This is a genomic window from Myxococcus sp. CA023 (assembly GCF_010998615.1).
Classification (GTDB): Bacteria; Myxococcota; Myxococcia; order Myxococcales; family Myxococcaceae; genus Myxococcus.
This window is the reverse complement of record NZ_JAAEAH010000033.1, coordinates 1-89,278: the sequence shown is the minus strand read 5'-3', so window position 1 is coordinate 89,278 and position 89,278 is coordinate 1. Positions and strand designations below refer to the sequence as shown.

At 70.0% G+C, this 89,278-nt stretch carries 60 protein-coding genes and 1 pseudogene; 27 read left to right on the top strand and 34 right to left on the bottom strand.

What is annotated here, in order from left to right:
* The 3 genes from F8M74_RS16445 to F8M74_RS16435 form a co-directional block, all read right to left on the bottom strand.
* Positions 1–592, bottom strand: a 592-nt coding sequence (locus tag F8M74_RS16445) for a glycosyltransferase family 39 protein (protein WP_194860193.1), incomplete at its 3' end; no start/stop codon positions are given.
* A gap of 92 nt (positions 593–684) precedes the next feature.
* Positions 685–1,785, bottom strand: coding sequence for an NAD-dependent epimerase/dehydratase family protein (locus F8M74_RS16440; RefSeq protein ID WP_141259071.1), 1,101 nt, complete (start codon positions 1,783–1,785; stop codon positions 685–687).
* A complete protein-coding gene (locus tag F8M74_RS16435; protein WP_228560961.1) occupies positions 1,782–2,093 on the bottom strand; it encodes an epimerase in 312 nt (103 codons plus the stop codon). The genes F8M74_RS16440 and F8M74_RS16435 overlap by 4 nt, the downstream gene beginning before the upstream one ends.
* Positions 2,094–2,168: 75 nt before the next feature.
* Between F8M74_RS16435 and F8M74_RS16430 the strand changes: the two genes are divergently transcribed.
* On the top strand, positions 2,169–4,118 hold the full coding sequence (locus tag F8M74_RS16430) for an APC family permease (RefSeq protein ID WP_228560959.1): 1,950 nt from the start codon (positions 2,169–2,171) through the stop codon (positions 4,116–4,118).
* On the opposite strand, the gene F8M74_RS16425 is transcribed toward F8M74_RS16430, so the two are convergent.
* Complete coding sequence (locus tag F8M74_RS16425; RefSeq protein WP_162295009.1) at positions 4,111–4,305, bottom strand: hypothetical protein; 195 nt, start codon at positions 4,303–4,305, stop codon at positions 4,111–4,113. The genes F8M74_RS16430 and F8M74_RS16425 overlap by 8 nt on opposite strands.
* Before the next feature lie 12 nt (positions 4,306–4,317).
* Between F8M74_RS16425 and F8M74_RS16420 the strand changes: the two genes are divergently transcribed.
* Positions 4,318–4,548 (top strand): hypothetical protein, encoded by a 231-nt coding sequence (locus tag F8M74_RS16420; RefSeq protein ID WP_141259070.1) that lies wholly within the window; start codon positions 4,318–4,320, stop codon positions 4,546–4,548.
* A 9-nt stretch (positions 4,549–4,557) separates the two neighbouring features.
* Here F8M74_RS16420 and F8M74_RS16415 read toward each other — a convergent pair whose 3' ends face one another.
* Both F8M74_RS16415 and F8M74_RS16410 read right to left on the bottom strand, forming a co-directional pair.
* A complete protein-coding gene (locus tag F8M74_RS16415; protein ID WP_141279622.1) occupies positions 4,558–5,187 on the bottom strand; it encodes a GNAT family N-acetyltransferase in 630 nt (209 codons plus the stop codon).
* Between the two features lie 147 nt (positions 5,188–5,334).
* Positions 5,335–7,935, bottom strand: a complete 2,601-nt coding sequence (locus tag F8M74_RS16410; RefSeq protein WP_228560425.1) for a right-handed parallel beta-helix repeat-containing protein — start codon at positions 7,933–7,935, stop codon at positions 5,335–5,337.
* Positions 7,936–8,393: 458 nt separating this feature from the next.
* Between F8M74_RS16410 and F8M74_RS16405 the strand changes: the two genes are divergently transcribed.
* From F8M74_RS16405 to F8M74_RS16390, 4 genes and pseudogenes are all read left to right on the top strand, one after another.
* Entirely contained in the window at positions 8,394–9,905 is a 1,512-nt protein-coding gene (locus F8M74_RS16405; protein WP_141255488.1) for a right-handed parallel beta-helix repeat-containing protein, read from the top strand.
* 447 nt (positions 9,906–10,352) lie between these two features.
* Complete coding sequence (locus F8M74_RS16400; protein WP_141255489.1) at positions 10,353–12,239, top strand: glycosyl hydrolase family 18 protein; 1,887 nt, start codon at positions 10,353–10,355, stop codon at positions 12,237–12,239.
* A 339-nt stretch (positions 12,240–12,578) separates the two neighbouring features.
* Positions 12,579–12,839 carry a hypothetical protein gene (locus F8M74_RS16395; protein ID WP_141255490.1) on the top strand — a complete coding sequence of 87 codons (261 nt, stop codon included), beginning with the start codon at positions 12,579–12,581 and terminating at the stop codon, positions 12,837–12,839.
* A gap of 113 nt (positions 12,840–12,952) precedes the next feature.
* Positions 12,953–13,288, top strand: a pseudogene (locus tag F8M74_RS16390) (hypothetical protein); the annotation flags it as partial.
* Between the two features lie 138 nt (positions 13,289–13,426).
* On the opposite strand, the gene F8M74_RS16385 reads toward F8M74_RS16390, so the two are convergent.
* Together F8M74_RS16385 and F8M74_RS16380 are read right to left on the bottom strand one after the other, a co-directional pair.
* On the bottom strand, positions 13,427–13,975 hold the full coding sequence (locus tag F8M74_RS16385; protein WP_141255491.1) for an SMI1/KNR4 family protein: 549 nt from the start codon (positions 13,973–13,975) through the stop codon (positions 13,427–13,429).
* Positions 13,976–14,050: 75 nt separating this feature from the next.
* Entirely contained in the window at positions 14,051–14,662 is a 612-nt protein-coding gene (locus F8M74_RS16380) for a hypothetical protein (RefSeq protein WP_141255492.1), read from the bottom strand.
* On the opposite strand from F8M74_RS16380, the gene F8M74_RS16375 reads away from it, so the two are divergent.
* Positions 14,661–15,377 (top strand): hypothetical protein, encoded by a 717-nt coding sequence (locus F8M74_RS16375; RefSeq protein WP_228560423.1) that lies wholly within the window; start codon positions 14,661–14,663, stop codon positions 15,375–15,377. The genes F8M74_RS16380 and F8M74_RS16375 overlap by 2 nt on opposite strands.
* 54 nt (positions 15,378–15,431) lie before the next feature.
* Here F8M74_RS16375 and F8M74_RS16370 read toward each other — a convergent pair whose 3' ends face one another.
* The 3 genes from F8M74_RS16370 to F8M74_RS16360 form a co-directional block, all read right to left on the bottom strand.
* The gene (locus tag F8M74_RS16370; protein WP_141255494.1) at positions 15,432–16,853 is read right to left on the bottom strand and encodes a pitrilysin family protein; all 1,422 of its coding nucleotides are present in this window, start codon (positions 16,851–16,853) and stop codon (positions 15,432–15,434) included.
* 12 nt (positions 16,854–16,865) lie between these two features.
* Positions 16,866–18,302 carry a pitrilysin family protein gene (locus F8M74_RS16365; RefSeq protein ID WP_141255495.1) on the bottom strand — a complete coding sequence of 479 codons (1,437 nt, stop codon included), beginning with the start codon at positions 18,300–18,302 and terminating at the stop codon, positions 16,866–16,868.
* A gap of 127 nt (positions 18,303–18,429) precedes the next feature.
* Positions 18,430–18,945, bottom strand: a complete 516-nt coding sequence (locus F8M74_RS16360) for a hypothetical protein (protein ID WP_141255506.1) — start codon at positions 18,943–18,945, stop codon at positions 18,430–18,432.
* A 386-nt stretch (positions 18,946–19,331) separates the two neighbouring features.
* On the opposite strand from F8M74_RS16360, the gene F8M74_RS16355 reads away from it, so the two are divergent.
* Positions 19,332–19,550, top strand: a complete 219-nt coding sequence (locus F8M74_RS16355) for a hypothetical protein (protein WP_002639318.1) — start codon at positions 19,332–19,334, stop codon at positions 19,548–19,550.
* Positions 19,547–20,440, top strand: coding sequence for a hypothetical protein (locus tag F8M74_RS16350; protein WP_141255496.1), 894 nt, complete (start codon positions 19,547–19,549; stop codon positions 20,438–20,440). The genes F8M74_RS16355 and F8M74_RS16350 overlap by 4 nt, the downstream gene beginning before the upstream one ends.
* 16 nt (positions 20,441–20,456) lie before the next feature.
* On the opposite strand, the gene F8M74_RS16345 is transcribed toward F8M74_RS16350, so the two are convergent.
* A complete protein-coding gene (locus F8M74_RS16345) occupies positions 20,457–22,871 on the bottom strand; it encodes a DNA polymerase domain-containing protein (RefSeq protein WP_141255497.1) in 2,415 nt (804 codons plus the stop codon).
* 138 nt (positions 22,872–23,009) lie between these two features.
* On the opposite strand from F8M74_RS16345, the gene F8M74_RS16340 reads away from it, so the two are divergent.
* Positions 23,010–23,654: a YafY family protein gene (locus F8M74_RS16340; RefSeq protein ID WP_011551730.1), complete on the top strand. Its 645-nt coding sequence runs from the start codon at positions 23,010–23,012 to the stop codon at positions 23,652–23,654.
* A gap of 138 nt (positions 23,655–23,792) precedes the next feature.
* On the opposite strand, the gene F8M74_RS16335 is transcribed toward F8M74_RS16340, so the two are convergent.
* The 4 genes from F8M74_RS16335 to F8M74_RS16320 all read right to left on the bottom strand — a co-directional run bounded on the left by F8M74_RS16335 (position 23,793) and on the right by F8M74_RS16320 (position 26,804).
* Positions 23,793–23,975, bottom strand: coding sequence for a hypothetical protein (locus F8M74_RS16335; protein ID WP_011551729.1), 183 nt, complete (start codon positions 23,973–23,975; stop codon positions 23,793–23,795).
* A 75-nt stretch (positions 23,976–24,050) separates the two neighbouring features.
* Positions 24,051–24,257, bottom strand: coding sequence for a cold-shock protein (locus tag F8M74_RS16330; protein WP_011551728.1), 207 nt, complete (start codon positions 24,255–24,257; stop codon positions 24,051–24,053).
* Between the two features lie 351 nt (positions 24,258–24,608).
* Positions 24,609–25,253 (bottom strand): hypothetical protein, encoded by a 645-nt coding sequence (locus tag F8M74_RS16325; RefSeq protein ID WP_163884447.1) that lies wholly within the window; start codon positions 25,251–25,253, stop codon positions 24,609–24,611.
* Between the two features lie 168 nt (positions 25,254–25,421).
* A complete protein-coding gene (locus tag F8M74_RS16320; protein WP_216619688.1) occupies positions 25,422–26,804 on the bottom strand; it encodes a metallopeptidase TldD-related protein in 1,383 nt (460 codons plus the stop codon).
* A 219-nt stretch (positions 26,805–27,023) separates the two neighbouring features.
* Here F8M74_RS16320 and F8M74_RS16315 point away from each other — a divergent pair, with 219 nt between their 5' ends.
* Entirely contained in the window at positions 27,024–28,301 is a 1,278-nt protein-coding gene (locus F8M74_RS16315; RefSeq protein ID WP_216619687.1) for a TldD/PmbA family protein, read from the top strand.
* 22 nt (positions 28,302–28,323) lie between these two features.
* Here the strand turns inward: F8M74_RS16315 and F8M74_RS16310 are convergent, their stop codons facing one another.
* The 5 genes from F8M74_RS16310 to F8M74_RS16290 all read right to left on the bottom strand — a co-directional run bounded on the left by F8M74_RS16310 (position 28,324) and on the right by F8M74_RS16290 (position 33,591).
* Positions 28,324–29,421 carry a hypothetical protein gene (locus tag F8M74_RS16310; protein ID WP_141255500.1) on the bottom strand — a complete coding sequence of 366 codons (1,098 nt, stop codon included), beginning with the start codon at positions 29,419–29,421 and terminating at the stop codon, positions 28,324–28,326.
* Positions 29,422–29,438: 17 nt separating this feature from the next.
* Positions 29,439–31,322: a hypothetical protein gene (locus tag F8M74_RS16305; RefSeq protein WP_141255501.1), complete on the bottom strand. Its 1,884-nt coding sequence runs from the start codon at positions 31,320–31,322 to the stop codon at positions 29,439–29,441.
* Positions 31,323–31,427: 105 nt separating this feature from the next.
* Positions 31,428–32,402, bottom strand: coding sequence for a c-type cytochrome (locus tag F8M74_RS16300; protein ID WP_141255502.1), 975 nt, complete (start codon positions 32,400–32,402; stop codon positions 31,428–31,430).
* 14 nt (positions 32,403–32,416) lie between these two features.
* Positions 32,417–33,415 (bottom strand): aromatic ring-hydroxylating dioxygenase subunit alpha, encoded by a 999-nt coding sequence (locus tag F8M74_RS16295; RefSeq protein WP_141255503.1) that lies wholly within the window; start codon positions 33,413–33,415, stop codon positions 32,417–32,419.
* A 5-nt stretch (positions 33,416–33,420) separates the two neighbouring features.
* Positions 33,421–33,591: a Xan family putative trans-acting RiPP leader peptide gene (locus F8M74_RS16290; protein ID WP_140861314.1), complete on the bottom strand. Its 171-nt coding sequence runs from the start codon at positions 33,589–33,591 to the stop codon at positions 33,421–33,423.
* A 141-nt stretch (positions 33,592–33,732) separates the two neighbouring features.
* On the opposite strand from F8M74_RS16290, the gene F8M74_RS16285 reads away from it, so the two are divergent.
* Positions 33,733–35,688: a hypothetical protein gene (locus F8M74_RS16285; RefSeq protein WP_228560421.1), complete on the top strand. Its 1,956-nt coding sequence runs from the start codon at positions 33,733–33,735 to the stop codon at positions 35,686–35,688.
* Between the two features lie 28 nt (positions 35,689–35,716).
* Positions 35,717–52,531, top strand: a complete 16,815-nt coding sequence (locus F8M74_RS16280; RefSeq protein WP_141255505.1) for a non-ribosomal peptide synthetase — start codon at positions 35,717–35,719, stop codon at positions 52,529–52,531.
* Here F8M74_RS16280 and F8M74_RS16275 read toward each other — a convergent pair whose 3' ends face one another.
* The 4 genes from F8M74_RS16275 to F8M74_RS16260 all read right to left on the bottom strand — a co-directional run bounded on the left by F8M74_RS16275 (position 52,532) and on the right by F8M74_RS16260 (position 60,783).
* Positions 52,532–53,311, bottom strand: coding sequence for an outer membrane lipoprotein-sorting protein (locus F8M74_RS16275; RefSeq protein ID WP_216608476.1), 780 nt, complete (start codon positions 53,309–53,311; stop codon positions 52,532–52,534).
* Complete coding sequence (locus F8M74_RS16270; RefSeq protein ID WP_162295010.1) at positions 53,311–54,603, bottom strand: ABC transporter permease; 1,293 nt, start codon at positions 54,601–54,603, stop codon at positions 53,311–53,313. Before F8M74_RS16270 ends, F8M74_RS16275 begins: the two co-directional genes overlap by 1 nt.
* Positions 54,604–54,607: 4 nt before the next feature.
* Complete coding sequence (locus F8M74_RS16265) at positions 54,608–56,656, bottom strand: FtsX-like permease family protein (RefSeq protein ID WP_228560626.1); 2,049 nt, start codon at positions 56,654–56,656, stop codon at positions 54,608–54,610.
* 95 nt (positions 56,657–56,751) lie between these two features.
* Positions 56,752–60,783: an SDR family NAD(P)-dependent oxidoreductase gene (locus F8M74_RS16260; RefSeq protein ID WP_216619686.1), complete on the bottom strand. Its 4,032-nt coding sequence runs from the start codon at positions 60,781–60,783 to the stop codon at positions 56,752–56,754.
* 105 nt (positions 60,784–60,888) lie between these two features.
* Between F8M74_RS16260 and F8M74_RS16255 the strand changes: the two genes are divergently transcribed.
* Positions 60,889–62,391, top strand: a complete 1,503-nt coding sequence (locus tag F8M74_RS16255; RefSeq protein ID WP_216619685.1) for a class I SAM-dependent methyltransferase — start codon at positions 60,889–60,891, stop codon at positions 62,389–62,391.
* 115 nt (positions 62,392–62,506) lie between these two features.
* Positions 62,507–63,484 (top strand): fatty acid desaturase, encoded by a 978-nt coding sequence (locus F8M74_RS16250; RefSeq protein ID WP_141257321.1) that lies wholly within the window; start codon positions 62,507–62,509, stop codon positions 63,482–63,484.
* 9 nt (positions 63,485–63,493) lie between these two features.
* On the opposite strand, the gene F8M74_RS16245 is transcribed toward F8M74_RS16250, so the two are convergent.
* The 4 genes from F8M74_RS16245 to F8M74_RS16230 are packed head-to-tail and all read right to left on the bottom strand — an operon-like array spanning position 63,494 to position 68,168.
* Positions 63,494–64,660: a pyridoxal phosphate-dependent aminotransferase gene (locus F8M74_RS16245; protein ID WP_141257320.1), complete on the bottom strand. Its 1,167-nt coding sequence runs from the start codon at positions 64,658–64,660 to the stop codon at positions 63,494–63,496.
* Positions 64,661–64,678: 18 nt separating this feature from the next.
* Positions 64,679–66,178 carry a class I SAM-dependent methyltransferase gene (locus F8M74_RS16240; protein ID WP_141257319.1) on the bottom strand — a complete coding sequence of 500 codons (1,500 nt, stop codon included), beginning with the start codon at positions 66,176–66,178 and terminating at the stop codon, positions 64,679–64,681.
* A 14-nt stretch (positions 66,179–66,192) separates the two neighbouring features.
* The gene (locus F8M74_RS16235; RefSeq protein WP_141257318.1) at positions 66,193–67,218 is read right to left on the bottom strand and encodes an ABC transporter permease; all 1,026 of its coding nucleotides are present in this window, start codon (positions 67,216–67,218) and stop codon (positions 66,193–66,195) included.
* A complete protein-coding gene (locus F8M74_RS16230; RefSeq protein ID WP_011551708.1) occupies positions 67,218–68,168 on the bottom strand; it encodes an ABC transporter ATP-binding protein in 951 nt (316 codons plus the stop codon). Before F8M74_RS16230 ends, F8M74_RS16235 begins: the two co-directional genes overlap by 1 nt.
* On the opposite strand from F8M74_RS16230, the gene F8M74_RS16225 reads away from it, so the two are divergent.
* From F8M74_RS16225 to F8M74_RS16185, 9 genes are all read left to right on the top strand, one after another.
* Positions 68,160–69,104: a lysophospholipid acyltransferase family protein gene (locus tag F8M74_RS16225; RefSeq protein WP_141257317.1), complete on the top strand. Its 945-nt coding sequence runs from the start codon at positions 68,160–68,162 to the stop codon at positions 69,102–69,104. The two genes, F8M74_RS16230 and F8M74_RS16225, sit on opposite strands and share 9 nt — an antisense overlap.
* A complete protein-coding gene (locus F8M74_RS16220; RefSeq protein WP_141257316.1) occupies positions 69,101–70,048 on the top strand; it encodes an SDR family oxidoreductase in 948 nt (315 codons plus the stop codon). Before F8M74_RS16225 ends, F8M74_RS16220 begins: the two co-directional genes overlap by 4 nt.
* A 39-nt stretch (positions 70,049–70,087) precedes the next feature.
* A complete protein-coding gene (locus tag F8M74_RS16215) occupies positions 70,088–71,665 on the top strand; it encodes a bifunctional 3-(3-hydroxy-phenyl)propionate/3-hydroxycinnamic acid hydroxylase (RefSeq protein ID WP_141257315.1) in 1,578 nt (525 codons plus the stop codon).
* Positions 71,666–72,003: 338 nt separating this feature from the next.
* Entirely contained in the window at positions 72,004–73,080 is a 1,077-nt protein-coding gene (locus tag F8M74_RS16210) for an endonuclease domain-containing protein (protein WP_228560625.1), read from the top strand.
* On the top strand, positions 73,067–74,068 hold the full coding sequence (locus F8M74_RS16205; RefSeq protein ID WP_141257313.1) for a hypothetical protein: 1,002 nt from the start codon (positions 73,067–73,069) through the stop codon (positions 74,066–74,068). The genes F8M74_RS16210 and F8M74_RS16205 overlap by 14 nt, the downstream gene beginning before the upstream one ends.
* 20 nt (positions 74,069–74,088) lie before the next feature.
* Positions 74,089–77,562 (top strand): DUF87 domain-containing protein, encoded by a 3,474-nt coding sequence (locus F8M74_RS16200; protein WP_141257312.1) that lies wholly within the window; start codon positions 74,089–74,091, stop codon positions 77,560–77,562.
* Positions 77,563–77,694: 132 nt separating this feature from the next.
* The gene (locus F8M74_RS16195; RefSeq protein WP_141257311.1) at positions 77,695–79,149 is read left to right on the top strand and encodes an anthranilate synthase component I family protein; all 1,455 of its coding nucleotides are present in this window, start codon (positions 77,695–77,697) and stop codon (positions 79,147–79,149) included.
* On the top strand, positions 79,146–79,715 hold the full coding sequence (locus F8M74_RS16190) for an aminodeoxychorismate/anthranilate synthase component II (protein ID WP_141257310.1): 570 nt from the start codon (positions 79,146–79,148) through the stop codon (positions 79,713–79,715). Before F8M74_RS16195 ends, F8M74_RS16190 begins: the two co-directional genes overlap by 4 nt.
* Before the next feature lie 17 nt (positions 79,716–79,732).
* Positions 79,733–80,557: an aminotransferase class IV gene (locus F8M74_RS16185; RefSeq protein WP_141257309.1), complete on the top strand. Its 825-nt coding sequence runs from the start codon at positions 79,733–79,735 to the stop codon at positions 80,555–80,557.
* A gap of 21 nt (positions 80,558–80,578) precedes the next feature.
* On the opposite strand, the gene F8M74_RS16180 is transcribed toward F8M74_RS16185, so the two are convergent.
* Both F8M74_RS16180 and F8M74_RS16175 read right to left on the bottom strand, forming a co-directional pair.
* Complete coding sequence (locus F8M74_RS16180; protein ID WP_141257308.1) at positions 80,579–82,138, bottom strand: hypothetical protein; 1,560 nt, start codon at positions 82,136–82,138, stop codon at positions 80,579–80,581.
* A gap of 32 nt (positions 82,139–82,170) precedes the next feature.
* Positions 82,171–82,971: a pseudouridine synthase gene (locus F8M74_RS16175; protein WP_141257307.1), complete on the bottom strand. Its 801-nt coding sequence runs from the start codon at positions 82,969–82,971 to the stop codon at positions 82,171–82,173.
* A gap of 185 nt (positions 82,972–83,156) precedes the next feature.
* Here F8M74_RS16175 and F8M74_RS16170 point away from each other — a divergent pair, with 185 nt between their 5' ends.
* The gene (locus tag F8M74_RS16170; RefSeq protein ID WP_141258988.1) at positions 83,157–83,594 is read left to right on the top strand and encodes a hypothetical protein; all 438 of its coding nucleotides are present in this window, start codon (positions 83,157–83,159) and stop codon (positions 83,592–83,594) included.
* A gap of 165 nt (positions 83,595–83,759) precedes the next feature.
* On the top strand, positions 83,760–85,019 hold the full coding sequence (locus tag F8M74_RS16165; protein WP_141258989.1) for a threonine/serine exporter ThrE family protein: 1,260 nt from the start codon (positions 83,760–83,762) through the stop codon (positions 85,017–85,019).
* Between the two features lies 1 nt (position 85,020).
* Here F8M74_RS16165 and F8M74_RS16160 read toward each other — a convergent pair whose 3' ends face one another.
* Positions 85,021–85,437: a DoxX family protein gene (locus F8M74_RS16160; protein WP_141258990.1), complete on the bottom strand. Its 417-nt coding sequence runs from the start codon at positions 85,435–85,437 to the stop codon at positions 85,021–85,023.
* 121 nt (positions 85,438–85,558) lie between these two features.
* Here F8M74_RS16160 and F8M74_RS16155 point away from each other — a divergent pair, with 121 nt between their 5' ends.
* The gene (locus F8M74_RS16155; RefSeq protein ID WP_141258991.1) at positions 85,559–86,746 is read left to right on the top strand and encodes an AI-2E family transporter; all 1,188 of its coding nucleotides are present in this window, start codon (positions 85,559–85,561) and stop codon (positions 86,744–86,746) included.
* A 76-nt stretch (positions 86,747–86,822) separates the two neighbouring features.
* On the opposite strand, the gene F8M74_RS16150 is transcribed toward F8M74_RS16155, so the two are convergent.
* Positions 86,823–88,556, bottom strand: a complete 1,734-nt coding sequence (locus F8M74_RS16150; protein WP_141258992.1) for a lamin tail domain-containing protein — start codon at positions 88,554–88,556, stop codon at positions 86,823–86,825.
* A 159-nt stretch (positions 88,557–88,715) separates the two neighbouring features.
* A complete protein-coding gene (locus tag F8M74_RS16145; protein WP_141279724.1) occupies positions 88,716–89,183 on the bottom strand; it encodes a YqaA family protein in 468 nt (155 codons plus the stop codon).
* Positions 89,184–89,278 lie beyond the last annotated feature (95 nt).

The following is an 89,278-nucleotide window of genomic DNA, read 5'->3' as shown; positions in this document are numbered from 1 at the left end:
CCCCTGCCGCCAGCCCCCACCGCCAGGAGCCCTGGCGCGTGGCGTGGAACAGGAGCGCCACCGCGACGGCGTTGCAGCCCGTCAGGGTGCAATCCGTCACATCGCCGAAGATGCGCCCCTGGACGAGCTGCCAGCCAAAGGGCATGGCGAGGAAACCCGCCGCCCCCAGCATGGCCCAGAAGCGCCCAGCGGGCCTGCGCGCGATGAGGTAGATGGACACCGCCGCGGCCAGGTGCCCCAGGAGCGAGGCCAGCCGCAACGCCAGCGGCGTCACGCCCACCACGTGCATCATCAGCGCGCCGAACCAGAAGGGCCCCGTGGGCTTGTGCATCCACACGTGCGCGGCCCACCAGTGGCGCGGGTCCGCGGGGAAGACCGGGTCCTTGTAGATGTGCGGCGTGAAGAAGGTGTCGTGCGTGCCGCGCGCGGCGGCCTGGTGCATCGCCTCGTCCCAGATGTAGATGGCCGGATGCGCCAGGTGAGGCGCCAGTTGGGCCAATCCCCAGACGACGAGCGCCACGATGAGCAGTCCATCAAGACGCTTTTGAAAGACATCAGGGGGCGCGGCGGCAGTCGGGGCGTCGGTGCTCATCGGGGCGATGCGTGGGGATAGCACCCCAAGCCCGCCAGAGCCACCCGGAGCCGTGCGTCAGCCGCGCCCGATACCGATGTAGGTGAAGCCCTCTAGCCTGCGGGGACTTCACGCGCCCCTCCCTGCCGGAACGCCACCGGCCGCTCGAGCATCAGGGTCCGCAGCCAGTCGTGGAGCCGGTCCACGCCCTCGGCGATTCCCACCTGGGGCGCCCACCCCGTGGCTGTCTGGAACTTGCGGGTGTCGGAGACGTAGTAGCGCGGGTCCCCCGTCCGCCAATCCTCGAACTGGAGCGCGGGACGCAGGCCGGTGCGCTGCGAGATGAGGCCCAGCAACTCCAGCAGGCTCACCGTCCGCGACGGGCCGCCGCCGATGTTGAAGGCCTGCCCCTTGAGCCGTCCGATGTGCTGCTGCGCCAGGCCGAGAGCGCGCACCAGGTCGTCCACGTCGAGGATGTCCCGCACCTGCTTGCCATCCCCGTAGAGCGTGAGGGGCCGGCCTTCGAGCATGCGCCAGAGGAAGTGCGCCACCCAGCCCTGGTCCTCGGTGCCGAACTGCCGGGGGCCGTAGATGCAACTCATCCGGAACACCACCGTCCTCAGCCCGTAGGCCCGCGCGTAGTCGAGCACGTACTGGTCCGCCGCGCCCTTGGAGCAACCATGGGGGCTATCGAAGTCCAGCGGGCAGGCCTCCCCCACGCCGTGACCGCGCAGGCCCGCGTCCCGAGGCTCGTAGCGGCTGGGCTTCTGGACGAGCTCCACGCCCGGCATGCAGCCGTAGACCTTGTTGGTGGAGGTGAAGACGAGCGAGGCGGGCCGCTCCATGGCACGCAGCGCCTCCAGCACGTTCAGGGTGCCGCCCGCGTTGACCTCGAAGTCGGTGACGGGCACCTCCAGGCTGGTGGTAACAGCCACCTGGGCCGCGAAGTGGAAGACCTGGCTGGCGCCGACGACGGATTGCTTCACCGCATTGGCGTCCCGTACGTCCGCCGTCATCACCTCCAGCCGGGCGCCATGCCGGGCCTGGAGCCAACGCAGGTTGTGCACCACGCCGGGGCGCGTCAGGTTGTCGACGACGCGCACGGTCCGCCCCGCGGACAGGTAGTGGTCCGCCAGGTTGGAGCCGATGAAGCCGGCCCCGCCGAAGATGACCGTCCTGCCCCCATCCACCTCCCAAGGTTCCGCCGCGCTCATTCGGTCAGCCCTCGCGCCTCGAGTTCCGCGCGCGCCTCCGCCACGCGGTCCGTCGCCACCTGGTCTTCGAGCCACGACGACAGCTCCGCGAGCCCGTCGTGGAAGGAAACCCGGGGTGCGTACCCCAGCAGCTCACGCCCCAGGGAGATGTCCGCGAAGCAGTGACGGATGTCGCCCATGCGATAGCGACCCGTCACCGCGGGGCGGAGGCCGAGGCAGCCCATCACCTCCGCGAGCGCCAGGGCCACTTCCTTCAGCGAATGCACCTGGTGTTGAAGCTGCTCGGCCGTCAAACCGGACGGGGTCATCGCGCCTCCGTCATGCACGGGAATCCATGACGAGGGTGCGCAGCACGCAGGAACTTTCCAAGTAGGGCCGGGCGCATGGCCCGTCGCCTGTCGGAGCCCCCGGGAGCGCGGCACTACCTTTCAGGCATGTCCTTGCGGCAGCTCCTGTTCGGCAGGCCCATTCCGAACGAGCAGGCGGAAGAGGAGAAGATAGGTCCGCTGACCGGTATCCCCGTGCTCGGGCTGGACGCGCTGGCCTCCGCCGCCTACGGGCCCGAGGCCGCGCTCACCGTCCTGCTCGTGCTGGGCAGCGCCGGGCCGCGGTACATCGGCCTGCTCACCAGCATCATCGTGGCGCTGCTGCTCGTGGTGCAGTTCTCCTACCGGCAGACCATCGCCGCGTATCCCGACGGCGGCGGCTCGTTCTCCGTGGCCCGCGCCAACCTGGGCGTGAGGCCCGCGCTGCTCGCGGCCGCCGCGCTGGGACTGGACTACGTGCTCAACGTCGCGGTGGCCATCTCAGCCGGCGTGGGCGCGCTCGTCTCCGCCATCCCCAGCCTGTTCCCCCACACCCTGCTCCTGTGCCTGGTGCTGCTTGGCTTCATCATGGTGGTGAACCTGCGAGGCATCCGCGCCGCGGGCATGGCCTTCCTGCTGCCCACCTACCTGTTCGTCGGCTGCCTGGGCATCACCCTGCTCACGGGCGTCTGGAAGGTGCTCACGTCCAATGGAAGTCCCATCCCCGTCGTCGCCCCACCCAGGCTCCCGGAGAGCACGGCCACGGCGAGCCTCTGGCTGCTGATGCACGCCTTCGCCAGCGGTTGCACGGCGATGACGGGCATCGAGGCCGTCAGCAACGGCGTGCCCATCTTCCGCGAGTCCCGCGTGCGCAACGCGCGCCGGACGTTGATGTGCATCGTGAGCATCCTGGTGATGCTGCTCTGCGGCGTGGCGTGGCTGAGCCATGCCTATGACATCGGCGCGACCGCGCCGGGTCAGGCCGGCTACCAGAGCGTGCTGTCCCAAATCGTGGCCGCGGTCACCGGGCGCGGTGCCTTCTACTACGTGACGCTGGCGGCCATCGTCTGCGTGCTCTGCCTGTCCGCCAACACGAGCTTCGCGGACTTCCCCCGCCTGTGCCGCGCGCTGGCGCTCGACAGCAACCTGCCTCCGGCGTTCGCCCACGTGGGCCAGCGCCTCGTGTACTCCACGGGCATCGTCACCCTGACCCTGCTGGCCGCCGTGCTGCTGGTGGTGTTCGACGGCGTGACGGACCACCTCATCCCGCTGTTCGCGGTGGGGGCCCTGTCTGCCTTCACGTTGTCCCAGCTCGGCATGGTCATGCACTGGCGGCGCCAGGGCGGGCACGGCACGCGGCGGTTCCAGTGGGTGAATGGCGTGGGCGCGGCCTGCACCGCCCTGGCGCTGTGTGTGGTGGCGGCGGCCAAGTTCGAGGAGGGCGCCTGGCTGACCGTCGTCTTCATTCCCCTGTCCTATGCGCTGCTCCGGACCGCGCGGCGCCACGCCGAGCGCGTCCGCGCCGCCACCGAGACACTCCACCCCATCCCGGTGCAGGCGCTCGTCGCGCCCGTGGTGGTGGTGCCCCTCCGGCGCCTGGACCGAGTGGCGCAGAAGGGCTTGCGGCTGGCCCTGTCCATGTCCCCGGATGTGTACGCCGTGCAGGTCCTAGGACAACCGGACGCACCGGAGCATTTGGCGCAGCGCTGGGAGTGGCAGGTGGCCGCCCCTCTTCGGAAGGCGGGGCGGCCAGTGCCTCGGCTGGACGTGCTCGTGCCGACCTACCGCCAGGTCGTGGACCCGTTGCTGGGCTACGTCCGGAAGCTCGCCGCGGAGCATCCGGGCCGGTTCATCGCGGTGCTGGTGCCAGAGCTCGTCGAGCGCCGCTGGCACCACTTCATCCTCCCCAGCCACACCGCCACGCTGTTGAAGATGATGCTCCTGGTTCGCGGCGGGCCCCGTGTCGTCGTCATCAACGCGCCCTGGTACCTGCACGAACCCTCGGGCCGGCGGGGGCGGCTCAGATGAGGTTCTTCATGCGGACGACCAGGTTCTTGTCGCGGCTCCCCAGCGTGCTCGCATCGTCCGTGGGAATGACGGAGCCCTCATCGAATTTGACCTCGCCCGGCGTGGGCCCCGTGTTCCGCTCGACATGCCCTCCCCTCGGCCCTGGAATCCCACACGCGGCACGCGGTTGAATGGGCCCGTCGCTCACGGAGGTCCGCCCATGCGCCGTCTGGCCATCATTCCGCTCTTCGCGCTGTTCGGCTGCGGCTACGTGCAGTTGGGCATCCCAGGAGGCCCTGTCGACCTGGGCTCGCCCCGGAACGCGAGGGTGGGCGTCTTGATTCGCCAGCCCGCGAATGAACCGCTGGAAGGAGCGCCGGAGCGCGAGGACAAGGCCCCCGACGCGCCGGTCCCGAGCAGCTCGGACGCCGACACGACGTCGGCCCCCTGAGCAGAGGGACTACAGCAGCTTCTGCCCCAGCACGTCGAACGCTTCCAGGTCGCTCGCGGCGGCGGGGCTGGCCCGGTAGTCCTCCGCCAGGAGGGTCCAGAGCATGATGTCGCGCCACGAGCCGTCAGCGGCCTGGAGGCGCTGTCGCAAGGTGCCTTCGTGGGTGAAGCCCAGCTTGCGGGCCACCGCGACGCTCGGCACGTTGAGCGGGTCGCAGTGAATCTCCACCCGGCGCAGGCCATCCAGCTCGAACGCGACCCGGACGAGCGCCGCCGCCACTTCGGTCGCGAGCCCCTGACCGGTGTGCTGGGCCGCAATCCAATACCCTATCTCCCGGCCCCCCGCGCCCACACGAGGATGCAGCCCGCAGCCCCCCAGGACCTCCGTCCCACCCCGGTCGAACACGGCATAGGTGAAATCCTGTCCCAGGTCGAAGCTCCCGCGAAAGCGCCGCAGGACGGCGGCCTGCTGCTCCACGCTGATGGGGTAGTGCCGCGCCCAGTCCAACCAGGGGCGCAGGTGGTCGAGGCTGGCGTCGATGGCGCGGAGCGCACGCGCGGCGTCAGCGGGTGACCAGCAGCGGAGCAGGGTCCGTGCTGTCTGGAGGGTGTACGCAGGCCCGAAGGGAGTCGGAGTCATGACGAACCAGTGGAAGTAGAAGTGACTTTGGCCCCTTCCATCCCACGGAGTCTACGACAGAGGCAGAAGCCAGACAGGCCCGGGGCCACGAGCAACGCGACGGCCACGGCAATGGCTTATTCAATGCCTCGACGCACTCCGTCCCGTCTAACGCACCACGTGCATCTGGGAGGCACTCACCCCGTCGCCTCGCACACGCACCTCCAGGGCCCCTGTCTGTTCCGCGCGGAAATAGAACACCGCTTCCTGCTGCGGTCCCTCCAAGGCCATGGCGCCGCTGCCATTCAGAGGAACCAGGGCCTGCGTACACGCCGCGTCCCGGAAGAAGGTCACCCCTCCAACGTTCCCCTCCGCCTCCACCACCAGCAGGGACGAAGCCAGGGCGGACAGATTGCCCATGACGTCCTGGCTCTGCACCACCAACGCCTCGGAGCACGCGCCCGCCGCCACGTCTTGCTGGGGTGTCAGGAAGGCCACTTGCGCCGCCGCGTCCGCCACCACGTCCACGTCGAAGGTGACGCCCGGCAGGGTCTCCCTGGCATAGCCCGCGCCACTGATGCGGTTGCGGCTGATGACGTTGGCCCCGCCCAGGTCCGAGATGGCCGCCTGGTACGGCACGCCGTTCGCCACCACGTTGTGGCTCAACGTGTTCTCCACCACGAGCAACCGTGAGGATTGCGCCAGCGGCCCGCCGTCCGCCTCCGCTTGCGACAGGTCGATGCCAATGTCGTTTGCCTCCAGCGTGTTGCCCTGGATGAGGACGTCCTCGCACACCGGGCCGCTGTAGTAGGCCCCACCCGCGACGAGGATGCCGGCCGCCACATAGCCGGTCTCCGTATAGACGTTGCCGGTGACACGGTTGCCCAGCACCTGTCCCGTGGCGCCGAAGCTCAGCTGGATGCCATTCCTGGCAATGACGGCCGACGGACCGCCGCCCTCCACCACGTTGTCCTCCACGGCCACGTCCACCCGGCCCGAGGCCACGATGCCCGCCTTCTGGTAGCCCTCGACGTGGTTGCGCAGGACCTCCACCTGGACCACGTGGGACGCGTCCTGGGCGTTTCGCACCTCGATGGCCACGCCCTCCTGGCAGGCACCCCGGCCCTCATCCTGATGCAGCGCGCGCACCTCGCTGTCGGTGACGGAGCCACTCGCCGCCATGAAACGGATGCCCGCAAGGCCGGCCTCGCCCGCGTCACACGCCAGCTCCGACAGGCCGCGCGCCTCCACCGTCACGTCGTGGACGTGGGCCGTGTCTCCCCGGTTGCGGAGCACGGCGCCCTGGAAGCGGCCGCCTTCGGGGTCCACCGCAGTCACCACGTGCCCGGCGCCGTCGAAAGTGACTCCGTCCGGGATGTACAGCGTGCCCTCCGTCGTGCAGTCCGCCGTCAACGTCACGCGGCCGTTCTCCCACCGGGCGGAGCAGGGAGGAAACGCCCCACAGCGCCGGTCGTCCCAACGAATCCGGAACACGTGCGTCGCGCTCATTCCCGACACATTCGTGACGGTGAGCCGCACGGAGGGCTCCACGTCCGCCGGGATACAGGACAGCGCGGACCAGCGCACCTCGCCCCGCGTCCCGTCCTGGGTGGCGGTTCCCAGAAGGCCGGTGTTCGCGGACCATTGGAAGGAGAGGGCCTCGCCGCGAGGGTCCTCCGCCACCGCCTGGAGCAGGACGGGCTCCGCGCTCAGGGCCTCCGTCCGCGACTGGGCCGTGGAGACGATGATGGGCGGCAGTCGCCGCACCACACACACATCCACCAAGCCGACGTGCTCACCGCCACGGCCATCCCGCATCGTGACGTGGAACTGGCACGCGCCACAGGCCCCCGAGGGCGGCGTGGACGGCGTGAAGCGAGGCGACCGCGCGCTCGCGTCATCGAAGGTGCCTTCGCAACTGGCCGTCCATGCGTAGGTGAGCGTGTCTCCGTCTTCGTCCCGGCCTTCCGCCTGTAGGTGCAGGGAGTCGCCGTACTGGACCTCGCCGGAAGGAAAGGAGCCCAACTCCACCATCAGCGGCCAGCGATTGAAAGCGGCCACGCTGTCCGCTCCGAAGCCATGGTCCCGGGCCACTCGCACGGGGAAATCCAGCGTGGCCCCCTGGCCCACCGCGTTCGTCACCTGGAGCGTCAAGGTAACGAAGCCGGATGCCTCTGGCGCCGTCCAGACGGGCGCCACGGCGCTGGCGTCGCTGAAGCTTCCAGCCGAGGCCCGCCAGGCATACGTGAGCGCCCCATCCCCGGACGCGGCCTCCGCCACCGCGCGCAGCGCCACCTGCCCTTCGGGCCGGACCTCCGCCAACGAGCCCACCACCGCGTCAATGAAGGGCGCTCCGGGCACGCCGGAAACGGTGGCTCGCGGGACCAGGACGACCAGCGCCGTCCGGTGCGCACCTATCACCACGTTCGGGACGTCGATGTGCGCCAGGACCTCACCGCCATCGCCTCGGACGGTGGCACTCGCCTCAGCCGCTCGTCCGGAGGCAATCCGCCGCACCAGCCCCTGCCACAGGCCGTCGCCGCCAGAGAGCACCGCGCCCGCTTCGTCTCCTTCCACGGGCGTGAGCGTGGCACGGACCTCCGTAACGGACCCGGGCGTCAGCGTACGCGGCAACACCACCATCACCCGCGCCGACGCGGAGGGCTCCAGTTGGATGGGCAGCGGGTCCTCCAGGTGACACCCCGCGGTGACGAGCAGCAACAACACGCCCGCGAGGCGCCAGGGGTTCTGCGTGTCCAAGAACGTCATGACGGCATCCTCCGGCGGGAAAGGAATTCGAAACGTTACCGGGAGCCTCCCGGCGGCGCGAGGCCCCTGCCTCCCATGCAACGCGTCAGCCGACCTTCCGGGGAGCCCCCCTGCGGGGCACCCTCCCGTCAACTGTGCGACGAGGGCGCTGACGTCACCACGTCACGCGTTGCCAGGGCCTGCCCCTCCATGCTCGAGCGGCCCATCCGAAGGCCTCGCTTCCAGCGCCACGCCCTGGCCCGGCGCGCGGTTCCCGGGGCGCCATCCTACCTTTGCCCCACCCGCGTTCCGTCGCGCGCCAATCACATCCACCCCCTGCTGGACATCTCACCTGGACCCGGGCAGGGGCGACTGTCCACATCCAGCGCCATCGCCATCCGTGGAGTCCATATGACGCTGCACGACTTCACACTATCGAGTCCATCTCACTGAGCACCCGCTCAGAGAGAGGAGCGTTCATGAGTCGAAATCGATGGCGATGTTTTGGAAGCCTTCTGGTTGGAACCCTGTCACTGCCAGTCGTGGGGTGCTCGGGCGAGGAACCCAGTCACGCAGAGGCCCACAGCAGCTCCAGTGAAGACCTCCACACGGCAGCGCTGAGCACGGCGTCCCCCCAAGAGGGATTCCAGGACCCCACCTGCGGGTACATTCCCTGCCCTGTCATCCAGAACGGAAACGTTCTGACGCTGGCGGGCAACTGCGCCACCTACTCCACCCTGCTCATTCCGGATGGGTACGTCCTGGATGGGGCAGGGCACTTCATCATGGCGCTGGACCCTCCGGGAAACCACTTCAAGGGCGCCATCGCGCGCAACTGCGGCGGCAGCGCGTTCTACATGAACCTCAGGCTCATGTTGAAAGGGCTCTCGGACGTCTGCGACACGGGGGATGACGCGCTCGCGGGCATCCGGTTCGACAATGCGACGGGCTCCGTCATCAACACCCAGATCTTCAACATCCGCCAGGGAGACGGAACCGGAGGCTGCCAGGAGGGCACCGGCATCCTGATTCGCAACCAGGCCCCGTTGAACCCGACGCAACACGTCGGTGTCCAGAACAATCTCTTGCTGGGATACCAGAAGGCCGGCGTCGCGGCGGTTGGCAACGTCGTGGTGGACATCACCAACAACCGGATGGTGGGCGCGGGTCCCATCGGCAACGTCGCCCAGTCCGGAATCCAGGTCGGGCTCGGGGCCACCGGACACATCGTCAACAACCTCATCTCCGGGCACTCCTACACCGGCGAGGGCGTCGCCAGCGGCATCCTCGTCTACGGAGGGCCGATGTATGGGGGCCCGTTGTCCACGGACGTCCTCATTCAAGGCAACCAACTTTTCAACAACGACATCGGCGTCTACCTGTCCCAGGGCAACGCGGATCAAAGCCCTCCGGCGGTGCTGACGAACATCCAGGTCGTGGACAACGTGCTCCACTTCGACGGGGTGACGAATGGCTACGTCTACCAGGCCGGAATCTCCGACCTGGGAACGGGCAATGTCATTCACTCCAACGTCATCACCGGCGCGGGGTATGACCCGGCCACCCTCCCCGGCTCCACCTTCGCCGTGGATGTGCTCGCGGGTCCGGCAGCAAGCCTCGCCTTCCGCAATCCGCCTCAGCAGGTCCCCGTGGGCCTCTGCTCCGGCCCGCTCATCGTCCAGACCCAGGACGTGAGCGGGAACCTGGTCGTTCCCACCACGACGGGCTTCAACATCACCTCAGCGGGCCCGGCCTCCCCCGGCATCCAGTTCTACGCCGACCCCGCCTGTGCGGGCCCCGCGGTGACGACGCTCGACCTGGGGAACCCCCAGGCCCAGGGCCGCTTCTACTTCCGGGCCACCACGCCGGGCAGCGTCACCGTCTTCGTCTGGAATTCGGACTGGACACAAGGCCAGACGCAGCAGGTCTTCATCCCCCTGGAATCGACGCCACCGCCCGCCGGCGCCCTCCGGCTGGAGCCGCAACACTGACGTGATGCCCGGGTGGCCAGACGGCTCGCTCACGCGCTGGCCACCCGGGCCGCCAGCAGCAATAGACATACAAATACAACTCACCATCAATACATCCCGGAACGAGGCGACCGCGCCTGGCCCTGTTCGAAAGCAGTGGCTGCGCTGGGCCAACTGAGGGAATGTCACCGCCTCCCTGGTCCCGGAAGGCGCCCCCTGGGCGCTCGGATGCGGAATCCGCAACATCCCGCAGATAAATACATTTCGACTGTCGCATTGAAAGTCATTGAGGCGACCTTCGGGAGGGCTTTGCCATGAAGGGCTTCTCCCCCAGGTTGCCCGAGGCCCGTCAATCTCAGTCAGGCAACGAGACCGTGTAGCACGGCTCACCGCGAGTGAGCGAGGAATGCCGACGGGCCTCGACAGGAGAAGCGAATGAACCGGTTGGTCGTATGGTTGGTTTCATGGATGGCCATGGTCCTGGCTTCTGGCGGCAACACGGCATGGGCCGCCCAGGCCGAAGCAAGGCCTCCCGCGGCAGTGGTTGACAGGGACGGAGGCGTTCCCCCCGAGCGGGTCTCCTTCACGACGAATTGGATCTACCGCGACGCCATGGAAGCACCGTGGCAGGACTACTCCTGGGCCACCCACTCCCTCACCAACACCTCCCCCGTCGCGGCGGGGCGCTACTCCATCTCCGTGACGATGCGCTCCAGAGAGGCGCTGTATTTCAATACATCGCCGTTCACCTGGAGCCCGGGGATGACGCTCACCCTGAGCGTGCATGGCGGGACGTCCGGCAACAACGCGGTGGTGCTGGCCCGGGCCGTGGTGAACGGCGGCATCACGCCCGGCACCGAGCTGGGGCCGTACTGCACCGGAGGCCGTATCCGCGCCAATACCTGGACGACGTGCTCCGTCCCCATCTCCGTCCTGGCGCCGCAGGGGGCACGACTGACGGGCCTCGTGCTCCAGGAAGGCCAGGGACTGAGCCTGCCCACGCTCTACTTCGACGAGCTGGGCGTGCGTAACATGGCCGAGCCGCCTCCGCCGGTGGAAGTGGCCATCAACCCCTCCTCCGCCACGGTTCCGGCCGGGGGGACGCAGGCCTTCACGGCCACGGTGACGGGCAGCACCAACACGGCGGTGACGTGGTCCGTGCAGGAGGGCGCGGCGGGAGGCACCATCACCCAGGCAGGCCTGTACACCGCCCCGTCCACCGCGGGGACGTACCGCGTGGTGGCGACGAGCCAGGCCGCCCCCACGAAGTCGGCGGTGGCCACCGTCACCGTCCAGAGCACGCCCCCACCGCCGAGCGGCAAGTGGGTGTCGGGCTACTACACCGGCTGGAACTCGGACCTGTACCCGCCGGAGAAGGTGGACTTCTCCGCGCTCACGCACATCCTCGTCGGCCGCGTCACTCCCAATCCGGATGGGACGGTGAACACCCAGTTCGACAACTCGAATGGCCCGGCCATCGCGCGGACGCTGTCCACGCGGGCGCACGCGGCCGGACGCAAGGCCATCATCATGGTGGGCGGCGCGGGTGAGCACGACGGCTGGGTGGGCGCGGCGTCCAACGCGAACCGCGCCCGGTTCGTCCAGAACCTGCTCAACGCGGTGGATACCTTTGGCTATGACGGCCTGGACCTCAACTGGGAGCCGGTGGAACAGGTGGACAAGCCGGCGTTGCTCGCGCTGATACAGGCGCTGCGCGCGGCCCGGCCGCAGATGCTGCTCACCATGCCCATCGGATGGGTCAACAGCAACTTCCCCGAGGATGCGGACCCGTGGTTCACCAACCTGGTCCCCCACCTGGACCAGATGAACGTGATGACCTACGAGATGACGGGCCCCTGGGGCGGCTGGCTGTCCTGGTACACCTCCGCGCTCATGGGAGAGTCGGGCAACCACCCCACGTCTGTGTCCGCCAGCCTCAGCGCCTGGGCCAACGCGGGCATCCCCAAGAGCAAGCTGGGCATGGGCATCCCGTTCTATGGCATGGCGTGGCGGAACATCACCGGCCCGTATCAGCCGTACACGGACTGGTCCGACTACGTGGGCAGCGACAATTCCTTCACATACAGCAAGATTCTCCAGCTGTCGGCGACGGGCGTCTACCACTGGGACGAGGCGGCGAAGGCCAGCTACGTCACCTTCGACGTCCCCGTGGAGGACGGCACGGTGCGGTGGATTTCGTATGACTCACCGCAAACCATTGCCGCCAAGGGCGCCTTCGCCCATGACAACGAATACGGAGGCACCATCATCTGGACCATCAACCAGGGCTGCACCGACCCACAGACTGGCGCCAATCCGCTGCTCGACGCGGTGAAGGACGCCTTCCTGCCATGACCCGGTGAGGGCAAGGGACCGCGCTGTGCACGCAGCGCGGCCCATGACTCCACAAGAAATGCCCTCCCTGGGGCGTCAAAACGCCCCCCGTGTGAAGCGACGGCCACTGCCGACACGCGCGGCCATTGACGAGACACCATGACACCTGTTCTCGGGGGCGCGAGCGCCGTGCTCGCCTGCCCCCGCGACGGGGACACGAATCTTCCCACCGACACCTTTGGAACGGCACTCCGGTTGCTCATGGCCTCCCACGATGGATGCGTGACTGCCTACAGCGGGCATCACCAGGGCCAGGGCGGCACATGGGGGCAGACAGCGATGCGTTGCGGGTGGAAGGCAATGGCGGGCACAGTGGGTATGTGGGCCGTCACGGTCCGGCTGCTCAACATCGCGCTGCCGAAGCCAGGGGCGGACCTCTTCCGCTTCGGAAACCGCAACAAGAGCGCGGTGGCGGAGTCGCTGAGGGGTTTGGGCAACGACACGAATGACGGCGTTCGCACGCTGGTGAGCGACAAGAAGGCGCTCTACGTCGGCACCGCGAACCCGATGAATCTCCATCCGGACGGCGGCTGGGAGCTCCTCCAGCTGAAGAAGGACTGAGGCGGCCCTCCCCCGGCCGAGGTCCAGTCCCACAAGGTCTGGGCTTCGGCCGGGGTGCCAGGAATGGAGAACTCCTATCAGATTGCAGTCAAACTCCGTGTCGGCCCATGGGGGCCTCCCTCAAGCAGAACTTCGATGACATCTGTGGCGACACGTTCTGCGAGGGTGAATACAGCAACATCGAGTCGCTGCGCTTCCGCTGTTCCGTGAATGCCCTGACGGGCCGGATTGGCCTGTGCGTCTGGGTGTTCGCCGCCAGCAACGAGGAAATCGACCCGGCGACGGGCGCGGTGACGGTGGATGCGCGGACCTGGGCCTGCCAGGTGCCTGTCGCCCCTCGCGCCACGATTCAGGAGTTCCTGACGGCGCTCGCGGGCCCGGCGCCGCTCTACGCCACGCTGCCGCGCACCCAGACCACCCTCTACGAAGGTCTGGGCAACTGCCTCTGATTCACGGCGACGCGGAGTCCGAGGGCGCCCCTTCACGAAGGGGGCGCTCACGGGTGCATCCGTCAGGCCGCAGCGGTTGCGGACGATTCAGCCTGTCCGGTCTTCCCACGCAACCAGGCGCGTCCGCGCGGCGCGGGATTACTCGTTCGCGTAGGTTTCGATGAAATCGTCGATGACGGCGACGATGTGCGTCGAGAAGTCCCGGAAGTGCTCGGCGTGCTTCGTGTCCAGCAACTGAGGAAGCCCGAAGGTCTCGTCGTGGTTGTAGGCGACGACACCGAGCTCACCTTCCGGCGTGCGGTCACGCGGATTGAAGCACCAGAAGTTCTCCACCGCGTCGTCATCCTTGCGCTGGAAGAACAGCGCCTCGTTGATGGCGTCCGCCACATCGGAGTCGTCGCCATCCACCGCGTCCGACGGGTCCGGCGCGGCCGCGCGCAGGAAGCCCGGCTCCTCCATGCCAATGAGCTCCTGCCCACCGTACAGCACCTTGAAAGTGCCGTGCGTGCGGATGAAACGCACGTAGCTGGGAGGCAGTTGCAGCTTGTACTTCTTCTCCAGCTTCGCCACCTCCTCGGCGCTCACAGGCTCGGAGAACTCCACGGACATGTCCTCCTTCTCCTCCACGAAGGACTTGAGCCGCTCCACCGCTTCCGCCACCGTGCTCTCACTCGACGTCTTCGCCATGCGAACTCCAACCACGGACCAGGACGAGCCCTGGTGCGCGCACGGTAGCGCGTTGCAGCGCGCAGTCCATGGCGCTCAACGCAGCAGCGGCCGCTTGCGAAGAAGCCGCTTCGCGACATCTTCGTAGGACCAGCTTCCGTCCTCGCTCACCACGTCCGCGCTCAGCAGCTTCGCCAGCTCCGGACCTATGACACTGCTGTGTCCGACCAGGCGGTGGTCCGCCCGCACGTCATCCACGGCATCGAAGCGGTCATCCGCCACGACGATTCTCGCCTTCAGCGAATCGGCGTAGGTCGAGTAGTCGTTGTAGTAGGTCCACGCTACCTCCTGCACGGTGATGGGGCCCAGCGACACCAGTTCGCCGTGGAAGAGCAGGTTCTTCGCGGAGAGCGCGCCGCCCGTGAAGAGCAGCGCGTAGTCGAAGCCCTCGTGGATGATGTTGCCCTCCACCACCAGGTCGCCCGCGACGAGCAGCCGGGACTGGTCCTCCAGGACCAGGTTCCCCTTCACCACGACGCGTGACGCTTCCAGGACGCGGTCATCCCCCTCGGAGAGCTTTAAGTCTCTGGACACCACCTCCGTGGCGCCGGAGTTCGTCAGCTTCGCCTTGAGCGCTGCCCGCCGCGCCGCCGTGCCGCAGGGCGTGTGGAGCGAGCCTTTCTTGAGCAAGTTATCGAGCAGAGACATGGCCGCGCATCAAGGCACGGTGAACCTGGACTCTCAATGCTCCAGACGTAGGCTGCGGCCCATGCACGAGCAGGCGCTGCAATCGCGTTACCGGGATTTACTGGAGAGCGTGGAAGCCTGGGCGAAGGGGTTTGGCGGAAGGCTCGTCCTGGGCCCCCCCGTACCGGACGAAGACATCGACCTGGTGCCGGAGCTGCTCGGCATCCCGTCGTCCAACGGAAGGCCCGTGCTGCCCGCGGGGCTCCGCGAATTCTGGCGGCACTGCGCCTTCGCGCGCGTCGAGTTCCGCGACTGGGATGATGGCGGCGCCTGGACGCCCCTGCCCGCCAACTTCCGGGTGTACTCACCGGACGAGGTGCTGGAAGAGACGCGCTGGGTCCGCATCCCCGCGGACGTGACGCTGGGCAACCGCCCCCTGTCCACCACGCACCTCTACGCCCTCGCGACGTGCGACGTGCTGCCCCGGGACGCACAGTGGTGTGTCGCGGCGAGCGGAGGTGCGTTGACGGCGCCCGCCATCGTCCTCAACCACATGGGCGACCTGACGTGGGCCCAGTTCCAGGACTCGGGGCAGTTCGTCTGGGCCGAACAGCAGACGGCCCACGGCGCCACCTTCACGACGTTCCTGGACTGGTTCGAGCACTACGTCCGGCACACGTGCCAGCTCGCGCCCGAGTCACTCTACCCGGACGGCATCACGGCCCGCCCCGAGTAGGGACAACATGGGAGGAAGGCGGAGGCCCAGGTGTGGCCTCCGCCCTCCTAGGACTTACTTCAGCGCGGGGGACACGACCTTCAGCTGCGGCGCCACCAACTTCTGGTCGCCCACGACGATGAAGGTCATCGCCTCACGCGTCAGCATCTTCGCGGCCAGCTGCTGCACCTGCTCCGGCGTGACGGCCATCACCGACTGCACGTAGTTCTGCAGGTACGAATCAGGCAGGCCGTGCAGGTCCACGAAGCGGAGCTGGTAGATGATGCCGCTGCGCGACGAGTTCTGGAGCAGGAAGGAGCCCGCCAGATAGCTCTGGACAGCGCTCAGCTCGTCCGCGGGCGGCGGCGTCTTGCGCAGGGTGGCCACCTCCTTGAGGATCTCCTTCAGCGACTCGCCCGTGACGGCCGTCGTCACGTCCGCGTTCTGCACCCAGTAGGCATCCTCCAGCTGCGTGGACACCTCGCTGTAGGGCGAATACGTGTAGCCCTTCGCCTCGCGGATGTTCGCGGTGATGCGCGAGCTGAAGTAGCCACCGAGCAGCGTGTTCAGCACCGTCTGCTTGACGTAGTCCGGGCTGGAGGGCGGCAGGCCCTTCACCGCCACGCGCACCGTGGACTGCACCGAGCCGGGGCGGTCGATGAACTGGACCGCCTTCGCCACCTTCTGCTTGGGCACGTTCTGGAGCCGCGCCGAGCCGGCCTTCCAGCCGGTGAACGCGGCCCGGATGGCCTTCTCCACCGGCGCCGGCTCGAACCGGCCGACGACGTACAGCCGCGCCCGGGCCGCGCCGATGTTGGCGTCGTAGTGCGCGCGGACGGCCTCCGGCGTGTAGCCCTTGAGCTGGGCCTCCGGCGGGAAGTAGCGGCCATACGGGTGGTCACCGTAGAGCGACTGGATCAGCCGCTCGTCGGCGAGCGTGCCCGGCCGGCTCTTGTAGATGGCCATCTCCCGCACGAGGTCACCCTTGACGCGCTCGACCTCCGCCGGCGGGAAGGCCGGGTTCTGGATGACGTCCGCGATGAGGGCCACGGCGTCCGGCGCCGACTCGGAGAGGACCTCCAGGCCGACGAAGGTCTGGTCCATCGTCGTGCCGATGTTGAGCGAACCACCCAGCTGCGCGGACGCCTGGGCAAGCTGCTCCGCGGAGCGGGTGGTGGTGCCCTCCGACAGCAGCCTGCCGGTCAGGTCCGCCAGCCATGTCTCCGTGGCCTTCTCGTGGATGTTGCCGGTGTCGATGGCCAGTTGGATGGCGACCTTCGGCATGTCGCCGTAGGGCAGCAGCGAGACTTCCAGCCCGTTGTCGAGCGTGAACTCCGTGCGGACGGGGACCTTGAAGGGCTTGGGCGCGGCGGCGGCCGGAGGCGCTTCCTTGGTGGGCGCCGAGGCGGGAGCGGCCGCGAAGGCAGGCGTGGACAGCATCCCGAGCACCATCAGCGCGGGCGCGACAAGGCGGGTGCGAATTGAGTGCGTGGTCATGGGTGCGTGTCCTCAGGGGGCCTGCGTCTTGGTGGCGGTCGCCGCGGCGGGCGTCACCGTCAACACGGTGCGGTTCTCACGGCGCAGATACTCCTTCGCCGTCTTCTGGATGAGCTCCGGCGTCACCTTCATCAGCTCCGTCTCCAGCCGGTTGATGCGCGCCGGGTCGTCGAAGAAGAGCGCGAAGGACGCCAGCAGGTCCGCGCGGCCGAAGCCGAGGAAGCCCTCCAACTGCCCGTACAGCCGCGAGCGCGCCTTCACCCGCGCCCGCTCCAGCGTCGCCGCGTCGATGGGCTGATTCTGCAGCTGCGCCACCACGCCGTCGATCTCCGCGAGGAGGGTCTCCGTCGTCGTGTCCGCGTCATGGAACAGGTACGCGGTCCACTGCATGGGGCCGTTGTAGTTCCAGTGGTTGCCCAGCTGGTTCACCCCGCCGGAGACCTCGCCCGTCAGGCCCTTCTTCTGCACGAGCTGCTGGTAGAGCGCGCTATCGTTGCCTTGCAGGAGGACCTCGTCGACCAGCGCCATGGCGAAGTACTCGGGCGTGCCCACGTCGGGCATGTGGTAGCCCACCGCGAGCGCCGGACGCTGGGCCAGCTTGTCCTGCTTGTCGTGGCGCTTCTCCTTCGTCTGGCGGGGCTCGGAGATGTCCGGCTTCGACGGCTGCGCCACGGTGGGCAGCGGCCCGAAGTACTTCTGAATCCAGCCCTTCACCTGCTCCGGCTCGAAGTCACCGACGATGACCAGCGCGGCGTTGCTGGGCGCGTAGTACGTCTTGAAGAAGGCGCGCACGTCCTCCAGCGAGGCGGCCTCCAGGTCCTTCAAGTCGCCGTAGAAGTTGTGGGCGTTGTACCAGTTGGTGTTCGCCACCTGCGGCATGTCCAGCCACGGGAAACCGCCATAAGGCTGGTTGAGGACGTTGACCTTCACCTCGTTCGTCACCACGCCCTGCTGGTTCTTCAGGTTCTCCTCCGTCACGTCGAGCCCGCGCATGCGGTCAGCCTCGGCCCAGAGGATGGGCTCCAGCGTGTTGGAGGGGACGACCTCGAAGTAGTTGGTGAAGTCGAAGCGGGTGGAGCCGTTGAGCACGCCGCCGTTCTTCTGGATGAGGCGGATGAACTCCATCTTCCCGAGGTTCGTCGAGCCCTGGAACATCATGTGCTCGAACAGGTGCGCGAACCCGGTGCGGTCCTTCGGCTCGATGCGGAAGCCGATGTTGTAATAGACAGCGACGACGGCCTTGGGCGCCGAGCTGTCGCGCGAGAGGACCACCTTCAAGCCGTTGTCGAGCTTGTAGTAATCCACGGGGACCTGAAGCTTCGGCTGTTCGGCGGGAGCTTCCACCTTCGCCGTTTCGACGGCGGGCGGTGTCTCCGGCTTCTGGGCTTCCTGCGTGGTCGCGCAGCCGGTGAACGCGGCCAGTGCTACCGCTCCGAATACTTTCCTCATCGGACCTCCCCTGGATGACCTGGCATCTCGTCGAATGACGGAGCCACTACGGCGCTGTGCGCCTCCCGATTGCCAAAGATTCAGGGTCCCGGCAACCCGAACGCACCGCAAGGGAAGGTCTATTGTCCTATGTCACGAGGAATGGCGCGGCGCAGTAGGAGCAAACCACCTTGTCCCCCGGCTGGACGGCCTCCGCGCTCACGGGGGCATCACACGAAGGACAACGCCGGGCGACATTCTTCCCCCGCTCCAAAGCTTCGCGGTGAAGGTAAACGCGCGAGTCGGCGAGGTAGACGAGGTCCACCTCGTGACGGGCGATGAGCGTGGTGAGCATCGCCGCGACCTCCTCCTCCGGGAGCCGGAGCTGCGAGGCCACGTCACTGACGCGGATGCGCGTCTGCGCGCGGATGAAGCCCAGCAACTGCTCGCGGCGGCGCGCGGTCCGGAAGGGAGACAGCCCCTTCTTCCACGCGAAGCGGCCCACGGCGACGAACACCGCCGCTACCAGCAGGATGCCCACGCCATCCGAGGTCGTCTTCCCCTCGTCCGGAGAGACGCTTTGCACGGCGCCCACCATCACGCCCAGCGCGCCGACGAAGACGAGGTTCGCCCCCCACAGGGCCAACAGGGCCCCCAGCCCCATCTTGAGCCAGTCCCAGTATCTCCGCGGCGCGGGCGCTCGAACGGCATGCGGACGGGGGACGGCTGTCACGGAGGGCGACGGGGCATCGCGAAGATGTGGGGCGTTCATGGGTTCTCGCGGAACGAGCCGGCGCATTCTAGGGGGCGACCCCGGCGCGTCACCTCCGGGAATAACAGTCAGCACGGCAGCTCCCGCCCGCCGGGCCCGGCTCAACTCCATGCTCTCAAAGAAAAACCTGTATAACGAGAGGAATTCCGCATGGCCAGACAGGGTGTGCCCCTCGTGTGCGGGCTGGAATCTGCCTACGCTCCAGGTTTCCACCAGGAGGTGGCGCGATTCTCCCTTCGTCCTCCCAAACCTCCCCCGCCGGCTGGCACGACACGCTCGTGCGACACCTGGAACCGCTCCTCGGCGGGTTCACCGCGAAGATGGCCATTCAGACCGCCGCCCTGCGGACCCTCAAGCGGCCCCCCGAGCAGCTCAAGCGAGAAGACCTTCCGCAGCTGCTCGAAGGCCTCAAGCCCATGCTGAACACCTTCATCGGCGCCCTGCACGCGAAGGTCATCCTGGCGGAGATTTCCGCCTCCTTGGAGAAGCTGCGATGAGCACTCATTCGACGGGCCGCGCGGCCGGAAGCATCGTGCCCTGGTTCGGCGCGGTGCTCGTGCTCCAGTTGGCGCACGCCTTCGCGGCGACCTCCGCGCTGGACGCGCCGCGTTCGCTCGCGCTCGTGCATGACGTCGCCGGCTGGGGCAGCGGCGTGCTGGCCGTGCTCGGGACGCTGGCGGCGGCCCGTTCGTTCGCCCAGGGCGACTACCTGCGCAAGGTGTGGGGCGGCCTGGCCGCGGGCGCGCTCCTGTCGCTGGTCAGCACCGCGCTGCGCAGCTACTGGCTCCACGCGGTGCCGGACGTGCCCTTCACACAGTCACCGCTGCTGCCCGTCCGCATGCTCGTCGTCGTGCTGGCGAACATCAGCACGACGTACGCGCTCATCCTGCTGGCGATGACGTACCGGCAGTCCGGACTCCAGCCGCCGTCCAGCTTCCGCTCCAACGCGCTGTGGGTGGGAACGGCCGTGGCCGCGCTGGCCGTGGGCGTGCCCGTGCTGGCCACCGAGGTCCGCCACCTGGGCACGGACGCCATCAGCACCATGTCCGCCGTCATCAGCCTGGCTTCGACGCTGGCCGACATGACGACCATCCTGCTGGTGGCCCCCATCCTGGGCGTCGCGTACATGCTGCGCGGCGGACGGCTGGCCTGGGTGTGGTGGGCCATGGGCGTCTCTGGCGCCATGTGGCTCTTCTACGACGCCCGCGTGTGGCTGGCGCCCCTGCTGCCCGGAGACGCGGCGCAGAACGCGGAGCTGCTCCGTACGCTGCGCACGTCGGGCCTGGTGCTCCTGGGACTCGCGGGCTGGCTGCAGCGCACCGCCCTGGCGCCGCAGCCGTCCCCCGCGGCCGAGTCCTCCGCCCAGACGCACGCTGGCATGTCCTGAGCCGTCCCGCGCGCGGCTACGCCCCTTCCAGCGCGGCCGCCGGCTCCGTCAGCACCGTGAGGATGGGCTTCGCGTCCTCGAGCGAGGGCGCGAAGAGGGAGGGCTGGCCGGGGTCGTCGAACACCGTCCGGAAGTCCTCCGGCGTCAGCGCGCGCACCAGCCGCGCGGCGAACGTCTCGCGCAGGAGCCGCACGTAGTACTCCACGTCGTAGTCGCGCGGGTCCTCCTCACGTGACAGGGGCCGCGCCGTGCCCGGGTCATCCGCCTCCGGAATGGGGAGCAGGCCCGCCCGGCTTCCCACTGCACGGTAGACGCGGACCTGCTCCCCCAAAGGCCATTCCTTCCGGCCGCTGGCCAGCATGGCCTCGTAGGGGAGCTCGCGCCGGCGGGGCCGGAGGGCGAGGTACTGGGCGCTCGTCTTCGTCAGGCGGACGTGCGCGCAGACCTCCGGCGTGGGCAGCTCCCGGCGGCGCAGGGCCATCACCGTCGCGACGTACACCTCACGCACGCCCGGGATGTCTCCCGCCAGGAGACAGCGCAGCGCGCGGCGCAGGAAGGCCTCGCCGAAGGGCTCCGCGCGGCTGGAGCGGAAGGCCACGCCCCGGAGCACCAGCGGTCCGTCATACGGCTGGAGCGCGTAGTTCTTCGGTTCGTGCGACAGCATGGCGGCATAGCGCCCGTCGAACTCCAATTGCACGCGGGGCGGCAGCAGCGCGGCGACCTCCGAGACGACCCGGCGCTCGTCGGCCTCCCGCCAGTCCTCCGGGACGGCGAAGTACACGCCGTCCGTGTCCGCCTCCAACAGCGTGACGCCCCGGCGAGCCAGCTCCCGGCAGAGGAGGCCCAGCACCTCGCGGCCCTGGCGCGTCACCTCGTTGGCCGCGTGCACGTCCGAGAAGCGCGTGAGCCCCACCGCGCCCAGATAGCCGTAGGCGGAGTTGACGACGATTTTCATCGCCGCCGACAGCGCCTCGTTCGTGAAGCGCTCTTGCGAGCCAGGCGCCGCGGCACGCGCCCTGCCCTTCGCCGCCAGCCGCTGGTCCACCAGGCGGTCCACTAACGCCAGCAGCACGCCCAGCCTGTCCCGCTTGGGGCCAATCCGGTACTGGCGCATCAGGGAGGGATAGAGGCTGGCGACGTCCGCCTTCACGATGCGCCGGGCCACGCCAGTGGCGAACAGGTGGAGCGCCGCGCCGCTGTGCGACGTGCCATCCCCCTCCTGGTGCGCGGGCAGCGCCGCGCCCTCCCTGAGATAGGCCCGGACGAGCAGCGGGTCCAACACGCCGGTGGCCGGCCCCGCGTCCGCCAGCCGCTCGTAGCGGCGGGGCGCCATGCGCGCGAGCGCGAAGGCCGCGCCCCCGAGCAGCCTCGCGAGGCCGCCCGCCTCCGTCACGTCATCACGCGCATAGCGCCGCACGCGCGCCGGGTCCGTGCGGAAGACGTCGTACACACGGGCACCGGGGATGTGCTCGCGCTCGGGCCCCGCCAGGCCCAGGTGCTTCGCGACGGCCTTGAGGCCATGGCCCGGCAAATCCCTCGTGGAGAAGTCATGCCGCAGCACCGCGTCCAGCGTGTCGATGAACTCACGGCCGGGCACGGTGTAGCGCGCGCGGCGCATCGCATCCGGAGGCGCGCCGGGCAGAGGCCGTCCCAGCGCGGCCCCCCTGGCGGACGGACGGTGCCGCAAGCCCGGTGCCCCCGCGCGGCCCAGCGCCAATGACACCCCCAGGTGCCTGGCTCGCCGCGCGAGGAACGGCAGGTCGAAGCCGTGCAGGTTGTGGTTCTCGATGACGTCGGGGTCCCAGGCGCGCACGCGCTCCGCCAGGTGGTAGAGCAGGTCCGCCTCCGCCGAGTCGTCATCCCCCTGGGCTTCGAGTGTCTCCGTCGCACCGTCCGGGCCTCGCAGCGCCACCAGGAAGACGCGGTGGTGCGCCGGGTCCAACCCGGTGGTCTCCAGGTCGAACTGCATGCGGCGCAGCGCATCGAAGGCGAGGTCGCGGAAATACGTGCGGCCCGACATCGTGAGGTACTGCTCCTCCGGAGGCAGCGCGAGCACCGTGTTCGCGCCCAGCTCCTTCAGGTGACTCACCGGCTGGCCCAGGCGGCGTGACGCGCCTTCCAGCACCGCGCTGGTGAGCGCGCGGCCGTCATCTCCGCGGACCAGGTAGCGCAACGCCCCGGGCCCTTCGAGTTCCTGCCACGTCACCCGGTAGCGCGCGGGGCCATCCGACTCCGGACGCAGCCGAGGCCCCAGGTGCGCCAGGTCCTCCAGGGACGCGAGCAGCAGCCACGGGCGGAAGCGCACGTCCTCGCGAAGCAGCTCCCCCGTCTTCGGGACGCGGCGCCAGACGAAGGCGCGGCCGTCGGGCTCCGCCCACACGGAGACGATGCCCGGCGTGGGGTCCCAGCCCCAGAGCCACTCGTCCTCCATGGAGTCCCTCCGGGCGGAAGTGCCGCGAACGCGCGCGATGCAAGCCGCTCGCGGCGTGGGATGCAAGGCACGTTGCTCCAGGGACATCACGTCATCTTGAGGGAGCGGTGTGACAGTGGTATGTCAGGTTTCCTCTCCATGCAGCGCACCGAGCGTCTCTTCGCCCTCGCCGAATACCTCCGGGGCCGCCGTACCGGTGTCACCGCGGAAGTCCTCGCCGAGCGGTTCGGCGTCACGGTGCGAACCATCTACCGGGACCTGGATTCGCTGCGCGCCTCGTCGATGCCGGTGTCCGCCGAGCGCGGCCGTGGCGGTGGCTACGCGTTGGATCGCAGCTACAGCCTGCCGCCGGTGAACTTCACCGCGCGCGAGGCGGCGCTCGTCGTCGCGCTGGGGCGCTTCGCCATCGACATGCGGCTGATGCCCTTCGCGGGCACGCTGGAGTCGGCGCTGGACAAGGTGCGCGCGGCGCTCTCCACCTCCGCCCAGCGCGAGCTGCTCACCCGGCTGAGGGAGTTGGCGTTCATCGGCGTGCCGTCACTGCCGAGCAAGAAGCCCGTCCGCGAAGCGTTGGAGCGGGCGTGGTTCGAGCAGCAGCCGTTGCGCATCACCTACGTCGACAGCAACTTCCTGGAGACGGTCCGCGACGTGCGGGTGATGTCCGTCATCATGAACCGGCACGAGACACGCGTCGACGGGGAGGACCTCACCACCGGGGAGCGCCGCCACTTCCGCCTGGACCACATCACCCGCGCCGAGGTGCTGCGCGCGGCCGGACCGTGAAGGCCGCCCAGGAGCGCTGGCTGCGTTGACGTGAGGGGAAGTGGCTACTGCGTCCTCCCGGGGGCGGGGGCGCCGTCCCGGAAGGTTGCCCTGGGCACCACAGACCACGTGGCAAGCCCAGGCGGCACGAAACTGGGCTCAAATCTCCAGCGGCGGCTGGGGACCGGGGATGATGTCCGCGATATCGGGGTCGACCTCACCCGGCTGGCGCGGCCCGCGCTCGGACTTGACCTTCTTGCGCTCCTCGCGCTTCGCGTTCTTCTCCTGCTGGTGCTGCTTGCGCGCCTGCTCTTTCTGGCGCTTCGTGGATCTGCCTTGCATTGAGCCTCCCTCGCTGAAAACAAAAGCCCGGCCTCGCAGTGAGGAGACCGGGCTGATGGTGCTGAGCCTGAGCTCTCAGCCGACTACGCGGACGTTCTCGGCCTGGAGGCCCTTGGGGCCCTTCCGGGTCTCGAACTCCACCTTCTGGCCTTCGGCCAGGGTACGGAAGCCATCCGTCTGGATAGCGGTGTGGTGGCAGAACACGTCGGCCCCACCGTCGTCCTGGGCGATAAAGCCAAAGCCCTTCGCGTCGTTGAACCATTTCACGGTGCCAGTTGCCATGTTTCTTCTTCTTTCTGCGTGCGGCGCGAGACCGCGGCCCGTCCCAGAGAGCGAGACAGGCAGCCTCTAGCCTGTCGAGGGGCCAATGTCGAATGTGGAAGGCCCCGAATCTCCACCGGTTGTTCGCCGCGTGAAGGAAACGTGGCGTAGAACCGAAGAATTCCAGCCCCTTGACTCGTGGCACCACGCCCCGAAAATCGTCTGACGCCCCTTCATCGCCGGACGTTCCTTCAATGTGGGGGCGCCCGCGGCCCCTGGGGAGCGCCCTGGAGGGCACATTCCTGGACACCACTGGCCCCCCGCCCTCCCGGAACGAGGAGCAGCCAGGGGCTGCCTTCCTGGCCTAGCCCGCTAGGTGCCGGGGGGCGTGCGCGGAAGTTCCGTGCCAAACACCACCTGGAGCAGGTCCATGAGCCCGGGCCAGGCCTCAGCGGCCAGCCACAGGCCCTCGGACTGATGCTCGGCGGTCATGGCCAGGGAGGCCGAGTCGAACAGCCGGGCGGGCAGCACGCCCTCTTCGGGCAACGGCCCTTCCACCTGTAACACCTGACCGTCCCAACGAATGCCCGGAGGAAGCAGCCGCTCCGCCAACACCCGCATCGCGGCCCGGCCCGCCCCCGCGCGAAGCACGCCCATCATCAGCGACGAAGCCGTGCGGGACTCCTCCAGCTCCACCACGCCCGGCGTCTTCAACCACAGCCGGTAGCGCCCGGAGGCCAGCTCCACGCGCTCCAGCGCCGTCTCCACGCGCAGCTTCCAGCCGTGCACGGAGAAGCGGACGTCATAGACGTTCTCCCGCGCGGACCACTCCCGCAGCTCGAAGTTCTTCAGCCGGGCCAGCAGCTGGCTCACCACGGTCTCCACGCGCGCATGCGACAGGCGCACCCGCCTGCGGCTCACGTCCACCGCCATGTCGTTGGAGAGCGCATTCGGCAATCGCTTCGCCCATTCCCGCGCCCCTTCCAGCATCTTCGCCGCCAGCGACTGACCCGACATCCGTGTCCTCCCGTGACGCCGCCTCCCTGGGCCCAGGGGCCTCGTACCGGCGGCCCAGCGTCGTGCGCGCAGCATGCACCGGATTCGGGGACAGCGCGCGTCCTGCTCGCAGGGCAGGCGGGCTGGCGTCGCCTGGCTGGCCCTGCGCCGCCCCCAGGGACGTGGACATCACCTGGCCGCCTGCCCTCCCTGCGCACCCGACAGCAGGGGCGGGAAGACGAGCGTCGGCGTGCCACAGCCCTCGGCGGTGGGGAAGAAGGTCAGGTCCGTCCCCACGCCGCGCAGCGCGCGGAAGGTTTCCAGCACGGGGAGTTCCAGTTCCACCGGAGCAATGCGGCGCACACGACGGCCGTCGCGTACCTCCCAGCCGCCTGCCACCAACGTGACGGTGCCGGGACGCGGCATGGTGGTGAAGGTCTCCACGCGTGCGACGAGTTCCGTGTAGTGCGCGGGGAGCACGGCGGTCTCACCGGGCACGAGGGAGGGATTCACGGCTTCGGGCGTGGGTGGTGACATGGTGGTGCGGAAGCCGCGCCCGTTGAGCGGCGCGCCGAGCCGCGATGCGGTGTCGGAGGCGTGGAGGAATCCTCGCAGCACGCCCGCGTCGACCAGCGACAGCGTGTCTGTGGAGAGCCCTTCGTCATCCATGGATACGCGCCGCGTGCCCGTGGGGTGGTTCGGGTCGTCCACCACGCTCAGGACCGAGGGAAACAACTTGCGCCCCACGGCCCGGGCCAGCGCGGGCGTGGCGGCGGCCACGTCGCCCCGTAGCAACCAGATGAGCCCCGCCGCGAGAGGCGCGGCCACCGCCGGCCGCAGCACCAGGGGGAGGTCGCGGTCCAGCGACTCCGCGGGGCCCGTGAGGGCTTCAACAGCCTCCGCGAGTCGATGGCGCAGCGGAATGATGACCGTGTCGTCCGCCGCTGTTTCGGGAAACGCCACCGCATCCACCACGGCGCCTCGCGGTGTCTCACAGCGCACGAACAGTTCCTCGCGCCATTCCGTGCGAGCACGGCGCGCGCCACTTGCACGCACCAGGGCGCGCCACGTGGACACCTGGGTGAGCAGCGCGGCCTGCACGACGCTGCCAGGGGGCACGGCGGCCTCGATGAAGTGTTTCATCCGGCGCGCCGCGCGCTCCGGCTGGAGTGGCGGAGGACTCGAGACATTCGGGGAATCAGTCTGAGCTGGCAGCTCTGGCAGAGGACTCGCACGTCCTGAAGTGGCCTGTCGCGCGGTGCGCTCCAGGAGCAGCGACAGCGCGCCTGCCTCACCCACCGGCGCGGTCAGCATGCCCTGCCGCGCGTCCCAGCTCACGCGCGCCATGGCATCCAGGGTCTCCCCCTGGTTGACGATGGAGCGCCCCGTCCCTGCGTCGTATTCGAACGACAGCCTGCGCTCCGCGGCGAGGAACAACTCGGCCTGCGAGGGTGCGTGGTGCCGCGTGAAGGCCTCCAGCGCTTCGCCAGCGGACGTCAGCCATTCGCGAGGCTGAAGGCCCGCGCATGCCGCCCCCCCGCTGTCCTCCTCGGAACCGGAACCGCCCCGCATCCACTGCCTCCGCCGACACACGCTGGGACTGCTCGCGAGGATACCGGTGAATCCGTACCGGTGGTTCAACCGTCCGTCCGTGCGTGCACGCAATCCAGGCGCGTGCATGGGTCCGCCTCACCGTCTGGCGTATGCTCCTGAACCTGTGCCCGCCGTTTCACGGTGGGCGTCACCGAAGCCACGGCCAGCCCGCGTGGTGCCCGGCCGGAGGACACACGCTTGGATTGGTTCGTGGAGCGGCGCGAAGTCACCGAAGTCCTCCACCAGCGTTCCGGGCTCCGCGTCTTCCCCCCCGTGCTCGACCAGGGCTGGTCCATGGGACAGACCACCCCGGACAGCATGACCTGGCAATGGGCCCAGGTGGCCGGCGCCCGATGGAAGAAAGGCCTCATGCCGGAGGCGCTGGCAAACCAGGCCCGCCCTCTGCTCGACGCCGAGCCCCGGCTCGCGAGCGACACGGAGGCCCTGTTGTCGCTCGTCCGCCAACTGGAGGCGACAGCGCGGGCCGCGGGCGCCCAGCACCTGGACGTGCTGCTGCGCGAAGTGGAGCGGCACACGCTGTCCGCCAGCGACGCGCACCTGAGAGAAGACCGCCAGCGCCATGCCCTGCTCGAAGTGAAGGCCTTCCACGACACCGGCGCGGGCATGGCTGAGCTGTGGCGCTGCGCCGCCTGGCCGGATGTCACCGGGGCACGCACCGCGCTGCCCTCGTTGGAAGCGCTCGTGGAGAGCATGGCGCGGGAGCTGCGGGATACGACACCCATGGTGCCCTGCCCCCGCGACGTGCTGCCCATCGTCTTTCCACCGGGCGCCGCCTCCGGCTGCTTCTTCCACGAGGTGTGCGGACATCCCCTGGAGGGAGACGTCGTCGCGCGCGGCGGCTCATACCTGGCGCGGCGGCTGGGGCAGCAGGTAGCCGGTGCGCACCTCAGCGTCTCGGACGACCCGACGGACGGCCACGGCGCGCTCGGCTTCGCCTGGGACGATGAAGGCCACGCCGCGCTCCCGGTGACACTCATCCGCGAGGGCCGAGTGGACGCGCCCCTTCTGGATGCCCGCAGCGCCGCCGCGCTGGGCCGCGTGCCCAACGGACACGGGCGGCGCGTCAGCTACCGGCACCCGCCCCTGCCTCGCATGGCCCACACGCGCGTTGACGCGCACCAGGGCCACCTGGAGGCGCTGATGGCGGACATTCCGCACGGGCTGCTGGTGCAGCACCTCACGCCCCGGCAGATGGACCTGCTGTCGGGCGACTTCAGCTTCTACATCGTGGAGGCGCGGGAGATTCGAAACGGACGGCCTGGGCGCCGCATGGGCCCCGGCATCCTCCGGGGCAACGGGCTGGAGGCGCTGGCCGCCATCGACGCGGTGGGCGCGGACACGAAGAACCTCTTCGCCACGCGCGGCTGCCGGAAGCTGGACCACGGCCCGCTTCCGGTGTCCTTCGGGCAGCCCACGGTGCGCTTCCGCGGGCTCGCGGTGGAGCCCTCGCGGTGAGCGCCGTGGGCGCCTGGGTGCGTCACCCCTCCGGGTAGCAGAGGAAGCCGAAGTCCGGCGGCGGCGCGGGCTCCTCGTAGGGGTTCTCCTCCATGGGCGGCGTGGCCTCCATGGCGAACAGGCGCGTGAAGGACACGCCCGGCGGCAGGCCCTCGACGAAGAAGGGAGGCACCTCCCAGGGTCGGCCCTCCTCCTCGTCCTCCAGGGTGTCCACGAAGCTCACCGTCAGCGCGCTCGGGGCGCCCGGCTGCACCACCAGGGCGTAGTAGCCCAGGCTGCTCATGCCGTTGGGGATGGCGAAGTAGCCCATCTCCGTCTGGCCCGGGAACGAGCCCGGCGGCGCCCAGTCAATGGCGTACAGCGTGCCCGCCGTCGTCTCCGCCGCGATGTCACCGCTGGGGAACAGGAACGCGTCCAGCACCGGGCTGGGCGAGTAGACCCACAGCAGCGCCACCGAGCGGCCCGACGAGGCATCCGCCAGGCTGGCCGGAGAGACAGACGTCCCCGTCTCCTCGGAAATCACCTGCGCCAGCGCGCCGAGCGCGCCCGCCTCGCCCACGATGGCCGGCGACTGGATGAGGCACTGCGTCCCGGTGGCCGCGATGGGCCGCAGGCTGGTGGTGGCGTAGTACGGCACCGCGGGGATGGGCGCGTGGCCCTCGTCCTCCGGGAACATGTCGGCGGCCCCCACCGAGAGCCCGGGCGCGGGCTCGGCGCGGATGAGGTACGGCACCGTCGGGTCGGAGGGAAGGCCTTCCGTCTGGAAGTTGCCCCAGGGCGGCATCGCGGGGCCGCTGGTGTCGACCACCTCGCCGGTGGGCCCCACCATGCTGACTTGCGCGCCCCACACGGACGCGCGCATCACCGTGGGCATGCCATACAGCAGCGCCGGCAGCGGCGGCCCGGCCTCAGGGTCCTCCGGGTCGGGCGGCCACATGACGAAGGTATAGAACATCGCCTCCGGATCGAAGATGACGCCGGAGACGGGCACCCGCCGGTCGGGCAGGTTGATATAGGGCGCCTTGGCGTCCAGCTTGGGCGGAGGCGGTGCGCTGCTATCAGCGCACGCGCTCAGCACGGCGGCGGACAGGGTCGAGGCAATGAGAGAGCGAACCTTCATGGCGTTCCTCTGAGGGCTCAGCGGGGCGGGAGGATGTGCTCGGCCGGCGGCGTGGTGACGTGGCACGATTCGGCGCAGTTGCCGTAGCCGTTGGGCGTGTTCTGCATGGGCTCGAAGCGAAGGTCGAAGTACTCCGTGCCGTGCGACGCCACGTGGCAGCCATTGCAGCTCATCAGGCTGGGCCACAGCGTGCTCTCCCGCGTCAGGTGACACATGGTGCAGTCACCCTTGTTCTGGTTGTACTTGCGCGAGCTGTTGTGGATGCGGTGGATGACGTCCGGCAGGTAGCCGTAGCCCTCCTCGATGTGGCACGTCTTGCACGCCTCCACGTGGTCCACGGACATGCCGTGGTGCACGTTGGAGAGCGAGTTCACCCCGTTGTGGCACACCTGGCAGTTGCCCACGCGGCCCGGGTACGTGGTGGGCTGGGCCTGGCCCACCTGGAAGAAGAAGGGGTCCAGCCGGTTGAGGCGCTCGCCCATGAAGGTGCGGTGCCCCTTGAGGAGGATGGCGTAGGTGCCCGCCTTCGCGTTCGGCGGCAGCGTCACCGAGTAGTGCGTAGGCGGCTGGGCATCACCGCCGCCCGCGAGCTGGTTGGCGCCGGGCGGCAGGTAGAAGTGCGGCTCGCTGAACAGCGGGAAGGAGAAGTACGGCAGCGTGTAGGAACCTCGCGACACCTGCAGGTCCTGCAGCGGGCCCACCACCTTGAAGCCGGACTCCGAGGAGCTGGCCTCGCGGTAGGTCAACAGCATCTCCTCGTTGAAGTACGCGAGGCCGTTGGAGGACTCGCCCATGTACTGGTTGTAGCTGGGCATCCGGTTGCGCGGATGCAGGCCGTTGCCGTCCCCGTCGCGCAGCGACACCATGAAGTCCACCGAGTCACCGGGCATGAAGTAGCTGCCGTTGGCCGGGCGGTTGACGCGCACCGCCTGCGTCAGGCCGAAGCCACACGGCACCTGTTCGTCGGTGGCCAGCCCGCTTTCATCCAGCCGGTAGCAGGTGGCCGGACGCTCCGCCTCGGGGGTGAAGACGATGGGGAAGAGGAAGGGCTTGAGGGGCAGCTGGCTCCAGGTGACGCGGATGAGTCCCTCGCCGGAGAGCTGCGGCATGGTCAGCGTCTTGAACGGGTTGGTGGCGCCGGAGAAGGACGCCTTCACCATCGTCTTGTAGGTGGGCTCGGTGCCGTCCGGCAGCAGGCTCACCTCCGGGTCTCCCGGGAAGCGAGGCCGCGCCAGGTCCGCCACCAGCCAGCTGGCGCGCGTGCGGCCCGTGGTGGCGCTCTCACCCATGAAGTCACGGCGGCTGTAGCTGATGGAGGTGCGCACGGCGCCGTCCGCGTCGAGCACCTCGATGAGGAAGGTGTCGTCCAGCGAGCGCATCCACGCGGCGTTCTCGTAGTACGTCTCGCGCTGGAAGGTGGAGTCGAAGTCGTTCGTCCACTCGTCCCGGCCCACCGTCACGCCCGACCAGTCCAGGTCCTTGAAGCGCGACTCCTTGCGCATCCAGAAGGACGGGGCGTGCTGGTTCTTGAAGTCGGTGTGGACGTCGGAGACGGCGTCCACCGCGGTGAACTCGCGGACGAAGTAGCTGACGCCCGGCGTCACCTCGAACCGCGCCGAGGGCGGCACCGACTGGCCCATCCTGTTCATGGCCTCGCAGGTGGCCGGATAGTCCGGCAGGTCCAGCGAGCCGGCCGACACCGGCTCACCGGTGGGCAGGATGGCGCAGCCATTGAAGTACAGCAGGGACAGGGAGATGGCGCCGGAGGCCGAGCTCGAATACGGGTCGAACGCCCTCGCGCCGCGGCCACGGGTCCCTTCGGCGTCGCCGATGTTGAAGACGTCGCAGCCGGCGGAGCACACCAGCACGGACAGGAGCAGTCGCTTGAAATGAGATTTCATGGGGGCACGCGTCACGCGCGACCATGGGGGAAGGGCGCGGGACGTTGGGCTTTCAGGGGACGCGCTGGGAGTCTACCGGACGCTCCCAGGTGGCGCCAGAATGGGTCATTTGCCAGACGCGGACGGCGCAGCGGGGGCCACGGCGGGCACCGTGCGCAGGTAACGGTAGAGGGCCTTGAGGTCCGCCTCCGCCAGTCCGGCGAAGAAGCCCCAGGGCATGGTGAGCTTGTTCACCTGGCCCGCCCGCGCGGACGCGGGTGCCAGGTCCTTGAAAGCGGTGAAGCGGGCGACGAAGGCCGCTTCGTCCACGGCGCCCAGTCCGCGTGCATGCGGCGTGAGATTGGATACGACTTCCGGGCCGTGCGGCGTGGGCAACGGACGTCCTCCCACGAAGGGCGTGCCCGCCTCGTCCATGCCCGCGTGACACGCGGCGCACTGCGCCATGGTGGCCAGGTAGCGACCGCGAGAGACGTCATCCGCGGCGGGCTCCGGCACGGCCGTCTTCATGGGCGCGGCCATGTCCTTGTACTGCGCGTACACCTCGTCGGGGATGACCGAGCGGGCCGAAGCGCGCGGGGTGGCCGGGGCCTGACGCAGCCAGGCAATCACGGCATGGGCGTCCGCGTCCGACAACTCGCGGTAGAGGAGGAACGGCATGAGCGGGAAGAGCGTCTTCCCATCGCGCCCGGTGCCCTCGCGCAGCGCGCGCATCAGCTCCTCATCCGTCCAGCGGCCGATGCCGTGCTCGGGATCGGAGGTGATGTTGGGCGCGCAGACGCGACCGGGCAGCTCCCAGGCCGCGTCGTCCCAGCAGGCGCCGGAGAGCGCGGGCCCGGAGGCGGGGCCTCCATACCGAGACCAGTCGCGCGGCGTGTGGCAGGAGCCACAGGCGAGCACGTTCTCCACGAGGTACCGGCCCCGCTCCAGCTTCGCCGCGTCCGCGGACGCGGTTACGGCCGGGACGGCGGGAGCACGAGGTGCCGGCGTGGATGCGGCCGGAGCCTTCGCGGGTGGCGGCGGCGATTCGTTGCGCTGACAGGCGCTCAGCGCCAGCAGCAGGAACAGGAGATGGGAGCGCATGGGGGTGTGGGTCCTCATTCCGGGGCGGGTCCGTCCACGGGCTTGCCCAGCCGCAGGGCGATGACACCCCGGCGGTATTCGATGGGCAGGCGGTCCGCGTGCGTGTGGACCTCGCTGGCGAAGTCCAGGGGCTGGGCCCGGGGACGCACGCCCTCCAGCGTGCGCCGGTCCTGCTCCAGGATGGCCAGCTCACTCTTCACGAACATCTCCGGGAAGTGATTGCGCAGCCGGGGGTGGTACGAGGCGAAGTAGAAGCACCGCATCTTCTCCTCGGAGAGCGGAGAGGCGATGGCGTAGACGGTGTGGACGTAGAAGAGCGTCGGCTTGAAGGCCAGCTTCGCGGCGAAGGGCAGCGTCACGTCGTAGGTGAGCGTGGTGCGATCCACCCGGGGCGGCATGCCATCCGTCGCCGGAGCCAGCGCCGGATAGACGATGCGCGCGCCGACGCCGGTGGCGCGCCGCTCCACTTCATAGGGAGGCACTTCCGGCTGCTCCGGGTTGCCGAAGGTGCCTTCGTGCACGAAGGACAGGTGCGCCACATCCAGGACGACCTCGATCATCCGGCCCGCGGCGACGTCCCAATCCAGCACCGGCAGGGGCACGGTGGCCAGGGCACCGTCTTCCAGCTCCGGCCACTCCGGCAGCGGCGCGGCGGGCTCCGGGGACAGGCAGACCCAGACGAGGCCGTACCGCTCCGTGGCCTGGAAGGCGGAGACGCGTGCCCGGGCGGGAATGGGCGCGGCGGGCTGTGACGGCACCCGCACACAGCGTCCGTCCGTGCCGTAGGTCCAGCCATGGAAGCCGCAGCGCAGCCCCTCCGGGGTGACGACGCCCAGGCTGAGGTCGGCGCCCCGGTGTGAACATCGCCGGTGCGTCACGGCCACGCCCGAGCCCGTCCGCCACAGCACCAGCTCCGTCTCCAGCAACTGCACGGGGAGTGGAACGGCCGTCAGCTCGCTCGAGAAAGCGACCGGGTGCCAGTACGGGGAGAATGCGTCAACGTAGGAACGCACGACCCTTACGCCAGCGCGAGCGGAGCAATCTTGCTCTCGATCTCCTCGAGCAGGAAGTCGATCTCCTCGATCTCATCCAGCTTCTCGGGCGCGGCGGAGGCCTCGTTGTGCGCCGCCTCGGAAGTGGCGGGCTCGGAGTGGGCGGGCGCTGCGGACAGGGTCTCTTCCGAAGCCATGAGGCCTCCTGAATCGGGGGGTGGGGGCGCGATTGTGTCCGGCTGTCTGGGGGGCCTGTCAATCCGGAGTCCCTTTTCTTAAGAATTTTTCGACATATGTATCGCTGATTGAGACTCGTATACGCTCTGGGGGCCCCTGTGATGATGCCCCCCTTGCCCGTTCGAGCCCTGGCCGCGGCCATCCTGCTCTGGAGTCTTGCCGCGTCCGCCGAGCCCTGGAACGGTACGGAGCCGGGCACGACGACGCTCCAGCAGGTCCTGCTCTCGTTTGGCCCGCCCACCCGGCAGGTCCACGAGGACGGCGCGGTGGTGCTGACGTACCAGCGCAAGGCCGCGCCGGGAGGCACGCGGAGCACGCGCTTCCACTTCGACGCCCGGCAGGGCGTGCTGCGCCGCATCGAGGTGGTGCCCACGAAGCCGCCGACGCAGGCGGGGCTCGTCGCGCTGTACGGCCCCGCGTGTGGCGCGGCGAAGGCATCCGAGGGCAGCCCGGACTGTCACGAGGAGGAAGCCGCGCCCGCGCGCCAGCGCTGGTGGCACTACCGCGCGCGCGGGCTGAGCGTGCTCCTCGACAAGCAGCGGCGCGTGAAGTCGATGCGCTACACCGAGCCCCTGGCCTCCGCGAGCCCGCCCCCGGCACGCGGCTCCATGGCTTCGGCCGGGAGTGAAGGCACCACCGTGCCGGCCGCGGCGGCGGCGCTCGATGTCCCGAGGGCGGCGCCCGCCACGGGGACGCTGCCGCCCGACACGGACTCCGCCTCCGGGCTCGCCACCGCCGCCGTGGACCCGAGCGGGGCCGGTGCGCCTGACGGTTTCGAGGACCTGCTGGACGCTCCCGCTCCCGCTCCCGCGCCTCGGCCGGCCGGTACATCGGGCGCCATCGTGGAGGGCTGGCAGGGCCCGGAGGGCGAGGCCGCGGACCCCTGGCATGAGACGGCGCAGGAGCGTCAGCAGGACGTGCTCGCGGTGGGCGGCATCTACTTCCAGCGAGCGGAGCTGACGGGGCTGCGCTCCCAGGGGAAGACGTCGTACCAGCCCGTCCTGCCCGCGCTCGCGGACATCTACCTGGACGCGACGCCGTCGAAGCACGTGCGCGGCTTCATGATGGGGCGGCTGGCGTATGACCCGCTGTCCACGGAGGCGAACGGACCCGCCGCCGTGCTGGGCCAGATGTGGCTGAAGTTCGACGTCGCCCAGCGGCTGTTCGTCACCGCCGGGCGCCAGGAGATTCGCTGGGGCAGCTCGCAAATCTGGAACCCGACCGACTTCCTGCAGGCGCCCAACCCGGATCCGCTCAACATCTTCGACCTGCGCACGGGCGTCGACATGGTCCGCCTCACGGTGCCGTGGGAGGCCATGGCCGCCAACCTGTCGCTCCTGGGTACCGCCAACGTGGAGGACGTCAGCGAGGACCTCCGGCGGGTGCGCTACGGCGGTGGCGTGCGCGCGGAGATGGCGGTGGGCACGGGCGAAATCGCCGCGACGGCGGTGTTCGACCAGTCGCGCCGGCCCCGGTACGGCCTGGACGCGACGATGGCGCTGGGCCTGCTGGACTTCAACGCCGAGGTGGCCTGGGTGGGCGACGGCAACACGCGGCTCTGGGCCCGCGATGGCGACAGCTTCGTGGAGCGCACGCTGGAGGGACGCAAGCTGCTGGTCAGCGCGGGCGTTTCGGCCACGTTCAACTTCGCCGAGCTCTACCGCGCCGTCATCCGGGTGGAGGGCTTCCACAACCCGCTGGGCTACGACGACCGCGCCTTCCTGCCCTGGCTGAGTTCGCAGGGGGACTTCCGGCCGCTCTTCCATGGCCGCTACTACGCCCTGGGGCAGGTCAACATCGGCCGGCGCGGCGTGTCCCAGATGTCGCTCATCTTCACCACCATCGCCAACGTGCAGGATGCGTCGTACCTGTCACGGCTGGCCTTCAACTCCTCGCCCTTCGACATCCGGGACATCTTCGTCCAGACCTTCGTCGAGGTGCCCTACGGCGAACGTGGCAGCGAGTTCCGCTTCGAGAGCCTCCCCGCGGACCCCACCGTTTCCGGTTCGGGGCTGGGCGTCTTCCGCGCGGGCGTGAGCCTCTACGTTCGCATCTAGCCCACCGGGCCTTCCGGAATCCGACTTCATGACCTCGCGATCCGACTCCGACTCCCTCGCCGCTGCGAAGCGCGAGCAACTGCGCAAGTTGCTGGAGCAGCGCAAGAACCCCAGCACGGGGAGCGCCGCGCCCTCCTCGCCACAACGGAACGTGGTGGGCCCCTCGCGCCGCCCGGCGGGGACGACCGACGTGCTGTCGCCCGCGCAGGAGCGTATGTGGTTCCTGCACCAGCTCCGCCCGGACACCGCGACCTACGTGGTGCCATGGGCCGCGATGCTGGAGTCCCCGGTGGACGCAGGCGCGCTCGACGCGGCGCTGCGAGCCCTGCTGTCGCGCCATCCCCTGCTGCGAGCCCGCTTCCCCGCCGAGGGCGGCCGTCCCCAGGTGCGCTACCTGGACCTGCCCGAGCGCGTCCTCGACGTGGAGGATGCGACGGGCGCGAGCGAGGCCCAGCTGTCGCGCAGGCTGCGCGAAGAAGCCTCCCGGCCGTTCGACCTGGAGCAGGGGCCGCTGTACCGCTTCCGGCTGCTGAACCTCTCCAGCCAGCGGCAGGTGCTGGTCCTGGTGTTCCACCACCTCGTCACCGACGGCGCGTCCATCAACGTGTTGATGCGCGAGCTGGGTGTGCTTCATGCCGCGCACGCCCGTGGTGAAGTCCCCGCGCTGACGGCGCTCCCGCTGGAGTACGCGGATGCCGCCGCCTGGCAGCACACGCCCGACGCCGCCGCGAATGAACCGGAGCTGATTGCCTTCTGGAAGCGGCAGCTCGAAGGCGCCGTGCAGGGGTTGGAGCTGCCCACCGACAAGCCTCGGCCCGCCCGGCGGTCGGACCGGGGGGCGCTGACGGAGCGCATCGCCCTCCCCTCCTCGCTCACGGGAGCGCTGCGCGCCTTCAGCCGGGAACGGCAGGTGTCGCCGTTCATGACGCTGTACGCGGCCTTCGCGGCGCTGCTGTACCGGTACTCGCGGCAGGACGACTTCTGCGTCGGCACGCCGGTCTCCGGGCGCACGCACGCGTCCCTGGAGGGGCTGGTCGGCCTGTTCGTCAACACGGTGGTGCTGCGCACGCGCGTCACCGCGGCGGATGCCTTCACCGCGCTGCTCGACCAGGTTCGCGCCACCACGCTGGATGCGCTGGGCCACCAGGCCCTTCCTTTCGAGCGGTTGGTGCAGGCCCTGGGCGTGGAGCGGAGCCTCAGCCACTCCCCGCTGTTCCAGGTGATGTTCGACCTGTACCGCGTGGAGCATTCCCTGGCAGGCGCCTTCCCGGAGGCCCGCGACCTCCCCATGGACACGGGCGCGTGCGAGTTCGACCTGCACGTCACGCTCTTCGAGAGCGCATCCGGCTTCGAGCTGTTCGCCCGCTACAGCACCGACCTCTTCGAGGCCGCCACGGTGCGACGGATGCTGGGCCACTATCTCCAGCTCCTCACGCATGCGCTGCGCGCGCCGGACACGCGCGTGGATGCGCTGTCGCTGCTGCCTGATGCGGAGCGCGCCCGCGTGCTGGCGGATTCGAACCCGCCGCGCCGGCCCTTCCCGCTGGAAGCCGCCTTCCCCGAGCACTTCTCCGCCCAGGCCGCGCGCACGCCGGACCAGGTGGCCCTGGCGTCCTCCAGCGCTCGGTGGACGTATGCGGAGCTGGAAGCCCACACCAACCGCGCCGCGCGACGGTTGGTGGCCCAGGGTGTCGGCCTGGAGTCCGTGGTGGCCGTGCTCGGGCGCCGCAGCGAAGCCACCGTGCGCGCGCTGATGTCGATTCACAAGGCGGGGGGCGCGTACCTTCCGCTGGACGCGCAACTCCCCGCGGCTCGGCTGGCCCGACTCCTGGAGGAGAGCCGCGCGCCATTCGTGCTTCCGCTGGGCACGGACGAGGCCTTGCTGGCGGAGGTGCTCGCGGGCGTGCCCGAAGCCCGGCGGCCTCGGGTGCTGTCGCTGGAGGGACTCGAGTCGCAGAGCGCGGAGCGGCTGTCGCCACGTGCCACGCCGGACTCGCTGGCCTACGTCCTCTTCACCTCCGGCTCCACCGGCACGCCCAAGGGCGTCATGGTGGACCACCGCGGCATGCTCAACCACCTGCTGGGCATGCGCGAGGCGCTGGGCCTGGACGGGTATGACGTCGTGGCCCAGATTGCCGCGCTCAGCTTCGACATCTCCATCTGGCAGATGCTGGGCGCGCTGCCCGGTGGCGGCACCACGTACCTCATCGAAGACGACGTGATGAGGGATCCGCCCCGGCTCGCCGACGCGCTGGAGCAGGGCCGCGCCACCGTCATGGAGATGGTGCCCTCCGTCCTCCAGGCCATCCTGGAGGGCGCTCGTCCGGAGCAGGACTTCCCGGACATGCGCTGGGTGGTGCTCGGCGGCGAGCCCGTGCCGCCCGCACTGTGCCGGACCTGGCTGGAGCGCTGCCCGGGCTGCCGGATGGCGGACGCCTACGGCCCGACGGAGAGCTCGGACGTCGCCAGCCTCCACTTCATCAACGAGGCCCCCGAAGGCAGCTTCACCCCCATTGGCACGCCCAAGGCCAACATGGAGGTGTACGTGCTGGACGACGCCCTCCAGCCTGTTCCGGTCGGCGTCGTGGGCGAGTTGTACCTGGGTGGCCTGGGCGTGGCCCGTGGGTACGTGGGACACGCGGACCTCACCGCCGAGCGCTTCGTTCCGCACCCTTTCAGCGCCACGCCGGGCGCACGCCTCTACCGCTCGGGAGACCTGGGGCGCTGGTTGCCGGACGGCGTGCTCCAGTTCGTCTCTCGCGCCGACCTTCAGGTGAAGGTGCGCGGCATGCGCATCGAATTGGGCGAAGTCGAAGCCGCCCTCGCCTCGCTCCCCGGCGTCCGCTCCGCCGCTGTCACCGTCCAGCGACGCGGGCCCTCCGACTCCTGGCTCGCCGCCTGGGTCGTCCCCGCTTCTCCCGACGCCGACGTCCACTCCCTTCAGGCCGCCCTCGCTCGTCTCCTCCCGGCCTTCATGCTTCCCTCTCGCTGGGTCCTTCGGGCCCAGCTTCCGCTCACCTCCACCGGCAAGCTCGACCGCAAGGCCCTCGCCGCGCTTCCTCTCGACGAGGCCCCTTCCCTCTCCGAAGGTGGGCCTCCTCGCGGGCCCCTGGAAGAGCTGCTTGCTCAGCTCTTCTGCCAGGTCCTCGGCATCGAGCGCATCGAGCGGGAGGCCAGCTTCTTCCACCTCGGTGGCCATTCGCTCTCCGCCACCCGGCTGGTGGCCCGCGTCCGACACTCCCTGGGCGTTCAACTCCCCCTCTCCTCCCTCTTCACCTCCCCTTCCGTCGCGGGCCTCGCGCTGGAAGTCGCTTCGCTTCAGCGCGACGTCTCCTCGCTTCCTCCCCCGACGCCTTCTGACTCGGCTCCTTCGCTCTCCCAGGCTCAGGAGCGGCTCTGGTTCATCCATCAGCTCCAGCCGGGCTCGGGCGCCTACCACATCCCCCAGGCCGTCGAGCTTCGCGGGACGGTGAGCGCCGACGCGCTGGATGCGGCGGTGCGGTGGCTGCTGGAACGCCATCCCGTGCTTCGCACCACCGTGGTGCCACAGCAGGGCCAGGCGCGCGTCGAGGTGTCCTCCGTTCCCGCGCGTGTGCTTCAAATGGAAGCGCTGCGCGCGGCCCCCGAGGCACTGCAGCTTCGGATTCAGCAGGAGTCGTGGCGGCCCTTCTCGCTGGAGCAGGGACCGCTGTACCGCTTTCTGCTGCTCGACGTAGGGGCGGACCGGCACGTGCTGCTGGCCGTGTTCCATCACCTGGTGGTGGACGGTCTCTCGCTGGACATCCTGCTGCGCGAGCTGGGTGAAGCGTATGCCGCCTTCCAGCAGGGTCATGCGCCCACGCTGGCCCCGGTGGCGCTGCACTACGCGGACGTGGCCAGTTGGCAGCGCTCCGAGCCTGTCCATGCGCGCGACACGGCCCAGCTCGACTACTGGAAGCAGCGGCTCTCCGGCACGCCGGGGCTTCTCCAGCTTCCCACCGACAAGCCGCGCCCCGCCGTCCTCACGCACCAGGGCGCCTCCACGGGGACCCAGGCACTGCCTGCCGCGCTGACGGACACTGTGCAGCGCGCTTGCCGTGAACACGAAGCCACGCCGTTCATGGTGCTCTACGCCGCGTTCGCCGCGCTGCTGTACCGCTACTCCCAGCAGGACGACTTCTGCGTCGGCACGCCCGTCTCCGGCCGCACCCACCCTTCGCTCGAAGGTGTCGTCGGTCTGCTCGCCAACACCATGCCTCTGCGCACGCAGGTGGATGCGTCCACCTCCTTCGCTTCGCTCATTGCCCAGGTCCGCTCCACCACGCTGGATGCGCTCTCGCATCAGGACGTGCCCTTCGAGCAACTGGTCCATGCGCTCGGCGTAGAGCGCAGCCTCAGTCATTCGCCCCTGTACCAGGTGATGTTCGACCTGCACCGGGTGCAAGGTTCGCTCGCGGATGCATTCGCGGGGCTGGATGCGCGTCCGGTCCCCGTCGACATTCGCGCCAGCCCGTTCGACCTCGCGTTGAGCGTCATCGAGCAGGCAGGGAGCTTCGAGCTCTTCCTCCGCTACAGCGGCGAACTGTTCGAGCCGGAGACCGCTCGACGGATGTTGGAGCACTATCAGCGTCTGCTCACCCAGGCGCTGGCCGAACCGCATCTGCCGCTGTCGCGGCTGTCCTTGCTGTCGTCCGACGAGCAGGCGCTGGTGCTTCGCCACGCCCGTCCCGCGCCGCTGGCTTTCGACCTGGACACCTGCCTGCCTGAGCGCATCAGCGCCCATGCGCGCAACACGCCCGAACGGCTGGCGCTTGCCTCCGCCGACGCGCAGTGGACCTACGCGCAACTGGAGGCCCTGAGCCTTCGCGCCGCGCGCACGCTGCGCGCCCAGGGCGTTGGGCACGAGTCCGTGGTGGCCGTCCTCGGCCGCCGCTCCGAGGCCACCGTTCGCGCGCTGCTGTCGCTGCACAAGGCTGGTGCCGCCTACCTCCCGCTGGACGCGCAACTGCCCGCGGCGCGCCTCGCACGGCTGCTGCTGGAGAGCCGCGCGCCCTTCGTCCTTCCCCTGGGCCCTGTCGAGGCGATGCTCACCGAGGTGCTCGCGGAGATACCGCTCGAGCATCGACCGCGCGTGCTGACGCTCCAGAACCTGGACGCCGAGTCTGACGCGCCGCTGCCTTCCTTCACGACGCCGGACTCGCTGGCCTACGTCCTCTTCACCTCCGGATCCACCGGCACGCCCAAGGGCGTCATGGTGGACCACCGCGGCATGCTCAACCACCTGCTGGGCATGCAGCACTCGCTGCAACTTGGCGCGTCCGACGTGCTCGCGCAGACGGCGCCTCTCTCCTTTGACATCTCCATCTGGCAGATGCTGGGAGCGCTGGCCGCCGGAGGGACGACCTCCGTCGTGGATGATGACGTGGTGCGTGAGCCCGCCCGGCTCACCGCGGCCTTGCAGCAAGCGGGGGCCACCACCGTGGAGCTGGTGCCCTCGCTGCTCCAGGCCCTGCTCGAAGAGCCTGGAGAAGCGCCGCTGCCCGCCCTTCGCCAGATGCTCACCATTGGCGAGGCCCTTCCGCCTTCGACCTGCCGTGCGTGGTTCGAGCGCCACCCCGGCCTGCCACTGGTCAACGCCTACGGCCCCGCCGAGTGCGCGGACACCGCCACCCTATGGCGCATGCACGCACCGCCCGCGAGCGCCAGCACGCCCATCGGCACGCCCAAGGCCAACATGGAGGTGTACGTCCTGGACGACGCGCTCCAGCCGCTGCCTCCGGGTGTCCCGGGTGAGCTCTACATCGGCGGCACGGGCGTCGGTCGCGGCTACGTGGGACGCGCGGACCTCACCGCCGAGCGCTTCATCCCGCATCCCTTCAGCACCATGCCGGGCGCCCGCCTCTACCGGACGGGAGACCGGGGCCGCTGGAATGCCGACGGAACACTGGGCTTCCTGGGCCGCGTCGACTTCCAGGTGAAGGTGCGCGGCATGCGCATCGAGCTGGGCGAGGTCGAAGCCGCCCTCGCCTCGCTCCCCGGCGTCCGCTCCGCCGCTGTCACCGTCCAGCGACGCGGGCCCTCCGACTCCTGGCTCGCCGCCTGGGTCGTCCCCGCTTCTCCCGACGCCGACGTCCACTCCCTTCAGGCCGCCCTCGCTCGTCTCCTCCCGGCCTTCATGCTTCCCTCTCGCTGGGTCCTTCGGGCCCAGCTTCCGCTCACCTCCACCGGCAAGCTCGACCGCAAGGCCCTCGCCGCGCTTCCTCTCGACGAGGCCCCTTCCCTCTCCGAAGGTGGGCCTCCTCGCGGGCCCCTGGAAGAGCTGCTTGCTCAGCTCTTCTGCCAGGTCCTCGGCATCGAGCGCATCGAGCGGGAGGCCAGCTTCTTCCACCTCGGTGGCCATTCGCTCTCCGCCACCCGGCTGGTGGCCCGCGTCCGACACTCCCTGGGCGTTCAACTCCCCCTCTCCTCCCTCTTCACCTCCCCTTCCGTCGCGGGCCTCGCGCTGGAAGTCGCTTCGCTTCAGCGCGACGCCTCTTCCCTTCCGCCTCCGACGCCTTCTGACTCGGCGCCTTCGCTCTCCCAGGCTCAGGAGCGGCTCTGGTTCATCCATCAGCTCCAGCCGGACTCCGGAGCTCATGTCGTCGGACAGGCCGCGGAGTGGACGGGTTCGGTGGACGTGGCCGCGCTGGATGCGGCGGCGCGGTGGCTGCTGGAGCGCCATCCGGTGCTGCGCACCACCGTGTCCTCACGACAAGGTCAGCCGCAGGCGAGCGTGTCCCCGGTCCCCGCCAGCGTGCTCCAGGTGGAGCCCCTGGCGCCGGGTGCGGACGTCCAGGCCCGTCAGGCTCGACGCCTGACGGAAGAAGGCAATCGGCCGTTCGATGTGGAGCACGGTCCGCTGTATCGATTCCTGCTGCTCGAAGCCGAGCAAGCGCGGCATGTGCTGGTCGTCGTGTTCCACCATCTGGTGAGCGACGCGCTGTCCGCGGGCCTGCTCATGCGCGAACTGGGCGAGGCGTATGCCGCCTTCCAACAGGGCCATGCGCCCACGCTGGTCCCGGTGGCGTTGCACTACACAAACGTCGCCGCCTGGCAGCGCTCCGATCCTGTCCGCGCTCGCGACATGGCTCAGCTCGACTACTGGAAGCAGCGGCTCTCCGATGCGCCGGAGCTGCTTCAGCTCCCCTCCGACAAGCCGCGCCCCGCCGTCCTCACGCACCGGGGCGACAACACCGGCTACCACCCGTTGCCGTCGGCCCTCTCCGAGAGCCTGCGAGCGTTGTGCCGGCAACAGCAGGTCACGCCGTTCATGGTGCTGTACGCCGCGTTCGCCGCGCTGCTGTACCGCTACTCCCAGCAGGACGACTTCTGCGTCGGCACGCCCGTCTCCGGCCGCACCCATCCTTCACTCGAAGGCGTCGTGGGACTGCTCGCCAACACCGTGCCGCTGCGCACGCAAGTGGACGCATCCACCTCCTTCGCCTCGCTCCTTGCCCAGGTCCGCGCCACCACGCTGGACGCGCTCTCTCATCAGGACGTGCCCTTCGAGCAGTTGGTGCGCGCCGTGGGCGTAGAGCGAAGCCCAGGGCACGCGCCGCTCGTGCAGGTGATGTTCGACCTGCACCGCACCGAGCTGTCCGCAGCCAGTGGCTTCCATGCCCTGGGTGCACGGCGCGTCCCCATCGAAACGTGGACGTGCGAGGTCGACCTCTTCCTCACCGCCATCGAGGTGGGCGAGGGCTTCGAGGTCTACTTCCAGTACAGCACCGACCTGTTCGAGCCCGGCACCGTGGAGCGACTGCGCAACCACTACGTGCAGCTCCTGGCCCACGCGGTGGCCGCGCCTCGCACGTCCGTGGGTGAGTTGCCCCTGCTCTCCGCCACCGAACGCGAGCAGGTGCTCCAAGGCTTCAACGCCACCGAGCGCCCCTTCGACTCGGAGGGGACCATCGTGTCCCTCATCGAGGCCCAGGTGGCCCGCACGCCGGACGCGCCAGCGGTGGTGGCGCCGGAAGGCACGCTCACGTTCCGGGAGCTGCACGCCCGGGCATCGCGGCTCGCGGCGCACCTGTGCGCGGCGGGCGCGGGTCCCGAAGCCGTGGTGGGCCTGTGCCTGGAGCGCTCACTGGACGCAGTGGTGTCCCTGGTCGCCATCTTCATCAGTGGCGCGGGCTGCCTCCCCCTGGAGGCGTCGCATCCACCGGCTCGCCGCGCGGCGCTGCTGCGCCAGGCCCGTGCACGGCTCGTTGTCAGCCGCCCGGGACTCTTCGCTGGCGTGGAGCCTGGGGTTCCCCTCGTGTCGCCCGACGTGCGTGGAGACGTGGTGGCCGTCCCCCGCCCCCCGCGCGCCGAGCACCTCGCCTATCTGCTCTACACGTCCGGCTCCACTGGCGAACCCAAGGGCGTGGAGCTCACCCACCGCAACGTCGTCCACTGCTTCGCGGCATTCGACACGTACTACGCCACACAGCCGGGAGACTGCTGGGCGTCGTCGGGAAGCCTGTCCTTCGACATCCACCTGGAGGAGCTGCTCTTCAGCATCACCCGTGGCGCACGCACCGTGTTGCGCGAAGTGGGCCCCCTGGGCCTGGGCCGCGACATCCTCGGCCACGGCATCACCCACGTCGTCATCACTCCGTCCTCGCTGGCCACCGCGCTGGAGGAGCCCGGTGCGGCGGAGGCGTTCCGCTCGCTCAAGGTGCTCGTGACTGGCGGCGAGGTGCTGCCAGACCCGTTGGTGCGGCAGCTCGCGCTCACCCACACGCGGCTGGTCAACACCTATGGCCCCACGGAGACGAGCATCAACGTCGCAGCGGAAATCACGCTGCCCGACCGCCCCGTGCGCCTGGGCCGTCCGCTGGACCGGTGCCGTCTGTACGTCCTGGATGCGAACGGCGCTCCGGTGCCGCCGGGAGTCCCCGGCGAGCTCTACATCGGCGGTACCTGCCTGGGCCGTGGCTACCGCGACCGGCCGGACCTCACCGCCGAGCGATTCATCCCAGACGCCTTCTCCGGCAGGGAGGGTGGCCGCCTGTACCGCACGGGTGACCGGGTGCGGTGGAACGGTGATGGCTCGCTCGGCTTCCTGGGCCGCACCGACTTCCAGGTGAAGGTGCGCGGCGTCCGCGTGGAGTTGGAGGAAGTGGAGGCCGCCCTCCTGCGCCAGCCCGGTGTGAGGCAGGCATCGGTGGTGGTGCGCGGCACTCAGCGAGATGCACGCCTGGAGGCGTTCCTCGTTCTGGAAGGCACTGCTGCCGGCGTCGAGTCCCGGCTCCGCGAAGGACTGTCGCGCGCGCTGCCCGAGGCCCTGGTGCCCTCGCGCTTCACGGTGATGACCGCCCTGCCGATGACGACCAGTGGCAAGGTGGACCGCAAGGCACTGGCGGCCCTGCCCCTCCCGGACATCGAGCCGGAGGCCGCGCCCGAAGCGCGTCCCCGTGGCGCCGTCGAGGAACTGCTCGCCCTGCTGTTCTGCCAGGTGCTGGGCCTGCCGCAGGTGCGGCGCGAGGACGACTTCTTCCACATCGGAGGTCACTCGCTGGCCGCCACGCGGCTGGTGGCGCGCGTGCGACAGGCGTTCGACGTGGAGTTCCCACTCCAGGCGTTCTTCACCGAGCCCACCGTCGCGGGCCTCGCACGCGAGTTGGAGACGCGGCGTGACGGCGCGGCCCCGCTCCCCGCGCCCGTGCCGCGTCCAGCGGACGCCGCGTTGGTCCTGTCTCCCACGCAGGAGCGGCTGTGGTTCGTGCAGCAGCTCCATCCGGGCACCAGCGCCTATCACCTCGCGGAGGCGGTGGAGCTGGACGGCCCTCTGGACGCGGCGGCGATGGAAGACGCCTTGCGCTGGCTGGTGACGAGGCATCCGGTGCTGCGGCTCGCCGTGCCGGCGCGCGACGGCCTTCCGGCGCCCGTGCTGTGCCCCGTGCCTCCGCGCGTCCTGGAGGTGGAAGAAGCGCCGTCCGCGGCGCAGTGGGCCCGGGACGCGGTTCACGCATCCTTCGACCTGGCGCGCGGCCCGCTCTATCGTTTCCGGCTGCTGCGCACGGCGCCGGAGCAGCACGTCCTGCTACTCGCCTTCCATCACCTGGCGGTGGACGGGCTGTCGCTGGATGTCCTGGTGCGCGAGCTGGGCGAAGCCTACGCGGCGTTCCATCAACGCCGCACGCCCACGCTGCCGACGCCCCGGCTGGAGCATGCGGACATCGCCGCGTGGCTGCGCACCCCTCCTGCTCGCGAACGGGACGAGGCCCAGCTCACCTACTGGAAGCAGAAGCTCGAAGGCGTGCCCGGCCTGCTGCGGCTCACTCCGGACAAGCCTCGGCCCGCATCGCCACTGCTCACGGGCGCCATCACCCAGGGCCACGCCCTGTCCGCCGACACGGTGCGCGCGCTCCAGTCCTTCTGCCGCGAGCACCAGGCAACGCCGTACATGGTGCTGCTGTCCGCGTTCTCGGCGCTGCTCCACCGCTACTCCGGCCAGGAGGACTTCTGCGTCGGCACGCCTGTCTCCGGACGCACGCATCCAGCGCTGGAGGGGGTGGTCGGGCTGATGCTCAACACCGTGGCGCTGCGCACGCCCGTGGCGCCGGATGCGTCCTTCACCTCGCTGGTGGCCGGCGTGCGCGCCACCACGCTGGAAGCGCTGGCGCACCAGGATGTTCCGCTGGACCGGGTCGTCCAGGCGTTGGGTGTGGAGCGCTCCGCCGGGCACTCGCCGCTGTTCCAGGTGATGTTCGACCTGGTGCGCGCGGACCGCACGCTGGCGGACGCCTTCCCGGGACTGCGCGCCCGGCCGCTCCAGCCGGAGCTGCTCACCAGTCCGTTCGACCTGTCGCTGTGGGTCGCTGAATCCTCCACCGGCTATACGCTGGCGCTGCGCTACGGCACCGAGCTGTTCGAGGCCGCCACCGCGCAGCGGCTCATGGGCCATTACGTCCGGTTGCTCCAGCACGCGCTGGAAGCGCCGGACACCGCGGTGTCCGCGTTGGAGCTGCTGCCCGCGAGTGAGCGAGTGCACCTGCTCCGGACGTGGAACGACACTGGCGCGGACTTCCCGCGCGAGCACACCGTCCATGCGCTGTTCGAGGCCCAGGCCGCGCGCGCGCCGGATGCCCCCGCCGTCCTGCACGACGGGGACGTGATGACCTACGGCCAACTGGATGCACGTGCCAACCAGCTCGCGCGGCACCTGCGACGGATGGGCGTCCGGAGCCAGACGCTGGTGGGTCTGTGCCTCCGCCGTTCCGTGGACATGGTCGTGGCGGTGCTCGGCGTGCTGAAGGCGGGAGGCGCCTATGTTCCGATGGATGCGTCCCAGCCTCCCGCACGGCTGAGCTTCCTTCTGGATGACACCGGCGCGCCCGTGCTCGTCACCGAGGACGCGGTGGCGGACACGCTGCCCGTCTCGCAGGCGCTCGTGCTGTGCCTGGACTCCGAATGGGAGCGCACCGCCGGGCGTGAGTCGGACGCGCCGCTCGAAGCCGTCTCTTCGGCGGAGGACCTCGCCTACCTCATCTACACCTCAGGCAGCACCGGGCGGCCCAAGGGCGTCATGGTGGAGCACCAGGGCGTAGTGAACTACCTGCACTGGGCCCGGAAGGCGTATGCCGTCGACGACGGCGCGGGCGCCCCCGTTCATTCCTCACTGGCCTTCGACCTCACTGTCACCAGCCTGCTGCTGCCGCTCACCGCGGGCAGGCCCGTGACGCTCGTTCCGGAAGAGGACGGCGTGGAAGGCCTGGCCGCCGCGCTTCGCACAGGCGCGGACTTCAGCCTGGTGAAGCTGACGCCTGCCCACCTGCAGATGCTGGCCGCGCAGCTTTCGCCCGAGGCGCGCACGGGCCGTACCCGCGCCTTCGTCATCGGTGGCGAGGCGCTCACCTCCGCCACCGTGGAGCCCTGGCGGCAGCACGCGCCGGGCACGCGGCTCATCAACGAGTACGGCCCCACGGAGACGGTGGTGGGCTGCTGCGTCCACACCGTGGAGGCAGACACGCCGGTGGAAGGCGCGGTGCCCATTGGGCGTCCCATCGCCAACACGCGCCTCTATGTCCTGGACGCCGCCCTCAGGCCGGTGCCGGCGGGTATCCCTGGCGAGCTCTACATCGGGGGTGCAGGCGTCGCGCGTGGGTATTGGCGCAGGCCCGAGCTCACCGCCGAGCGCTTCGTGCCGGACCCGTTCTCCTCCGTTCCGGGCGCGCGGATGTACCGCACCGGCGACCGGGTGCGTCTGCGGCCGTCGGATGTGCTGGAGTACCTGGGCCGCGTGGACTTCCAGGTGAAGGTGCGTGGCCACCGCGTGGAGCCGGGCGAGGTGGAAGCCGCGCTCATCGAGCTGCCGGGTGTCGCCGCCGCGGTGGTGGTCCTCCGTGAGGACGGCACCACGGGCCCTCGGCTGGTGGGCTACGTCACCGGCCACGACGCGATGCCAGAGACGGAGCCCCTGCGCGCATCACTGGCACAGCGGCTGCCCGCCCACATGGTGCCCTCCGCGCTCGTCGCGCTGGCCCGGCTTCCGCTGACGGCCAATGGCAAGGTGGACCGGGAGGCACTGCCCGCGCCGGAAGCCCCCGTGGCTTCGGACGAGGACTTCGTTTCGCCGTCCACGCCCACCGAGCACGCCCTGGCCCAGCTCTGGGAGGAGCTGCTGGGCGTGCAGCGAGTGGGTGCCCGGGACGACTTCTTCGAGCTGGGAGGGCACTCGCTGCTGTCCGTCCAGCTCGCCTCGCGTGTCCGGGAGCGGTTGGGCGTCGAGCTGCCCGTGGCCACGCTGTTCGCCACGCCCACGCTGGCGGCGCTCGCGGCCCGTATCGATGCGTCCCCCAAGGTCGCGGAGCGTGTGGAGTCCATGCCCCAGACGCGGCCGGAGCGCATCCCCGCGTCGCTGGTGCAGGAGCGCCTCTGGTACGCGATGCAGCTCCCGGAGGCGCCGCCCTTCGTCGTCGTCGCCGCGCTGGTGCTCGACGGCACGCTGGACGTCGCGTGTCTGGAGACCGCCTTGGAGGCCGTGCTGGAGTGCAACGCCACGCTGCGCACCACCTTCCGACTGGAGCACGGAGCCGTCTTCACCCGGGAGCATCCCGTCACCCAGCCGGTGCTCGTCCAGACGGACCTGTCTCACCTGTCCGCCGCCGAGGCCCTGGACGCCGCGCGCGCCATCGCCACCCGGCATGACCGCGAGCCCTTCGCCGTGGACCAGGGCCCGCTGTACCGCTTCGAGCTGGCACGGCTGGACGCCAGTGGCACGCGTCATGTGCTCGTCGCGTCCATGAGCCATCTGGTCAACGACGGCATCGGAATGGGGGCCTTCCTGGAGGAACTCGCCCAGGCCTGGGCCGGAACCACGGCGCACGCGCGCACCACGCCGCTGATGCCTCCCGCGGCGCGGACGTATGCGGACTTCGCGCTCTGGCAGCGGAGCCCCGAGCACCTGCTCGAGGTGGACGCCGCCGTGGCCTCCTGGAAGGCCGCGCTGGCACACGCACCGTCCGTCCTCGACCTGCCGCTGGACTTCCCTCGCCGCGCGCCCGCGCTGAACGCGAACATGCGGCCGGAGCCCCTGTCCCTCAGCTCCGAGGCGATGACAGCGCTCCACGCGCTGGCCCGGCGCGAGGGCGTGTCTCCCTTCACCGCGGTGCTCGCGCTGATGCAGTTGTGGCTGCACCGCCTCAGCGCGCAGCCGCACGTCGTCGTCGCGTCACCCTTCTCGGGCCGCGTGCTGCCGGGCGCCGAGCGGCAGGTGGGCTACTTCGCCAACGTGCTGCCCCTGTGCACCGAGGTGGCGGGCACGTCGTCCTTCCGCGCGCTCCTGCGCCGCGCCTGGGACGTGGTGGGGCACGCCACGGCGAACCAGGAAGTCCCCTTCAAGCGCATCGCGGACGCGGTGCAGCCGGATGCGCCTCGCACCGCGCCGCCGCTGGCCCAGGCCCTGCTGCTGCTGGACAGCCCCGCGTCCCTGTCCTTCAACGGACTGGGCACCACCTACCTGGACGGCGAGAGCATCTTCCCCGCCTACGACGTGGTGCTGCACCTCATCGAACGCCCCGAGGGCGGAACGCTGGGCTTCCTCGCCACCGACAGCGCCCTCTTCACCTCCGCCACGGCACAGCGCATGGCCCGCGCCTTCGAGCAATTGCTCACCGAGGCCGTGCGCACACCAGACGCGCCGCTGGCCCGGCTGTCGCTGCTGTCCTCGAAGCAGCGCGCGCAGGTGCTGGCCACGTTGGACGGTGGTCCTCAGGACATTCCAGAGGGCGCCTGCATCCACACGCTCTTCGAGGCGCAGGTGCGCCGCTCGCCACAGGCCCCTGCCGTGGCCCATGGCGATTCGACGTGGAGCTACGCGGAGCTCAACGCCCGCGCCAACGCGCTGGCCGCACGCCTGCTCTCCCGGGGCATGCAGCCAGAAGAGCGCGTGGGCGTGGTGATGGAGCCCTCCAACCAGGGCATGGCCGCGCTGCTGGGCATCCTCAAGGCGGGCGGTACCTACGTCCCGCTGGACGCGGGGTGGCCGGAGCCTCGTAAGCGTTCGGTGCTGACGCGCTCAGGTGTGCAGCGGCTGTGGGTGGATGCCGAGGCGCTGGAGGCCCACGCGGGCCTGGTGCCCGACGTGGAGGTGCCGCCCCAGCCCGCGCACATCGCCGAGGACCTGGAGCCCGGTCCCCGGCACGTCGCGGCCTCGCAAGTGGCGTACATCGTCTTCACGTCCGGCTCCACCGGCGAGCCCAAGGGCGTCATGGTGGAGCACCGCAGCGTGGTGAACCACAACGTCGCCCTGGCCGCGCGCTTCGGCTTGCGCCCGGGCGACCGGATGCTCCAGTTCGCGCCGCTCAGCTTCGACGCGGCGGCGGAGGACCTCTACCCGCCGCTCGTGGTGGGCGCCACGGTGGTGATGCGCAGCGGACTGGTGCCCGCGCACGTCATGACGCCGTACCTGGAGGAGACGGACATCACCCTCATCAGCCTGCCCCCCACGTACATCGAGGAGTGGATTCGCCAGATGGAGTCCCACGGCCAGCGAGTGCCCGCGCGGCTGCGCCTGCTGGCGCCCGGTGGCGACGTGCTCAAGCGCGAGACGTATGAAGCCTGGGTGCGCGTGGGTGGTGGCCATGCACCGTGGCTCAACGTCTACGGCCCTACCGAGTGCACGATTACCTCCGCCACCTGTGACATCCCGGGCGCCGATGGACTGGGCACCGACGCCACGTTCCCCATCGGCCGGCCCATCTCTCGCGTGCGCATCCACCTGCTCGACGAGCACCTGGAGCCGGTGCTGCCAGGGCTGCCCGGACGCGTGTACATCGGCGGCGCGGCGCCGGCTCGGGGCTACCTGGGCGCTCCGGACATGACGGCCGAGCGATTCATCCCCGACCCCTTCGCCACCGAGCCCGGCGCGCGCATGTACCACACGGGTGACCTGGCCCGGATGCTGCCGGACGGGCGGCTGCGCTTCCTCGGCCGCGCGGACCATCAAATCAAGATTCGAGGCTTCCGCGTCGAGCTGGCCGAAATCGAGGCCTGCTTGCGCCAGTTCCCAGGCGTCGAGGAAGCCGTGGTGCTGGCGCGCGCCGGCGGCTCCGGACAGATGCAGCTCCAGGCGTTCCTCCAGGCACCGCCCAAGCATGTGCGCGCGGACGCACTGCGTGAGCACGTCGCGGCGCGGCTGCCGTCGTACATGGTGCCCGCGGCCCTCGTCGTCCTGGAGGCGCTGCCCATCAACGCCAACGGCAAGGTGGACCGGCAGGCGCTGCCGGACCTGTCCGCACAGCCCGCCGTGGCGCCCGCGCAGGAGACTCCGGGAGAGCACCTGGAGACGCCCTTCCGCACCACGCTGGAGATGGCGATGGAGCGGCTGTGGCGCGAGGTGCTGGGACGCACGGACGTCAGCGCGAGTGATGACTTCTTCCAGGTGGGCGGCGACTCCATCCTCGCGATGCGGCTGCTGAGCCGGCTGGAGGAGGAGCTGAGCGTGCCCGTCCCCCTGGCCACGCTCTTCCAGTACCCGGTGTTCCGTGAGACGGCCGATGCCGTGCACGAGCTGCTGGCCGAGGGGCCCCCGCGCTCCAGCGTGGTGTCCCTGTCCAGCAAGCAGACGCCGAAGTCCGCGCCGCCCTTCTTCATGTTCCACCCCGCCGACGGCGAGCTGCACTACTACCGGAACCTCACCCCGCTGCTGGAGCCCGGCCTGCGGTGCTACGGCGTCCAGGCCCCCGAGACGCAGTCGAAGCACGGCCACGCCACCTTCGACGCGCGCATCGCCGCGTACGTGCGGGACATCCAAGAGGTGCAGCCACACGGCCCCTACCGCTTCGCGGGCTACTCGTTCGGCGGTTACCCGGCGCTGGGCGTCGCGGCGGCGCTGGAGGCGCAGGGCGAAACCGTGGAGTTGCTGGCCCTGGTGGATGCCCTGCCCGCGGTGGAAGGGCCTCAGGGGTCGGCGGAGGACCCGGTGCGCTCCATGGCGGAGGAGTTCGGCGTCCTGGACGCCGCGCTGGAGGCGGAGCTGGCCCCGCTGGACGACGCCGCGCGCTGGGAGCGGGTGACGGCGCTGGGCCGCGAGCTGGGCATGCTGGCCCCTCACTCTCGCGCCGCCGACCTGCGCCGCATCTGGCACGTGCTGGGCGAGGTGCTGGTGCCGCAGGTGGTGGGCTGGAAGGTGCCGTCCGTGCGCGCCCGGGTGCAGCTCTTCACGAGCGCGCCGTCACGGGCCCTGCACGGGGACACGCTGGGATGGGAGCGGCACCTGACGCGCGAACAGCTCGACGTGGTGCCGCTGCCCAGTTCCCACTTCGGCACGCTCCAGCAGCCCTGTGTCCAGGAGCTGGCAAACCACCTCCTGGAGGTGCTGAAGCGGCAGGGAGGTTAATCAGCGCAGGCGGCTCTCCAGCCACGCCTTGGTGAAGATGTTGGCGTCCAGCGGCGCCAACACCACCTCGTCGTAGCGGACCACCATCTGCGTGCCTTCCTGCTCCTCCGTCTCCAGCACTTCCTTGTAGTGGAGGACATGCTTGCCGGAGAGCGGGTCCTTGATGCGCTGGTAGCTGCGCACGATGTCGGTGCGCAGCGTGCGGCCGGACGCGGTGTAGCCCACCTTCTTGACGATGTTGTTCTGCGGGTCCACCCAGATGCGCATCAGCGGGAACGTCACCTGGTCGTTCTTCGCCGTCAGCAGCAGCTTGCGGTACGCCACGCCGTTGACGGTGTCGTCGCCCTCGTCCTTGCCGGCGTAGTCCTCGGCCAGCCGCGAGCGGTCGAAGTCCGCCTCGCAGGTGAAGGTGTTGAGCAGGTTGGTACGCTGGGTGTTGCGGCGCCACGAGCCCGTCGTCGCCTCGTAGTCCCACAGGTTACGGCCGATGCGCAGCGTCCCCATGCCCGCGAGGTGCCGCGGCTTGGTGGAGAGGAAGAGCAAGTCGTTGTCGGCCTCGCGCCGGTAGACGTGGACCTCCATGGCCCGCTTGGCGCCATCCTTGCGCGTCTCATAGAGGCGGATGACGCCCTTGTAGTCGCTGGTGAAGGACATCTTCTCGTCGATGTGGCGCAACAGGGCATCGGGCGCCAGCTTGGGCTCGGCCTCCGCGAGCGCCACCGCCGGAAGCAGCAGGGTCCAGCCGAGCAACAGGACGGACAGCGGGCGTCGTGCGTTCATCACAAGGACTCCATGGCGGAACGAGGAGGAAGCGAAGCGGCCCGGAAAGCCGGGACGATGGAAGCCAGGCCCGCCCCCAGCGTCACCAGGAGCACCGCGGCCACCACATGCCCCAGGGTGGGCGCCAGCGGCAACGTGCCGCTGAAGAACAGGGTGGAGAGCGCGTCCGGCACTGGTAGCACGTCGCGCAGGAGCCCCCCCAGACCCGCCGCCATGCCAGCGCCCACGAGCGAGGCCGCCCACCCCACCAGCAGCCCCTCCAGCATGAAGGCGGCCACCAGCGAGCGGCGCTGCATGCCCATGGCTCGCAGCGTTCCAATCTCCCGCGTGCGCTCGCGGACCGACACGTTGAGCGAGACGAAGAGCCCCACCACCACGACGCCGAACACCACCGCGCCGACCAGCACCAGCAGCAGCCCCAATCCCTGGCCCACGAAGTCGAGGAAGGCCGCCTCGTCCTCCCAGGTGCTCACGTCCAGCTTCTGGCCCGCCCAGCCCTCGCGCAGCAGGGGCCCCAGCTTGTCGCCGTAGGCCTCGTGCGCGGGCGGCAGCACCTCATAGCCGGCCTTCTGGAGCGCGCCACGCAGCGTTCCCGCCAGGGGTTCCAGCTCCGTGCCGTCACCGCAGAGGAGCTGAATCACGCTGGCCGAGTCCGGACGGAAGCCATACAGCTCTCGCAGCATCGCGTTGGACACCAGCAACCCCGCGGACTCGCCCAGGACACCCGCGCGCTCCAGCAGGGCCACCACCTCCACGTCCACCGCGTTGCGCTTGCCGCCCGGCATCTGCACGAAGAGCGTGGCCAGCTCACCCACCTCCACCTGGAGCCGCTCCGCCAGCGACGTGGAAAGCGCCACCGTGCGTGGCTTCGCGAGGGCTTCCAGGGAGCCGGTGCGCACCCGGAAGCCCGCGTCGCCCTCGGCCGCGACATCCAGGCTCATCAGGTACGAGCGCACGCGGTGCCGTCCCGCGCCCGCGGTGGCCGAGCCCCGGCCTCGCTCGCGCACCGTGCACTCCGCGGGCACGTGCGGCTGGAGGACGGAGCGAACCCGCGAGGTGTCGCCCACCACGGGGAAGATGGAGTCGGGATGCTCCTTGAAGTAGCCCCCGACGTTGAGGTCGCCCGCGAGGAAGGTCCGCACCGCCTCGCGCTGCGCCCGGGCCACGCCCGCGCTCACGGACATCACGCCCACCAGCACGGCGCTGGCGCCCGCGAGCACGATGAGCAACAACAGACCCCGCTCACGGTGGGCCAGGAGATTTCGGAAGGCAATCTGGAGAAGTGCGCGCATCGGTTCAGCCCTCGCCCTTCCGCATGGCTTCGATGGGCGCCACCGCGCTGCCTCGCCAGGCCGGTACCAGTGTCGCCAGCAGCACCACGGCCGTCACCGCCACCACCACGGCCACGGTTCCGCCCAGCGCCACCTCCGGGCGCAGCACCGGGCCGCCCAGGAAGAACTGCAGGGAGCCATCTTCCACCGCCACGCCATCTCCGGTCGCAAGCCACAGCAGCGCCGCGCCCAGCACCGCGCCCAGCACGCTGCCGATACCGCCCAGCAGCGACCCTTCCAGCAGCAGCGAGGTGAAGACCTCGCGACGTTGCATTCCTACCGCGCGCAGTGTGCCGACCTCCGCCACGCGTTCCCGCGCCAGCAGCAGCAGCGTTCCAGCGGCGACCAGCGCGACGAAGGAGGACATCAACAGCGCGAAGAGCAGCATCACCGCCTGGAGCATCACCACCAGACCGCCCAGCAGCCCACCCGCCTCCTGCCAACCCACCGTGGCCAGGGCTTCACCACCGGGCAGCGCGCGCATGCGGGCCGCGACGTCCTCGGCGGAGGCGCCGGGCGCCAGCACCACCGCAGCCTGCAACACCGTTCCGCGTGAGAGCTCGTCCTCGGAGAAGGTCTCCGGCAGGGCCCGAGCACGCTCGAAAACAGGAGCCTGTTCGGTGTGCGCCGTCTGCGCCTCCGCGTCCACGATGTCGGGTGGATGGAAGGCGTCCAGGGACTCGGGGGGCGCCATGGCCTCCCCTTCCATGCCAAAGGTCTCGAACAGCGCCCGCGCCTCGTCCTGCTGTGCCTGGGTGAAGCGGCCAGACAGGTGCCGCGCCGTGACGAGGTCCACCACGCTCATGGTGTTGACCCGGCCGTCGTCGCCACCCAGGCCCCGGAAGCGGAAGGTGCCGAAGACTCGCACTGGCACGGCGGTGCCACTCTCCAGCGGCGTCTTCAGTGACAGCACGTCCCCGGGCTTGAGCCGGTACAGCGGCAGCGAGGGCGCCAGCTCCCCGTAGAACTGTCCGAAGCGGGTGTCGAAGTTGCCGTCGTCCACCGAGAGGAAGCGCGCCAGCAGGGCCTCCAGTTCACCCGGCTCGCCCAGCACGCGGGCCAGTCCGGCCTGGAGCACCGTGGCGCGCTCGATGTCCAGGCGCGCCACCAGGTCCGGCACCTCCGCGACGTTGCGCTCCACCAGCGTGCGCAGCTGCTCGTCCTCCGCCAACGTGAGGCCCCGCTCGCGCTCGCGGCGCAGCGTGTCCATGCGCACGGCGATGGGGTGCTTGAAGTGCTGCTCGTACGTCGCGTGCCCCATGACGAGGCCCCGCGTCCCTGGCGGAGGAAGCTGCCCGGAGACGAGCTCGAAGCGCGGGAAGGCCCGGGCGAACCGCGCCACGTCCGTGCCCAGGTAGTCCACCGGAAGCTCTTCACCCTCGCCCGCTTGCCGCGCCACGCGGTTCTCCAACACCTCCAGCAGGCCCTGTGGATCCTCGGTGAGCCGCTCCCAGAAGGCGGGCTCGGCCGCGTCCCGCAGCACGCGCAGGTCATCCGCGAAGGCGGGCTCTTCCGCGAAGGCCTCGCTCCGGCGATCCGCGTTGCGCGCCACCCGCGCCAGCGTCAGCCGCAGGTCCTCGCCCAGACGGCGCAGCCGTGCGTCCCGCTCCTCGGAGGCCGGCGCCCGCGCCGCCTCGCGCAACACCGCCAGCTTTTCATCCAGGGCGTTGCCACGGAACACGGCGCCCATCCCCAGCTCCAGCGGCACCACCTCCTGGATGCCCGGGAGGTCGCGCAGCCGGGGCTCCAGTGCGCCGTAGTCCGGAATGGGTTGCAGGTCCGGGACGCCCCCTGGCCCCACCACCACCTGGGGCGTTCCCGTGGAGGCGGCGGCGTAGACCTGGAGGTCCCCCGCGCCGCTCTCGATGAGGCTTCGCCGCGTGCCGTCATGGATGCTGCCCATCAACGACACGCCCGGCGTCAGCAGCGCCGCCGCGCCTGCCGCCAGCAGCCCCACCACCCAGCTTCGGGGGCGGGCCAGCACACTTTGAACGGTGAGCGACCACAGCGTCACGCAGACTCCTCGGTCCGGTGCCATGCCCGGGCAAGACAGGTGCCCGGGTCGTTGGACGCTACAACGGACGGGGCGGAGGGACTACCGCCTCTCGCTCACGTGGGCTCCAACACGCGCAGGAGCAGGTCCACCTGCGCGTCGCTGAGCACCGAGATGTCCAACTGCGTCAGGTCCACCACGCGCCTCACGTGCTCCGCCAGCGCCGTGGCCGTGGGGTGCTCGAACAGGGCCACCTCGCGCAGTTGCAGGCCGGTGCGCTCGTTGATGCGCGCCACCACCCGGGTGGCCTGGAGCGAGCTGCCGCCCAGCGTGAAGAAGTCAGAACCGACGCCCACGCCCTGGGCTCCGAGGACCTCGTGGAAGGCGTCCATCACCACCGTCTCGAATGGCCCGGCGGCGGCTCCGTCACCCACCCCGGAGAGGTCGGCGGCCAGGGCATCACGGTCCACCGCGCCGCCCGCTCGGCGGGGCCATTCCGGCAGGGGATGAAGCACCGCGTCGGAGAGTCCCACGGGCGGGACGTCTCCCGGCCGCTGCACCAGGAAGACATGGGCCGTGTCCAGGCTCTGCCCCTCGCCCAATCCCGCCTGACGCCAGGGCCAGGCCGCCCCCACCACGCCTGACAGCAGGTGCGCGGGCGCGTGCTCCACCGCCAAGGCCACGGAGGCCAGGGCCTGGGATGGCTCCAGCACCCGGTAGCCCGGCGGCGCGGCCCCCAGTGAGCGCGCGAGCCCCGTCTCCCGCACCTGGCTCAGCGATACCGCCACCGCGTGGCGGCCCTGTGCGGTCAGCCGCTCGGCGAACCGTTCGAGGAAGGCCGTGCCGGCGCAGTAGGCCGCGTGGCGGCCCGCACCCAGCGTTCCCATCAACGACGCCGCGAAGACGCAGACGGCTTGGGGCCTGTCCTTCAAGACTGTCGCGATGGCCCTCGCGCCCAGTGCATGTGCGGCGGCGCCTTGTACCAGTGTCTCCGGCGTCTCGTACTCCAACGCGACGGGCGTCAGCGTGCCCGCGAAGTGGAAGGCGCCGTCGAGCGACTGACCGAAGTGCGCCTCCGCGTCGCGCACGGCATTCCGAAGCGCGACCTCGTTCGTGACGTCCACGGAGACATACTTCGCGGTGCCCAGCTCGGACTCCAGCGCCCTTGCCTCGGGACCATGAGGGCGCCGCCCCACGAGCAGCAGCCGGGCGTCCAGGCCCTGCCGCAGCTGACGTGCCCATTCACGTCCCAGGCCACCGAGCGCGCCTGTTACCAGGTAGAGCCCTTCCCGCTTGAGGCGCTGGGGTGCCGCGAGCGGTGGCGGCATCCATGGGGTGAAGACGCGCTCCCACCGCGTGCCTTCCCGCCACGCCACCTCGCGCGCGGCATCCTGGGAGGCGAGTTCGCGGGCAACAGCATGGGCAGTGGCGGATGCGTCCGGAGGCGTCCATGCCACCCGCGCTTCCAGCCCCGGAACCTCCGCCACGGCGGTCCAGAGCAGGCCCGGCGTCAGCAAGGCGGCCAGCGAAGCCGCGTCGTCCCCTCCCGACTCCGGAAGCACCGCGAGCACGCGCACGACCGGAGCGTCCTCGTCTCGCTTGGACAGGGACTGGAGCGCATGAAGCAGTGGCGCCATGCGAGAGGCCACCGCCGCTTGCATCGCGCCGTCCGAGGCCGTGCCCTGGGCAGGTGCTGCAACGCCCCCGGACACGCCTCCGCCAGGCGCGCTGGAGGCAGCGTCCTGGAAGCGCGCATCCGCAGCCGTCATCTCCCCGCGAAGCAAAGACTCACGGACCGCAGGCGTCTCCTGCGCCTCCGGCAGCAGCACCACCACGTCGCCACAAGGCACACGGCGCTCCGCAAGGGCCTCCATGGCACGAACGAGTTCACCGCTCGCCTCCGGCGCCACCCGCACCACCTCGCGGCCGTCGGCCTGTTCGCGCAATGCCTCGGCGAAGGCTTCGTCCGCGATGACGACCATTGCACCGCGTGCTCCGGACCTGGACGCCAGCGGCCGAGGCTCCCACCGGGACACCGCCAGGCACGGCGGCATCGTGGCGGGTCCGCCCAGGACGCTCAGCGCGCGGTGGTACTCGGCCCCCAGCTCACCCGCCTCGAAACGGCGCCGCACTTCGGTGCGGCCCCGCTTCCCCAGCTCCGTGCGCGGCACCTGCTGGCGCGCCAGGGGCAACAGGTGCGCGACATGGAAGCCGAGCACCCGGCCCACCTTTTCCCGGATGCTCCGCAGCAACTCCGCCAGCGGCGGCGCATCCGGCGTAGGCACGAAGCAGACAGCCAGTTCATCCGTCTGTGCCGTACCGCTCCGCGTCGGGCAGGCCACGGTGTACGACGGCAGCACGCCAGGCACCGACTCCACCACCTCCTCGATGTCCTGCGGGTAGACGTTGTTGCCGTGGAGGATGAGGACCTCCTTCTGGCGCCCCGCGATGGACATCTGTCCGTCCTGAATCACGGCCATGTCCCCGGTGCGAAACCAACCATCGGCTGTGAAGGAGCGCGCGTTGAGTTCCGCGTCATCCAGGTAGCCGGACAGCACCTGCGCACCCCGGGCCTGCAGGTGGCCGACCTGACCTTCGGGAACCACCGCGTCGGCGTCGTCCACCACACGCAGGGCCGCGCCCACCGGAGGCGGTCCCAGTTCCGTCGCCGCTTCCACGGGATGGGTCCGCACGCCCCGCGTCATCGAGAAGTAGGACGACGTCTCCGCCATGCCCCAGCCCGGGCACATCGCATCCTCGCGCAGTCCGCTGCCGCGCAGGGGCTCGGAGAAGCGCCGAAGCGTCGCGGGCAACACGGACTCTCCAGCACAGGCCAGCACGCGCACCTGCTCCAGCCGCCACGCGCGACGCTCCTCGCGCTCCAGCCGGTCCGCCACCAGGCCGTAGGCGAAGTTGGGGGCCCAGCTCATCGTCCCACCGAACTCCGAGAGCAAATCCAGCCAGCGGAGCACGTCCGCCAGGACGTAGTCGCGCGCCACCAGCACATGGGGCGTGCGGGTACGCAGCGCGAGCAGGTGGGGGTAGCTCGTCCCCGCCACGTGGTCCAAGGGCATCCAGCTCACGCCCAAGTCCCCAGGCAGGTACCAACCGCCGGCCACCATCCCCTCGCCCATCGCCATCAGGTTGGCGTGCTTCAGCACCACGCCCTTGGGACGTCCGGTGCTCCCAGACGTGAAGGAGAGGATGGCGGGCGCCTCCGGGTCCACGGCCGCGAGGAGCCCCGGCTCCGCGCCCGACAGGGATTGCAGCGACAGGGCGCGCAGCCCCGCCTCCGACAGCGGCGCCGTGGCCCTCGCCTCCGTGAGCAGCCACGGTGTCCCCAGCCGCTCCGACACCGAGATGAGCCGCGCGACGCCAGGCTGCGAGCGTTCCAGCGACGCGGGCAGCGCCAGCGGTACCGGCACCACGCCGCCGAGCGTGCAGGCCCAGAAGCCACGCACGAAGTCGCCCGGGCGCTCCATCGCGAGCATCACCCTGTCACCCGCCTTCGCGCCCCGCGCCCGCAGACCGCCCCACAGCCGGAGCGCCTCGTCCCAAAGCGCGGCGAACGTCAGCGTCTCCCGCTGCCCCTGTACGTCGATGAAGGTGATGACATGACCGGGAGCGTGCGCCACGGCCTGCTGGAGCAGCTCGACGAGCGTCCGTGGCGCGCCTTCAGGCCTGCGACGCGCCCCTGAATCGATGACGGAAGGCCGGCCTCCCGCGTCCATCCGCGCCGGAACCGGGGCCGAAGACACGGGCGCCACGCCACCCGCCTTCAGTCGCAGTGCGGCGGGAAGCAAGGCGTCCAGCGGCGTGTGGACCTCCTCGTCCCGCCGGGCCCCCACGAGCGCCACCGCCTCGATGCCCTGTTGCCGGAGCGCGTCCTCCAGGGCCTGAAGCCTCGCGGGCACGGGCGGCATGCCCTGGCGCAGCGCCGCCGCATCCACGTCGCCGGAATCGAGCCGGGGCAGCGCATCCACCAGCGCCACGGCGGGCACATCCGGCCCCAGGTGCTCGTGAAGCAGTGCGTCCAGTTCGGCCGCTCGCACCGCGCGCCGAGGCACCACCCAGGCCACTTCGGGTGACACCCAGACTTCACGGACGCGCGCTTCCGCACGCAAGAACTCCTCAACGAGTTGCACCATCGACGCGCGTGATTCCATGTCTCAAGCGTATCAGAGCCACTCCCGGCCCTGCCGAGAGGGAGCCGGGTTGCACCCGGAGGACGGGTGGGAACAAGCTGCGGGCTCATGGCCGCCCCCCACGAGCCCGTCTCCCTCGCACAGTCACTCCACTTCTGGGCGCGCAACGCCTCCAACGAGTCCGCCCTCTTCCAGACAGCGCTCCGGGTGGGACTCTTCGACTCACTCACCGTGGAGGGCAGTGGCGAACCACTGCCGGTGGAGACGCTGGCGGAGCGGCTCGGCTGTTCCGCGCGAGGACTCCGCTCACTGCTGGAGTTGCTGGTGTGCCTGGACTTCGTCCGCATGGACGACGCGCGCCGCTTCAGCCTCGCACCCCACACCGCCACCCTCCTGGGCGACGCGGCCTTCCGCCAGCGGCTTCAAGCCGAGCTCCCCTGGTGGGGCCCCATGGGGCTGCTGACCGACGCCGTGAAGTCCGGCGAGCCGGTGGACTTCGAGGGACAGCGCTGGGACGTCCTCAGCCACCTCCGCGAGCGACTGGTGGCGCCCACGCCATTCGCCACTCCCGCGCACGAGGACTTCTTCGACCGCTTCACCCGCAGCGGCCTGCGTACCCAGGTTCTCCTGGCCGCGGGACAGAGCGGGTTGTTGGCGGCGCTCGCCGAGGACGTCCGCACGGAGCAGGCGCTGGGCGAGTCCACATCCACGCGTGCCCCCGGGGTGCTGCTGGAAGCGCTGGCCGTACTGGGAATGACGCGGCGTCAGGAGGATGGGTGGGCGCTGACACCTGATGCGAAGACACTGCTGGAAGGAAAGGCCCTGGCCTACCTGGTGCGCTCGCTGTCCGTGTCCGCGCGGTACTGGGAGGCCCTCGGACGCCTGGACGAGACGGTGCGCCACGAGCGCTACGTGCTCGACCTGAAGGACCCCGAGGTGAGCGGGCGCTTCTACGCGGACAACTCCCAGCAAATCACCGCCGTGTTCGCCACCCATTTCCAACTCAGCCGCCGCGCCGCAGCCACGCTCGCGGGCGTGCGTCCACTGGAGGGCGCCGCGGTGCTGGACATCGGCACCGGCTCGGGCGTGTGGGGCGCGGCCTTCGCGCGCACGTCGTCCTCCACACACGTCACGTACTTTGACCAGGCCATCGTGCTGGAGCAGGTGCGCCGCAACGTCGCGAAGCTGGAGGTCGCGGACCGGGCGCGCTTCTGGCCAGGGAACCTCTTCACCCAGGACTTCGGCGCCGCGGACTTCGACGTCATCATCCTCCCCCAGGTGCTCAACGTGCTGAGCCCGAAGGACGTCCCAGACATCTTCGCGCGCGTGGCCCGGGCACTGCGTCCGGACGGCATCCTCGTCATCGCCGAGTACGTGCTCAACGAGCGCCGCGACGGCCCCCTGGACCACCTCTACTTCGGCTTCCGTCGCTTCATGACGAACGAGGGTGACCTGCTGTCCGCGTCCGAGTACGCGAAGCTGCTCGCGGACGTGGGCCTCACCACGTCCGTCTGCATCCCCCTGCCGACCCAGGAACTGGTGTTCGCCGCGCGAGACGGCGTGGCCCTGCCCACCGCGCTGGCCCCACCGCTCCGGCCGGCTTCTGTCTGACACAGCGCGATACATCTGACACAGCGCGATACATCTCCAGCCCCTCGCCTTGCCCGGGGGATGGTGCCCGGTTAGCGTTCACCCCGTCCGCCCCCCTCGCCCCGAAAGGTCTTCCGTGAGCGCCGCGCCGCAGGAGGACAGCGACGCCCTGCCGTCCCCGGCCGCCCGGCCCGTGCGTGGCGTGCGCCCGACGTCTGTCGCCGCGAGGCTCCGCTCCGAATACGCGCGTGAGGTCGCCGCGCTCGGCTACCACGCGCATTCCGTGCCCGGAGCGTTGGCCCACCTGGCGCTGCACCTGGGCCTGGCCGTGGTCGTCGCGGCGGCCTTCGAGCTGCTGCTGCCACACGCGCCACGCGCCGCCTGGCTCTTGTACCCGCTGATGGCCTTCCTCATCGCGACGCGCTTTCGCGCGGTGGGCAACATGCTCCATGAGGCGTGCCACGGCATGCTCGTGCGCGGCAAGCGCCACAACCGGAACCTGGGGCACCTGCTGGCGGTGATTGACCTGACGGCGCTGGACCCGTACCGCAGGGACCACTTCAGCCACCATCTCCACCTGGGTGACGCGGAGAAGGACTTGGACTTCCAGCCGCGCCGCCGCTTCGGCTTCGCGGACCCGGACCGGCCTTTCGTGAAGTCACACCTGCTGCGTCCCCTGCTGCTCATCCACCTGCCCGCCTTCATCCGCCCGGTGTTGTTCCACCGCGAGGACCCGGTCTGGGTGACGCTGCTGCGCTGGAGCTTCATCGGCGGCCTGCTCGCCGCGGCGCACTTCGTCGTGGGGTGGGACGTGTTCCTGCGCGCCTACGTCATCCCCTACTTCGTCGCCTACCAGGTCATCCGCTACTGGTCGGACGCGGTGGACCACGCGGGCATCATCGCCTCCGCGGACGAGTTCCACCGCTCCCGCAATCACGTCTTCGCGTGGGGCTGGCTCAACCGGCTCGTCTTCCCGCGCAACGACGAGTACCACCTCACGCACCACCTCTTCCCCGCGGTGCCCACGCCCTTCCAGGGGCGCGTGCATCAACTGCTGCTGCGCGACGCGGACTATGCCGCGCGCGAGCATGCCTTCTCGTCCCTGACGCGGTAGCGCAGGCGCTCAGCGCGCGGTGGCGCGCTCGATGGCGTCCAGTGCCTCGGAGAAGCGCTCCGGCGCGATGCCCAGCCCCAATCGGAAACCGTGCCCGCGCTCCAGCGGATGCGTTCCGTCCGGCGAGCCCGCCTCCATGGCGCTCAACGGCAGGACGAACACCCCCGCGTCCGACAGCGCCTTGAGCAGCGCCTCCGCGCTGGCGTCGTCCCGAGCCTCCCGCAGGCCGATGCAGGTGACGAGCCCGCCCTGGGGCGCGACGCCATAGACACCGCGCGAGCGCGCCAGGAAGGCAGAGAGCGTGGCGCGATTGCGCAGCCAGTCCTCCCGAGCGCGGCGTAGCGCCGGACTCTCCAAATCCCGCAGCACCTCGCGCGCCACCCACTCCGTCACCGGATTCACGGTGTGCGTCGTGTAGTTCTTCTCGTTCTGCATCCGCGACAGCATGGCCGTGTCGCCCACCGTCCAGCCGATGCGCAGCCCCGGGCAGCCCAGGCACTTGATGAAGGAGCCGGTGACGAAGTGCCGCGAGCCCGGCCGGTACACGGACGCGCCCAGCACGGACGTCTCCGAGGACAGGAAGCGGTAGTGCTCGTCCCCCACCACCGTGGCGCCCGTCCGCTCCGCCCAGCGCTCCACCGCCGACAGCAGTTCCGCCGTCAGCACCAGGCCGGTGGGATTGTGCGGGTTGTTGATGATGACGGTGTCGGGCTGCTCGCGCTCAAGCCGCTCCAGCCACAGGTTCGCGTCCACGGACGGCACGCCGTTCGCGTCCCATTTCACAGGCAACCGCACCACCTCCGCACCCTGCCGCTGGGGCAGTTCGTAGAGGAGCTGGAACGCCGGCCACGCCAGGGCCACCTTGCGCGGGCGGAGCTGGCGGAACAGCAGCAGCAACGCCTCGCTGGTGCCGGTGGTGATGAGGACGTTGTCCCGCGTGGCGCCCGGGTGAATGGCCGCCACCGCGTCGCGCAGGTCCGCGCGGCCCCAGTTGGGGCTGTCATTCAAGGGCGTGGAGAGGAACACCTCGGCGGCGCGCTCGGCGCTGACGCCCGAGCCAAGAAGCAGCTCGCCCACGGTGACGGGGCGTCCACCGGACTCCCCCAGGTTGAAGCGCGCGGTGAAGCGCGAGCCCTCCAGGTAGTCCTCCATGAAGAAGGTGCGCAGCGGTTCCATGATGCTCCCAAAAAGGAATCAGGCGGAGGGGGCGACGTCCGGCCACGCGACGTCCCCCCGATGAGCGATGACGACCTGCTGAATGGGCATGTCGAAGCCGCGGGCGTCCGTGAGGCCCACCGGCCCCAGCAGCGCGCGGAACTCCGGCAGGGACAGCACGTCCCCCTCGTTCGTCACGTACCGGCGCAGCGCGAAGTAGAGCGCGTCCAGCGGGCCGTCGCGCCGGTCCGTCAGCAGGTAGCCGGAGATGAGCAGCAGCCCGCCGGGACGCAGCGCCCGAGCCAGCCGAGCGAAGAAGCTCGGGAGCTCCGAGGGCGGCAGCGCGGGGATGATTTGCGGCAGCAGGATGACGTCGTAGCGGGACTCGCCGTAGTCCACCGAGAGGCAGTCCCCCGCCCACAGCTCGGAACGGGCCTCCAGCTTCAGCTTCGCCAGGTGGGGGCGCACCGCGTCCAGCACGTGCGGCGAATCCAGGTACGTGACATGCGTGGTGGGGTCCGCCAACCCGAAGGCCGCGCCCCACACGCCCGAGCCCGTGCCGACGTCCAACACGCGCGCCTGTGCCAATGGCCGCATCGACCGCACCAGCGTCGCGGCCTGCCGGCTCAGCCGCAGGTGCGAGGCGAAGATGCTGGAGATGCGTGAAGCGTTCTCCTGGTAGATGCGCCGCGCCGTCTCCGGGTCACGCAGGTCCAGCCGGAAGCGCTGCTCGCGCACCGCCTCATCCAGGTGCCCCAGCGCATCCCAGTAGGCCATGGTCGCCGGCAGCGCTCGCTGGAAGTACGGAAGGCTCTGTGCGTCCAGCGCCCGGCCCGCGGCCTCCGTGAAGCCCCAGCCTGTCTCCTGTGCCTGGACGATGCCCATCGCCGCCAGCGCGCCCAGCAACACCTCCAGCGCCTCCGCCGGCACACCCACCTCCCGCGCCAGCACGTCCAACGGCACAGGCCCGCGCACCAGCTTCACCAGCACGTCCAGCTCCGCGGCCGTCACCAACGCCAGCGTGCGCGCGGGGTTGCGGGCGAAGCGGTCATGGAAGTCCCGGGCCTCGGCGCTCGGGGTGGATGGCGCGGGCGACAGGAACAGCGCGCGGTACCACCCGAGCACGTCCCACGACTCCCCGCCCCACTCCACGGGGCCTCCACCGCGCACGGCCTGGGACAGCAGCGCCAGCGGATGCCACCACCGCCGCGCCTCTCGCAGCCCGGCAATGAACGCCTCATCCCGGAGAAAGGCCGCGGTCGACGCGGGCAGCGAATACCCCCGCCCCCCCTCCAGGTGGACGAAGCCCAACGCGACCAGCGGCTCGACGACGGAGCGCGTCCCTCGCCACGTGCCGCCCACCCGCTTCGCGAGCACCTCCAAGGGCACCGGCTCGTCCGAGCCCGTCTCCGGAAGGTGTCCGAAGAGGCCGAGCGCGAAGGCGGCCTGGAGTGCCGCCGCTTCGTTGCTGGCGTCTCGCGCGTGGAAGTTGAGCTGCTGAACGAAGGCGGGGGACGGCGCGGAAACGGGCTGTGACACGAAGCAGCGCTCCTTTACGTCCAGCGGAACCAACGAAGGGCCAGCAGCAGTGGCACCACGGTCCACGCGGCCAGCACCAACATGGGCGCACCCAGTGAAGCCAGGCCCGCGCCCTCCAGCATGACGGCCCGCAGCGAGTCATTGATGGCCGTGAGCGGCAAGGCACGGATGACCGGCTGCAACCAAGAGGGGAAGTTCCCGGACGCGAAAAAGACGCCGGAGACGAACATCATCGGCAGCGAGACGAGGTTGACGAGCCCGCCCACCGCCTCCTCCGTCCGCGCCCGGCTGGCCACCAGCACGCCGAGCGCGGCGAAGCACAGCGCCCCCGCGAGCCCCACCAGCGTCAACGTGAAGTAGCTGCCGAACATCGGCACGCCGAAGAGCCAGCGCGCGAAGGCACAGAAGAAGACGACCTCCGCCAGCGCGAACCCCGCGCGCGCCAGCATGTAGGACAGGAAGAACTGGGAGCGCCGCATGGGCGTCGCGGCCAGCCGCTTCAGCAGCTTGCCTCCGCGCATCGCCACCAGCGAGCCCGCCACCACCCACAGGCTGCTGGACATCAACGACATGCCCAGCAGGCCGGGGATGAGGAAGTCGACGTAGCGGTTTCCCGGCTCCGACACCGGCGTGGCCTTCACCACGGCGGGACGCGCGGCGTCTTCCGGCGCGGCGAGCGCCTGCTCCACCAGGAGCCGCGCGGTGCGGCCCTCCGCCTGGCTGGGGTCCACCAGCGCCTCGGGCACCGCGCCCGGCAGCAGCACCAGGGAGAGCTGCCCGCGCGCCAGCCGCCGCCGGGCGGATGCTTCGTCCGCGACCTCGGCCGACAGCTCCGGCACGCCCTCCAGCTTCGCCATCAGCGCCGGTGCGCCCGGCCCCTCCGCCACGGCCACACGCACCGGGCCCAGGGAGTCATTCCGGAACGCCAGCCCCAGGAACAGCGTGGTGACGACGGGGAAGACGAACGTCCAGAACAGCACCTCCGGCTGCCGCATCAACATGCGCAGCCGCATCAACACCAACTGGCCCAGGGCGTTCATCAGGCCGCCTTCTCTTCCGCGGACTCGCGCAGGGAGCGGCCCGTCATGTCGATGAAGACATCATCCAGCGTGGGGCGCCGGGTGGACAGGTGCAGCAACTGGCCGCCCCCCGCCGCCACCTCGCGCAGCACCTCCGGCAGCGCCAGGTGCAGCTCCCGCACCCGCAGGGTGATGCGGCCGGCGTGCCGCTGGGCGGCCACCACCGACGGCAGCGGGCGCAACCGCTCCAGGTCCGGCGAAGGCTCCGCCTCCAGCTCGATGACCTGCTCCGCGCCCAGCGAGGTGATGATGTCCCGCGGCGTCCCGCGCGCAATCACCCGGCCCCGGTCGATGATGACCAGCCGGTCGCACAGCACCTCGGCCTCATCCATGTAATGCGTGGTCAACACCACGGTGCGCCCGCGCGCCTTGAGCTGCGCCACCACGTCCCACAAGGCGCGGCGCGACTGGGGATCCAACCCGGTGGTGGGCTCGTCCAGGAAGAGCACGTCCGGGTCGCCCGCCAGCCCCAGCGCCAAGGCCAGCCGCTGCTTCTGGCCGCCGGACAGCTTGCCCACCCGGGCATGGCGCTTCTCGCCCAGTTGCACCAGCCCGATGAGCGCCTCGACCTCCAGGGGGCGTGGGTAGAAGGAGGTGAACAAACGCACCATCTCCTCCACCGTGAGCTGGTCCACCAGCCGCGTCTCCTGGAGCGTCATGCCAATGCGCTCCCGCAGCACCGGCGCGTCCGTCTCCCAGCGCAAACCCAGGAGCCGCACCTCCCCCGAGGTGGCCGTCTGGAGGCCCTCGAGGATTTCCACGGTCGTCGTCTTGCCCGCGCCGTTGGGGCCCAGGAGGCCCACGCACTCGCCACGGCGGATGTCCAGGTCGATTCCGTCCACGGCGGTGACGTCGCCGAAACGTTTGACCAATCCCTTCACCTCGATGGCGAGCTCGTCCTGATGTGTCATGGATGGGGGGCTGGGGGGCGCGCGGGCGAGTATCGCTCAACACCCGGCGGGTGCCCAACGAACCCGGTGTGGAAAGCGGCGGGGCTGGGCACGTCGGGGTGGTACGGTGCCCCCGTGGCCCTGACCGACTCATTGGAAGCCCGGGTGAACCGGCTGGAACTGCCTTTCAACGAATACGGCGTCGACCCGTACGGCATCTCCAAGTCTCACGTGAAACATGCGCTGCGCGTCTTTGGCGCCATCTACCGCTACTACTTCCGCGTGCGCTGTTATGGGGTGGAGCACATCCCCCCGCGGGGCCGCGGAATGCTGGTGGGCAACCACTCCGGCGGCGTGGCGGTGGACGGGGCCATGGTGCTGACGTCCACGATGTTGGAGATGGACCCGCCCCGGCTGGCGCAGGGCATGGTGGAGCGCTTCCTCCACAACTTCCCCGTGTCCTCGCTGTGGGCCAGCCGCACCGGCCAGTTCATCGGGCTGCCCGAGCACGCCAAGCGGCTGCTGGAGGATGACCGGCTGCTGATGATCTTCCCTGAGGGCGCGCGCGGCACGGCCAAGCTCTACAACGAGCGCTACTCGCTGGTGGACTTCGGCACCGGGTTCGTCCGCCTGGCGTTGCAGACGCGCTCGCCCATCATCCCCTTCGCGTTCCTGGGCGGCGGTTCGGCCGTCCCCACGGTGTTCAACGCGTACACGCTGGGGAAGCTGCTCGGCGTGCCCTACGTCCCGTTGACGCCCTACCTGTTGCCGCTGCCGTTGCCGGTGCAGTTGGAAATCCATTACGGCGAGCCGCTCGTCTTCCAGGGCACGGGGGACGAAGAGGACCACGTCATCGAGGGCTATGTGGAGAAGGTGAAGCAGCGCATCGCGGGGCTCATCGAGCGCGGCCGCGCGCAGCGGCACAGCCGGCGGATTGGAAGGAACCTGCTGCCATGAGGGTGCTGATTCCAGGCATCTCCGGAGGCATTGCCCGCCAGCTCGCGCTGCACCTGCACGCGCGCGGGCATCAGGTGGCGGGCATCGACACCCGCCCCTGGGCCGAGGCCAACGAGGCCGGCATCCAGGTCTACCGGGGCGATGTGCGCAAGCGCGCCGCGGAGGACGTCTTCCGCCGGTGGCGTCCCGAAGCCGTGGTGCACATGGCCACCGTCACCGCCTTCACGGTGCCGGGCAAGGAGCGCGGGCGCATCAACCTGGACGGTACCAAGGCGGTGTTCGACCACTGCGCGGCCCATGGCGTGAAGCAGATGCTCTTCGTGGGGCGGCACACCTTCTACGGCGCGGCGCCGGACTCGCCGCTGTACCACTCCGAGGACGAGCCGCCTCGCGCGCTGGAGGCCATTCCGGAGCTGGCGGACCTGGTGGCCGCCGACCTGTACGCGGCCACCGCGCTGTGGCGCCTGCCGAAGATGACGACGGCCGTGCTGCGGCTGCCCTACACCCTGGGGGCTCCCGGCACCGGCACGCTGTCCTCCTTCCTCAAGGGCCGTCGCGTGCCGCTGGTGCTCGGGTACGACCCCCTGTTCCACGTCCTCCAGGAGGAAGACGTGGTGACGGCGTTGACGCTGGCGCTGGAGAAGCAGGTCCGGGGCCTCTTCAACGTGGCGGGCCCTCCGCCGATTCCGCTGTCCGTCATCGTCCGGGAGACAGGGCGCAAGGCGGTGCCTTTGCCCGCGCCGCTGCTATCGATGCTGCTGGGCCGGGCCGGCCTCCCCCGCCTGTCGATGGGCGCGCTGGACCACCTGCGCTTCCCCATTGTCGTGGACAACCGCCGCTTCCTGGACGCCACGGGCTTCGAATACCGCCACAGCGTGGCGGACTCGCTTCGCATCTACCGCGAATCCTCGCCCATCCTCCCTGCGGGGGGCCAAGGACGTTAGACTTCTCCCTGCAGCGGACCTGCTTCCGGGGGGAAGTCCATGTCGGCCGACATCGAGGAGGTGGATGTGGTCATCGCGGGAGGCGGGCCGGTGGGTGTACTCACCGCCAACCTCCTGGGACTCCAGGGCGTGCGCGTGCTCGTCCTCGAACGGGAGGCCGCGCCGCATGGCCAACCCCGGGCCTTCTCCTGTGACGACGAGGCCCTGCGCATCTACCAGGCCGCGGGGCTGCTCGACGCGCTGAAGCCCGACCTGCGCCAGGGCCGCCACGTCACCTTCACCGGCGTGGGCGGCCAACCCATTGCCCAGGTCCACCTGGGCCAGGTGGACTTCGGCTACGGCCACGCGCCCATCTGGTTCTTCCACCAGCCGCTCCTGGAGAAGGCGCTGCGCGAGGGCCTCTCACGCTTCCCAGCCGCCGAGCTGCGCACGGGCACCGAGGTGGAATCACTGGAACAGGACGGCGCGGGCGTCACCGTCCGATACCGCACGTCCGGAGTCCGGCATGGGGTGCGCGCCCGCTACCTGGTGGCCTGTGACGGTGGGCGGAGCACGGTGCGCGCGCTGCTGGGCATCCCCATGGAAGGCCGCGGCGGCCAGGAGCCGTGGATTGCCATCTCCGGCACCGTGGCGGAGGAAGACGCCCCCGTCGAATGTCATGTCGTCTGCGACCCGGTCCGCCCCGGCTTCGTCGGGCGTGGTCCCGTGGGGCGGTTCCGCTGGGAGTTCCGACTGCGCCTGGGCGAGACGGGCGAGGAGATGACGCAGCCCGGCACGATTCGCCGCCTGATTGGGCCTTATGTGAATCCAGACCGGGTGACGGTGGAGCGAGCGCAGCTCTACAGCTTTCATTCGGAGGTGGCGCAGCGCTGGCGCGTGGGCCGCACCTTCCTGGCGGGAGACGCGGCCCACCTGTTGCCGCCCTTCATGGGTCAGGGTCTGGTGTCCGGGCTGCGCGACGCGGCGAACCTCGCGTGGAAGCTGGCGTGGGTCCTCCAGGGCCGCGCCCCCGAGGCGCTGCTGGACACCTACGCCGTGGAGCGCCGCCCTCACGTGCGCGCCTTGCTCGAGGCCACCGCGCGGCTGAGCTCCGTGTTCACCGCGCGTAGCACACCCATGGCCTGGGTACGTGACACCGTACTTCGGGGCCTCCAGGCCGTTCCGGCCGCGCGCCGCTTCGTGGAGGGATTCCGCTTCAAGCCGGCGCCCGCCATCGAGGAAGGCTGGATGCTGGGCGGCCGCCGCTCGGGTCGGAAGGCCGCTGAAGGCAGCTACCTTCCCCAACCTCGCGTGCGTCGTGCGTCCGGTGAGGAACACCTGTTGGATGACAGCCTGGGCTCCGGCTTCGCCGTGCTGAGCCGGGGCGGCAGCCCGGGGACGGAGGTGGCCCGTGAGCTGGCCGAATCCCTGGGGGCCCGCGCCGTCACCGTGCGCTCCGCGGGTGTCCCGGGACTGGGCGACGACAGCGTGGAGGACCACACCGGCAGGCTGTCCGAGTGGTTCCGGGAGCACGGCGCGGACGTGGCCGTGGTGCGGCCGGACCGCTTCGTCTTCGGCGCGGTGCCCCTGGCCCGGATGCCCGAGCTGCGCGCGGCGCTGGGCGTGGAAGAGGCGTGAGCCGTTGCACAGACGACAGACATTGCACGCACGGGGTCCGGAAGACCTCGGGAGGCAATACCTGACTCGCCCAAGCACAATCACTCTCATCTGTCCACACCTCCCCTGGGGGTTGCATCGGAGTCCATGAGAGGAGCAGGCTTCCAACCCTCCGCGAAGGCAGACCATCACGCGACCTCGGGGGAAATGGCTTGCACCCACCATTGGATGCAGCGCTTCTCGGCTCACTGGACCGGCATGCCCGGAGACGCGCGCAAGGCATTGCAACGCTGAGCACGCTCGTCGGGCCGCCGGAGCGGGCGCTGACTCTCTGGACGGAGTGGATTCAGCGCCGGGGATTGAGTGTCGTTATCGTGGACGGGGATGACGTGCGCGCCGTTGTCTCCGCGTGGGCGGCGGCGCTCGCCAAGGAACGGGACCTGATGGGTGACGCGGAGGCGTTCGTCGTTCGCTCCCAGCCTCAGAGCCAGGCACGGACGCTCCAGTTCCGAGGCAAGACGGCGCACCAGCGGCGCGTATTGATGGAAGGCCTGACGCCCCCACAGGGCCAGTCCGCCACCTGGGAGCTGTGCCGGGCCCTGCTGGAGAGCCCGGCCCCGCCGCCGTCCGGTGTGCTTCCAGACGCGGTGAGTCAGGCCATTGCGCGCGCGCCGCTGCCGGCCCTCCAAACGCTGATGGCATTGGTCCCCGCCGGAAGCACGCCGGCCCTGCGCGTGCGGGCCGGCCCCTCTGACTTCCGGGCGCTCCGCACCGCCGCGGCCCTGTGCACCGCGGCCCCCGCGCTCACGACGGGCTGCGTGCTCGCCGCCGAGGTACTCGCAGAGCACCTCCAAAGGGAGGAGTCCCACGTCCTCGCCATGCTGCGGGAAGGCCGGCTGGACCTGGCCGAGCCGGAGCTCGACGAAGACACCCCCGAGCTCCCCGAAGCCGCGGTGGCGTCCACGCGCATCCGGCTCCGGCAGGAAGGCTCGTCCGAACAGGTCGTCGCGCTCTACGACTCGGCGGTGCGCACCATCGCCTCGGCCTACCGGGACGCCAATGGCCGCGCCCGGAGCGAGGCGGAGAAGTTCCTGCACGCCCGGCTCCAGGACCATGCCTCCACTCGAGGCCTCTTCGTCCTCAATGGCCACGTGGACCCGGTCGGAGGCGGCCGGAGGCTGGAAGTGGACCTGCTCTGCACGGAGCTGAACCTGGCCGTGGAAATCGACGGCTACTTCCACTTCCGCAGCCCCGACGGCTTCCGCCGAGACCGGCGCAAGGACGTTGCGCTCCAGTGCTCGGGCTACTGGGTGGTCCGCTTCCTCGCGGACGACGTGGTGACGCGACTGGAAGAGATTCTTGAAACCCTCGACACGTTGATTGCCACCCGCAGGGGTGAGTTCACCGGGAAGGAAGCATCGAATGGGAAGCGCTGACCACCGGCTGTCAGGCATTGCCTTGTCCTGGCTCATGACGCGCAGCGAGCGGCGCGGTACGCGCAAGGAATTGGAGGATGCGCTCCGGCCCTTCGTGGAGCATCAGCTCAGCCGTGCGGAATGGAAGCTCCGTTTCGAGGCGCTCATGGAGGCGCTGCTGGGCGGAGGAACAGTGGCGGTGCGCGGGCGCAGCGGCTTGGAGCTGACGCCCAAGGGCCGGACAGAGGTGCTGCGCTTCCTCCAGTTGGACCAGCCGCCGCGCGGGCTGACATGGAAGAAGCTGAAGGCCACGCACCTGGTGGCGCGCAGCTTGGACCTGCCGCCATCCAAGGCGGTGGTGACACGAATGAAGGGTGCCGACGGCGTGCGCGCCGCCGCGCTTCAGCGCCAGCACGGACTGGACACCGAGGAAGGCCTCACCCTGGCGCAGACGCGGGACCGGTTGTTGTGGCGGCAGCTCGGCGTCGAGACGGACCGGCCCTTCACCCTGAGCGCGGTGCAGGCCCACCTGCTCGGGCAGATGCTGGACGCGAAAACGACGGACCCGCGCAAGGGTGTGGAGCAGCTCGCGGCACGTGCGGCGGGCGCCCCCCGCGTGGATGCGGAGGCCGTGCGCCTGTCACTGATGCGACGGTGGGCTGTTGCGCAGGACGCCGGCGCCTCCGAGGACAAGCCGGCGGACCGTGAATCAACGAGCACGGGGGCCCCTCCCTCTCCGGCTGCCTTCGCCGAGCGCGTGCTGTCGGTCGCCCGCGCCCTTCCCACGGGCCGCTTCGGCGAGAACAAGGTCTTCATCTCCCACGTGTGGAAGGCCCTCCAGCCGGAGTGGAGCACCCGTGAGGCATTCGACGCGGCGCTCCTGGAGGCCAACCGAACCCGCCTGTTGTCCCTGACGCGCGCGGACCTCGTGTCCGCCATGGATCCGAAAGATGTCGCCGAGTCCGAGGTCCGGTCCTTCGGCGCCAGCTTCCACTTCGTCGTCGTCTAGCCCGACCCCAGGAGCGCCCCGTGGCCAACGACCCCCGTCTCGATATCTTCCTTGATGACTCTCGCGAGGTCTTCACCAGCGTCGAACAGGGCCAGCACATCTGGCAGGCGGATCCGTTCGATGTGGAGGCCCTCAACGCGCCGGCTCGCCGTTCCTTCAAGCGGCTGCTCGACAAGGCTTCCTCGGACACGCCCCCGAGCGCCGGCAAGCTGCTGCTCCTGCTCGGCGAATCCGGCAGCGGCAAGACGCACCTGGTGCGCGCCTTCCGCAACCTCGCGCATGGTCAGCGGAAGGGCTTCGTCGGCTACATGCCGATGACCGTCGATGCGACACAGTACGACCGCTACATCCTGTCCAACCTCATCGATTCCCTGGACAAGCCGTTCGTTCGGGCGGGAGGCGATGACGACAGCGGGCTGATGCACCTGTCGGACGCGCTCATAGCCCAGTGCAACAGCGCATTCGTACTGCACCTGCAGGACGAGAAGATTCTGGAGGATGAGGAGCTGCACGGCACCATCCGGGCCGTGGCGGACGAGCTGCTGCTGGACCCTCGCTTCCGGGAAGTGGAAGTCGACCTGCTGCGCGCCCTCATCTACCTGCATCGAAGAGACCCTCGGCTCAACCGCCGCATCTTCCACTGGCTGCGCTGCGAGGCACTGTCCGAGGCGGACCAGCGCGTCATTGGCAACCTCATCCCCCGGACCGCCGACGATGCGCCGGCGCGGATGGTGGAACACCTGGGGCGACTAATGGGCGGCCTGGGCCAGGCGCTCGTGCTCTGCGTCGACCAGGTCGAGGACGTCAGCGACTTCGAGCAGCGCCCGCAGATGGAGAGCTCCTTCCGGCGCGCGATGAACAGCCTCGCTGCCATCGCGAGCAAGGTGCCTCGCGCTGTCGTGGTCTTCTGCTGCCTCGCCGACTACTGGGCGAAGATGAAGCCCCTGCTCAACCAGGGAACGGTGGATCGCATCGAGAACGACCCCGAGCCCGTGACGCTGGAGCAGACGGTGACGGCCGACACTGCCAGGGACCTCGCGGCGCGGCGACTGCAAGACCTGTTCGAACAGCGAGGCTTCACGGTCTCCCCGTCGGACCCGACCTGGCCCATTCCGGCGAACGGCTTCGACGCGCTGGGCGGACACCGCGCCCGTCACGTCCTGGATGAGTGCCGCCGCTACCGCGACCGCGCCATCCAGGACGGCAAGCTGCCCGCCAGCTTCCCGTTGCAGCGTCCCCAGGGCCCGGGCATGGCGAAGACACCTTTGGCCCAGCAGCAGCAAGTCTCCAAGCTGGATATGGACCAGCTGTGGACGGACTTCCGCGCCACCCTGCGAATTGACCCGCCCGAAGAGCCCGCGGATGTCGCGGAACTGCTGGCCTGGGCCATTGAAGCCGGCGGCAAGGAGTTCGGAGACGCGAAGCGCTTCGACGTCAAGCCCAAGGACAAGGAGATGCTGGACGTCCAGGTCCACCCGGAGGGAAGCAAGCTCCTCGTCGCGCTATGTGAGAGGGACTCGCGTGGCGGCGGCCTCGGCAGGCAGATGACCGAAGCGCTCAAGAAGGCCGCGGGAAAGACACCTGTGGTTGTGCGGACCACCGACTTCCCTCCAGCCCGCCCCGGCGGTGTCGTCGCCGAGCAATTGGGCGCGCTGCTCCGCAAGGGCGGCCGCCGGGTCGTCGTCAGAGACACGGAGCTTCGGGACCTCATGGCCCTGCGCACCTTCCGTGAGAGGCATGCGGGTGAAGCCGCCCTCCTGGAATGGAGCCGGACGGCTCGCCCCATCACCCGGCTCAAGTCCGTGAGCGACATCCTGGGGCTGGAGAAGCCGGACGCCACACCCAGAGGTGGCACGGGTGTCCCGATGGGCAATGTCGGAGCCCGGAGCACCGCAACCAAGGCACAGACAGAGCTGTTCAACAGCCCACCGACGTTGCCGTATGGAACGCCTGTCCCGGCCGAAGTCCTCTCGGGAGCGAAGTCCACCCCTCCGGCCCGTACCGAAACGAGCGCACTGGAGGCGAGAGGCGTGCGCTCCGCCCGCGAGCCCATCGTCTCCCAGGGGGTCAAGAAAGGCCGGGCCGAATCCCTTTCGGATGACCCGTTGCAGGACATCACCATCGAATCACCGATGCTGACGGGCCGCACCATGACACCGCCCCAGGGAATGAAGCCCCCCATCGGCTTCAGGGGCAACGAGAGCCCCTCCGCCCCGCCTCTCTCGGAAACACCCACAGGACCGCTGCGGATTGGCTCCTCGGAAGGTGTGTTCAGCCAGGTGGTGACCGTGGACCCCTCCGAGCTGACCCGCCACAGCGCCTTCCTGGGCACCACGGGGAGCGGCAAGACGACGCTGGCGCTCAACGTCCTGGAGCAACTGCTCCTCCGAGGCGTTCCCGCCATCCTCGTCGACCGGAAGGGGGACCTCGCCGCGTACGCACGGGACCTCTCCTGGGAGGAACATCTGGACGACCCCGCGCTCATCGAAAGGCGCCGCCTGCTTCGCGAGCGCGTCGAGGTCGCGCTCTACACGCCGGGCCGCTCCGACGGACGGCCGCTGGCCATCCCTGTGATTCCACGCGGCCTTGAAAGCCTGTCGCCGGAAGAGCGTGAGCAGGGCGTGCAGCAGGCCGCGGACGCCATCGCGGGCATGCTCGAATACAAGACCAGCCCCAATGACAAGGCAGCCCGGGCGCTGCTCACGCAGGCCTTGCGCCTGTTGGTCCAGCGACCTCCGGGCACTGAACTGACCCTGGAGATGGTCCAGAAGTTCGTCGCGGAGCAGGACGAGTCGCTCCGGCAGGAAACGGGGGGCCTGCCGACCAAGACTTTCGCCAAGCTCGCCCAGGACCTCGAAGTGCTCCGGCTAGACCTCCGCCCCCTGCTGGCAACGGGTGGAGAACGTCTGGACATCAGCGAACTGCTTGGGCTCGGCGCCGCGAGCACACCGGGCAAGACGCGACTGAGCATCATCAGCACCAAGTTCCTGGGAGACCTCAGCCGCGTCCGCTTCTGGGTGTCTCAACTGCTGCTGGAGGCGAACCGCTGGACCAGCCAGCACCCCGCCTCCAAGCTCCAGGCCGTCATGCTCTTCGACGAAGCCGACATCTATCTGCCCGCGACGAGCAAGCCCGCGACGAAGCAACCGATGGAGAACCTGCTCAAGCGCGCGCGCTCGGCGGGCGTGGGCGTCATGCTGGGCACGCAGAGCCCGGGAGACCTGGACTACAAGTGCCGGGAGAACGTGCGCACCTGGTTCGTCGGCGGGGTGAAGGAAGACAACGCCCTGAAGAAGCTCAAGCCCATGTTCACCGAGGCCCGCATCGACGCCGAAACCCGCCTCCCCGGCCAGAAGCCGGGCCAGTTCCATGTCCTGCGCGAGGGGAAGGTCCAGCAACTGAAGGCGGACCGCTCCGCGATTCGCACCGACCAGCTCTCCGAGGACGAAATCCTCAAGGAGGCACGCCACACGCGGGAACGCGGCTCACGCTGACCTCACTGACTCCTACAGGGCGCCCCCGGACGCGGCCGCGTGGACGGAACGTTCATTCCGCCGCGACACCCCGTACAGGGGCCATGGACGACTCGGACTGGACGGAACGTTCCTGGTATCAAGCGCCTCGACATGAGCCGCCCGCCCTCCCCCACGCGCTTCCCGGACCGGACGTCCTTCGAGACGTTCGTGGCCCAGGGCTACAACCAGGTGCCCATGGTGCGGCGGCTCCCGCTCGGGGCGCTGCGTCCGGTAGACCTCCTGCGAGCCCTCCCAGCGGAAAGCCGGTTCCTGCTGGAGAGCACCCGGGTCAGCGCCGAGGGGCGCTATTCGTTCCTCGGCGCGAAGCCCTTCCTGCGCTTCACCGCGAAAGAGGGACAGTGCTTCATTGATGGTGCGCTCCAGAAGGGCACGCCGCGGGAGGTGCTGCGCTCGCTGCTACGCCGGTGGCGTGGCGTGCGTCATCCCGGAATGCCGCTCTTCTGCGGCGGCGCGGTGGGCTTCTTCGGCTACGAGGCCGCGCACTGTTTCGAGTCCCTGCCCCGGCACCCACGGGACGACCTGCACCTGCCCGAGATCGACCTGTCATTCATCGATACCTTCCTGACGGTGGACCACCACGAGGGCCAATTGCTCGCGGTGGCGACGGGCTCGGACTGGGGGGACTGTGAGCGCAGGTTGGACGCGTTGGAGGCCCACGTCCGCACCGCGACGCCCACGGCGCCACGCGTGCCCCCCCCGATGGATGGGCCCACCTCGGCGTATCGCTCCAACTTCACCCTCGATGCCTACCTGGACGCGGTCGAACGCGTACGCGAGTACATCCGCGCCGGTGACACGTATCAGGTCAATCTCTCACAGAGGCTGGAGGTGGACTTTCCCGGTGAGCCGCTCGCGCTCTATGAGACGCTGTCCGCCATCAACCCCGTCCACTTCGCCAGCTATCTCGAAGGTGACGGATTCCACGTCGTCAGCGCCTCACCGGAGCGGCTGGTGCGCGTGGAGAACGGCCGAGCCACCACGCGGCCCATCGCCGGAACGCGCCGGCGGGGCACGCCCGAAGAGGAAGCGCGCTTCGTCCACGAGTTGCGCACCAACGAGAAGGAGCGCGCCGAGCACGCCATGCTGGTGGACCTGGAGCGCAACGACCTGGGCCGGGTGTGCACCTATGGCTCGGTCGAGGTGACGAAGCTGATGGACATCGTCGAGTACGCCCACGTCCTCCACATTGAATCGGAGGTCGTCGGCCAGCTCGCGCCGGGCGTGGAGCCGCTGGACGTGGTGGGCGCGCTCTTCCCGGGAGGGACGATTACGGGCGTGCCGAAGATACGCACGATGCAAATCATCACCGAGCTGGAGCCACATGCGCGTGGGCTCTATACGGGCTCGCTGGGGTACCTGTCCTTCACGGGTGATTTGGATTTGAACATCGTCATCCGCACGCTGGTGGTGAAGGACGGCCAGGCCTACGCGCAGGTGGGAGGCGGCATCGTCCACGACTCGCAGCCCCGACAGGAATACAAGGAGACGCTCAACAAGGCGCGCTCGCAGCTCCTGGCCCTGGCATCGGTGGGGAGGCCGGGATGATTCTCGTCATCGACAACTTCGATTCCTTCACCTTCAACCTCGTGCAGGCGCTGGGTGCCCAGGGCGCCGAGCTGAAGGTGGTGCGCAATGACGCCATCACTGTCGCGCAGGTCGAAGCGCTCCGGCCCGACCACATCCTCATATCGCCCGGTCCCTGCACGCCCCACGAAGCTGGCGTGTCCATGGACGTCATCCGGGCCCTGGGCGGGCGGGTGCCCGTGCTCGGGGTGTGCTTGGGACATCAGTGCCTGGGCCAGGTGTTCGGCGCGAAGGTGGTGCGCGCACCGGTGCCCGTGCACGGCAAGACGGCAGCCATCGAGCACTCGGGCCAGGGCGTCTTCCGAGGACTGCCCGCCCCCTTCACCGCGGCCCGTTATCACTCCCTGGTCGTGGACGCGGAGAGCCTGCCGGCGTGCCTGGAAGTGACGGCGTGGCAGGATGGGCTCATCATGGGCCTCAAGCACCGCGAGCTGCCGCGCCTGGAAGGCGTCCAGTTCCACCCCGAATCGTTCCTCACGCCCCAGGGGCCCCGACTGCTCGCCAACTTCCTGGAGCCGGCGCACTGAGCGCACAGGAGGCCGCCATGTTCTCCACGGTCGCGGTGGACGGTGAGGTACGGCGCTGGGAAGAACTGCACCTGCGGGACTTCGCGCAGGGCTTCTTCTTCGGCGCGGGCTTCTTCACCACCTTCCGCATCGAGGCCGGCGAGCCCTGGTTCCTCGCCCGGCACCTGGCGCGGCTGCGCGCGAGCCTGGCCGCCTTCCCCGGCGCCGTCCGCACGCCACCGCCGGAGCACCTCGCTGAAGCCGCGGTGCGCGAAGCGATTGAGCGCTGCCTGCGAGCCGACGCCGCGATGGGCCCCGCGTTCCGAGGTGTGGGCAAGTTGTCGGCAAGTGATGGCCGGGTGCTGCTCACCTTCCGCGAGCACGCCCCAGACCTGGAGCGGATGCACCGCGAGGGACGGGCCCTGGACAGTCAGGAGCCGGGGGCCTACCGCCGCGGCGAGTCCACGCTGAATCACAAAGGCCTCGCCTACTTCCGGCAGTTCAGCGTGATGGAGCGCCTGCCCCTGCTCGGCAATGAGGCCGGCGAGGTCTGCGAGCTGCCCACGGCCAACGTCTTCTTCCAGTGCGGCGGGGTACTCGTCACGCCGCCTCTGTCCGCGCCGTGTCTCCCCGGCATCATCCGCGAAGTGCTTCTGGAGGCCGGACATGTGGGGACGCTGCCCATCGTGGAGCGGCCTTTCTCGTTCGCGCAGCTCGCGCAGGTGAGCGCCTGCGTCTTCACCAACTCCGCCCAGGTGGCCACCGGCGTACCGAGCCTCCTCGGCCGGCCGCTCCCCACCAGTCTGGCGCTGGCCCAGGGCATCCGGAGCCTCGTCGAGGCCGTCGCAGCGCGCGAACGCTGAGGCCCACCACGCGGCGGATGCCTACGGCGCGGGGACCGCCTCGCGTCGGTCCACGGGAGACGCGCGGCCCACAGGACGGATTTCCCAGACGGTGTTCCACACGGTGGACCAGTAGGCGTTCATCTCCAACCGGGCGACCTCGACGGCCTCGAAGGCAGCCGCGTCGACGGGCGGAGGCCTGGTATCGAACCAGAAGAAGCGCTCGTAGGCGGCGCCGTGCCGCCGCAGGTACGCCCCCAGTGTCTGCCGCGTCAGGAAGCCTCGCTCGGGGTAGCCATCCGCCACCACGGGGGCACGTGAGAAGGGATGGACCCACCAGAGTTGCGGCCCCAGGAGCAGGTCCCGCTCGGTGACGTGGGCCTCTACCCACGCCGGCAGCGGGGCAACGCGCTCGCGAAGGTGATGGAGCCCTAGCCGGGGCTGACGGACGCGCGCGTGCAGCGGCGCCCAGAGGTGTCCCGCCACCACCACCACGCCGGTGATGATGAGCACCGGAGGTGACATCAACCGGGAACGCTCCACGAGCGACACCAACACCGCCGCCGTCACCGGCACCAGCCCCACGCCCAGCGGCGCCAGCAGCCGGCCATCCAGCGTGTCCATCTGCGTGCGGGTGGCCGTCCAGAACAGGCCCGCGACATACGACACGGCCATCAGCGCCGCGGGCCGCAGCCGCTCCAGCGATGCATCCGGCGGGCGCTCCCCCCGAACACCGCGCAGCGCGGGCATCAGCAGCCACACCGTGGCCGCCACGCAGAGCACACCGAACGCGCCGAAGGACGCCTCCCCCAACAGGGTATCCACCCCACTGAGCAGCGAGGACAAGAGCCCCGCACCACGTGGTGCCCTCGGCGGCCCCATGGCGTGGCCGAACAACACAACGTTCCGGACGAACCACGGCGCCACCACGAGTCCGAGCCCCGCGCCCAGCGCCAGTGCATGTACGGCATGCCGCCGCGGCCCCCCCTCCTCACGCGCCCGGACGAAGCGCCACAACAGGAGCCCGGGCAGGACGAACAGCGCCGCGTAGCGAGTCAGCACCGCCAGGCCCAGCAGCGCCCCCACCAGGAAGGAACAGCCGGCACTGTCCGCACCCCGGACCTCCCGCGCCAGGGCGAGCGCGAGCAATGCGACGCACAAGGGCTCGGACCACGCCGCCGCCGCCACGTGCCCGAAGGGGCGGTAGAGGACGATGAGCACCGCGCACGTCCAGACGTAGCGCGCGCCCTGTCCCTCGGGAGCCATGGAGAAGAGCGCCGCGGCGAGCACGGCGAAGCACAGCAGGTGCAGGGTGACGACCGCCGCATCCGGCCCCAGCCACAACAGGGCCGCCCAGGCCATGGGAAACAGGGGCGGCCACAAGTCCAACGGCCGGGGCATGGCCGTGTCCACCGCGAGCAGCGTGCCCGACAACCCCGAGCCCGACAGCAGCCCACGCGCCACGGAGAGGTAGTGCAGCGAGTCCGGCGTGTACTCGACGCCCAGGCAGAAGAGGCTGAAGGCCGCCGTGACGCCGAAGACACCGAGCCAGAAGGCCCGAGCGGGGAAGCCGCCACGCTCACGGGCCGCGGAATCGTCCATGGCCCCGAAGTCTACACGCGGCGGGCGCGGCCTCAGGAAACGGAGAAGGACAACCCCTGGGACACTTCCTCGTCCGTCAGCAACCGCCACGCGCCCTCGGGCACGTCCAGCGTCACGCCGCCCACGGCCTCGCGGTGCAGGGTCCGCACCGGATGTCCCACCGCCGCCAGCATCCGCTTCACCTGGTGGTTGCGCCCTTCTGTCAGGGTGAGTTCCACCACGTCCGGCGCGCGCAGCCGGGCCCCCGCGGGCCGCGTCGGTCCGTCCTCCAGCACCAGGCCCTCACGCAGCCGGCGGAGCGCATCCTCCGGTGGCGGCCCCACCACGCCCGCCACGTAGCGCTTGGGCAGGTGCCGCTCGGGCGACGTCCCGTGTTGGACCAGACGCTCGTCGTTGGTGAAGAGCAGCAACCCCGTGGTGTCCCGGTCCAGACGGCCCACCGCGAGCCACTCATAGTCGCGCAGCGGCTGGGTGAGCCGCTCACGCAGACTCTCGAACACGGTGCCCACGCCTTCCGCGTCCGAGCCGTGAACCACCAGCCCCCCTGGCTTGTGGAACATCAGCGCCAACACGGGCGCCTCCAGGTGCCGCACCAACCCGTCCACCCGCACTTCCATCCCCGGACGCACCGGCGCGAAGGGCTCGTGCTCCACCCGCCCATCGAGCGTCACCCGTCCCTCGCGGATGGCCGCTTCCGCCTGGGCGCGAGGCATCACTCCGGCCTTCCCCAGGGCCCTCGCCAACCAGTCCGACCTTCCAGAGGGTTGCACGTCCTCCGGCCCCCTCCGCCGTGCCGCTTCCAGCCACCTCGGGGTCCGCTGCTTCCGCGCCATCCACCCACGTCCTCTCTCATTCCACCCACCTTCGCCCGCGCCCTCCACCGCCCACCCTGCCTGCGTACCAGGCTCCGTCCAGGCCAGCCATGCAGCATGTCTACCTTCTGAGGCGAAGGCACGCGGGGACGATGACCTGTGAAGCCCTCGCGACAGTTTCCCCCTCGGAACCTGAAGGAGTCAGCATGGGAAGCGTCATTGACGGCAGCATCCAAGGCAGCGGGTACGGGCAGCGCTCGGAAGAGGGCTCCCGCATCGCCCGTGACGAGTCCGGTACGTCCGGAATCGCGCAGACCGGCAAGGAGCAGGCGAAGCAATTGGGCAGCGCCGCGAAGAAGCGCGTTTACCACCAGGTGGAGAGCCGCCGGGGTGACGTGGCCAAGGGGATGCGGGGACTCGTCTCCAGGCTGGAGAGCATCTCGGACAGGGACGAGGCGAAAGTGGCGCGGCCGCTGCTCGGCAGCGCAGCGGGACTGCTTCGCCGCACGTCCGACCGGCTGGAGAACGAAACCACCGAAGAGCTGCTCGCGGATGCCCAGACACAGGTCCGCGAGCGGCCCGGACTCTTCATCGCGGGGTGCGTGGCCGCGGGCTTCGTACTCGGCCGGCTCATCAAGTCTTGAGTGGAGGATTCAGGAAAAACGCGCTGATGGGCGGAACTCCCAGGAGGAGGCGGACCTGAACCCGCGACGTTGAAGGTGCGGAGCGCCGGGCGAGGCAGGCGGGCGGCGCCCCTGGAGCCAAGGGGTGTGACCCACTGCCGTTTGACTCGGCGTGGAGCGTCTGCCATGTGCGCCGCCGTGGCCGTCCCTCCCGAACTCCTCACCGCCGTCAGTCATTCCCCGCCGCCGGGCCCCGCCGTCGCCTTCACCATCCGGCTGGGCGAGGCGCTGCACCGCTACGGCACGCCCGCGCATCGCCTGGAGCTGCTGATGCAGCGGGTGTCGGAGCGCTTCGGACTGGAGGGGCGCTTCTTCTCCACCCCCACGTCCATCTTCTCGTCCTTCGGACCGCCGGAGGCCCTGCGCACCTCGCTCATCCGCGTGGAGCCGGGGGACATGGACCTGGAACGGCTGACGCTGCTGGACACGCTGGCGGACGAAGTCATCCACGGCCAGGTGCCTCCGACGGAAGGGGCCCAGCGCGTGGACGCCATCCTCGCGCAACCCGAGCGCTTCGGCCCCGCGCTCCAGCTCCTGTGCTGGACGCTCGCGGGCGGCGCCGCGGGGCGGTTGTTCGGCGGAGGACTCAAGGAGATGGCGGTGGCCGCGTTCAGCAGCCTGCTCATCGGCACCCTGGGCGTGCTCACCCGGAAGCAGCCCACCACGGCCCGGGTGCTGGAGCCGGTGGCCGCCATCCTGTCCTCCGCCGTCGCCGCGCTGGCCGCGAGCCTGATGGGGCCGCTGTCCGCGCAGGTGGCCACGCTGGCGGGCCTCATCGTCCTGCTCCCCGGCCTGTCCCTGACGGTGGCCATCAACGAGCTGGCCACCCGCAACCTCATCTCCGGCACCTCACGGCTCACGGCGGCGGCGCTCGTCTTCCTCCAGTTGGGCTTCGGTGTCGCCCTGGGCAGCCGGCTGTCGGTGGTGCTGCCCGAGCCGCCCGTGGCGCCGCTGCCGCCCGCGCTGCCGGACTGGACGCAGCTGCTCATGCTGCTGGTGGCCATCTTCGCGGTATGCGTGCTCTTCCGCGCGCGCCCCAGGGATTGGGGCTGGATTGCCGGAGCCTGCACCTTCGCGTTCGCGGGGGCCCGTCTGGGCTCGCTGCTGCTGGGGGCTCAGTTGGGTGCCTTCGTGGGCGCGCTGCTGCTGGCCATGGGCAGCAACGCGCTGGCCCGGCTGCGCAACAAGCCCTCCATCACCACGCTGGTGCCCGGACTCATGCTGCTGGTGCCCGGCAGTGTGGGCTTCCGCAGCCTGTCATCCCTGCTGGAGCGGGACGTGGTGGCCGGCGTGGACACGGCCTTCTCCATGCTGATGGTGGCCGTGGCGTTGGTGGCCGGACTGCTGTCCGCCAACGCCCTGGTCCCCACCCGCAAGGTGCTCTGACTCAGCCCAGGCGGGTGACGTACACCGCCACCAGCGTCAGCAGGAAGTAGTGCACCAGTCCGCCCGCGCCGGCGTAGTCCTTCGCCACCCGCTGGCCGAAGAAGAGCGCCACCAGCGACACCGCGGAGAGCAGCGCGCCCCAGAAGGCCAGCGTCGCGCTGCCCGTGGCCACCAGCGACACCAGCCCCGCGGCGCTGAGCGCGCCCGCCGCCAGCTCCAGCACGGTGACGGTGGCCAGCATCAGCGGCACCACGCCGCGCAGGGGGCTCTTGGAAAAGTGGCCCGTGAGCCAGCCCAGGTTGCCCTTCCAGTCGATGACCTTGTCGAGGCCGGACTGGAGGAAGAGGATGGCCAGGAAGACGGCGCAGAGCGCCTGGAGCAGCCAGACAGTGAATTGGGGGGATTCGAAGGGCGGCATGGCGCGGCCACTCTAGCCGCCTTGGGGCCGGGCCCAAGCCTTCTTGGCAGGACAGCAGGCGGGCAGGCCAAAGCGCCACCCGTCCCTACCCTTCTGTGACGGCAGCCCTACCTTGACGGGTATGGCAACCGAGCAGACCGCCCGGCGGGTGTTCACTGGCCTCATCATTCTTTCCATCATCCTGCTGGCCCTGGTTGTCCGCCCGTTCGCCAAGGCCTTCTTCCTGGCGGCGGTGCTCGCGGGAACCTTCTACGGCCTCTACTCGCGGCTGAGCCGGAAGCTCCGCGGACACAACAACCTGGCGGCGGGGGTCATCGTCTCGGGAGTCATCCTGGCCCTGCTCCTCCCCTTGGGAGGTCTCACGGCCTTCGTCGTCACCGAGGTGTCGGACGGCGTGAAGTTCGTCTCCGACACGGTGCAGCGGGAAGGGATGGAAGGACTGATTGGCAAGATTCCCAGCCCCGTGCGAGGCCCGATAGAGAGGCTGCTGGAGCGCATCCCCCTGGAGCAGGCCCAACTCGACGAGACGCTCCAGCAGCAGGTGAGCACCCAGGGCGGCACAGCGGCGCGGGCCGTCACCGGAGCGGTGGCGGCGACGGGCTCCATCGCGTTCCAGGCGGTGATGATGCTCATCGCCCTCTTCTTCCTGCTGACGGAGGGCGCGCGGCTGGTGAGCTGGGTGGAGAGCGTCTCGCCACTTCGGCGCGGCCAGACGGGGGAAATCCTGCGGGAGTTCCGCAGCGTCTCCGTGGCGGTGCTCGTCTCGTCGGTGGCCACCGCGGGCGTGCAGGCGGCGGCGGCGCTCGTCGGTTTCCTCATCGCCCGCGTCCCCGCGGCGCTCTTCTTCGCGGGCGTGGCGTTCTTCATGGCGCTCATCCCCGCTGTGGGCGCCGCCATCGTGGTGCTGGTCGCCGCGGCGCTGATGTTCTTCAGCGGCCACCCGTGGGCGGCGCTGTTCCTCGCCATCTGGGGCACCGTGGTGGTGGGGCTGGTGGACAACATCGTGAAGCCGCTGCTGGCCAGGCGCGGCATGCACCAGCACGCGGCCATAGTCTTCTTCGCCCTGCTCGGAGGCCTGGCCGCGTTTGGCACGGTGGGCCTGCTGTTGGGGCCCCTCATCGTGGCCTTCTTCCTGGCCCTGCTGCGCATCTACGAGCGCGACTACGGCCGGCCCACGCCGCGCCCCGGAGACCCGGCCACGCCCGGAGGCCCGGGCGGCGGCGAAAGCCTCATCATCCGCCCGTCCGTGCTGTCGGCGGAGACGCACGAGCGCGTGCCCCTGTCGCCCACGCCGCCGGAGAACCACTGAGGCTCCGCTGAAACAACACGGCCCCGCTTCCCGCGCGAAACGGGAAGCAGGGCCGCGACACTTCAAGCGGGGAGGCTCAGAACGCCGAGCCGTTGACGCGCCGGCCCGGCGAGGCCTGCAGGCTGGACAGGCTGGTGTGCAGCACGAAGGTCGCCGTGGCGCCCAGGTCCGGGCTGCGGTTGGCGGACACGCCATCCGTGCCACTCACACCGGAGGACAGCACCGCGGACTCCACCACCGTGCCGGTGGCCGTCTTCACGATGACGGTGTCACCGCTGTTGGACAGGCCCAGCGTGCCCGTGGAGGCGGACACCGCGTTGGGCGTGCCGGCCGGGATGCCCGCCTCGCCGCCGAACACCACGATGACGCCGCCCGCCGCCAGCGAGGTGCCACCGGGGAAGGTGTGACGCAGGCTGGCCGCGTCGGACACCGTCCACCCGCTCAGGTCCACCGCCCCGGTGCCGGTGTTCACCAACTCCACGAACTCGCCCGCGACGTTCGAGCCCGGCTCGTTGACCATCACCTCGTTGATGATGACCGTGCCCGTGCCACCCGCCGGAGCCGTGGTGATGGTGAAGGCCGCGTTGCTGGTGTTGCTGACGCTGGCGTTGGACGCGTCGCTGATGCGGACCCGCGCGGTGGTGGTGGCGCTGGACGGCACCGTCCACGCGTAGCTGCCCGCGGAGGCGGCCGTGCTGGCGACCAGGGTGCTCCAGGTGCTGCCATTGAGCGTGTACTCCAGCTTCACGTTCGTGACGCTGGTCGACGTCCAGGTGATGTTACGCACGCTCCCGCCCGCCCAGCTCTCACCGCCGTTGGGCGACGTCACCGAGACGGAGGCATTGTTGCCGGGCGAGCTGTCGCCCGGGATGATGAAGTCCTTGATGACGGCCATGTGCTGCATGCCAGAGGCCCCGCTGTCACCGGACAGCGCGGGCGCGATGTCGCTCAGCGGCGAGTAAACGCGCGTATCCACCACCAGGCCGTTGGTGAAGGTGCTGCCGCCGATGACAACGGACGTCTGGTACGCGAACAAGTCATTGTCCACCAGCACGTGGTCATACGGCGAGTTGCGGCCCGCGTTGGTGTTGCCGTTGCCGTTCTTGTCCACCGGGTGCGGGCCCGCCGTGCGCACCACCTGGGACAGCGTGCCGAAAGCAGACTCGTTGCGGCTGCCAGTGTTCAAGTCTCCGCCGATGACCAGGTAGTCGCCCGCGGGGATGTTGGCCTTGATGCGGCTGACCAGACTGCTGGCCTCCGAGTTGCGGTTGCTGGTTCCCGTGGTGAGGAAGTGCACGCTCACCGCCCAGAGGTCCTTCGGGCCCGGCACGTCAATGCGCGCCCAGGCGAAGTCACGGTTGGAGACGTACGGGTCATCCCACTCGCCCGAGGCGATGATGGGGTAGCGGCTGATGATGCCGTTGGGAATCTGCGCCCCACCCTCGCGGTAGTAGTGGAACTGTGTGCCGAACGCCGTGTCCACGAAGCCACGGAGGTCCGCCGCAGAGTTCGACTTGTAGTTGAACTCCTGAATCATCACCACGTCGGCGTCCGTGCCCTGGAAGATGCGGATGCCGTGGCCCGGGTCGTAGTCCTGCCCGTTGCCGCTGGACGTGTTGGCCGCCAGCAGGCGAAGGCGGACCTCGCCCAGCGCGTCCTGCCGCTGCCCGACTTCCGCGCCGTCGAGCCCCACGGGCTCCAGCGCCGAGTCCTCGCCACCACACGCCGCGAGCACCGCCAGCAACAGCGCGGCGGCATGTCGCCGCCAGTTCGACTGCACACGGCTTGAAGGAGTTGCGTCGTCACGCATGATGTCCGGTCCTGCCCCTGACAAGGAGCCGTTGAGTGGTCGGATGAGACATCCACACGCTACCCGATTCACGGGGAATGCGATGCTCGCCCGTCTTCGTTATCGAGCGAAACGCAGACACGTTGCGTGAAACATCGGTGAAACCGTCTGGGACGGGCTCTACAGCGCGGCGGCGGACAGGGCGACGGCGAGGTAACGGAGGCCCTTGCCGAGCGTGACGAAGATGACGAAAGGCACCAGGCGCACCCCCAGCATGCCGCCGGCGATGACGAAGGCGTCACCCACCACGGGCAGCCAGGACATGACGAGCGCGGGCGCGCCCCACTTCCGCGTCCAGGCCTCCACGCGCTGCATGCGAGGCCCCTCCTTCTCACGACGCCGCGCGTACCAGCGCCCCAAGGCGCCTCCACCACCGCCCGCCACCCACCGGCCCAGCACGTAGAGCGACAGCGCGCCCAGCACGTTGCCGGTGGTGGCCACTCCAATGGCGGTGATGGGCGCCGTCCCGCCGTAGACGAGCGCGGCCAGCAGCGCCTCCGACGGCACTGGCACCACGGAGCCCGCAAGCATCGCGATGAGGAACAGCCCCGGGAGGCCCCAGGTGGCGAGTACGGACGGGTCGGGCATCAACGATTCGAAGGTGAGAGCCCCCAAGCCTGCCATGCCCCCCCGCCGCGGCGCACGCGCTCAGATACCCAGGGCGCAAGGTCTGCGCCCCACCC

Bases quoted from the DNA above. Each gene is read 5' to 3' on its own strand.
- F8M74_RS16440 (WP_141259071.1), bottom strand. From the start codon at position 1,785: ATGAGCGCGGCGGAACCTTGGGAGGTGGATGGGGGCAGGACGGTCATC.
- F8M74_RS16435 (WP_228560961.1), bottom strand. From the start codon at position 2,093: ATGACCCCGTCCGGTTTGACGGCCGAGCAGCTTCAACACCAGGTGCAT.
- F8M74_RS16430 (WP_228560959.1), top strand. From the start codon at position 2,169: ATGGCCCGTCGCCTGTCGGAGCCCCCGGGAGCGCGGCACTACCTTTCA.
- F8M74_RS16420 (WP_141259070.1), top strand. From the start codon at position 4,318: ATGCGCCGTCTGGCCATCATTCCGCTCTTCGCGCTGTTCGGCTGCGGC.
- F8M74_RS16415 (WP_141279622.1), bottom strand. From the start codon at position 5,187: ATGACTCCGACTCCCTTCGGGCCTGCGTACACCCTCCAGACAGCACGG.
- F8M74_RS16410 (WP_228560425.1), bottom strand. From the start codon at position 7,935: ATGACGTTCTTGGACACGCAGAACCCCTGGCGCCTCGCGGGCGTGTTG.
- F8M74_RS16405 (WP_141255488.1), top strand. From the start codon at position 8,394: ATGAGTCGAAATCGATGGCGATGTTTTGGAAGCCTTCTGGTTGGAACC.
- F8M74_RS16400 (WP_141255489.1), top strand. From the start codon at position 10,353: ATGGCCATGGTCCTGGCTTCTGGCGGCAACACGGCATGGGCCGCCCAG.
- F8M74_RS16395 (WP_141255490.1), top strand. From the start codon at position 12,579: ATGGCGGGCACAGTGGGTATGTGGGCCGTCACGGTCCGGCTGCTCAAC.
- F8M74_RS16385 (WP_141255491.1), bottom strand. From the start codon at position 13,975: ATGGCGAAGACGTCGAGTGAGAGCACGGTGGCGGAAGCGGTGGAGCGG.
- F8M74_RS16375 (WP_228560423.1), top strand. From the start codon at position 14,661: ATGGCCGCGCATCAAGGCACGGTGAACCTGGACTCTCAATGCTCCAGA.
- F8M74_RS16380 (WP_141255492.1), bottom strand. From the start codon at position 14,662: ATGTCTCTGCTCGATAACTTGCTCAAGAAAGGCTCGCTCCACACGCCC.
- F8M74_RS16370 (WP_141255494.1), bottom strand. From the start codon at position 16,853: ATGACCACGCACTCAATTCGCACCCGCCTTGTCGCGCCCGCGCTGATG.
- F8M74_RS16365 (WP_141255495.1), bottom strand. From the start codon at position 18,302: ATGAGGAAAGTATTCGGAGCGGTAGCACTGGCCGCGTTCACCGGCTGC.
- F8M74_RS16360 (WP_141255506.1), bottom strand. From the start codon at position 18,945: ATGGGGCTGGGGGCCCTGTTGGCCCTGTGGGGGGCGAACCTCGTCTTC.
- F8M74_RS16350 (WP_141255496.1), top strand. From the start codon at position 19,547: ATGAGCACTCATTCGACGGGCCGCGCGGCCGGAAGCATCGTGCCCTGG.
- F8M74_RS16345 (WP_141255497.1), bottom strand. From the start codon at position 22,871: ATGGAGGACGAGTGGCTCTGGGGCTGGGACCCCACGCCGGGCATCGTC.
- F8M74_RS16340 (WP_011551730.1), top strand. From the start codon at position 23,010: ATGCAGCGCACCGAGCGTCTCTTCGCCCTCGCCGAATACCTCCGGGGC.
- F8M74_RS16335 (WP_011551729.1), bottom strand. From the start codon at position 23,975: ATGCAAGGCAGATCCACGAAGCGCCAGAAAGAGCAGGCGCGCAAGCAG.
- F8M74_RS16330 (WP_011551728.1), bottom strand. From the start codon at position 24,257: ATGGCAACTGGCACCGTGAAATGGTTCAACGACGCGAAGGGCTTTGGC.
- F8M74_RS16325 (WP_163884447.1), bottom strand. From the start codon at position 25,253: ATGTCGGGTCAGTCGCTGGCGGCGAAGATGCTGGAAGGGGCGCGGGAA.
- F8M74_RS16320 (WP_216619688.1), bottom strand. From the start codon at position 26,804: ATGCGGGGCGGTTCCGGTTCCGAGGAGGACAGCGGGGGGGCGGCATGC.
- F8M74_RS16310 (WP_141255500.1), bottom strand. From the start codon at position 29,421: ATGAAGGTTCGCTCTCTCATTGCCTCGACCCTGTCCGCCGCCGTGCTG.
- F8M74_RS16305 (WP_141255501.1), bottom strand. From the start codon at position 31,322: ATGAAATCTCATTTCAAGCGACTGCTCCTGTCCGTGCTGGTGTGCTCC.
- F8M74_RS16300 (WP_141255502.1), bottom strand. From the start codon at position 32,402: ATGCGCTCCCATCTCCTGTTCCTGCTGCTGGCGCTGAGCGCCTGTCAG.
- F8M74_RS16290 (WP_140861314.1), bottom strand. From the start codon at position 33,591: ATGGCTTCGGAAGAGACCCTGTCCGCAGCGCCCGCCCACTCCGAGCCC.
- F8M74_RS16285 (WP_228560421.1), top strand. From the start codon at position 33,733: ATGATGCCCCCCTTGCCCGTTCGAGCCCTGGCCGCGGCCATCCTGCTC.
- F8M74_RS16280 (WP_141255505.1), top strand. From the start codon at position 35,717: ATGACCTCGCGATCCGACTCCGACTCCCTCGCCGCTGCGAAGCGCGAG.
- F8M74_RS16275 (WP_216608476.1), bottom strand. From the start codon at position 53,311: ATGAACGCACGACGCCCGCTGTCCGTCCTGTTGCTCGGCTGGACCCTG.
- F8M74_RS16270 (WP_162295010.1), bottom strand. From the start codon at position 54,603: ATGCGCGCACTTCTCCAGATTGCCTTCCGAAATCTCCTGGCCCACCGT.
- F8M74_RS16260 (WP_216619686.1), bottom strand. From the start codon at position 60,783: ATGGTGCAACTCGTTGAGGAGTTCTTGCGTGCGGAAGCGCGCGTCCGT.
- F8M74_RS16255 (WP_216619685.1), top strand. From the start codon at position 60,889: ATGGCCGCCCCCCACGAGCCCGTCTCCCTCGCACAGTCACTCCACTTC.
- F8M74_RS16245 (WP_141257320.1), bottom strand. From the start codon at position 64,660: ATGGAACCGCTGCGCACCTTCTTCATGGAGGACTACCTGGAGGGCTCG.
- F8M74_RS16235 (WP_141257318.1), bottom strand. From the start codon at position 67,218: ATGAACGCCCTGGGCCAGTTGGTGTTGATGCGGCTGCGCATGTTGATG.
- F8M74_RS16225 (WP_141257317.1), top strand. From the start codon at position 68,160: ATGTGTCATGGATGGGGGGCTGGGGGGCGCGCGGGCGAGTATCGCTCA.
- F8M74_RS16230 (WP_011551708.1), bottom strand. From the start codon at position 68,168: ATGACACATCAGGACGAGCTCGCCATCGAGGTGAAGGGATTGGTCAAA.
- F8M74_RS16220 (WP_141257316.1), top strand. From the start codon at position 69,101: ATGAGGGTGCTGATTCCAGGCATCTCCGGAGGCATTGCCCGCCAGCTC.
- F8M74_RS16215 (WP_141257315.1), top strand. From the start codon at position 70,088: ATGTCGGCCGACATCGAGGAGGTGGATGTGGTCATCGCGGGAGGCGGG.
- F8M74_RS16205 (WP_141257313.1), top strand. From the start codon at position 73,067: ATGGGAAGCGCTGACCACCGGCTGTCAGGCATTGCCTTGTCCTGGCTC.
- F8M74_RS16195 (WP_141257311.1), top strand. From the start codon at position 77,695: ATGAGCCGCCCGCCCTCCCCCACGCGCTTCCCGGACCGGACGTCCTTC.
- F8M74_RS16190 (WP_141257310.1), top strand. From the start codon at position 79,146: ATGATTCTCGTCATCGACAACTTCGATTCCTTCACCTTCAACCTCGTG.
- F8M74_RS16185 (WP_141257309.1), top strand. From the start codon at position 79,733: ATGTTCTCCACGGTCGCGGTGGACGGTGAGGTACGGCGCTGGGAAGAA.
- F8M74_RS16180 (WP_141257308.1), bottom strand. From the start codon at position 82,138: ATGGACGATTCCGCGGCCCGTGAGCGTGGCGGCTTCCCCGCTCGGGCC.
- F8M74_RS16175 (WP_141257307.1), bottom strand. From the start codon at position 82,971: ATGGCGCGGAAGCAGCGGACCCCGAGGTGGCTGGAAGCGGCACGGCGG.
- F8M74_RS16170 (WP_141258988.1), top strand. From the start codon at position 83,157: ATGGGAAGCGTCATTGACGGCAGCATCCAAGGCAGCGGGTACGGGCAG.
- F8M74_RS16165 (WP_141258989.1), top strand. From the start codon at position 83,760: ATGTGCGCCGCCGTGGCCGTCCCTCCCGAACTCCTCACCGCCGTCAGT.
- F8M74_RS16160 (WP_141258990.1), bottom strand. From the start codon at position 85,437: ATGCCGCCCTTCGAATCCCCCCAATTCACTGTCTGGCTGCTCCAGGCG.
- F8M74_RS16155 (WP_141258991.1), top strand. From the start codon at position 85,559: ATGGCAACCGAGCAGACCGCCCGGCGGGTGTTCACTGGCCTCATCATT.
- F8M74_RS16150 (WP_141258992.1), bottom strand. From the start codon at position 88,556: ATGCGTGACGACGCAACTCCTTCAAGCCGTGTGCAGTCGAACTGGCGG.
- F8M74_RS16145 (WP_141279724.1), bottom strand. From the start codon at position 89,183: ATGCCCGACCCGTCCGTACTCGCCACCTGGGGCCTCCCGGGGCTGTTC.